The 113,687-nt window shown below is 62.3% G+C and carries 111 protein-coding genes and 2 pseudogenes (2 of these 113 cut by a window edge); 66 read left to right on the top strand and 47 right to left on the bottom strand.

The window, feature by feature from the left end; genetic code table 11:
- The 3 genes from soxR to DSD28_RS22120 all read right to left on the bottom strand — a co-directional run.
- A protein-coding gene (soxR, locus tag DSD28_RS22130) for a redox-sensitive transcriptional activator SoxR (protein WP_119258593.1) crosses the window boundary here: on the bottom strand, nt 1-309 show its 5' portion. It extends 207 nt beyond the left edge of the window; 309 of the gene's 516 nt are visible here — the first part of the coding sequence; its start codon is at nt 307-309; its stop codon lies beyond the left edge, outside the window.
- A gap of 79 nt (nt 310-388) precedes the next feature.
- On the bottom strand, nt 389-1,810 hold the full coding sequence (locus tag DSD28_RS22125; protein WP_119258592.1) for an MFS transporter: 1,422 nt from the start codon (nt 1,808-1,810) through the stop codon (nt 389-391).
- A 27-nt stretch (nt 1,811-1,837) separates the two neighbouring features.
- Complete coding sequence (locus DSD28_RS22120) at nt 1,838-2,185, bottom strand: DoxX family protein (protein ID WP_245424906.1); 348 nt, start codon at nt 2,183-2,185, stop codon at nt 1,838-1,840.
- Nucleotides 2,186-2,337: 152 nt separating this feature from the next.
- Between DSD28_RS22120 and DSD28_RS22115 the strand changes: the two genes are divergently transcribed.
- Nucleotides 2,338-2,937 (top strand): TetR/AcrR family transcriptional regulator, encoded by a 600-nt coding sequence (locus DSD28_RS22115; RefSeq protein WP_119258590.1) that lies wholly within the window; start codon nt 2,338-2,340, stop codon nt 2,935-2,937.
- Nucleotides 2,938-3,141: 204 nt separating this feature from the next.
- Here DSD28_RS22115 and DSD28_RS22110 read toward each other — a convergent pair whose 3' ends face one another.
- The 5 genes from DSD28_RS22110 to DSD28_RS22090 are packed head-to-tail and all read right to left on the bottom strand — an operon-like array spanning nt 3,142 to nt 8,511.
- A complete protein-coding gene (locus tag DSD28_RS22110) occupies nt 3,142-4,173 on the bottom strand; it encodes an ABC transporter permease subunit (RefSeq protein WP_119258589.1) in 1,032 nt (343 codons plus the stop codon).
- A complete protein-coding gene (locus DSD28_RS22105) occupies nt 4,170-5,216 on the bottom strand; it encodes an ABC transporter permease subunit (protein WP_119258588.1) in 1,047 nt (348 codons plus the stop codon). The genes DSD28_RS22110 and DSD28_RS22105 overlap by 4 nt, the downstream gene beginning before the upstream one ends.
- Complete coding sequence (locus DSD28_RS22100) at nt 5,213-6,001, bottom strand: amino acid ABC transporter ATP-binding protein (protein WP_119258587.1); 789 nt, start codon at nt 5,999-6,001, stop codon at nt 5,213-5,215. The genes DSD28_RS22105 and DSD28_RS22100 overlap by 4 nt, the downstream gene beginning before the upstream one ends.
- Nucleotides 6,002-6,021: 20 nt before the next feature.
- Nucleotides 6,022-7,041, bottom strand: a complete 1,020-nt coding sequence (locus DSD28_RS22095) for a transporter substrate-binding domain-containing protein (RefSeq protein WP_119258586.1) — start codon at nt 7,039-7,041, stop codon at nt 6,022-6,024.
- Between the two features lie 36 nt (nt 7,042-7,077).
- The gene (locus DSD28_RS22090; RefSeq protein WP_119258585.1) at nt 7,078-8,511 is read right to left on the bottom strand and encodes an NAD-dependent succinate-semialdehyde dehydrogenase; all 1,434 of its coding nucleotides are present in this window, start codon (nt 8,509-8,511) and stop codon (nt 7,078-7,080) included.
- Between the two features lie 176 nt (nt 8,512-8,687).
- Between DSD28_RS22090 and DSD28_RS22085 the strand changes: the two genes are divergently transcribed.
- The 5 genes from DSD28_RS22085 (at nt 8,688) to DSD28_RS22065 (ending at nt 12,869) form a co-directional block, all read left to right on the top strand.
- Nucleotides 8,688-9,620 (top strand): LysR family transcriptional regulator, encoded by a 933-nt coding sequence (locus DSD28_RS22085; RefSeq protein ID WP_119258584.1) that lies wholly within the window; start codon nt 8,688-8,690, stop codon nt 9,618-9,620.
- A gap of 97 nt (nt 9,621-9,717) precedes the next feature.
- A complete protein-coding gene (locus DSD28_RS22080) occupies nt 9,718-10,674 on the top strand; it encodes a dihydrodipicolinate synthase family protein (RefSeq protein ID WP_119258583.1) in 957 nt (318 codons plus the stop codon).
- 38 nt (nt 10,675-10,712) lie between these two features.
- On the top strand, nt 10,713-11,261 hold the full coding sequence (locus tag DSD28_RS22075; RefSeq protein ID WP_119258582.1) for a 3-hydroxyanthranilate 3,4-dioxygenase: 549 nt from the start codon (nt 10,713-10,715) through the stop codon (nt 11,259-11,261).
- Complete coding sequence (locus tag DSD28_RS22070; protein ID WP_119258581.1) at nt 11,258-12,082, top strand: aspartate dehydrogenase; 825 nt, start codon at nt 11,258-11,260, stop codon at nt 12,080-12,082. The genes DSD28_RS22075 and DSD28_RS22070 overlap by 4 nt, the downstream gene beginning before the upstream one ends.
- A gap of 22 nt (nt 12,083-12,104) precedes the next feature.
- On the top strand, nt 12,105-12,869 hold the full coding sequence (locus DSD28_RS22065) for an SDR family NAD(P)-dependent oxidoreductase (RefSeq protein ID WP_119258580.1): 765 nt from the start codon (nt 12,105-12,107) through the stop codon (nt 12,867-12,869).
- A 215-nt stretch (nt 12,870-13,084) separates the two neighbouring features.
- Here the strand turns inward: DSD28_RS22065 and DSD28_RS22060 are convergent, their stop codons facing one another.
- Nucleotides 13,085-15,982: a Tn3 family transposase gene (locus tag DSD28_RS22060; RefSeq protein WP_119258628.1), complete on the bottom strand. Its 2,898-nt coding sequence runs from the start codon at nt 15,980-15,982 to the stop codon at nt 13,085-13,087.
- Nucleotides 15,983-16,077: 95 nt separating this feature from the next.
- Here DSD28_RS22060 and DSD28_RS22055 point away from each other — a divergent pair, with 95 nt between their 5' ends.
- Entirely contained in the window at nt 16,078-16,683 is a 606-nt protein-coding gene (locus DSD28_RS22055) for a recombinase family protein (RefSeq protein WP_100651913.1), read from the top strand.
- Nucleotides 16,684-16,687: 4 nt separating this feature from the next.
- Here the strand turns inward: DSD28_RS22055 and DSD28_RS22050 are convergent, their stop codons facing one another.
- Complete coding sequence (locus DSD28_RS22050; protein WP_119258579.1) at nt 16,688-17,203, bottom strand: hypothetical protein; 516 nt, start codon at nt 17,201-17,203, stop codon at nt 16,688-16,690.
- A 170-nt stretch (nt 17,204-17,373) separates the two neighbouring features.
- On the opposite strand from DSD28_RS22050, the gene DSD28_RS22045 reads away from it, so the two are divergent.
- The 3 genes from DSD28_RS22045 to DSD28_RS22035 are packed head-to-tail and all read left to right on the top strand — an operon-like array spanning nt 17,374 to nt 19,440.
- On the top strand, nt 17,374-18,354 hold the full coding sequence (locus DSD28_RS22045; protein ID WP_119258578.1) for a 3'-5' exonuclease: 981 nt from the start codon (nt 17,374-17,376) through the stop codon (nt 18,352-18,354).
- Between the two features lie 16 nt (nt 18,355-18,370).
- Nucleotides 18,371-19,192: a DUF429 domain-containing protein gene (locus DSD28_RS22040; RefSeq protein WP_119258577.1), complete on the top strand. Its 822-nt coding sequence runs from the start codon at nt 18,371-18,373 to the stop codon at nt 19,190-19,192.
- Nucleotides 19,189-19,440, top strand: coding sequence for a hypothetical protein (locus DSD28_RS22035; RefSeq protein WP_119258576.1), 252 nt, complete (start codon nt 19,189-19,191; stop codon nt 19,438-19,440). The genes DSD28_RS22040 and DSD28_RS22035 overlap by 4 nt, the downstream gene beginning before the upstream one ends.
- A gap of 315 nt (nt 19,441-19,755) precedes the next feature.
- On the opposite strand, the gene catE is transcribed toward DSD28_RS22035, so the two are convergent.
- The 4 genes from catE to DSD28_RS22015 form a co-directional block, all read right to left on the bottom strand.
- Nucleotides 19,756-21,903: a catalase C gene (catE, locus tag DSD28_RS22030; RefSeq protein ID WP_119258575.1), complete on the bottom strand. Its 2,148-nt coding sequence runs from the start codon at nt 21,901-21,903 to the stop codon at nt 19,756-19,758.
- A 94-nt stretch (nt 21,904-21,997) separates the two neighbouring features.
- Nucleotides 21,998-22,504: a ferritin-like domain-containing protein gene (locus DSD28_RS22025; protein ID WP_119258574.1), complete on the bottom strand. Its 507-nt coding sequence runs from the start codon at nt 22,502-22,504 to the stop codon at nt 21,998-22,000.
- A gap of 105 nt (nt 22,505-22,609) precedes the next feature.
- Nucleotides 22,610-23,695, bottom strand: a complete 1,086-nt coding sequence (locus DSD28_RS22020) for an extracellular catalytic domain type 1 short-chain-length polyhydroxyalkanoate depolymerase (protein WP_119258627.1) — start codon at nt 23,693-23,695, stop codon at nt 22,610-22,612.
- Between the two features lie 138 nt (nt 23,696-23,833).
- Complete coding sequence (locus DSD28_RS22015; RefSeq protein WP_119258573.1) at nt 23,834-24,736, bottom strand: hypothetical protein; 903 nt, start codon at nt 24,734-24,736, stop codon at nt 23,834-23,836.
- A 263-nt stretch (nt 24,737-24,999) separates the two neighbouring features.
- On the opposite strand from DSD28_RS22015, the gene DSD28_RS22005 reads away from it, so the two are divergent.
- Together DSD28_RS22005 and DSD28_RS22000 are read left to right on the top strand one after the other, a co-directional pair.
- A complete protein-coding gene (locus tag DSD28_RS22005; RefSeq protein ID WP_119258571.1) occupies nt 25,000-25,317 on the top strand; it encodes a PepSY domain-containing protein in 318 nt (105 codons plus the stop codon).
- 22 nt (nt 25,318-25,339) lie between these two features.
- On the top strand, nt 25,340-25,933 hold the full coding sequence (locus DSD28_RS22000) for a general stress protein (protein ID WP_119258570.1): 594 nt from the start codon (nt 25,340-25,342) through the stop codon (nt 25,931-25,933).
- 113 nt (nt 25,934-26,046) lie between these two features.
- Here DSD28_RS22000 and DSD28_RS21995 read toward each other — a convergent pair whose 3' ends face one another.
- The 3 genes from DSD28_RS21995 to DSD28_RS21985 form a co-directional block, all read right to left on the bottom strand.
- On the bottom strand, nt 26,047-26,334 hold the full coding sequence (locus tag DSD28_RS21995) for a hypothetical protein (RefSeq protein ID WP_119258626.1): 288 nt from the start codon (nt 26,332-26,334) through the stop codon (nt 26,047-26,049).
- 605 nt (nt 26,335-26,939) lie between these two features.
- Complete coding sequence (locus DSD28_RS21990) at nt 26,940-27,983, bottom strand: sensor histidine kinase (RefSeq protein ID WP_119258569.1); 1,044 nt, start codon at nt 27,981-27,983, stop codon at nt 26,940-26,942.
- An 89-nt stretch (nt 27,984-28,072) separates the two neighbouring features.
- Nucleotides 28,073-28,426: a response regulator gene (locus tag DSD28_RS21985; protein WP_245424905.1), complete on the bottom strand. Its 354-nt coding sequence runs from the start codon at nt 28,424-28,426 to the stop codon at nt 28,073-28,075.
- 287 nt (nt 28,427-28,713) lie between these two features.
- Here DSD28_RS21985 and DSD28_RS26415 point away from each other — a divergent pair, with 287 nt between their 5' ends.
- From DSD28_RS26415 to DSD28_RS21970, 4 genes are all read left to right on the top strand, one after another.
- Nucleotides 28,714-28,836 carry a hypothetical protein gene (locus tag DSD28_RS26415; RefSeq protein WP_281048113.1) on the top strand — a complete coding sequence of 41 codons (123 nt, stop codon included), beginning with the start codon at nt 28,714-28,716 and terminating at the stop codon, nt 28,834-28,836.
- On the top strand, nt 28,830-29,120 hold the full coding sequence (locus DSD28_RS21980) for a hypothetical protein (protein ID WP_119258567.1): 291 nt from the start codon (nt 28,830-28,832) through the stop codon (nt 29,118-29,120). Before DSD28_RS26415 ends, DSD28_RS21980 begins: the two co-directional genes overlap by 7 nt.
- Nucleotides 29,121-29,262: 142 nt before the next feature.
- Nucleotides 29,263-29,511: an acyl carrier protein gene (gene acpP, locus DSD28_RS21975; RefSeq protein WP_119258566.1), complete on the top strand. Its 249-nt coding sequence runs from the start codon at nt 29,263-29,265 to the stop codon at nt 29,509-29,511.
- A 56-nt stretch (nt 29,512-29,567) separates the two neighbouring features.
- Nucleotides 29,568-29,768, top strand: a complete 201-nt coding sequence (locus DSD28_RS21970) for a hypothetical protein (protein ID WP_119258565.1) — start codon at nt 29,568-29,570, stop codon at nt 29,766-29,768.
- A gap of 129 nt (nt 29,769-29,897) precedes the next feature.
- On the opposite strand, the gene DSD28_RS21965 is transcribed toward DSD28_RS21970, so the two are convergent.
- Nucleotides 29,898-30,239: a hypothetical protein gene (locus DSD28_RS21965; protein ID WP_119258564.1), complete on the bottom strand. Its 342-nt coding sequence runs from the start codon at nt 30,237-30,239 to the stop codon at nt 29,898-29,900.
- A gap of 410 nt (nt 30,240-30,649) precedes the next feature.
- Between DSD28_RS21965 and DSD28_RS21960 the strand changes: the two genes are divergently transcribed.
- Both DSD28_RS21960 and DSD28_RS21955 read left to right on the top strand, forming a co-directional pair.
- The gene (locus DSD28_RS21960; RefSeq protein WP_119258563.1) at nt 30,650-30,901 is read left to right on the top strand and encodes a DUF1488 family protein; all 252 of its coding nucleotides are present in this window, start codon (nt 30,650-30,652) and stop codon (nt 30,899-30,901) included.
- A gap of 107 nt (nt 30,902-31,008) precedes the next feature.
- Complete coding sequence (locus tag DSD28_RS21955) at nt 31,009-39,633, top strand: GH36-type glycosyl hydrolase domain-containing protein (RefSeq protein ID WP_245424904.1); 8,625 nt, start codon at nt 31,009-31,011, stop codon at nt 39,631-39,633.
- A gap of 220 nt (nt 39,634-39,853) precedes the next feature.
- Here the strand turns inward: DSD28_RS21955 and DSD28_RS26280 are convergent.
- The 6 genes and pseudogenes from DSD28_RS26280 to DSD28_RS21920 all read right to left on the bottom strand — a co-directional run.
- Nucleotides 39,854-40,000 (bottom strand): annotated as a pseudogene (locus DSD28_RS26280) (L-2-hydroxyglutarate oxidase); the annotation flags it as partial.
- Nucleotides 40,001-40,236: 236 nt separating this feature from the next.
- Nucleotides 40,237-41,334 carry a catalase family protein gene (locus DSD28_RS21940; RefSeq protein WP_119258561.1) on the bottom strand — a complete coding sequence of 366 codons (1,098 nt, stop codon included), beginning with the start codon at nt 41,332-41,334 and terminating at the stop codon, nt 40,237-40,239.
- Nucleotides 41,331-43,583, bottom strand: coding sequence for a xanthine dehydrogenase family protein molybdopterin-binding subunit (locus DSD28_RS21935; RefSeq protein WP_119258560.1), 2,253 nt, complete (start codon nt 43,581-43,583; stop codon nt 41,331-41,333). The genes DSD28_RS21940 and DSD28_RS21935 overlap by 4 nt, the downstream gene beginning before the upstream one ends.
- 9 nt (nt 43,584-43,592) lie before the next feature.
- Nucleotides 43,593-44,609, bottom strand: coding sequence for an FAD binding domain-containing protein (locus tag DSD28_RS21930; RefSeq protein ID WP_119258559.1), 1,017 nt, complete (start codon nt 44,607-44,609; stop codon nt 43,593-43,595).
- On the bottom strand, nt 44,606-45,121 hold the full coding sequence (locus DSD28_RS21925; protein WP_117372073.1) for a (2Fe-2S)-binding protein: 516 nt from the start codon (nt 45,119-45,121) through the stop codon (nt 44,606-44,608). The genes DSD28_RS21930 and DSD28_RS21925 overlap by 4 nt, the downstream gene beginning before the upstream one ends.
- Nucleotides 45,122-45,280: 159 nt before the next feature.
- Nucleotides 45,281-45,889 (bottom strand): flavodoxin family protein, encoded by a 609-nt coding sequence (locus DSD28_RS21920; protein ID WP_432430874.1) that lies wholly within the window; start codon nt 45,887-45,889, stop codon nt 45,281-45,283.
- A 208-nt stretch (nt 45,890-46,097) separates the two neighbouring features.
- On the opposite strand from DSD28_RS21920, the gene DSD28_RS21915 reads away from it, so the two are divergent.
- From DSD28_RS21915 to DSD28_RS21900, 5 genes are all read left to right on the top strand, one after another.
- Entirely contained in the window at nt 46,098-47,501 is a 1,404-nt protein-coding gene (locus DSD28_RS21915; RefSeq protein WP_119258624.1) for a PAS domain S-box protein, read from the top strand.
- 169 nt (nt 47,502-47,670) lie between these two features.
- The gene (locus tag DSD28_RS26055; RefSeq protein WP_162911510.1) at nt 47,671-47,886 is read left to right on the top strand and encodes a hypothetical protein; all 216 of its coding nucleotides are present in this window, start codon (nt 47,671-47,673) and stop codon (nt 47,884-47,886) included.
- Between the two features lie 171 nt (nt 47,887-48,057).
- Entirely contained in the window at nt 48,058-48,294 is a 237-nt protein-coding gene (locus DSD28_RS21910; RefSeq protein WP_119258623.1) for a hypothetical protein, read from the top strand.
- A gap of 224 nt (nt 48,295-48,518) precedes the next feature.
- Complete coding sequence (locus tag DSD28_RS21905; RefSeq protein ID WP_162911508.1) at nt 48,519-49,001, top strand: hypothetical protein; 483 nt, start codon at nt 48,519-48,521, stop codon at nt 48,999-49,001.
- 289 nt (nt 49,002-49,290) lie between these two features.
- Nucleotides 49,291-49,524, top strand: a complete 234-nt coding sequence (locus DSD28_RS21900; protein ID WP_119258556.1) for a hypothetical protein — start codon at nt 49,291-49,293, stop codon at nt 49,522-49,524.
- A gap of 170 nt (nt 49,525-49,694) precedes the next feature.
- Here the strand turns inward: DSD28_RS21900 and DSD28_RS21895 are convergent, their stop codons facing one another.
- From DSD28_RS21895 to DSD28_RS21890, 3 genes are all read right to left on the bottom strand, one after another.
- A complete protein-coding gene (locus tag DSD28_RS21895; RefSeq protein ID WP_162911507.1) occupies nt 49,695-49,910 on the bottom strand; it encodes a hypothetical protein in 216 nt (71 codons plus the stop codon).
- A 68-nt stretch (nt 49,911-49,978) separates the two neighbouring features.
- On the bottom strand, nt 49,979-50,107 hold the full coding sequence (locus tag DSD28_RS26410; RefSeq protein WP_281048112.1) for a hypothetical protein: 129 nt from the start codon (nt 50,105-50,107) through the stop codon (nt 49,979-49,981).
- A gap of 32 nt (nt 50,108-50,139) precedes the next feature.
- Entirely contained in the window at nt 50,140-50,613 is a 474-nt protein-coding gene (locus DSD28_RS21890; protein ID WP_119258554.1) for a hypothetical protein, read from the bottom strand.
- A gap of 127 nt (nt 50,614-50,740) precedes the next feature.
- Here DSD28_RS21890 and DSD28_RS21885 point away from each other — a divergent pair, with 127 nt between their 5' ends.
- From DSD28_RS21885 to DSD28_RS21875, 3 genes and pseudogenes are all read left to right on the top strand, one after another.
- On the top strand, nt 50,741-51,109 hold the full coding sequence (locus DSD28_RS21885) for a hypothetical protein (protein WP_162911506.1): 369 nt from the start codon (nt 50,741-50,743) through the stop codon (nt 51,107-51,109).
- A gap of 8 nt (nt 51,110-51,117) precedes the next feature.
- Nucleotides 51,118-53,757 (top strand): DNA ligase D, encoded by a 2,640-nt coding sequence (gene ligD, locus DSD28_RS21880; protein ID WP_119258552.1) that lies wholly within the window; start codon nt 51,118-51,120, stop codon nt 53,755-53,757.
- A gap of 37 nt (nt 53,758-53,794) precedes the next feature.
- A pseudogene (locus DSD28_RS21875) lies at nt 53,795-54,179 on the top strand (DUF4112 domain-containing protein).
- On the opposite strand, the gene ligD (DSD28_RS21870) reads toward DSD28_RS21875, so the two are convergent.
- Genes ligD (DSD28_RS21870) through DSD28_RS21860 form a run of 3 tightly spaced genes read right to left on the bottom strand, consistent with a single transcriptional unit; the run spans nt 54,180 to nt 57,020 of the window.
- Nucleotides 54,180-55,238 carry a non-homologous end-joining DNA ligase gene (gene ligD / locus DSD28_RS21870; protein WP_119258551.1) on the bottom strand — a complete coding sequence of 353 codons (1,059 nt, stop codon included), beginning with the start codon at nt 55,236-55,238 and terminating at the stop codon, nt 54,180-54,182.
- A gap of 55 nt (nt 55,239-55,293) precedes the next feature.
- The gene (locus DSD28_RS21865) at nt 55,294-56,103 is read right to left on the bottom strand and encodes a Ku protein (RefSeq protein WP_119258550.1); all 810 of its coding nucleotides are present in this window, start codon (nt 56,101-56,103) and stop codon (nt 55,294-55,296) included.
- A gap of 11 nt (nt 56,104-56,114) precedes the next feature.
- Complete coding sequence (locus DSD28_RS21860) at nt 56,115-57,020, bottom strand: Ku protein (RefSeq protein WP_119258549.1); 906 nt, start codon at nt 57,018-57,020, stop codon at nt 56,115-56,117.
- Nucleotides 57,021-57,219: 199 nt separating this feature from the next.
- On the opposite strand from DSD28_RS21860, the gene DSD28_RS21855 reads away from it, so the two are divergent.
- On the top strand, nt 57,220-58,101 hold the full coding sequence (locus DSD28_RS21855; protein WP_119258548.1) for a hypothetical protein: 882 nt from the start codon (nt 57,220-57,222) through the stop codon (nt 58,099-58,101).
- Nucleotides 58,102-58,103: 2 nt separating this feature from the next.
- Here DSD28_RS21855 and xth read toward each other — a convergent pair whose 3' ends face one another.
- Complete coding sequence (gene xth / locus DSD28_RS21850; protein ID WP_119258622.1) at nt 58,104-58,886, bottom strand: exodeoxyribonuclease III; 783 nt, start codon at nt 58,884-58,886, stop codon at nt 58,104-58,106.
- 181 nt (nt 58,887-59,067) lie between these two features.
- Between xth and DSD28_RS26050 the strand changes: the two genes are divergently transcribed.
- A complete protein-coding gene (locus DSD28_RS26050) occupies nt 59,068-59,319 on the top strand; it encodes a hypothetical protein (RefSeq protein WP_162911505.1) in 252 nt (83 codons plus the stop codon).
- A gap of 116 nt (nt 59,320-59,435) precedes the next feature.
- Here the strand turns inward: DSD28_RS26050 and DSD28_RS21845 are convergent, their stop codons facing one another.
- The 4 genes from DSD28_RS21845 to DSD28_RS21830 form a co-directional block, all read right to left on the bottom strand.
- Nucleotides 59,436-59,693: a hypothetical protein gene (locus DSD28_RS21845; RefSeq protein ID WP_119258547.1), complete on the bottom strand. Its 258-nt coding sequence runs from the start codon at nt 59,691-59,693 to the stop codon at nt 59,436-59,438.
- Nucleotides 59,693-60,283, bottom strand: a complete 591-nt coding sequence (locus tag DSD28_RS21840; protein ID WP_119258546.1) for an SOS response-associated peptidase — start codon at nt 60,281-60,283, stop codon at nt 59,693-59,695. The genes DSD28_RS21845 and DSD28_RS21840 overlap by 1 nt, the downstream gene beginning before the upstream one ends.
- A gap of 95 nt (nt 60,284-60,378) precedes the next feature.
- On the bottom strand, nt 60,379-61,503 hold the full coding sequence (dinB, locus tag DSD28_RS21835) for a DNA polymerase IV (RefSeq protein WP_119258545.1): 1,125 nt from the start codon (nt 61,501-61,503) through the stop codon (nt 60,379-60,381).
- Nucleotides 61,504-61,506: 3 nt separating this feature from the next.
- Nucleotides 61,507-63,576 (bottom strand): ATP-dependent helicase, encoded by a 2,070-nt coding sequence (locus DSD28_RS21830; RefSeq protein ID WP_119258544.1) that lies wholly within the window; start codon nt 63,574-63,576, stop codon nt 61,507-61,509.
- Nucleotides 63,577-63,782: 206 nt separating this feature from the next.
- Between DSD28_RS21830 and DSD28_RS21825 the strand changes: the two genes are divergently transcribed.
- From DSD28_RS21825 to DSD28_RS21800, 6 genes are all read left to right on the top strand, one after another.
- Nucleotides 63,783-64,541, top strand: coding sequence for an ImuA family protein (locus DSD28_RS21825; RefSeq protein WP_119258543.1), 759 nt, complete (start codon nt 63,783-63,785; stop codon nt 64,539-64,541).
- The gene (locus tag DSD28_RS21820; protein WP_205536228.1) at nt 64,459-65,973 is read left to right on the top strand and encodes a Y-family DNA polymerase; all 1,515 of its coding nucleotides are present in this window, start codon (nt 64,459-64,461) and stop codon (nt 65,971-65,973) included. The genes DSD28_RS21825 and DSD28_RS21820 overlap by 83 nt, the downstream gene beginning before the upstream one ends.
- The gene (locus tag DSD28_RS21815; RefSeq protein WP_119258541.1) at nt 65,970-69,233 is read left to right on the top strand and encodes an error-prone DNA polymerase; all 3,264 of its coding nucleotides are present in this window, start codon (nt 65,970-65,972) and stop codon (nt 69,231-69,233) included. Before DSD28_RS21820 ends, DSD28_RS21815 begins: the two co-directional genes overlap by 4 nt.
- Nucleotides 69,234-69,376: 143 nt before the next feature.
- On the top strand, nt 69,377-70,588 hold the full coding sequence (locus DSD28_RS21810; protein ID WP_205536227.1) for an AAA family ATPase: 1,212 nt from the start codon (nt 69,377-69,379) through the stop codon (nt 70,586-70,588).
- On the top strand, nt 70,585-71,151 hold the full coding sequence (locus DSD28_RS21805; RefSeq protein ID WP_119258539.1) for an RloB domain-containing protein: 567 nt from the start codon (nt 70,585-70,587) through the stop codon (nt 71,149-71,151). Before DSD28_RS21810 ends, DSD28_RS21805 begins: the two co-directional genes overlap by 4 nt.
- A gap of 334 nt (nt 71,152-71,485) precedes the next feature.
- Nucleotides 71,486-71,764, top strand: a complete 279-nt coding sequence (locus tag DSD28_RS21800) for a hypothetical protein (protein ID WP_119258538.1) — start codon at nt 71,486-71,488, stop codon at nt 71,762-71,764.
- Between the two features lie 57 nt (nt 71,765-71,821).
- Here DSD28_RS21800 and DSD28_RS21795 read toward each other — a convergent pair whose 3' ends face one another.
- Nucleotides 71,822-72,133, bottom strand: coding sequence for a hypothetical protein (locus tag DSD28_RS21795; protein ID WP_119258537.1), 312 nt, complete (start codon nt 72,131-72,133; stop codon nt 71,822-71,824).
- A gap of 437 nt (nt 72,134-72,570) precedes the next feature.
- On the opposite strand from DSD28_RS21795, the gene DSD28_RS21790 reads away from it, so the two are divergent.
- The 10 genes from DSD28_RS21790 (at nt 72,571) to DSD28_RS21745 (ending at nt 82,401) form a co-directional block, all read left to right on the top strand.
- A complete protein-coding gene (locus DSD28_RS21790) occupies nt 72,571-73,722 on the top strand; it encodes a phosphoadenosine phosphosulfate reductase family protein (RefSeq protein ID WP_119258536.1) in 1,152 nt (383 codons plus the stop codon).
- Nucleotides 73,719-74,297, top strand: coding sequence for a hypothetical protein (locus DSD28_RS21785; protein WP_119258535.1), 579 nt, complete (start codon nt 73,719-73,721; stop codon nt 74,295-74,297). Before DSD28_RS21790 ends, DSD28_RS21785 begins: the two co-directional genes overlap by 4 nt.
- A 100-nt stretch (nt 74,298-74,397) precedes the next feature.
- Nucleotides 74,398-76,542, top strand: coding sequence for a ParB/RepB/Spo0J family partition protein (locus DSD28_RS21780; RefSeq protein ID WP_119258534.1), 2,145 nt, complete (start codon nt 74,398-74,400; stop codon nt 76,540-76,542).
- A 79-nt stretch (nt 76,543-76,621) separates the two neighbouring features.
- Nucleotides 76,622-77,095, top strand: coding sequence for a hypothetical protein (locus DSD28_RS21775; protein ID WP_119258533.1), 474 nt, complete (start codon nt 76,622-76,624; stop codon nt 77,093-77,095).
- Nucleotides 77,095-77,508: an antirestriction protein gene (locus DSD28_RS21770; RefSeq protein WP_119258532.1), complete on the top strand. Its 414-nt coding sequence runs from the start codon at nt 77,095-77,097 to the stop codon at nt 77,506-77,508. Before DSD28_RS21775 ends, DSD28_RS21770 begins: the two co-directional genes overlap by 1 nt.
- Before the next feature lie 127 nt (nt 77,509-77,635).
- The gene (locus DSD28_RS21765) at nt 77,636-78,058 is read left to right on the top strand and encodes a hypothetical protein (protein WP_119258531.1); all 423 of its coding nucleotides are present in this window, start codon (nt 77,636-77,638) and stop codon (nt 78,056-78,058) included.
- Nucleotides 78,055-78,327 (top strand): hypothetical protein, encoded by a 273-nt coding sequence (locus DSD28_RS21760; protein ID WP_119258530.1) that lies wholly within the window; start codon nt 78,055-78,057, stop codon nt 78,325-78,327. Before DSD28_RS21765 ends, DSD28_RS21760 begins: the two co-directional genes overlap by 4 nt.
- Before the next feature lie 67 nt (nt 78,328-78,394).
- Nucleotides 78,395-79,585, top strand: coding sequence for a DUF932 domain-containing protein (locus tag DSD28_RS21755; RefSeq protein WP_119258529.1), 1,191 nt, complete (start codon nt 78,395-78,397; stop codon nt 79,583-79,585).
- 88 nt (nt 79,586-79,673) lie between these two features.
- Nucleotides 79,674-81,341, top strand: a complete 1,668-nt coding sequence (locus DSD28_RS21750) for a hypothetical protein (RefSeq protein WP_119258528.1) — start codon at nt 79,674-79,676, stop codon at nt 81,339-81,341.
- Nucleotides 81,342-81,423: 82 nt separating this feature from the next.
- The gene (locus tag DSD28_RS21745) at nt 81,424-82,401 is read left to right on the top strand and encodes a hypothetical protein (RefSeq protein ID WP_119258527.1); all 978 of its coding nucleotides are present in this window, start codon (nt 81,424-81,426) and stop codon (nt 82,399-82,401) included.
- Between the two features lie 30 nt (nt 82,402-82,431).
- Here DSD28_RS21745 and DSD28_RS21740 read toward each other — a convergent pair whose 3' ends face one another.
- Nucleotides 82,432-82,641: a hypothetical protein gene (locus tag DSD28_RS21740; RefSeq protein ID WP_119258526.1), complete on the bottom strand. Its 210-nt coding sequence runs from the start codon at nt 82,639-82,641 to the stop codon at nt 82,432-82,434.
- 92 nt (nt 82,642-82,733) lie between these two features.
- A complete protein-coding gene (locus DSD28_RS21735; protein WP_119258525.1) occupies nt 82,734-83,924 on the bottom strand; it encodes a DUF1173 domain-containing protein in 1,191 nt (396 codons plus the stop codon).
- A gap of 311 nt (nt 83,925-84,235) precedes the next feature.
- Between DSD28_RS21735 and DSD28_RS21730 the strand changes: the two genes are divergently transcribed.
- The 12 genes from DSD28_RS21730 (at nt 84,236) to DSD28_RS21670 (ending at nt 96,414) form a co-directional block, all read left to right on the top strand.
- Entirely contained in the window at nt 84,236-84,880 is a 645-nt protein-coding gene (locus DSD28_RS21730) for an antitoxin of toxin-antitoxin stability system (RefSeq protein ID WP_119258524.1), read from the top strand.
- Between the two features lie 166 nt (nt 84,881-85,046).
- Nucleotides 85,047-85,247 carry a hypothetical protein gene (locus DSD28_RS21725; RefSeq protein WP_119258523.1) on the top strand — a complete coding sequence of 67 codons (201 nt, stop codon included), beginning with the start codon at nt 85,047-85,049 and terminating at the stop codon, nt 85,245-85,247.
- A 124-nt stretch (nt 85,248-85,371) separates the two neighbouring features.
- Nucleotides 85,372-86,157 (top strand): methyltransferase, encoded by a 786-nt coding sequence (locus DSD28_RS21720; RefSeq protein WP_119258522.1) that lies wholly within the window; start codon nt 85,372-85,374, stop codon nt 86,155-86,157.
- Nucleotides 86,150-86,350, top strand: a complete 201-nt coding sequence (locus DSD28_RS21715; protein ID WP_119258521.1) for a hypothetical protein — start codon at nt 86,150-86,152, stop codon at nt 86,348-86,350. The genes DSD28_RS21720 and DSD28_RS21715 overlap by 8 nt, the downstream gene beginning before the upstream one ends.
- Complete coding sequence (locus DSD28_RS21710) at nt 86,334-86,741, top strand: hypothetical protein (RefSeq protein ID WP_119258520.1); 408 nt, start codon at nt 86,334-86,336, stop codon at nt 86,739-86,741. Before DSD28_RS21715 ends, DSD28_RS21710 begins: the two co-directional genes overlap by 17 nt.
- A 258-nt stretch (nt 86,742-86,999) precedes the next feature.
- Nucleotides 87,000-88,166 carry a DUF7352 domain-containing protein gene (locus DSD28_RS21705; protein WP_119258519.1) on the top strand — a complete coding sequence of 389 codons (1,167 nt, stop codon included), beginning with the start codon at nt 87,000-87,002 and terminating at the stop codon, nt 88,164-88,166.
- Between the two features lie 10 nt (nt 88,167-88,176).
- Nucleotides 88,177-88,398, top strand: coding sequence for a hypothetical protein (locus DSD28_RS21700; RefSeq protein ID WP_119258518.1), 222 nt, complete (start codon nt 88,177-88,179; stop codon nt 88,396-88,398).
- A gap of 58 nt (nt 88,399-88,456) precedes the next feature.
- The gene (locus DSD28_RS21695; RefSeq protein ID WP_119258517.1) at nt 88,457-88,642 is read left to right on the top strand and encodes a hypothetical protein; all 186 of its coding nucleotides are present in this window, start codon (nt 88,457-88,459) and stop codon (nt 88,640-88,642) included.
- Nucleotides 88,643-89,200: 558 nt separating this feature from the next.
- Nucleotides 89,201-89,512, top strand: coding sequence for a hypothetical protein (locus DSD28_RS21685; RefSeq protein ID WP_119258515.1), 312 nt, complete (start codon nt 89,201-89,203; stop codon nt 89,510-89,512).
- Between the two features lie 117 nt (nt 89,513-89,629).
- The gene (locus DSD28_RS21680; protein WP_119258514.1) at nt 89,630-94,102 is read left to right on the top strand and encodes a bifunctional class I SAM-dependent methyltransferase/DEAD/DEAH box helicase; all 4,473 of its coding nucleotides are present in this window, start codon (nt 89,630-89,632) and stop codon (nt 94,100-94,102) included.
- Nucleotides 94,103-94,114: 12 nt separating this feature from the next.
- Entirely contained in the window at nt 94,115-95,149 is a 1,035-nt protein-coding gene (locus DSD28_RS21675; RefSeq protein ID WP_119258513.1) for a DUF7146 domain-containing protein, read from the top strand.
- 323 nt (nt 95,150-95,472) lie between these two features.
- Nucleotides 95,473-96,414, top strand: coding sequence for a DUF2493 domain-containing protein (locus tag DSD28_RS21670; protein ID WP_119258512.1), 942 nt, complete (start codon nt 95,473-95,475; stop codon nt 96,412-96,414).
- 71 nt (nt 96,415-96,485) lie between these two features.
- Here the strand turns inward: DSD28_RS21670 and DSD28_RS21665 are convergent, their stop codons facing one another.
- Nucleotides 96,486-96,857, bottom strand: a complete 372-nt coding sequence (locus DSD28_RS21665; RefSeq protein ID WP_119258511.1) for a type II toxin-antitoxin system RelE/ParE family toxin — start codon at nt 96,855-96,857, stop codon at nt 96,486-96,488.
- The gene (locus tag DSD28_RS21660) at nt 96,857-97,114 is read right to left on the bottom strand and encodes a ribbon-helix-helix domain-containing protein (RefSeq protein WP_119258510.1); all 258 of its coding nucleotides are present in this window, start codon (nt 97,112-97,114) and stop codon (nt 96,857-96,859) included. Before DSD28_RS21660 ends, DSD28_RS21665 begins: the two co-directional genes overlap by 1 nt.
- A gap of 307 nt (nt 97,115-97,421) precedes the next feature.
- Between DSD28_RS21660 and DSD28_RS21655 the strand changes: the two genes are divergently transcribed.
- The 4 genes from DSD28_RS21655 (at nt 97,422) to DSD28_RS21640 (ending at nt 99,805) form a co-directional block, all read left to right on the top strand.
- Nucleotides 97,422-97,958 carry a hypothetical protein gene (locus tag DSD28_RS21655; RefSeq protein ID WP_119258509.1) on the top strand — a complete coding sequence of 179 codons (537 nt, stop codon included), beginning with the start codon at nt 97,422-97,424 and terminating at the stop codon, nt 97,956-97,958.
- A gap of 711 nt (nt 97,959-98,669) precedes the next feature.
- Nucleotides 98,670-98,993, top strand: coding sequence for a DUF736 domain-containing protein (locus tag DSD28_RS21650; protein ID WP_119258508.1), 324 nt, complete (start codon nt 98,670-98,672; stop codon nt 98,991-98,993).
- A 62-nt stretch (nt 98,994-99,055) separates the two neighbouring features.
- The gene (locus tag DSD28_RS21645) at nt 99,056-99,382 is read left to right on the top strand and encodes a DUF736 family protein (protein ID WP_119258507.1); all 327 of its coding nucleotides are present in this window, start codon (nt 99,056-99,058) and stop codon (nt 99,380-99,382) included.
- Nucleotides 99,383-99,604: 222 nt separating this feature from the next.
- Nucleotides 99,605-99,805 carry a hypothetical protein gene (locus tag DSD28_RS21640; protein WP_119258506.1) on the top strand — a complete coding sequence of 67 codons (201 nt, stop codon included), beginning with the start codon at nt 99,605-99,607 and terminating at the stop codon, nt 99,803-99,805.
- Between the two features lie 96 nt (nt 99,806-99,901).
- On the opposite strand, the gene DSD28_RS21635 is transcribed toward DSD28_RS21640, so the two are convergent.
- Nucleotides 99,902-100,171 carry a WGR domain-containing protein gene (locus DSD28_RS21635; RefSeq protein WP_119258621.1) on the bottom strand — a complete coding sequence of 90 codons (270 nt, stop codon included), beginning with the start codon at nt 100,169-100,171 and terminating at the stop codon, nt 99,902-99,904.
- Between the two features lie 523 nt (nt 100,172-100,694).
- On the opposite strand from DSD28_RS21635, the gene DSD28_RS21630 reads away from it, so the two are divergent.
- The 3 genes from DSD28_RS21630 (at nt 100,695) to DSD28_RS21620 (ending at nt 102,235) form a co-directional block, all read left to right on the top strand.
- Nucleotides 100,695-100,883: a hypothetical protein gene (locus tag DSD28_RS21630; protein WP_119258505.1), complete on the top strand. Its 189-nt coding sequence runs from the start codon at nt 100,695-100,697 to the stop codon at nt 100,881-100,883.
- A 376-nt stretch (nt 100,884-101,259) separates the two neighbouring features.
- Nucleotides 101,260-101,700: a hypothetical protein gene (locus tag DSD28_RS21625; protein ID WP_119258504.1), complete on the top strand. Its 441-nt coding sequence runs from the start codon at nt 101,260-101,262 to the stop codon at nt 101,698-101,700.
- 145 nt (nt 101,701-101,845) lie between these two features.
- Nucleotides 101,846-102,235: a hypothetical protein gene (locus DSD28_RS21620; RefSeq protein ID WP_119258503.1), complete on the top strand. Its 390-nt coding sequence runs from the start codon at nt 101,846-101,848 to the stop codon at nt 102,233-102,235.
- A 36-nt stretch (nt 102,236-102,271) separates the two neighbouring features.
- On the opposite strand, the gene traG is transcribed toward DSD28_RS21620, so the two are convergent.
- Genes traG through DSD28_RS21605 form a run of 3 tightly spaced genes read right to left on the bottom strand, consistent with a single transcriptional unit; the run spans nt 102,272 to nt 104,698 of the window.
- Entirely contained in the window at nt 102,272-104,191 is a 1,920-nt protein-coding gene (traG, locus tag DSD28_RS21615; RefSeq protein ID WP_119258502.1) for a Ti-type conjugative transfer system protein TraG, read from the bottom strand.
- Nucleotides 104,188-104,421, bottom strand: coding sequence for a conjugal transfer protein TraD (locus tag DSD28_RS21610; RefSeq protein WP_119258501.1), 234 nt, complete (start codon nt 104,419-104,421; stop codon nt 104,188-104,190). Before DSD28_RS21610 ends, traG begins: the two co-directional genes overlap by 4 nt.
- Nucleotides 104,411-104,698, bottom strand: coding sequence for a TraC family protein (locus DSD28_RS21605; RefSeq protein ID WP_119258500.1), 288 nt, complete (start codon nt 104,696-104,698; stop codon nt 104,411-104,413). The genes DSD28_RS21610 and DSD28_RS21605 overlap by 11 nt, the downstream gene beginning before the upstream one ends.
- Nucleotides 104,699-104,918: 220 nt before the next feature.
- On the opposite strand from DSD28_RS21605, the gene traA reads away from it, so the two are divergent.
- Genes traA through DSD28_RS21590 form a run of 3 tightly spaced genes read left to right on the top strand, consistent with a single transcriptional unit; the run spans nt 104,919 to nt 112,297 of the window.
- A complete protein-coding gene (gene traA / locus DSD28_RS21600; RefSeq protein ID WP_119258499.1) occupies nt 104,919-109,532 on the top strand; it encodes a Ti-type conjugative transfer relaxase TraA in 4,614 nt (1,537 codons plus the stop codon).
- A 30-nt stretch (nt 109,533-109,562) separates the two neighbouring features.
- Entirely contained in the window at nt 109,563-109,832 is a 270-nt protein-coding gene (locus tag DSD28_RS21595; RefSeq protein ID WP_119258498.1) for a hypothetical protein, read from the top strand.
- Between the two features lie 2 nt (nt 109,833-109,834).
- On the top strand, nt 109,835-112,297 hold the full coding sequence (locus tag DSD28_RS21590; RefSeq protein ID WP_119258497.1) for a zeta toxin family protein: 2,463 nt from the start codon (nt 109,835-109,837) through the stop codon (nt 112,295-112,297).
- 45 nt (nt 112,298-112,342) lie between these two features.
- Here DSD28_RS21590 and rctB read toward each other — a convergent pair whose 3' ends face one another.
- The 3 genes from rctB to DSD28_RS21575 all read right to left on the bottom strand — a co-directional run.
- On the bottom strand, nt 112,343-112,687 hold the full coding sequence (gene rctB, locus DSD28_RS21585; protein ID WP_245424901.1) for an SMa0974 family conjugal transfer regulator: 345 nt from the start codon (nt 112,685-112,687) through the stop codon (nt 112,343-112,345).
- A 68-nt stretch (nt 112,688-112,755) separates the two neighbouring features.
- Nucleotides 112,756-113,412, bottom strand: a complete 657-nt coding sequence (locus DSD28_RS21580; RefSeq protein WP_119258496.1) for an acyl-homoserine-lactone synthase — start codon at nt 113,410-113,412, stop codon at nt 112,756-112,758.
- Nucleotides 113,413-113,486: 74 nt separating this feature from the next.
- Nucleotides 113,487-113,687, bottom strand: the final stretch of a protein-coding gene (locus DSD28_RS21575) for a LuxR family transcriptional regulator (RefSeq protein WP_119258495.1). It continues 537 nt past the right edge of the window; the window shows 201 of its 738 coding nt (coding positions 538-738); its start codon lies beyond the right edge, outside the window; it ends in the stop codon at nt 113,487-113,489.

Raw genomic sequence — 113,687 nt, 5'->3', positions numbered from 1 at the left:
GCGGTCCTCGATCATCTGCCGCCAGTTTTCGGAAAGCCGCCGCCAATCCGCCTTGTCGGGAACGCGATCCTGCGGAAGGCCCCCAAGCCCATCGCGGATCGCACCGAGCTGTAGGCCCGCGCGCTGCGCAATACGAATGATAGCGATGCGCCGGAGAACGGCGCGGTGGTAGCGCCTCTGATTTCCAATTGTTCTCCAGCCTGCGATCAAGCCCTTTGCCTCGTAGAAATGTACCGTCGAGATGGCGATGCCGCTTCGGCGCGCGACGTCGCCGACCGTCAGGCTGGTCTTGGGGCAGGTTCTTTCCATCCGTGGCATCCTTCGACGAATAGACATTCGCCGCAGCTTTGCGAAATGCGCGGCTGCGGCGGTGTGTGGCGGGCTCCGATTATCGTCTCGTCGCGATGCCAGCGGTGAGAATGCCGGCGAGGGTGAGGAGGGCGATGCCCAGTGTCACGTAGCGCGCGGCCTCCAGCACCGAGTCGCCGCCCGCAGCCATCAGTGTTCCGGCGAAGGCGGAGGTGACGGAGAAGGCGATGAGCTGAGTCGTCGTGATCGCCGCTGCTGCCTTGCCGGCTTCCGCTGGGTCGCTGGTCGCGCTCATGGCAGCGACGCCGAGCAGCGGCCAGGCAAGCCCTATGCCCGCGCCGGCGACCGCCAGCACGGCGGCCCAGAGGGTGATTATCGCCAGGTCGGTTCCTTCCGCCTGCAGCAGGCCGTAGGCGATGAGGCCGGCGGTCAGCAGCAGCGGGCCGAGGCGTATGGCGCGCCGTCGTCCTGCGTCTGACGATACCGATACGACGAAGAGCTGTGCGATGACCCAGGCCAGGGAAAGCACCGCGCCAAGAAGACCCGCGGCAAGGGGGGCGAGGCCTGCGAGTTTCTGCGCAAAGAGCGGAATGAAGGTCTCGACCATGACGCCGGCGCTAAGCGCGGCGACGGTGAGGTAGACCCATTTCAGCGAATTGCCGCGCCGATAGGTTATGCGCGGCAGGATGGTATCGTGCGCGCGCCGCTCGACGGTGACAAAAAGGACCAGAAGCACCAAGCCTGCACCCACCATCGCCAGAGTTGGCCAACCAATCGGGACGACGGCGCTGAGGCTGATCGCGACGATGGCGAGCACTAGCGGAACGAGCGAGGCGACTGGCACGGGCGCACGGTGGCGGGCCCCGGCGACCCCGCCAAAGCACCGTTGTGCAAGGATGGTGAAAACGAGCGCCGCAAAGGCCAGGGCGCCATAGGCCCAGCGCCAGAGGCCGAGTTCGGCAAAGATACCGCCGAGCGCGGGGCCAAAGAGCGTGCCGAGACCCCACATGGCCGATACGGCGCCCGTCGCGCGGGCCCAGTGCTGCTCGGGCAGGGCGGAGCGGATAACCGCATAGCCAAGGCCGGCAAGGAGGCCGCCGCCGAGTCCCTGGACGACACGGCCGGCGATTAGCAGCTCCATAGTCGGGCTCAAGGCATTGCCAGCGGCCCCAAACGCAAAGGTGAGGAAGCCCAGTACATAGGCCGCCCTTGGCCCCTTCCAATCGAGAATGCGGCTAACGAACAGCGAGGCGACAATGGCAGCGACGACGAAGGATGTCGTCACCCAAGCATAGTAGTGCTGGCCGCCGATATCGGCGACGATGGAGGGCATCAGCGCGGCCGTGAAATAGAGGTTCATGGCGTAGATCAGCACGCCGCTCGCCAGAACCGTCACGATGGCAAGATGTCGCCCGGTGAGGAGGTCCGACCATGTATCGGCCTGTGATAGGGACGCGTTCGTTCCTTCGGCCGGACCGGCCGATTGCACTGGTTCATTCATATGTCTGCTCCGAAATGAGGGGAGTGATCAAGTGGTCCTGCGCCGCGCCGCGAGGCTGAGCGCGAGGACTGTGAGGGAGACGAGGAGCACGATGGCAGGCGCCGTCGTGTGGGAGTAGTCCCCATGGGCGAGCGTGGTCAGTGTCGCCGCCGCCATCACCACGGCACCGAGCCCGGCGCCGTAGATGCGCGTACCGCTGCCGATCAGCAGAAGTGCGGCGGCAAGTTCGAGCGCCGCGGTGAGATAGTGGAACCAGTTCGGGTAGCCCCAACGCGCATAGGCGGCCGCATAGTCGACGGTGATGAAGGCATTTCCATAAAACCCGAACAGGAAGAAGGCCGCCAGCAGCCAAGCGAGGATAGAGGAAAATGACAAGGTCGATTTGGCCATGATACCCCGCGCCTTGAAGACGGCCGCACTGGACCTGCGGCGCGTTCCATAATAGATTGAATGTTCATTCTAATATTCCGGTCTTGCTCTATCGTCAATATAGATAGAGCGATCATTCTATTTTTGTTGGAGGCAACATGGCACGCAAACTCGTCCCTGAGCAGCACGAGGGAAAACGGCAGCAGATTCTCGAGGCTGCGCATCGCTGCTTCCTGCGGCATGGTCTGCAGGGAGCTTCGATCTCAATGATCTGCAAGGAGGCGGAGATGAGCCCGGGCCATCTCTACCACTACTTCCCCGGCAAGGAGGCGATTGTCGAGCAGATGGCCGATGATTACCTCTCCACGCTGCATAACCACTTCGAGCGGCAGCGGGAGGCGGGAGACGTAGCGACGGTGCTCCTTTCCGAAATCTGGAGCATGAAGAGCTGGGACGACGCCGCGCACTGTCGCATCCTCTTCGAGCTCCTGGCCGAGGCGGGGCGTAACGAGCGGATCCGCAACATCCTCGCTCGCAATTCGGACGGAGTGCGTCGGCTTTTATCGGATACGCTGAAAGCCGGTCAGGCGCGCGGCGAGGTCGATGCGAGTCTCGACTCCGAACATACCGCCGCCATGCTGATCGCCATCGTCGACGCCACACCCATGCTGCCCCTGATGGTTCCCGGTATCGACTTCGACGAAAGCCGCAAGCTCATCACCACCATGGTCCGGCGCTTTCTCGAGCCGAGGCAGTAGCCTATTGCCTCTACCCTCACGTCGTCCGCATACAGGATCGACGCGCTGCTGCCTGCCTTGCGGACGATCGGGGCCAATAATGGCACTGTGCCATTGGTAAGCTGTGAAATCCCGGCACGTCCGGGCGCATGCGCCAGGATAGGTGCCGGTGACGTCGCATCGGATCGGACTTGCCGGAATTGGGACCGGCCAGCCCATCGGGGTTCAGACCCGTCGCAGGCTTTCTTCGATCCGCCGCCCGACGGTCGAGATCAGCATGCCCGAACCCAAGAACACCAGATAGACGACAAGGAACATCTCCATGGCGAAGCTGCTCCATTCCTGGGTGTTGACTGAGGCGTTGGCCGCACCCAGAAGTTCGTAGTAGCCGTAAGTCAGGATCAACACGGTGTCCTTGAAGACCATCAGATTGATGTTCATCAGGGCCGGGAAGGACAGGATCACCACCTGCGGCAGGATGATCCGGCAGTGGATGCTGAGTCGTTTCAGGCCGAGCGACTGGGCGGCCTCGATCTGGCCGTTGTCGAAGGTCAGGAACGCGCCGCGCAGGGCCTCGGCATAGAAGGCCGACATCGCCAGCACGAAGCCGAGGAGGATGCGCAGGAAGACATTCTCGCCGATCGCGGCTGGAAGCAGGTAGGGTGCAATGACCAGGATCGCGAACATCGTCACCACCGAAGGCAGCGCCCGCATCACCTCGATATAGCAGCCGCAGATAGCAGCGACGTAGTCATTGCCGAAGCGGCGCCCGAAGGCGAGCAGAACACCGAGGGGGAACGCCAGAACAAAGCCGCCGAAGGCGAGCAGGACGGTTAGCGAAAAGCCGGTCCAGAGCCGGGAGGGCACATTGATCAAGAGCATGCCGTCGCCGGCCAGCACCCAGAACGAGAGCACGAAGGCCACCAGCACCGCCAGATAGCTGCGCGACAGGCTTTTGCAAATGCTAGGTACGCCCCAGATCGATACCAGCGCGATCCCCTGAATGATCAACCCGGTGAAAGGGCGCCAACGCAGGTCGGTCGGATAGAAACCATAAATCAAAAACTCCAGCCGCAGCCGGATGGAGGCCCAGCATGCACCGGCACCGGCCCGGCAGGTCTCGGCATCGCCGCTCCAGCTCGCATTTAGAAAGGCCCAGCGGAAAAAAGGCTGCAGCAGAACCGCTAGCAGGCCGAGAAAGAGGAGGAAACCGATCCGGTGGACCCGGTTGTGCGAAGGGGCTGAAAGGCTAGTCATTGTCTTTCCTGTGTTCTCAGCCTGGTGTTGACATAGTTCACGACCAGCGAAAGCGTTCCGCAGATCAGCAAGAAATAGAGTCCCATCAGGCTGAGGCACTCGATGATGCGTCCCGAGGCCGACATCGACAGCCGCGCCACCGAAAACAGCTCGGTGTAGCCGATCGCAACGCCCAGCGAGGTGGCCTTCATCACCACCAGATAGCTGTTGAGCGCTGCTGGTAAGCCAAAACGCAGGGCGAGCGGTGCGGTGATCTTCCGGAAGCGGTCGAAGCTGTGCAGCCCGAGCGCGCGGGCGGCTTCGATTATTCCCTTGTCGACCGCACCGATCGCGCCGCGGGTGATCTCTGCTATCTCGGCGGCATAGTAGAAAGACAAGGCTGCGGTCAGGGCGAGAAACTCGAGCGGAATCTCAAATCCGCTGCGGAAGCCGAACTTGCCCTGTTCGGGAGCTTCGGCATCGAAGCACAGCCAGCAGATCACGAGTGCGGCAAGCACGCTGCCGCACAGCCGGGTCAGTGCGGGAACCGGCAACCGCCATAGCACCAGCCCCGCTGCAAGTGCCAGTCCGGCCAGCGCCAGGTCGGTCGTTCCGGCCAGATGGAATTCGGGAAGAACGAAACCGCGGTTCGACAGGAACACCAGCTCCAGCAGGCCAGATGCCTTGGCGGGCGAGGGCAAAAGGATGCCGACGAAATAGAACAGAAGGATCACAAACAGCACCGGCACGTTGCGAAAGGCGCCGACATACAGCTGGCAGATCAGCCTGGCGGTCGGGTTGGGAAGCGTGCCCAGCATGCCGATTCCCACCCCAATCAAGGTCGAGAACAGGATCGCGATAAGGCCGGCCGCCAGCGAATTGACCGCCGCCACAGCAAACGCTGCCAGATAAGACCAGGACGGGTCCCAGGGCAGGACGAACGAAGAAATCGTCAGTCCCGATGCCGACAGGTAAAACCCGTACTCTACGGAAAGCACCAGGCCGAGACCCAGCGCCAGAACGAGGAGAGCGCAGACCAGACCCCGTCTCTGAAATGAGGTCATGCTATGGTCCTTACCTGTTCGACGAACTGGCGCACGCTCTTATGCTTCGGCGCTGTAAAGAAACTGTGCGGATCGGTAGCCTCGATGATCTGTCCCTGCTCCATGAAAACGATCCGGTCGGCCACGCTGCGCGCAAAGCCCATTTCATGCGTCACGCAAAGCATGGTCATGCCCTCGTCGGTCACCGCAATGATCGTATCAAGCACTTCTTTGATCATCTCGGGATCGAGCGCGGAAGTCGGCTCGTCGAACAGCATGATCTTGGGCTTCATGCAAAGCGCGCGGGCGATGGCGGCACGCTGTTGCTGGCCGCCCGAAAGCTGCACCGGAAATTTTCCGGACTGATCGGGGATCTTCACCTTTTCCAGGAAGTGCAGCGCGAGCCTTTCGGCCTCCGGGCGCTTCATCCCCCTCACCAGCATCGGCGCGAGACAGCAGTTCTCGAGGATGGTCATGTGTGGAAAGAGATTGAAGCTCTGAAACACCATGCCGACATCGCGGCGCACCTCGTCAATGCGCCGCAGGTCGTCGTTGAGCGTAATGCCGTCAACGACAATACGGCCCGCCTGGTAACGCTCGAGACGGTTGATGCAACGGATCAGGGTCGATTTGCCAGAGCCGGACCGGCCGCAAATCACGATCCTCTCAGCGCGCCTGACCGTAAGCGAGACGCCGTCCAGCACCTGATAATCGCCGTACCATTTGCACAGTCCGGAGATGTCCACCGCAATGTCCGTGCCGCAGGCGACGCCGGGATCATCCTTGCAGGCTGTATTGGTTTTCATCTGAGGTTTGCTCCTGGCACTCAGAAGCTGGGTGACCAGAACAGGCCGCCATCGCGCACGAGCCGGTTGAAGCCCGGTTCGATCTTGCTGGCGCTGCCCTTGCCCAGATTGCGGTCATAGATTGCAGAATAGGCCCCGACCTGCGTGATGACCTGCAGGCCCCAATCGGCGGAAAGGCCCATGAATTTGCCCAGTTCACCCTCGGTACCAAGCAGGCGGCGCACAGACGCATTGTCCGAGTTCTGCGCGACTTCGGCGGCATTTGCCTCGGTCAACCCATATTGATCTGCCGCAACGGTGGCAAAGATCACCGAGCGGGTGATGTTGTTCCATTGCTCGTCGCCCTCGACCACCATCGGACCGAGCGCATCGATCGAAAAGAGATCGTTCAGGATTTCATGCTCCTCCGGGTCGGCATAGCCGATGCGAAAGCCCGCGAGCAGGGCCGGCTCGGTCGCAAATGCATCGCAACGCCCCTTGGAATATGCCTCGGAAACCGCAGTCATCGTATCGAAGGGCAGGCTTTTGAACTTCAGACCGCGCGCGCGGTACCATTCCGCAATCGTCGCTTCGTCGGAGCTGCCCGAAATGTGACAGATGGTGGCCCCTTCAAGATCCTCGAAGGAGCGGATCTCGTGCTCCTTGCGGGTCATCACCGTAATACCTGTAAAAAAATATGCGGACGGAAAGTTAACCTGCAGACCCGTGTCGCGCTCGATCCGGTAGGTATGGGAGGTGGTGGCGATATCAACTTCGCCCGAGCGCAGCGCCTCGTAGGATTGCGCCCAGCCGATCGGCATGACCGCAACCTTCTCCGCATCGCCCAGCACTGCCGCCGCAACGGCGCGGCAGTAGTCGACGCCGAAGCCGACCCAGCGGTTGTCGTTGTTCAGGCTGTGCCAGCCCGGAGTCGGGTCTCCGACGCCGCAGCGCAGTTCGCCACGCGCCTTCACCCGGTCCAAGACGCCCTCAGCCTGGGCCACCGTTCCGGCAGCCAGAAGAGACGCAAGGCCGATAAGTCCGGTTTTCAGATGCTTCATGTCAAATACCCCCCTTTGCTACAGTTGCTTCTGCCATCACAGCACCATTCGGTGCGAGATGTTTTTGACGGTCATATAGTGGTGCAAGCCTTCGGCGCCGCCCTCACGGCCATAGCCGCTTTCCTTCACCCCCCCGAAGGGGGTTTCCGCTACCGAGGCCTCGAGCGTGTTGATCGAGACATTGCCTGCTTCGATTCGCTCGGCTAGCAGATGAGCGTTGCGGGCGGAATGGGTGAAGCCATAAGCCGCCAGCCCGAACGGCAGAGCATTGGCCCGTTCGATGGCCTCTTCGATGGAATCGACAGGATTGATCAGTGCCAGCGGGCCGAAGGGCTCGACCTCCAGCGCCCGAGAACCCTCGGGCAGTTCCGCCGCAACCGTGAGCGGATAGAAATAGCCCTTGCCGCCCGGCCTTTCGCCGCCGGCGAGTATGCGCGCGCCGCGGTTACGGGCATCCTCGACCAAGGTCTGGATGGCTTCGACGCGCCTGTGGTTGGCGACCGGACCCATCTCCGTGCTGCTATCAAATCCATCGCCGATCCGGACCACCTTTGCGCGCTCGACGAAGGCGTCGAGGAACGCGCGATAGATGTTCTTGTGGACGAAGAACCGCGTCGGCGAGGTGCAGACCTGGCCCGCATTGCGCGCCTTGCGGGAGACGGAAAGTGCCGCCGCTGCCGCCGGATCGACATCATCGCAGACGATGACCGGCGCATGGCCGCCTAGTTCCATAAGCACGGGCGTCACGCTGTGCGAGGCGATCTGTGTCAGGTGTTTTCCCACCGCGGTCGAGCCGGTGAAAGCCACCAGCCGCACCTGCTCCTTGGGAATCAGGTAGGATGAAATATCGGCCGGCACCCCGAAGACTAGGTTCAGCACCCCGGCAGGCAAGCCGGCGTCATGGAAGGCACGTGCAATATGCAGCGCCCCGGCGGGCGTTTCCTCGGCGGCCTTGAGGATAATGGAGCAGCCTGAGGCGAGCGCCCCGGCGATCTTGCGCGCCGGCTGGCTCATCGGGAAGTTCCATGGCGAAAATGCAGCGACCGTGCCGACCGGCTGATGGATGACGATATAGCGGATCTCGGGGGCGCTGGGGATAACCCGGCCGTATGCGCGTATCGCCTCACCGGCGTCCCATTCGAAGAATTCGCAGCCGCGCTGCACCTCCAGCCGGGCTTGGGCAATGGGCTTGCCGTGCTCCAGCGTGATCGACCTGGCGATTTCTTCGGTGCGCTCCTTCATCAGCGCCACGGCGCGCAGTATCACCTCGGCTCGCCTCGCCGGTGCGGTCCGCGACCAGATCCGGAAGCCACGGTCCGCCGCCTCGAGCGCATCATCCAGATCAGCGCGCATCGCCACCGGCAATTCGCCGATGACCGATTCATCGGCCGGGTTGAGGACCGGGATCGACTCACCGCCAGAGCGCCATGTGCCCGCAATATAGAGCTGTAATTTTGGGTAACTCGTCATTCTCATACCTTGTTAGTCTGGCTTCGCCAGGATGCGAGGCGCGCCATCTCGCATCACCAGTCTTGCTGGTTTTCGCGGAACAGCTTGATCCTCGAAACCATCGCATTGACATTTTCATTCATCCAGAATGAATTATCGTATTAATTCATCTCCTGTGGCTATAAATGGAAATTCCCATGCGCATTGCGATCAAGCAGATCGAGGCCTTCCTGGCTGTCGCGGAACACAAGAGCTTTTCTGCCGCAGCCCGGCATATGGGCGTGGCCCAGCCAGCGCTTTCGACGACTATCCGCGACCTCGAGACCGAGCTGGGGATCCGCATGTTCGACCGGACCACGCGGCGGGTCGAGCTGACCCAGGCGGGTGAAGAATTCCGCGCCTCGTCCTCCAAGGTTCTGGAGGATCTCGGCCATGCCATCCAGAACGCCAGGGATCTCGCAGCCCGACGCCGCGGGCGAATACGCATCGCCGCGCCGCCATTGTTGTCGTCCGCAATCGTCCCATGGGCAATCGCTGCCTTTCATCGCGAATACCCCGGCATCACTGTCGAGTTGCTCGATGCGCCGGCGCTGGACATCCGGGAAGAAGTGACCTCGAATAACGCCGATTGCGGCCTGGGCACCTTTTCCGCGCATGAGGAAGGTATCGAGCGAACCGTTCTGATGCGCGACAATCTTGCTTTGTTCATGCCGGTCGGCCATCCGTTGGCCGCGGGCGCCTATGTACGCTGGGACGATTTGCCGGCACTGCCACTGATTGCGATGTCGCGCAGCAGCGGCATCCGGCGCCTGATGGAGATTGGAGCGGAGTCGGCTTCACAAGTCCTGCGCCCGAAATTCGAGGCCTCGCTGGTCACCACGGCGCTTGCATTCGTCGGCGCCGGGCTGGGGGTATCGGTCCTGCCGACCTATGCACTTTCAAGGGCTGATCAGTTCGATCTGGTGGCGCGGCCACTGGTGGACCCGACGGTGTCGCGCGACCTCTGCCTGATCCGCGCCAGCGGCAAATCGCTTTCGCCCGCCGTCAGCAGCTTCATCGCCGTGCTGCGAAACCATGTGCAGGGCCGGATCCCAGCCGGGCGCGACTCTATGACATGGCCCGATCTATAACTTTTTCTTATTAATTGATAGAAATTTTCATTCTTGAAATATAACTGCTCCCCGGATGAAATCGCGGCGAATTGATCGTTTTGATGGAGCGCCGTAGATGAAATACAGCAGGTTGGACGCCAAGAACCATTCCAGAGCCACGATGCGTGGCGTCTGGGCTGCTGCCAATGTACCGTTTCGCGAGGACGGCGCGATCGACGAGGGCGGTTACCGCCGCAACATGGAGCATTGGATCACAGAACTCGGCATCGAAGGCCTCTTCGTCGCCGGTAAACAGGGCGAGTTCTTCTCCATGTCGGTCGACGAGCGCAAGCGCATGTTCGACATTTCGGTGAAGGCCGCCGATGGCCGTGCCCAGACAATCATGTCCTGCTCCGACCAGAACATGGACGTCGTGATCGATCTTGCCCGCCACGCCCAGGCTTGCGGGGCGGACTATATCGTCGTCCACGCGCCAGTTCTGCATTTCCTCAAGGCCCAGGACGAAACGCTGGTGCGCTACTACGAATCTATCGCCTCCAAGGTGGATATTGGTATGGCGTTGTGGTCGCATCCCGATAGCGGCTATCTGATGAGTCCCGAACTGTGCAATCGCCTTGCCGACATCGAGACGGTGGTGGCGATAAAGTATTCGGTGCCTCGCGAGATGTACAAGCGTCTGACCGAACTGGCCGGCGATCGCATTCTCGTGTCCACCGCCTCGGAAGAGGAATGGCTCGAGAACATCGTCGAACTGGGCTGGCAGCTTTATCTCTGCTCCTCGCCGCCCTACACGTTGCAGACTAAGGCCGACCGACGCATGCGCGATTACACTGAGCTAGCCTTTGCCGGGAGGTTCGAAGAGGCGCGCGCCATCAGCGCTAGCCTCGAACCGGTGCGCGACGCCTTCCGCCGCACGAAACCCACCGAAAAGCCGCACGCGCACCAAAAGTACTGGCAGGAGCTGCTGGGGCAGGTGGGTGGCCGCGTGCGCACGCCTCTGCTGGAACTGACCGAGGCCGAAAAGCGGGCCACGCGCGAGGCATTTGAAAGCTGCGGCCTGACGCTGACTTGAAACCAGGCGCGGCAGCGCCGAAACTAAGGGAGTGAACAATGGGGAAGTTGAGTGCCTTCAACCTCCAGAAATGGATCGAGGAGCACAAGCACCTGCTTCAGCCGCCGGTCGGCAATCAGCAGGTCTGGAAGGATGCCGACCTAATGGTCACGATCGTCGGTGGTCCGAACCGCCGCACCGATTATCATGACGATCCGGTGGAGGAGTTCTTCTACCAGCTCAAGGGTGACATGCTGCTGAAGCTGCATGACACGACGACCGGCGAGTTCTACGACGTGCCGATTCGCGAAGGCGACATCTTCCTGCTTCCGCCGCATATGCGTCATTCGCCGCAGCGTCCCCAGGAAGGTTCGATCGGGCTGGTCATCGAACCGGCGCGCCCCGAAGGCGAACTGGACGCGGTTGAATGGTATTGCTTCGAATGCTCGACCCGGGTGCACCGCGCCGAGGTCGACCTTGAATCCATCGTCGATGACCTGCCGCCGATCTACGCCAAGTTCTATGCCGACGAGAAACTGCGTACCTGCCCGGAATGCGGCACGGTCCACCCCGGCAAGACGCCGCCTGACGGCTGGGTGCAGCTGTGAGCGCAGTCCCCGCAGCATCCGCGCTGCGGCTGTGCCTGATCGGATCAGGGGCAATCGGCGAGCGAGTAGCGACACTGCTTGCCGCCCGTCCTAAAACCGGGATCGAGCTGGTGGGTATTGTCACGCGCCCCGGTGCCTCCCGCTGTGATTGGTGGCCAGTTGGGTGCCGGCAGATCACGGATCCGGTGGGCCTTGCCGCGCTCGCCCCCGATCTGGTGGTCGAGGCCGCCAGCCGTCAGGCCGTTCAGGACTGGGGAGATGCGGCCCTGCACGCGTCGCGAGAACTCATCCTGTGCTCGGCCAGCGCGCTGACGGATGACGATTTGCGCGACAGGCTGACCGCCACTGCCGTCGCTACCGGATCGCAACTTTTGATTGCAAATGGGGCGCTCGGCGGTATCCAGGCGATTTCCGCCGCTTCCCTGCGTCCGCTGAGCAAGGTGACACATGTCATCCGCAAACCGCCTATGGCTTGGCGCGGAACCGCAGCCGAGCGGATTTTCGACTCCCACGCCTTGGACAAGGTGCTGGTTTTCTTTCGCGGCTCCGCCCGCGAAGCCGCCTCGACCTTTCCGGCCAACGCCAATGCGGTGGTCACCACCGCCCTTGCCAGCATGGGCCTGGACCAGACCAGGGTTGAACTGGTCGCGGACCCGGAAATAGACAAGAATATTCATCAGCTCCACGCGACCGGAGATTTCGGCAGCCTGAGCTTGACGATCGCGAACGAACCCATGCCCTCGAACCCAAAAACCTCGGATATGACCGCCCTCAGCATCGCCCAGATGCTGCTTGCCAGGACGGCGCCGCTGGTGGTTTAGAGGCGAAAAGGAGAGACCAGACATGATCGAAACGCAAGTTTCGCTTCCCCAGGCCTACCGGTTGGACGGCCGCCGCATCCTCATCACCGGCGCGGCGGGCGGCATCGGCTGGGCGACGGCCCGGACCTGCTGTCAACTGGGCGCGGAAGTGCTGCTCACCGATCGCAGCAGCTGCGAGCCGAAAGTGCAGGTGCTCCGCGCCCAAGGATATCGGGCAAGCGCAATGGAAATCGATATCGCGTGCGCCGATGCTGCAGACAAGCTGGCCGCATGGGCCGGCGAGATCGACGGCTTAGTCGTCGCCAGTGGGCTGTATCGCGTACTGGATTGGGATGCGCCCGACTGGGATGCCCAGGCTGACCTATCGTTCGATGTCAACCTGAAGGCGCCGATGCATCTCGCGCGGGTCTTCGCCCCCGCCATGGCGGCGCGCGGGCGTGGCCGCATCGTGCTGATCGGCTCTGTCGCCGGCCATACCGGTGGGACCTTTCCCGGCGTTGCCCCGCATTACGGCGTGACCAAGGGCGCAATCCATACGCTAACCCGCTATTTGGCGGCGCGGTTCACCTCGCAGGGCGTGCTGGTCAACGGAGTCGCTCCCGGCACGATAGACACCGCCATGCTCAGCGAGATCGACGTGCCGGCTGCGGTCGCCCGGCAGCCTCTGGGTCGGGCAGCGCGGCCCGAGGAGGTGGCGCTTCCTATCGCGTTTCTCTGTTCCGATGCCGCAAGCTTCATTTCGGGCGCGGTCCTCGACATCAACGGTGGAAACTACCTGCGTACCTAAGTCGTTTGGACCGTACAATGGCTGCATCTCACGTTCCCGCCGAGCGCCTGCAGCCTTGGGGGACCAACGGCCTTGGTGAATTCGACTGCTGGATCGTCCTGTGTCGATTTTAACGTCACGTTCTTTTTCCATAAGCGGGTTCCATACCTCGTCCGTGTTCCCTACGACGACCCTTCGTAAATGGGGTCGGTTCAGGTAGGGGGCGAAATGACACCCTAAGGGGTTGCCTCCTTGGGCCAGAGATATTCGCCGGTCAGAAGGATGTGCGCCCAACCTAACGGAGAGATGTGGGCCAGAAGCTCGGGCGGGACATCAAGACCTTCATTCCGCCGTTCGGCAACAGCATGGCCGAGATGGACGGTGTTCCAGTATATGATGATCGCCGTGAGCAGGTTCAGTCCGGCGATCCGGTAATGCTGCCCCTCGGTGGTTCGATCCCGGATTTCACCCTGCCTGCCAATGCGCAACGCATTCTTGAGCGCATGATGAGCCTCGCCTTTATTAAGGCCGATCTGGGCGCGGCGCTGCATATCGGTGTCGAGAATCCACTCTATAATAAAGAGAGTGCGTTCAACGCGGCCAACTTCCCGAAGCGCGGCCGCCAAATCGTTCTGCCGAGGATAGGAGGCAAGTTTTCGGAGCAACTGGCTCGGCCGGATCTTGCCGGCGACCATGGTGGCGGCGCACCGGAACAGATCAGGCCAGTTTGCCACAATCAGTTCTTCGCGGATTTTGCCACCGACCAGACCGCGTAAGTCCTTGGGCGTTGCTGCGGGGTTGAACACGTAGAGCCGTTTCGACGGCAGGTCGCGGATGCGCAGGATGAGCCGGTAGCCGAGCATTCCACTGGTCCCGAACAAGTGGTCGGTGAAGCCGGCCGTATCGGCATATTGCTCTCCGACCTGACGACCGGCCTCATTCATCAGCAGGCCGTCAAGGATGTACGGGGCCTCGCTGACTGTCGCGGGAATAGTCTGCGACGCGAACGGTGCGAACTGGTCGTTGACGTGAGTGTATGCCTTGAGGCCGGGTTCGTTTCCGTACTTGGCGTTGACCATGTTCATCGCCTCACCCTGCCGGGCCGAAGGGAAGAACTGGCCATCGCTCGATGCGGTGATCCCCATGCCCCAGAACCGGGACATCGGTAGCTTCCCCTGCGCGGCCACAACCATCGCCAGCGCCTGGTCCATGGCCTCGCTCTCGACATGCCACCGTGCAAGACGCGACAACTGCCAGTAATCATGGGTGTTCGAGGCTTCTGCCATTTTCCGGAGGCCGAGATTCAGTCCTTCCGCAAGCAGGACGTTCAGCAAGCCGACCCGGTCGGTGCACGGGGCTCCGGTTCTCAGATGGGAGAAGGTGTCGGAGAAGCCGACCGCTTCATCGACCTCCAGCAAGATGTCTGTAATCCGGACGGACGGCATCCGGCGATAGAGATCGAGAACCAGCTCCTCTGCGTTTTCGGGAACGTCCGCGGTGAGCCGGTCGATCCGCAGCGTTCCATCCTGGATGCTGCCATGGGGAATGGTCCCGTCGCGCGCGGCACGCGCCAGCCGCTTAAAACCGTCCGCAAGACGGGCTTTGCGATCTACCAGCCAGGCTTGAGGATCGAGAGGAACTGCCAAGCTGGCGTTTGCCTGCGCCGAGGTCAACGGCACAAGAACCTGCTTGAGATCACCGTATCGGCGGGAATGATCAAGCCATATGTCTCCCGATCGGAAAGCATCGCGAAGATGAAAGAGGACCGCAACCTCCCATAAACGAATGTCGCCCCCATCTCGCGCGCGGAGATGACGATGCCATTTCGAATTCGGTCGCAGAAAGGATACACCGGTTGATGTAGGCGCACGCGTTTCACCGATGGCTTTTGCCGCTGCAATCAACGGCTCGGCCACTGGCGCGGCCTTCAGCTTTAAGCATCGTAACATCCTTGGCGCGTATCGACGGAAGCGATGATATCCTTGTCCAACATGAGCCAGCGGCTCGTCTGCCAACGTGTTGGTAAGCTGCGTCCCTGCTGCGACCAATTGTTCAAGCCGAAGCCAGTCGGATGTTCGCGCTATTGCATTTTCCAGCGGAATGCCGTCATCGCGGGCTTCAAGCAACGAAGCTCCCAATGCCGTGAAGGCGCGAAGCGTATCGGTGACTGCCGTTTTGGAACTAGCGATCCGCTCGTCATGCAACCGTTTCGCTTCTCGCCAGGTTTTGCCGACGTTGCGGTCATGGGTTTCGATGATGGCGTCGGCAATTGCGGCTTCCCATTCAACGGCGCAAACGGCGAGGATCGCCCACCTTCGATCCGAGCTGATGTCGCGCAGGCCGTCAGTGAAATAGCGCTCTCCCTGCCGACGCAGTCGCGCGATGCGGTGTGGCGGAGTGCCGAAGAGGATTTGGGGATCGACTTCCAGACCGCGCAGGAATTCCAAGCGGTCAAGCAAACGGTTCGCTGACGCCGAATTGCTACCAACCTCGAACTGACGCAACCAAATGAAACGGCTAATGTTTCCGTCAACCATTTCGGTCAAAAGCCCGTCCAGTCGCTCACGCGCCTCAAGGTCAAGCCGGTCGGCAATTCGTGTCTCGATGCGTCGTTCGGCGACAACGAGAGCGTCCGCACACAGGCGCTCGATGGTCGACACCGCCGGCAGGATCGTCATCATTTTCCTACACTGTGCAACGAAACGCTGTGCCAGATCTTCATTGGACCTGGCATCTTCAGCCTGATCGACAAGCCAGTCTCGCAGATCACGGACGCCACGACCCGCGAAAGCCTTGTAACCGTAGATATTGCGCAAGGCTTCCATATGTTGTTGGCGAGTCTGGCGCCGTGCGGCGTAAGTGAGAAGCGCATCGGCCGGGATGCCGAGCTGAGCGCCGATAAAGGAAAGGATTTCTTGTGGGATCAGTTCGCCGGCTGTCAGCGCCCGACCTGGATAGCGAAGCGCGCAGAGCTGTAGGGCAAACCCGAGCCGATTTTCCGGTCTACGCCGTTCACGGATATGTTCAAGATCGTCGTCGGCCAGTGTGTAATGCGTGAGCAGCGACAATTCGTCGGTAGGCAAATCGAACAGTGCCGAGCGCTGACGCTCGGTGAGAATGTGTCGCCTTGGCATGATGCGATTGTCCCTATTGAAGTATAGTCTGTTTTGGACAACAATCAGCCCATACAAATCAAGGCCTTCCTGCATCAAGATCCACGAGGGTTCAATTGGGACAGCGCGCCGCAATTTATTGTCGTGTTTCAACCGCTGATCAGTCGTGCGAAAGGCAGGAGCGTGACCTGACGGCATTCGCCAGTCGTGCCGGGTACGACGTGGTAGCAACTTTTAAGGAGACGGGCTCCGGCGCGAAACTCGATCGGGCCGAACGCAAAAAAGTCCTGGCGCTTGCTCAGGCTAGACAGGTTGATGCGATCCTGGTCGCGGAATTGTCCAGATGGGGACGCTCAACAATCGACCTGCTCAACACATTGCGCGAGCTGGAAAGCTGGAAGGTTTCTGTCATCGCCATGAACGGCATGACTTTCGACCTGTCGTCGCCGCATGGTCGGATGCTGGCGACATTCCTTTCCGGCATTGCGGAGTTCGAACGTGACCTGATCAGCGAACGGGTGAAATCCGGCCTCGCCGCAGCAAAAGCGCGCGGCAAAAAGCTCGGCCGCCAGACCGGAGAGCGTCCCAAATCAGATCGTCTTGCGCCGAAGGTCATTACGTTGAGCGCAGAAGGGCGAAGTTACCGCTGGATTGCTCGTGATCTCGGAATCAGCAAGAACACCGTCGCTGACATCGTGCAACGACACAGGTCGAACGCTTAGGGTGTCATTTCGCCCTCAGCCGGAACCGACCCCTCGATGCTCCTCCGAAGGGGAGCGACGAAGCATCGCGAGCCGAGCGCAATGATGCCGGAGCCGCTTTGTCCTTGGGGTCGGCGACCTCAAGCCGGATGCCGATCCTGGCAATATCAACCGCCAATGATGGGTCGGCCTGTTCCACGTAGCGGTTCACCCGCAAAACATCTGGCAGGCCGCGTAAACCCTCGGCGCTTCCCCATGCAGTCAGCAGCACTTCGCGGAACGATTTGCGGTTCTCCATCGTGGAGAACGTCAACCAGCGGATTGGCAGGCCGGCGACGGTGAGCCCATAAAGTACGATGGGGGCCAGTCCATGCCGTTTGGCGTCCGTCAGTCGTATCGGGTCGCGGACAGCCACAATGCCGTGTCGTGGGTGGTGGAACAGGAATTTCGCGGTTGAGACATAAAAATGATGTTCTCGGATCGGCTGTTGCGCCTGATTGTTCATGGCTGTGCTCAAAATCGTCAAATCGTTGCTCGGCATCCTACGATTTCGACGTCAGTACCCAAAGTCGTTCTTTGCTATGAATAGTGCGTGTCCGCAGTTCCTCCATCGCAGGCCTCGTGGGACGTGCACCCGATCGGGGGCGTCGTTGATTGCGGATATGCCGATGCGTATTGTGGCCAGCCATGCCGCAATCGGATCAGAATACTATGACGTCGCAACTCGACTTCTTTGCAGCTGCTGTTTTGCCGGCCAGCACGAAGGTGGCCAAGCCGCAGGCTGTTGGTGGAAGGGGGCAGGGCGGCTTCGGTTCTGATGACGAGGCTATGGCTTGCCATCTGGAAGCGACCGGCAACTATCGCATCCTGCGAAGGCTCCCGCCCCGATCAGCAGTCGAGAATGCTCGGCCCGAATTTCCACGTCGAGGCGTGATCCTCGACACCGAAACCACCGGCCTTAATCACCGCTCCAACGAAATTATCGAAATCGGCGTTATCGCCTTCAACTTCAATGACGCGGGCGAGATTGGCGATGTCACCGGCGTCTATGGCGGACTCCAGCAGCCGACCGTTCCCATCCCAGCCGAAATCACACGGCTGACCGGCATCACCGACAACATGGTCGCCGGCCAGGTGATCGACGTTACCCGCCTCAAATCCCTCATCGAACCGGCGGACCTGATCATTGCCCACAACGCCGGTTTCGACCGGCCCTTTTGCGAAGCCTTCTCGCCGATCTTTGCCCATAAGGCGTGGGCCTGCTCGGTCTCCGAAATCGACTGGTCGGCGCGCGGCTTCGAGGGAAGCAAGCTCGGTTACCTGATCGGCCAGTCGGGATATTTTCACGATGGGCACCGCGCTGTCGACGATTGTTTCGCGCTGTTGGAAGTGCTCGGGCGGACACGGTCCGCTTCGGTCGCAACGCCATTCGCGGAACTTTATCGGGCGAGCCAGCAGTCGCGGGTTCGCATCTACGCCGAAAACAGCCCATTCGACATGAAAGATCATCTCAAGGCGCGTGGCTATCGCTGGTCCGACGGCTCCGACGGCCGCCCGAAATCCTGGTGGGTGGAATTGCCAGAGGCAGCGCTCGACGAGGAACTGCATTTCCTGCGGGCGGAGATCTATCGCTGGGATGCCGATCCACCGGTCAAGTATCTGACGGCGTTCGATCGCTTCCGGGCTGTTTGAATGGTCGGGAAGGCGGATGACAACCATTCTGGGAATTGATTCAGCCTGGACCGCAACACAGCCGAGCGGTGTCGCGTTGGTTTCCTCCGCGGCCGGCAATTGGTGCCTGATCTTTGCGGGATCGTCCTATCGTCACCTTCTGGACCACGCCGAGGAGGGTCCGATCTCCACCTCCCGACCGTCCGGTTCCGTCGTAGAGGCCGCGGCTCTCCTTGCCGCAGCCGGGAAAATCGCTAGAGCTCCTATCGACCTCGTTGCGGTGGATATGCCCCTTTCTCTTGAGCCGATCACCGCGCGGCGAGTTTCGGACAATCTGGTTTCGGCTGCCTATGGCGCCCGGCATTGCAGCACGCACACGCCGAGTGCGATCAGGCCCGGCAAGATCAGCGACGATCTGAGGAGCGGTTTCGGGAACTGCGGATACGGACTGTTGACGAAAGAGGTTGGTGTGCCGGGCCTGTTGGAAGTCTATCCGCATCCGGCCCTGGTCGAACTGATGCGCGCTGAAAGGCGGTTGCCCTACAAGCACGGGAAGATCCGCAATTACTGGCCAACGGAAAGCCCCGCCGGCCGGCGCACCAAACTTTTCGAAACCTGGCGGACGATCGTCGCCTGCCTCGACGAGGACATACCGGGCGCCACTGACGTTTTGCAGCTTCCTCCGTTCGAGGCACCATCATGGCAATTGAAGGCGTTCGAGGACAAGCTCGACGCGGTCATCTGCGCATGGGTCGGGATATGCGCCTTCGAGGGAACTGCCATGCCGTTCGGCGACGAGACCTCGGCGATCTGGATCCCCCAATCAGAACTTCTGGCGTCGCAGCGGGGCCGGCCATGATCGAACTCCTGTGGCAATGGATCGAACACCGTCGGGAGATCCGCCGCCGTTGGCAGGAAGATGCCAGGCAGCTTGCTGCAGTTGACCCGGTCAACGCCTATTACGAGGCTCAGCGAAGGGCCGCGCGCAGCCGAACACGAGGGAATGCCGGTGACTACTGGCATTGGACCAAGGTCGCCAGCGAAGTCGCGCGCATCGAACCGCGTGCCGACATGGACTTCGCGGTCGTAAAGGCGATTGCCGATTAGGAAATCGCCGGTCGCCGCTGAACCCGTGCGCGGTGCTTCGCGGGCAGTAAATCATCCAGTGTTTTCAAGCGCGTGGTGAATGTAGCAGATGGGGCGTTGGTTCGATTCCGTTCAAGAGCAGAAGCCGACCGGAATACACGGACGACTTTTCGTTTCGATGACACGAGGCGTCGATAGCCATATTCCGAGCGATGGAGAAGAATAGGACCCAACGGCGACGGCGCCTCCGTCCTTGAGCATGTTGCGGACGACGCCAGTGCGACTCGGCAAAGGGGCGCGCCTTCCTAATAGGACGGCGCGCCCCTTTGCCGAGCTCTATTTGGCAGGCTGCGATGCCTTGCCGAGCTTTACGGACGGCTCTCGGCCCCATACGCGCAACTTGCCCAGTTCCGACACGAAACCGGAAAGCCCATCCTCACCGGGAAGGGCAAGTACCCCCTCATCAAGGGCATCGGTGATCCCGGCCTTGTCCAGCAACGGCATGGCCGACTGGTCGTAACCGATAAACTTGCAGTGCTGGAAGGCGTCCGCCACGAAGTCGCGCGCGGCCGCCTCCGTCACCAGGTCGTTGATCGCCTCGGCAGAGGTCAGCAATGCGACAGCGTCGAAAAGGACCGACGGCCCGCCATCGATCATGTGGTGGGCTTTGACCAACGATCCGTCCGACGCCGTGACGCCTCCGACCTTCGGGGCGATCAGTTCGCACATGCCCTTTTCCTTGTTGACCGCCGTGATCAGCCCGTTCAGCAGCTTGGCATCGACGCCGTCGGTAACGAGGATGCCGAGCTTACGACCCTCGAAGCGCTTCGGCCCGTTCTCGACGATGCTGAGCGCGGGCGAGACTTCGAGATCCTGGCGGGTCGGAATAGCCGCATCGGCCGACTTCGGCATGGACTGGAGGCCTAGCTTCTGGGCAACGGTCGTCGCGAGCGTTTCATCGATGTTCAAGAGATGGGACACCATGCGTTCGCGGATGGCCGGCGTTTCGACCTTGCTAAGTTCGAAGGTAAGGGCGGCTGCGATATGACGCTGCTCCGGCGGCGTCTGGCTGATGAAGAACTGCCGGGCCTGACTGTAGTGGTCGGCGAAGCTTTCCGGGCGCAGCCGGGCCTTGATGCCCTGTTCTTCAGCAGCGAAGGGGCGATGGCCACGCATCGGCGATTCACGCGGACCCTCGTTAAACGAGTTTGGCTGGTAGTTCACCCGGCCAGACGGATTGCGCATCGCCATGTGCCCATCCTGCTGGAAGTGCGCGAAAGGACACTTCGGCGCATTGATCGGCAGATGCGTGAAATTCGGGCCACCGAGGCGTTTAAGCTGTGTATCGAGATAGGAGAAGTTGCGACCCTGCAACAAAGGGTCGTTGCTGAAGTCGATGCCGGGCGGCACGTTCTGCGTCATGAAGGCGACCTGTTCGGTCTCGGCGAAGAAATTGTCCGGCATGCGGTCGAGAACGAGGCGGCCAATGGGTTTCGGCGGAAGGATTTCTTCCGGAATAAGCTTGGTCGGATCGAGCACGTCGAAATCGAAGCTGTCGGCGAAATCCTGATCGAAGAGCTGGACCTGCAATTCCCATTCCGGGAAATTGCCGGACTGGATGGCCTGCCAGAGGTCACGGCGGTGGAAGTCAGGGTCGGCGCCGTTGATCTTCACGGCCTCGTTCCAGGCGACGGACTGGAGGCCGAGCTTCGGCTTCCAGTGGAACTTGACGAAGGTCGACTCGTCCTTGGCGTTGACGAAGCGGAACGTATGCACGCCGAACCCTTCCATGAAGCGGAAAGAGCGTGGGATGGCGCGATCGGACATGACCCACATGATCATGTGCATGCTCTCGGGCGTCAGGCTGATGAAATCCCAGAAAGTGTCATGGGCTGACTGCGCCTGCGGAAAGCCTCGATCGGGTTCGGGTTTTACCGCATGGATGATGTCGGGGAATTTGATGGCATCCTGGATGAAAAAGACCGGAATGTTGTTGCCGACCAGATCCCAATTGCCTTCGTTCGTGTAGATCTTCACGGCAAAACCGCGCACGTCGCGCGCTAGGTCGACTGACCCCTTGCTGCCCGCGACCGTCGAGAAACGGACGAAGGCGGGCGTGCGTTCGCGAGGGCGCTGAAAGAGGTCGGCCTTGGTATAGGCGGCAAGCGACTCATAGGTTTCGAAGAAGCCGTGCGCGCCATAACCTCGGGCATGTACCACCCGTTCGGGAATGCGCTCGTGGTCGAAATGGAAGATCTTTTCGCGAAAATGGAAGTCGTCGACGACGAGCGGCCCGCGCGGGCCGACGCGCAACGAGTTCTGATCGTCGGCAACTGGCCCGCCCTGGGCTGTCGTCAATACGGGCGTGTCGTCTTCGGCTGTCTGGTGCAGTTCGCCGCCAACCCCACGCTTTAGCTTCACATCGTGGATCGTGGCGGTGTTGGTTGCGGGATGCGGCGATGCAGCGGTTGTCTTCCTGGCCATGGTGGGCTCCTGATGAACTGGTTTCAACGGGCGCCGATGACCCGAAAGCAGAAGGGCCGCCCTTCAAGGGCGGCCTGATCGTGTGGTCGGCAGTCTAGCTGGCTTTCTTCAACGAGCCCTTGGCGTTCGCGGAGGCTTCGCCAAGCGCAGTCAGCTTCTGGTCGGTGGCGATCTCCTCCTGGAGATTGGCATCGAGAAGGGGGATCGCGTCCTTCAGCCCGAGCTGTTTCGCCCAGGCCTTCAGCGTACCGTACCTGGCGATCTCATAGTGCTCGACCGCCTGGGCCGAGGAAATGAGGCCGGCATCGAGGGCGGCGGTGCCCTTGTAATCCTCGATGATCTCCTCGCCTTCGGCGATGATGCCCTGGATGGCTTCGCAGGTCTTGCCGCGGGCCGGCTTGCCGAGGAGCTCGAACACCTGTTCGAGGCGCTCGATCTGCCCCTGGGTTTCGTCGCGGTGCTGCAGGAAGCCGGCTTTGCCTTCTTCCGACTGGGCCGCACGCGCCATCTTCGGCAGGGCCTTCAGGATCTGTTTTTCGGCGAAGTAAATATCCTTGAGCGTATCAAGGAAGAGGTCGTTCAAAGTCTTTTCCGTAGCCATTGGAGAATCCGATCAAATTTTCGAGATGAATGGACTCAAACAACCGTGGAACCGAGACGACGTTCCGCTGCTCGGAAAATAAATCGGTACGAACCGAACCCACCCTCACTTCATCAAGCCCGCGGAACGCAGCGCTTTCTCGATGATGGACTGAATACTGTTGTCAGCACCGGCAGGTGAGGGCGGCTGCTTGACCGTTTCGTCTGGGAAGGAGGACGCATGCGGCTGACCGCGGCGCTCGAAGGAGGCGGCAAGGCCCCAGCCTCTCGCTATCTGCACAGTCGAGGAAACACCGACGTCGAGCATGAACGGCGCTGCCCTACCATATCCGCTGGACGCTTCGATCGGCGTGCCATGACCCATACCTGAAATGATGTAGAGTTCTATTGCCTCCAGGCCGCGATCGTCGTGCCATACAGATCGCAAATTTCTACCCATCGTCTCGATTTGGGTGGGCTGTACCGGAACCGCATGTACGCCCCGCCATTGCGCGACGAGCGCGGCTGCGTTGTCAGGGACCACAGTGTTGTCGCTCGTACCCTGCCAGACGGAAATCGTCGGCCAAGCGCCATCATGGCGTGAGGCGGTGCGCAGGCTTTCCTGCAGGCTATTGGTGCCGGGAAGACCCTGCCCGCGCATTCGGTCGAACGCCTCGGGAACAGTCAAGGCGGCGGCGTAGGGCAACCCGGCGATGATAGCGCCACCGGCAAAGACTTCTGGATAGCAGGCCAACATGGCATTCGCCATGGCGCCGCCGGCCGATAGACCGGTGATATAGATTCGGCGCTCATCGACGCCATGTTCGGCGACCACGCTGGCGATCATCTGTCGGATCGACATCACTTCGCCCCGATCCCGCTGGGTGTCCGCGGCATTGAACCAGTTGAAGCACAGGTTCGCGTTGTTCTGCCTGTTCTGTTGGGGGAAAAGGACAATAAAGCCGTAGTCCTCGGCGAGCGCGGACCAGCCTGAACCGACATCGTAGCTGGCGGCGGTTTGCGTGCAGCCGTGCAGCACGACCACCAGCGCCGGCCCCGCCGGCAATTGCTTCGGCACATGCTGCCACGCCGCCAAGGCGCCCGGGTTTGCGCCGAAATGATCGAGCTTCTTGAGAATGGAGCCGGGCGATGTCGCAGGCTTGACTGAGCGCAGTCGCGCGAGCCGTTCGAGTGTATCAGATAGCGATCTCATGAGGAGCTCCAGGTAGCGCGACGGATTGGCCGCATACACTGTAACCCCTCCGCAGCATTAAAGTTGCTGCGCTGCACAATAATTCTTCTGGCGAATGAACGGAAAGAAGCCGCCCCGAGAGGGCGGCTTCCAGATTGCTTATCGTGTAACAATCAAGGCTGCTTCTTCATCGTCACGCTGGCGTCCGCCGAGAGCTGCTGCAGCCGATGCGATGAAGGCGCCGACGAGAAAGGACAGGGCGCCAAGCATCGCCGCCGTCGCGGCGGATTTTCGGGCCTCGTCGGCGGCTTTGAGGGCGGCATTCTTCGCATCCTCGATCTGAGTCAGTACCTGATCGACCCGGGCGCGCGCCTCTTCGGGTGGGATACCGGCGCGTGACGCAACGATTGATGAGATATAAGCCCGGTCGGCCTCCGGCACGCCGTCATTTACCGCACCTTGCATCAGGATGCGGGAAATTTCGGCCGTGGCCGATGCATTGTCCGCTTGAGCGCGGCTCGCGAGATCCTGCGGGCGCAACAGCATATCCGTGAAGTAGCCGGTCGCAGCATCGGGTGCGGCCGCATCGCTGTTTGCCGCGGCCGCGGTGCCCGCAACCGTGGCGGTGGCTGTCGCCGTCGATACGGCCTGGGCGCCGGCGCCGGCGAGCGAGGTGAATGCAGAGCCCGCCATGCCAACGACAACCACCGTTGCCAGTGCCCAGCTTAGAAAGCCATGCGCGGTGTCGCGAAAGAACACCTCATCCGTATGGACGTTGGCCCACTTGGTGCGCAGGCGGCCGGTCAGATAGCCGCCGAGCGCGGAGGCCAACCACTGGACGACCACGAACCAGATCGCTGCCGTGACGCCGACAGTGGTGAAGGAAGCACTGTCGCCCGACCACGGCGAGACCATCGTCAGGCCGACGCCGGAGCCAAGCAGGAGTAGAATGATCGTGGCGGCCGCCGCGGCCACCGCGCCGCCGATGACCGGCCCCCATGCGAGGGCCGGTGTGCTGGATTCCACACCGACGTCGGAAACACCCGACCTGTAAAGGGACATGTCCGCCTCCTATCGCAGGAAAAGGACGAGCAGGATAACGATCGGCAGGGGAATACCCAGAAGCCAGAGAAGAATGCCGCGACCCATTTTGAAGACCTCCAGTAGTGCGCGAGCGAGTACCCGCACCTGGCGCCCCAACTCTTTGAATCCCCTGAGGTTCCATGAAACGGCGCGGTAATTTCTATTTTTTGACTTGCGGAACCATGCGACAGACAGGGTGTTCCAATAGGGCCTGATCTCAGGCTCCAACGAGGAACAAGATCATGAAAAAACTTCTCCTAGCCGCCGCCTTGGTGGGCGCATCGACCTTTGGCGCCTTCGCTCAGACGTCAACCACCCCGACAACCGATGGCGACACGCCGGCTGTTGCGACGCCCGACACCAAGAATGCGACTGCTCCGGTCGAAGGCGCGAACAGCTTCACGGAGGACCAGGCGCGGGAACGCATTACCGCAGCCGGCTATGCCGATGTCACCGGCCTCATGCTGGATGACAAGGGTGTCTGGCAGGCCAAGGCGACGAAGGACGGCAAGGCCATGAGCGTCGCGCTCGACTATCAGGGCAACATCGTCGCCAACTAAACTCAGCTTTCAGGAGATTCCTATGAAAACCGTTACAGGACTTTTCGACGATTATTCCGATGCAAGCGCTGCCGTCAGCGCCCTGGAGGCACGCGGCGTGCCGTCCAGCGATATCAGCATCGTTTCCAACAATGCGGACGAACGTCATAACAAGGAAACCAATGCCGCCGAAGGCGCGGGGACAGGTGCAGGCATCGGTGCCGCCGTCGGCGGCGTCGGCGGCCTTCTCACGGGGCTCGGCATCATGGCCATTCCCGGCGTCGGGCCCGTGGTTGCTGCCGGTTGGCTTGCCGCTACCGCGGCGGGCGCAGTAGCAGGCGCCGTAGCCGGTGGCGCCGCGGGTGGGCTGATCGGCGCGCTGACCGAATCCGGCGTCTCCGAAGACGATGCGCACGTCTATGCGGAGGGGGTTCGCCGCGGCGGGACGCTCGTGACGGCGAAGGTTGACGAAAGCCTCCAGGCGGAGGCCGAAGCCATCCTTCGCAAGTCGAACTGGGTTGATCCCGGCCAGCGGCGCGCGGTCTATGCCAACGAGGGCTGGACCCGGTTCGATGACACCCTCGACCCCTACGGGCCGGCGGAAGTCGAACAGGAGCGCCTGCGCTATAGGCGTTGAACCATCTCGGAAAAGGCCGGCAATCGCCGGCTTTTTTACGTCGGGTGGATGATTGATACTCGAAGGACGTAGCGCCCGCTTCGAGCATTGGCGATTGGCAATCAATCTTGCGATCAGGAAATGTTAGGTCGACCCACGTCCATGCCAGCTCCATCGCGTGCCAATGCCTTCTCGATCTCGCCCGGCGACACCTGAAGGAATTGGCGCCTGGCCATAGCGACCGAGATCGCGGGAATTTCAAGATGGGTCGCCACCCTCCGATACGCCGTGAAGCTCAGGCCTTCTATCAACTCCTCGTCAACGACAAGGCGATACGTGCCCGCTTCCAGAGGCTCCGAAAGGGACTCCAGATGAAATGGATGCGTGAATGTGATTTCGGTTTCTGTGGTTCTTTCGGTCATCTTGAGCACCACCTTTCCGCCGTCATTGCGCTGAAAACCATCAAAGCCATCCCTCGATCAGGATGTAGACGATTAATGCAAAGCTAGCCGCGGGTAAGGCGTAACCGGCTAACGTCGCGAAATCGTGTTTCTTCGGTAGATGAAATAGGGAAGACATGATGTCCTCCTCGCTTAGGGCCAGGGTAACAAACCCTCAAACAGCAGCGCCCGTAAAATGGCTGCTGGAATAATTACAGTGAACCCGTTTCCCTTCTTTAGCAACGAATGGTTTTTGTATTTTAGAGATTCAGCTCATTTTCCTTTTGTAATATTAATAAGATATGCCGATTGCACTTGTTTTCGACATAATTAGTATCTATATATTGATTGTCAGAATTGCTTATGAGCGCTGGAGAATCTCTGTTGCTCGCAATTTCTGTCATCGCTTCATGCTTTTGACCACGGATGTACTGGCACTGGTAGACAAGCGATGATGAGGAAGGTCGGTGCGGTTTCGCCCCGGCCTTTTTTGTTGGTTGCTTCTGCAAGTGCCAGGAGGATGGGAGATTCAAATCGTTCCTGAGGGCCAACAGGTTCTGAATATTTAGAAGAGCGACGTGATCGTCTCAGTACGGCGCATTTTCAATTGCCGACAAGTCGTTTTGGAGCTGAAGTTTCGCGAGCGGTAACACGGCAAGGAGGACGAACCCTTCTTGCCGGTAGGAAACGGATGCCTCCCCAAAGGCTTGCAGGCTAGAAACGATGAGGCGCGAACCAAAACCCTTGCGGTCCGGTTCGAAATTGACAATGCGCGGGCCATTTAACTCCCGCCAGCACACGATGAGTGTCTCCATTCCATCGCGGTGCTCTAGGTCCCAAGAGATCTCGACATGCCCCTCTTCGTTTGACAGGGCTCCGTATTTCGAAGCGTTGGTGAGAAGTTCGTGGAAAACCATTGCGAACGATAGGGCCGCTTGGGGTCCTAGCCGGATATCAGGTCCATCTGCCCTGATACGGGAGCTCCCGTCCAACCCGATATTCATCTGGGCGGCGGCCATGACATCCGCGAGCGTCGCACTTACCCAATCTTTCTGCAGCAGGATTTCATGGGCCTTGGCATAGGCCGCAATACGCAGCTGAAGCTTGTCGCTCGCATCGTCCAGTGAAACCGCATTCCTCAAGGATTGCGTCACGATCGCCTGAACGACAGACAGCGTATTCTTCATGCGGTGGGCGAGCTCGTGCATGAGGAGGCGCTCACGTTCCTCCCGTTCGCGTTCCCCAGTCCTGTCGCGAAGGATCTTGATGAAGCCGATGATCTTGTCGTCGGGCGCGCGCAACGCCATCATCTCGCCCGAGGCCCAGAACATCGTGCCATCGGCGCGCAGATGCCATCGCTCGTCATTGCCCCGGCCCCGGTTGAGGGCAGCGGTCATCTCCTTCTGCGGAACGCCATTTTCCCTGTCTTCCTGCGTGAAGAAGACCGTGCCCGGTTTTCCGATCATGTCCTCGGCTTTCCAGCCAAGTATCTTTACCGCGCCTTCGTTCCAGCTTGTCACGAGGCCGTCGAGATCCATGGATATGATGGCGTAGTCGATCGCACTCTGCACGATCGCTTCAAGGAAGCGCTCCCGGGAGGAAATCGTTCCGGTATCGACTGCGATCTTCATGAAGATATCTCGAACTCCGCCCAGCACGTTATGCCACGGATCATATCGCTTGCGCAGTCATATATGTGCATTTGGAATGCGGCCGAAATCTAGGGACGGTTCATTGCTTTGAAGCACGCGATGATCTCGTCGAAGCCGAATGGTTTTGAAAAGAACTTTGCCGCAGGCGGTAAATCCGTGCTCATCGGGTGTATCCGGCCCGACGCCACGATAATCCCGGCATCGGGAAAACGCTCGAAAACTCTATGGGCGAGATCAAGGCCCGTTAGCTTGCCTGGCAACTGGATGTCTGTGAAAAGCAGATGGATCGTCTGCTCGTTTATGATCTCGATAGCATGCTCTGCCGAGCCGGTATCTAGAACATCGAAGCCCGCCTCATGCAGTGCGTCAACCAATGTCAAGCGGATCAGCACTTCGTCTTCGACAACCAGAACTTTGCGCACGATATTCTCCTGCCAATGCTCACCAACCCCTGGAACCGCGCAACGTTCCGTCTTTGACCAAGGTCACCGTGATTGGCGCCCTTGCCGAAAGTCATCGATGGTGAACAGTACTTCGCCTTCTCATCCGTAGACCGCCTACCTTGGCGCGCTGCCGGCACGAAACGACCGCAATTGAGGACTTGCCAATGCGAGGTATCGGGCGCAAGGTTTGTATTCCAGCAGCCATTGACAAGGGCGCTGCTGTTTGAGGGGTGGTTACCCTGGCCCTGAAAATGAAGGAGGACTCGATGTCTTCCGCTTTCTTCCGCAAACAGCAGCAATACGTATCGGACGCCGCGAGCGGCTATGTGTTTTTTGCAGCCAGCCTGACGATGAGCCTCATCCTCCTCATGGAGGGTTGGCTATGGTAATCCTCATCTTCAAGGGCCCCGATATTCCAGGAACGCACCGCCGAACCGTCCTCCGGCAGATTCTCAAGAACGCCGACTATGAGACCCACAGCCTTGTGCCCGGGCAGGAAACCATGAATGAGGATGCGGCAAATCTTATCCGATTGATCAAGTCGGCGACGATTGATGTCGGAAACTATCCTCTATCCCGAAAAGCGCGCGCACAAGAACAGCGCGCCAGCGTCGAGATTTGGGAAAACGAAGGCGGTTCCACCGCTGGGTGGCCACGATGCCCGGTCGCATGATAGCGATGCTCGTCGTCTTGGTTTTGGCGATCGGTTTTGTTTGGGGCTACCGCCCGGACCAAAGCCGATATGATCGGCTTCACCCCTCTCAATCGCGTCAACCGGCATCGGTGCAATAATATCCTTCATCAGGACAGACGCCATGGAAGACGCAAGAGCTGATATAGCCGAGCGCGTAAGGAACATTATCACCGGACAGTTGGCCGTCGAGATAACGAGGGTTGTCGATGATGCTTCGATTATCGATGACTTGGGGGCAGATTCCCTGGAAATGGTCCAGATTGTGATGCTCATCGAGGACGAGTTTGGAATCGCCATTCCCGACCAGCCAGCCGAAGAATTCCTGACGGTTAAGGACGCCATCGACTTCGTCGTTGCAGCACAGTCGTGACAGATAAGCGGACGCCTGGATGACGATCAGTCGTTACGGGATGAAGGAGTTGACGGATGACAGCGAACAGCGAGCGGTTTTTCAAGCCGACAAAGACTACTGCAGATAAAAAGGCGTCGGAGACCAACTCGGTCGCCTGGAGGATCATCGACCAGGAGGCAGCAACGCGGGAAAAGAAGACCGAGAAATTGCGCGCGCTCCGCCTGGCGAAAGAGGTGATCAATCCTGCGCCCTTGCCGAAGTTGAAGCGAAAGTAGCAACGGAGGCAGGTCTGGTTGGAAGATTCATGACAGGAACGGCTGCCTGCTTGAAATTCACAAATTACTCCAACCGAAAGCCGAAGGCGAAAACGCCTTCGGCTTCGCATCTTGTGAATTCAGTGCTCGTCAGGACAATGTGCGCCCGCAATCGAAGGTGACCTTGCTGAGAAGATCTGCCGGCACCTGGATATCGGCCATTGCGGCGGCGACGAGTTCGTCCCGCTTTGCACGGTTTTCGTATCCCTTGACGGTTGCCAGATCGGTGCTCGCGGCCGTGGCTATGCGGCCGGCCGTCGCGGAGCATATGCCCGCAAGGGTCTCTACCCGCGCGGTTCTCACCGCCTCGGCGCGTGCGCTGGTGGTCGAAACCCATCCCGCATTGAAGGCGATGAGCGGCGCAGCCACGAGGCCGAGAACGAAACCCACCATGTAGGGTTTTGCTTTTTCCATGTTCAGACTGAATGACATGACTTTACTCCCTAGAATCGATGATTATCGAGATCGATAAGGGCCCGCGCTCGGACCTGGAGCCAATGGCAATCCGGACAGTTTCAGTGTGCGCCTCAACGCGCAGAAAGCAAATGAATTTAAAGTTTTTTCTTTGAAGTCACTCATTGTTTTCCCGCCGCAAAATAAAAACTCAGGATTTTGATTTTTATGATATGATGAATTCAATCGAAAAACAAATGAACTCATGGGTTGTCGATGAGAATTTACAGTCATGAGTTACATCTTTTATTTGAGTTTTTGGAATTTTGTGCAGCCTGCATCAGGTTTTTGGATGAAATTCTTTATTAAACAGCGCCGGCGGGACTATTCCGGTGCTCATGGCGGCTTTTCGTATCGAAGAGGCAGCCGTTCACTGCGAGGAACGTTCCATGAGTCTCAGTTTTCCAAACCAAAGCCGAAGCTATGAAGAGGCTGGCAAGCGTATCCGTTTCATTGGTCATGACGGCATGTTCGAGATTCCGTTCTTCGCGGGGGCTGACCTATTCCCGGGAGTGCTATCCGAAGCCGGTTATCTCAGGGCTTTCGACGATGCCCGCGTCTCTGTCTACAAGGCGGCGCGGCGCGCCTATTCCGCTGGCCGAAAGCCGGTTTACGTCCTGACACGTGCCGATTTCGGCTGAGAGCGCCTAACACTGGAGCGGAGCTTCGGCGACCCTTCACATCCCCAGAACGATTGCCGGGTTTCGCCCGGCCGGCTGCCTGGCCGCATCCGGGCAAAGGAATGATTATGGCCAGAGGCCAAGAGCGTGGCGTGGAAGACATTGGCAACTCGGAGACCGCTGTTGTCGAAAGAACCGGGGCCGAACAGATCCTCCACACCGAGGAGGGTTCCAAACCGCCGCCGGAGCCGCCAGCGGCTGCGGACGGGAAAGGCGACGGCGACCGTCCGTCGTCCGGCTTCGGTTTCCGCCGCACGCCGGACGGGCCGTGGAACGATCCCATGCCGGTACGGGAGGAACTGTTCGGCATTGAAAGGCTCGAGCAGCACGCAGCGACCCTAGCGCTGGCCCAGCCGGTAACGAAGCGGCCGCCGTCCGTCCAGTCGCTGCACAAGCGCCTGAAGACCAACGCAGCGGTCCTGCTTGCCGCCTATCGTGCCAGCGCCCTGGAGGTGGAGAACGAACGCGGCGTTGTGCCGGCGGCCGAATGGCTGCTGGACAACTACCATCTGGTCGAGGAGCAGATACGCGAGATTCATGACGACCTGCCGCCCAACTATTACAGGCAACTGCCAAAACTCGCCGAGGGGCCGTTCGCCGGATATCCACGCGTCTTCGGCATTGCCTGGGCCTTCGTCGCGCACACCGACAGCCATTTCGATCCAGAGACGCTCGTCCGCTTCATAGCCGCCTATCAAAAGGTCCAACCCCTGACGATCGGCGAATTGTGGGCTGTGGCGATCACCCTGCGCATCGTGCTCGTCGAGAACCTGCGCAGGCTTGCCGACCAGATTACCGCCGGGCGCCGCATGCGTGCCGAGGCGGATGCGCTGGCCGACAGGCTCTTGGCGAACGAGGGTCGCGGCAGCGCGCTTGAAAGGGTCTCCGCCGACCCCCTGCCCGAACTCTTCGCGGCCCAGCTTGCCAAACGGCTGCGCGACCAGGACCCCAGCACGACGCCGGCGCATGGCTGGCTGGAGGCGCGGCTGGCAAGGCAGGATAGCTCGGTGGATGCCGTGGTGCGGCATGCCCAGCAGCGCCAGGGCGCGTCGAATGTCACGATCAGGAACATCATCACCAGCATGCGGCTGATCAGCGATGTTGACTGGGCCGATCTTTTTGAAAAGGTCAGCCTCGTCGATGCGTGCCTTTCGGCCGACGGCAGCTTCGCCCGCATGGATTTCGCCACGCGCAACCTCTATCGCAGCGCCCTCGAAGACCTCGCCCGCGGCTCGGACCTGTCGGAACTCGACATTGCCGGGCAGGCGGTGAAAGCGGCGCAGGCCGCACCGTTCGCGGGGGACACCGCCTCGCAGGCCGAACGTGTCGGCGATCCGGGCTACCACCTGATCGCGGAAGGCCGGCCGGCTCTAGAGCGCGCGGTCGGGTTCCGCCCGCCCCGGCATCTGATCGCTGGGCGGCTGGCGGCGCGCACGGGCATTACCGGTTATGTCGGGGCGATCGGGCTCGTGACGGCGATGCTTCTGGCGCTTGCGCTATGGCTGCTGTCCATCGCCGGTCTCTCGGCGCCCGGCTTGATCGTCTTCGCGGTGCTGGCGCTGTTGCCGGCAAGCGATATCGCGACGGCGCTCGTCAACCGCTTCGTGAGCTGGAGCCACAGCGCGACCGGTCTGCCGGGACTGGAACTCGCGCAGGGCGTCCCATCGTCGTCACGCACGCTGGTCGTCGTGCCGACGCTCCTGAGCAATCGTGCCGACCTGCTGGAGCAGATCGAGCGGCTGGAGGTCCATCATCTCTCGGGCGCGGGCGGCGACCTGAGCTTCGCTTTGCTGACCGACGGAAAGGACGCCTCGCAGGAGACCGTCGAGGGCGATGGCGCGCTTCTCGCGCTCGCTGTTGAGACCATGGCCGACCTCAACCGCCGGCACGGGCCGGGTCCGGCCGGCGACCGCTTCCTGCTGCTGCATCGAAAGCGCCGGTTCAATGCCAGCGAGAATGTTTGGATGGGCTGGGAGCGAAAGCGCGGCAAGCTGCACGAGCTCAACCGCCTGCTGCGCGGCGCCACCGACACCAGCTTCATGGCGCTTGGCGGAAAGTCGCCATCCGTCCCGCCGGACGTGCGCTATGTCATCACCCTCGATGCGGATACGAAATTGCCGCGCGACACGGTCCTGCGGCTGATCGGCAAGATGGCGCATCCCCTCAACCGGCCGCGCTTCGATACCGTGCAGCAGCGGGTCGTCGACGGCTATGCGATCATACAGCCGCGCGTCACCCCGTCGCTTCCCATCGGCCGCGAAGGCTCGCTCTACCAGCGGGTCTTTTCCGCGCCCGGTGGCATGGATCCCTATGCGGCGGCCGTTTCCGACGTCTATCAGGACCTGTTCGGCGAGGGTTCCTATACCGGCAAGGGCATCTATGATGTCGATGCCTTCGAGGCGGCGCTGGCCGGCCGCATTCCGGAGAATACCCTTCTCAGCCACGATCTCTTCGAGGGCACGTTCGCGCGGGCGGGGCTCGCCTCCGATGTCGAGGTGGTCGACGATTTTCCGTCGCGCTACGACGTTGCCGCCCGGCGCCAGCACCGCTGGACACGCGGTGACTGGCAGCTGCTACCGTGGATATTCGGGCGGCGGGCACTTCCCGCACTCGGCCGCTGGAAGATGCTGGACAATCTGCGCCGCACCCTCATCGCGCCGTCGACATTCGCAGCGCTCGTGGCTTGTTGCGCGATGCCGTTGCAGGCGGGCGTGACCGCGGCGCTGCTGGTCGCTTCATGCATCGTCTTTCCCGCCTTCCTGCCGGTGGCCTTCGCCATCCTGCCGCGCCGCAGCGGCCTGCAACTGAGCAGCCATGCCGTCAGGCTTGCCGGCGATATCAAGCTCGCCGCGATGCAGGCGGCGCTCGGCCTGTCCTTCCTGCCCGATCAGGCTTGGCGCAATTGCGATGCCGTGCTCAGAACCGCCGGTCGGCTGCTGGTGACGCGCAGGAAACTCTTGGAGTGGACGACCGCCGCGACAGCTGGAAACCGGATGCGGCTGACGCTCGCCGGCTTCTACCGTGACATGGCGGGCGGCACCGTCGTCGGGCTGGTCCTCCTGGCCGCTGCTGTCGCGTTTTCGCCGGTCGCCTGGCCTCTGGCGCTGTTGCTGGCACTCCTCTGGTCGGCCGCGCCCGCCCTCGCGCTCTGGGTCAGCCGATCGCCGACGGCACGGCCGGGCAGGGCGCTTTCGAATGCCGATGCGGCGGAACTCCGGCTCGTCGCGCGGCGCACATGGCGGTTCTTCGAAACCTTCGTCACGCCGCTGGAAAACATGCTGCCGCCGGACAATTTCCAGGAAACCCCGCTGCCCGCCATCGCCCATCGGACTTCGCCGACCAATATCGGTCTCTATCTTCTCTCGACGGTCGCTGCGCGCGACTTTGGCTGGGTGGGAACGCTTGAAGCGCTTGAACGGCTGGAAGCGACCTTTTCGACGCTCAAGCGGCTCGACCGGTTCAACGGCCATTTCTTCAACTGGTACGATACACGCGATCTCAGAACCCTCGCTCCCGCCTATGTCTCCTCCGTCGATAGCGGCAATCTCGCCGGCCACCTGATCGCATTGGCGAATGCCTGCGAGGAGTGGGCCGGGACGCCGCCGGCGGAAGACGGGGAGGGTTTCGGTGATACGCTGGCGCTCGCCCGCATGGCTCTCGGCGAGACGGCCGGCAATCCCGGTGCCAGCCTGACGGACATTATTGACGAAGCTGAAACCCTCGTGCGTGGCCCGCAATCCATCGAGGCCGCAACACCCGCATTGACGCGGCTTCTGGACAAGGCCCTGAAACTGGCCGAGCAGGCAACACCTGCCGATGACGGCACGGCCGCCGATCTTACGTTCTGGATCGGCGCGCTCGCCCGATCCGTCACACAGGCCGCGCGCGACCGACAGGTCTTCCGCGATGATGCCGCCTCCGTGAAAGCCCGGCTTCAGGCGCTTGCGGACACAGCCCGCACCATGGCGCTCGACATGGATTTCGCCTTTCTGTTCGATCCCGACAGGAAGCTCCTGTCCATCGGCTATTCGCTCGCCGACAACGGGCTCGACCCGAACTGCTACGACCTTCTTGCTTCGGAAGCCCGGCTTGCGAGCTTCTTCGCCATCGCAAAGGGCGATATCAGCACGCGCCATTGGTTCCGCCTCGGCCGGGCGGCGACGCCGCTCGGCAGCGGCTCGGCGCTGATCTCCTGGTCGGGCTCGATGTTCGAATATCTCATGCCGTCGCTCGTGATGCGCGCACCGGCGGGAAGCCTGCTCGACGACACGAACAGGCTGATCGTCGCACGGCAGGAGGCCTATGGGCGGTCGCGGCACGTGCCTTGGGGCATATCGGAATCCGCCTTCAATGCGCGTGACATCGAGTTCACCTATCAATATTCCAACTTCGGCGTGCCGGGGCTCGGCCTCAAGCGCGGGCTGTCAGGCAACATTGTCATCGCCCCCTATGCCACCGGCCTTGCCGCCATGGTCGATCCCCATGCTGCGCTCGAAAACTACCGGCATCTCGAATCCCTTGGCGCGCGCGGCTTGCACGGCTTCTACGAGGCGCTGGACTTCACCCGCGCCCGCCTGCCCGAAGACGCCCGCGTCGAGATCATCCGCAGCTACATGGCTCACCACCAAGGCATGACCATCGTCGCCATCGCCGTCCTCCTGCAGGACGGGCGTATGCGGGCGCGGTTCCACCGGGAGCCGATGATCATGGCCAGCGAACTCCTGCTGTCGGAGCGCATGCCGCGCGATGTGGCGATCGCCCGGCCGCGCGCCGAGGAGGTCAAGGCCTCCGCAGGAATTTCGCTGAACCCGGCGCCGTCGGTACGCCGGCTCTCGCTGCCCGTTGCCGGCGCGCCGGTCACGCATCTCTTGTCCAACGGGCGTTATGCGGTGATGCTGACGGCCACGGGCGGCGGCTACAGCCGCTGGCGCGACATCGCCGTCACGCGCTGGCGCGAGGATGCGACCCGCGACGATTGTGGCGCTTTCATCTTTCTCAGGGACATGCAGACCGGCACGATCTTCTCCCCCACGCTGCCGGTAGTCGGCGACAGGGCCGAGGCCTCGGTGGTCTTCGGCGAGGACCACGCACAATATATCCGCCATGACGAGACGCTGACGACGGAGATGGATGTCATCGTCTCCGGCGAGGACGACGGCGAGGTGCGCCGCATCTGCCTCACCAACAGCGGGCGGCGGGCACGCGAGATCGAACTGACCTCCTATGCCGAACTGGTGCTCGCCACCCCGGCCACCGACAACGCGCATCCCGCCTTCGCCAAGATGTTCGTCGAGACCGAGCATTTGGCCGAATACGGCGCGCTCATCGCCACGCGCCGCCGCCGCACGCCCTCGGAGGCGGAGATCTGGGCGGCCAACTTCACCGTGGTCGAGGGCGATACGATTGCCGATCCGCAATACGAATCCGATCGCGCCCGTTTCCTTGGGCGCGGCCGCACCATCGCCACGGCCGCCGCCATTCATGACGGGCAGGCGCTGTCCAACACCGCGGGAACCGTGCTCGATCCGATCTTCGCGCTGCGCCGCAGCGTGCGGGTGCTTCCCGGCAAAGTGGCGCGCATTGCCTTCTGGACGGTTGTCGCACGGTCGCGGGAAGAGCTTCTTGAACGCATCGACAAGCACCACGACAGAAGCGCCTTCGAGCGGGCGAAGACGCTCGCCTGGACCCAGGCGCAGGTGCAGCTTCACCATCTCGATATGGATCTGGAGGAGGCGTCGGACTTCCAGCGTCTTGCCGCGCCCATCCTCTATGCCGACGCGCGCTTCCGTCCCGCCTCGGATGCCATCCTCGCCGGTGCCGGGCCGCAGTCGGGCCTGTGGCCCTACGGCATTTCCGGCGACCTGCCGATCGTGCTGCTGCGCATCGAGGATACCGAAGACCTTCCCCAGCTGCGCCAGATGCTGCGCGCACACGAATACTGGCGCATCAAGCGGCTCGCCGTCGATCTGGTGATCGTCAACGAACGTGCCGCCTCCTATGTGCAGGACTTGCAGAACGCCGTTGAAGCCGCCGTGCGCTCCAGCCAGTCCCGCCCGCGTTTCGGCGACATGCCGGCGCAGGGCGCGGTGCATGTGCTGCGCACCGATTTCCTGAACCAGGAGACGAAGAATCTCCTGAACGCCACCGCGCGCGTCGTGCTGTCCGCCCATCATGGCCTCATCGCCGATCAGCTCGCACGCCTTTCTGCTGGCGTCGAGCGCTCGGCTCCTCTGCCGCCATCCTTTCCCTCGAAATCCTCGGCCGAGATGGTCGCGCCACCGGTGGATCTGGAATTCTTCAATGGATTTGGAGGCTTCGACAGGGACGGCACGGAATATGTCACCGTGCTGGAAGACGGCGCGACGACCCCGATGCCCTGGATCAACGTCATCGCCAATCCCGCCTTCGGCTTCCAAGTGTCGAGCGACGGCAGCGCCTATAGCTGGGCGGAAAACAGCCGCGAGAACCAGATCACCCAATGGTCCAACGATCCGGTCTACGACCCCTCCGGCGAGGCGCTTTACATCCGCGACGAGGAGACGCTGGATCTTTGGAGCCCGACGGCCCAGCCGATCCGGGATAACGGGCGGTATGTTGCACGCCATGGCTTCGGCTACAGCCGTTTCGCGCATCGGGCGCACGGGATCGAAAGCGAGCTGCTGTCCTATGTGCCGCTCGCCGATCCGATCCGCATTTCGCGGCTGACGCTGACCAACCATTCGTCGCGGCCGCGCCGCCTGTCGGTCACGAGCTATGCCGAATGGGTGCTCGGCACCCTGCGGGGTGCCGGCGCACCTTTCATCGCCACATCCCTTGACGCCGAGACGAGGGCGGTTTTCGCCCGCAATCGATCGGCCATGAGTTTCCCCGGCCGCGTCGCCTTTGCCGATCTCGGCGGCCGGCAGACCGCATGGACCGCCGACCGCACGGAATTCCTCGGACGCAACGGCAGTTCCGCACGACCGGCGGCGCTCGCAAGGAGAATGCCGCTCGGCGCCAAGGTCGGTGCCGGTCTTGATCCCTGCGCGGCGCTGCAATGCACGGTCGAGCTCGACCCGGGCGAAAGCATCGAACTCGTCTCCTTCCTCGGCGAGGCTGCTTCGGCCGAGGCGGCGGGCGCGCTGATCACCCGCTACCGCGCCGCCGATCTCGATGCGGCTCTTGCCGACGTGACGACGTATTGGCAGACGCTTTTGCAGACCGTGCAGGTCAGGACGCCGGACCGGGCGATGGATATCATGCTGAACGGCTGGCTTCTCTACCAGACGCTTGCCTGCCGCATCTGGGCGCGCTCGGCCTTCTACCAGGCCAGCGGCGCCTATGGCTTCCGCGATCAGTTGCAGGACGGTATGGCGCTCGCTTTCGCCCGGCCGGAGGAGACGCGGGCGCATATCCTGCGCGCCGCCGGGCGGCAGTTTGCCGAAGGCGACATGCAGCATTGGTGGTTACCCCATTCCGGCGCAGGTGTTCGCACGCGGATTTCCGACGACCGCGTGTGGCTCGCCTTCGCCACCGCGACCTATATCGGAACGGCCGGCGACGCGCCGATCCTTGATGAAGCCATCCCGTTCCTGGATGGGCCGGTCCTCGCCGAGGGAGAACACGATGCCTTCTTCCAGCCGACGCCCTCCGGCCAGTTCGCATCGCTCTTCGAGCATTGCGCCCGCGGCCTTGACCAGGCTGTCGCGCTCACCGGCCGGCATGGCCTGCCCCTGATGGGCACCGGCGACTGGAACGACGGTATGAACCGGGTGGGCGAGGGGGGCGGGGGCGAAAGCGTCTGGCTTGGTTGGCTCCTGATCCGCGCGATCGACCTGTTTGCACCGCTTGCGGAGAGCCGCGACCCCGAGCGCGCTGCGCGCTGGAAGGCGCATGCGCAGACGCTCAAGGCTTCCATTGAACAGGAAACCTGGGACGGGGCCTGGTACCGGCGCGCCACTTTCGATGACGGCTCATGGCTGGGATCGAAGGACAATGACGAATGCCGGATCGATAGCATCGCCCAGTCCTGGGCGGTCCTGTCCGGCGCTGCCGATCCCGCCCGCGCCGCCGCCGCCATGGCGTCGCTGGAAACTCACCTGATCCGCAAGGAGGACGGCCTCGCGCTCCTCTTCACGCCGCCGTTCGATGCGACCCCGCGTGATCCGGGCTACATCAAGGGCTATCCGCCGGGTCTGCGCGAAAACGGCGGCCAGTACAGCCACGCTGCCATGTGGGCGATCCTCGCTTTCGCCCGGCTGGGGGAGGGCGACAAGGCACACGATCTCTTCGCGCTCCTCAACCCGATCAACCATGCAGGCACGTCGGAGGCAGCATTGCGCTACAAGGTCGAGCCCTATGTGGTGGCCGCCGACGTCTATTCGGTCGCGCCGCATATCGGGCGCGGCGGCTGGACATGGTACACCGGCTCCGCCGCCTGGATGTATCGTGCCGGCATCGAGGGCATCCTCGGCCTGCGCCGGGAAGGTGGAGTGCTCGTGATGGAACCCTGCCTGCCGGCATCATGGCCGCAGGTCGAGGTGATAATCACAATGAGTGATACTCGCTACGAAATCCAAATCGGAAGGGTTTCGGATCGGCCAGACAGCACGCCCTCCGCGACGTTGGACAGCGCGCCGTTGCCCTACGCCGGCGGCCCGATACGCTTGCCGCTGGATGGGGACAGCCATGTTCTCGTGGTTATAGGTGAATGACCGAGCTTTGAAGTCGCGTCAGATTGGAATTTATCGGGTCACAAACGGGAGTGTGGTCTTTTCTGGCTGGCAATGCATGCCAGCCCTCTCGAGGTCATGCGCCACATGCATTGCGATGTCGTTGAAGGCCGGCTTGCCGCGGTGGATGTCCGCACCGAATATCTCGCGTCTGATAAAAGCCGTGTGACCTAGCAGGTGGATTGTGTCGTTTACGCCAATGTCACCTCGTGGCACTAGGGCTGACACCGGTCAGCCGAGTCACGATCATTTCCGCAATCGGGATCGCCGAGGTCGCTGCAGGTGACGGCGCATTGCAGACGTGTAGCATGCGGTCGGTTTGGGCGAAGAGGAAATCGTGGATGAGGCTGACGTGGCTGCAGTCGAACGAGCAGCGAGCGCCGCCTTCGCCCACGATTTCATCACGCCTTTCCGAATGGCTATAAGACCGTGGTCGGGGATGGCGGTCTCAAGTGACAGGACCGATACGCTGCCCGCCAAATTATAAGAAGGTGCGGGTCATCGATTCAGATCCATTCAAGAGCAAAGCGATCTGGCTCTGCGCAAGTCGTGAGGTAATCCATGATGCGGCCGGACGGTAGCCGTCTACGCAAACGGACAATGCGCCGGTTCAGTCACGGCTGTCGCGTTCCGCTGTGACCTGAAGGCGGCTGACTTCTCGTAGGCCAGTTTGCGTAAGCGCATGATCGACCCGAGTGGCCGGTGCGCTACAACGCCGTTCCATGGACTGAACTTCATGCCGTCATCAACCGTTTGCACGCGGTCCTCATTCCAGGCCGGTTGCGGTTCGGCGACAATGTGGGCGATGGTGATGAAAGGGCTCTTGTCTTCGTCCCAAGCGTCGACGCCTTCGACTGGCATGTCGTTAAGATCGGTGCACAGCTGCACCTGCAGATGCCAGACAGCCGTTTCCGCGGCAAAAAAGCGCTGTACCTCGTGGCGGATAATGTCGGGATCGGCGCCGGTATCGAGCCTCGTTCCGCTGAGCGCCCGAAGATTTTCCGAAGCCGGAACGATGGCCAGCTTCGCGATATAATCGCCATGACGCAGCGGCAGCTGGGTGAAAAAACTGTCGCCGAGGATGTGGGTTTGCGGATTGCCGCCGAGCGATTTGAGCATCACGCTTTCGCCACCGACCGCTTCGATGACGGCTTCCACGCCCTTAAACACTTTGGAAATCAGCTCCTTGCTCCGCTCCAGGTGGTCGGTTGTCAGAGCCAGCATCTTCAGGCTTCGCAAGAAGGCCTTTCCACTCGCCGAGTTAAAGGTCTTTCCATTGACCATCACGAAGTCCTGGCTAATCGATCCTTCCGCACAGGGCAGCCGCGCGCCTTGGACGTCCAGCACCTTCAAAGCCATACCGCGCGGCGTGGAGATGCTGTCGTGTAGCAGGTCGCCCGGTGTTGTCGAGAGCCGAACTACGGCTTCATATGTCTGCGGATTGGCAAAAATTCCTTGTGCCAGTTCCGGCGAAAGGTCGGGGAGCACTTCGAGGCGCGCGGCAAGCAGGCCATGGCTCTTGGCATGCACGCAGCGGGTCGCATGGCCGCTGTCGGCATAGGTCTTTTCGGCGATGGAGAGCATCGTCTCGGCGATGTCGCGTGCGGTTTGGGGCTCGTCCGGTTCGATTTTCTCGACTTCGGGGTAGTAGCGAAGTCGTGTGATGGCGAGGCGATCGCTCATTGTACGACCTCGCTTTCGAGGATCTTGTCGATCGTAATCGGCAGATCGCGGATGCGTTTGCCGGTCGCATGGAAGATCGCGTTCGACACAGCGGCGGCAACGCCGACGATGCCGATCTCGCCGAGCCCCTTAACGCCGATCGGGCTTGCCTTGTCGTCATCCTCCTCGACGAAGATCACATCGATGTCATGAATGTCGGCATGGGCCGGCACATGATATTCGGCAAGATTGTGATTCATGATGCGGCCGGTGCGATGATCGATCATGCCCTCCTCGTGCAGAGCCATGCCGATGCCCATCACGACGCCGCCGAGAATCTGGCTTCGCGCGGTCTTGGAGTTGAGGATCCGGCCCGCGGCGATGGCGCTCACCACGCGCGTGACCCGCACAACACCCAGCTCTTCATCGACCTTCACCTCGACGAAGACCGCTGAATGGCTATAGGCGGCATAACGCATCATCGACAGCATATCGGGGCCGACCTTGGCGTGCTCCTCGACCGCGTCGAGGCCGGCCATCGCCATGATGTCGGCAAGAGCGATGCCGACCTGGTGATTGGTCTCAAGAACGAGGCGGCCTTCGGCGATTTCGACCTGCTCTTCGCTCGCCTTGGCGAGCGGCGAATTCTCCATCGACTTGGCATGATCCAGAAGCGTCTTCACGACGGCTTTCGCCGCCGCCTGAACGGCCGAGCCGGTGGTCGCGGCCGTCCAGGAGCCGCCTTCGACGCCGGTCTTTGGAAGGTCGGACCTGCCGATGTCCACCGTGACGGCGTCGATCGGACAGTCGAAGACCTCCGCCGCGAGCTGGCCGAGGATCGTATATGTTCCGGTTCCGATGTCGGAGGCCGCCGCGCTGACCATGACATTCCCATCGGCCGACAAGCGGACCGCTGCTTCGCCTTTCGACATCATGGCTTCCCAGATGCCGCCTGCCATGCCCCAACCGACGAGGTCGTTGCCGTCGCGCACGGAGCGCGGCTTGGGCGAGCGCTGCGACCAGCCGAAGCGCTTAGCGCCTTCACGGTAGCAGGCATGCAGTGCCTTGGAGGTGATGGCCTTGTCCTGGTTCTGGTCGCGGTGGACAAAGTTGCGCACCCTCAGTTCCAGCGGATCGATGCCGACGTCGTAGGCGAGTTCATCCATCGCCATTTCGAGTGCTGCAACGCCGCTCGCCGCGCCCGGCGCGCGCATGTCACCAGGTGTTGCGAGGTCGAGCTTTACGAGTTCGTAGGAGATTTTCACATTATCGCATTTGTAGGCGAGGCCGGACCAGTTTGCGACATTCTCCTGGTAATCCTCGTGGCGGGAGGTGGTGTGCACCGCGTGGTGCAGGACGGCCTGAAGGTGGCCTTCGTCATCCGCCGCCAGCGAGACGGTCTGCACGCAGGATGGGCGCCATGAGAGGTAGAACATTTCCCGCCGCGTCATCTCCACCTTCACCGACCGGCTGAGATCGAGGCTTGCCATGACGGCGAAGAAGAGGTGGTGTTTCGGCCGCAGTGCCTGGCCAAAGGCGCCGCCGACAAAGTCGTTTTTCACGATCACCTTGTCGGGGTCGAGGCCAAACACGCCGCAGACGTAATCGCGGCTGTTCTGCGAGCCCTGCGTCTTGTCGTGAATGGTGAGCCTGCCTTCATCTTCAAAGCGCACGGTGGCTGCGAACAGCTCCATCGGATTGTGATGTTCGCCCGCCAGCACATAATCGGCAGAAATCTTGTGCGGTGCCGCGGCGAAAGCGGCCTCGGCGTCGCCGCGCGGCGGCGGGGGCAGAAACTGCTTCATGCGCGCGACCGGCGGCTCGTAGCTGTTGTGCTGTTCCGCCACGATGTCGGTATGCGGGGTTTCGGCGGCATAATGCACATGGATCAAGCCGGCGGCGTCGCGTGCGGCCTCCGGCGTTTCTGCGACCACGAAAGCGACCGGCTGGCCATCGAACAGCACGCGGTCATTCTCCAAGGGACGGAACGGGTGCCCGGGCAGCGCCACGGCATCCTTCCACTTGCTATCGCGATAGGCCGCTTTCGGCCGGTTCTCATGGGTGTAGATCTTGACCACGCCCCGCACGCGTTCCGCCGCGCGCGTATCGATTGCCAGGATGCGGCCAGCTGCGATGGTGGCGAGCGCCACATGGCCGAACAGCATTCCGGGCTCGAAATGTTCTGCTGCATATTTGGCCTGCCCGGTCACTTTCAGAGGCCCGTCGATGCGCGATATCGGCAAGCCGACGATTTTGGAACGGTCGAGCATGCTTGCCTCCTACTGGATTGCCTTGATCGTTTGGCTTTGGGGCGTGCCGCCAGCCGCCTGGCGCAATGCGCGCACGATCGCTTTTCGGGCGAGGGGAATCTTGAAGTCGTTTCCGCCAAGCCCTTTGGCCTCATGGAGCAGGCGGTCGGCCACGTGCTGGAATGTTACATCCTGCGCCGGCGCACCGGCATACTCCCCTTCGACGAGGGGATCGCGCCAAGGCTTGTGCGCCACGCCGCCAAGCGCGACACGAAGGTCGACGATGCGACCGTCGGAGATTTCCATCGCGGCGGCCACGGACACCAGAGCAAAGGCATAGGACAGACGATCTCGCAGCTTCAGATAGGTGTAGTGGCCGGCGAAACGATTGGCTTCCAAACGGATGCCGGTGACGATCTCGCCACGCGCAAGGGTATTGTCCCGGTGCGGCATGTCCCCCGGCAATCGATGGAAATCCCCAAAGGCAATGTCCCTTGCGCTGTCAGGCCCCACCACCTCCACGGTCGCGTCCAGGGCCGCGAGCGCCACACACATGTCCGAGGGATGAACGGCGATGCATTTGTCGCTGGCGCCAAGGATGGCGTGCATGCGGGTGAGGCCGCCAATGGCCGCGCAGCCGCTGCCCGGTTCGCGCTTATTGCAGGGGGTGGAGGGGTCGTAGAAATAGGAACAGCGGGTCCGCTGCAGAAGGTTGCCGCCCGTCGTCGCGGCATTGCGCAATTGCGGCGAGGCACCGGCGAGGATGGCGCTTGCAAGCAGGGGGAACCGTGCCTGAATCCGGGCATCGTAGGCAACGGCGGAATTGCTCGCCAGCGCGCCGATGCGAAAGCCGCCATCAGGCAGCTCCTCGATTTCCTTCAAGGGAAGAGAATTGATGTCGATGATCGCGTCCGGGCGCGCCACGTCGTACTTCATGAGATCGACGAGATTGGTGCCGCCAGCCAGAAACTGGGCTTGCGGGCGGGCGGCAAGGGCTGCAACGGCATCTGCAACGGTTTCGGCGCGTGTGTAAGTAAAGCGCTTCATTCCGCAGCCTCCCGATAGGAGGCTCTATCTGCGAGCACCTCCTCGATGGCGTCGGCTATGTTGGTATAGGCGCCACAACGACAGAGATTGCCGCTCATCAATTCGCGAATGTCTTCACGCGTGGAAGCATGCCCTTCGTTCAGCAGCCCGATGGTGGAACAGATCTGCCCCGGAGTGCAGTAGCCACACTGAAAGGCATCATGCTCGACGAACGCCTTCTGCACGGGATGCATTTCCTCAGGCGTGCCAAGACCTTCCACGGTGGTGATCGCAGCTCCCTCCAACGTGACGGCGAGCTTGAGGCAGGCGTTCATCCGCTGCCCCTCGATGAGGACCGTGCATGCGCCGCACTGGCCATGGTCGCATCCCTTCTTGGTGCCTGTCAGCTCAAGATCGCTGCGCAGAAGGTCGAGCAGCGTCGTCCAGGGATGGACGTCGAGCGTGTAGGGCTTGCCATTGATCGTGAGGGAGAGGGGACAGGTCGGAAAACGGTCTTCAAGCGCGGTGTCCATGGTGCTGCCTTTCATCACGAGGATGGGTCGCTAACGGGGGGCGATAGGCTTTGTTCCGCTGAACGATTGGTGAGGTGGACTTGCCGAAGCAGTCGGTAGTCGAGGATGAAGCTGTTCTTTTCTTCCTTGCGTCGTTCGTCTTTGGCTTTTTCGCTGTGGTCAGTCTTCTTCACCAGAATAAGGCTGCGCCTTGAAGAGGCGGGCAGCATGCGCCGTGTTGCGGGCGACGAGATCGAGCGTGGACCGCACGACCTCGGGGATTTCCGTCAGATCGACGAAATTGACCGAACCCATCGCTTCCCCGACCCAATAGGTCACGGCGTTGGCGGGAATGGTGAAGCCGACATCGTTCAGAGCCTGAAAGAGTTCCGCCGAGACGTGATGTGCACCGTCCTCGTTGCCGACGACGGCAACGGCGGCGACCCGGCCGTACGAAACCATCCGGCCTTCATCGTCCTTTTCCTCCAGAAAGGCGTCCATGCGTTCCAGCGCCCGCTTGCAGACGCTGGAGGACTGGCCCATCCAGATCGGCGTGCCCATGATGAGGATATCGGCATTCAGAATCCTGCGGCGGATGTCGGGCCACGTGTCGCCATTGCCTTCATCCGAGGTAACGCCGGGCTTGATGTCGTAATCGGCAAGCTGCAGGAACTCCGTTGCCACACCCAGCGGTTCCATCGCGGCGGCGGGGACGCCTTCACGCGCACCGGCTTCAGCATGATGGGCGAATGCCGCGGCATCGCGCCGGCCGACTGGATCACTCTCTATCGCAGCGCCGTCAAGTAAGGCGGCCGACCACGGAGAGCTTATGGCGCCGCCATTCTCGCTGATCACCGCGTGGTCGTTGACCTGTTGACGAATTTTCCAGCGATGCCATCTTTATAATGCTTCAGCGGTTGTCCAATCGTGGGGCATGATCCACCTGAGCGCGGGGGATTTTGTGTCGGGTCCGTGGGTTCCTCGCCATAAGGGCGAGATGGCACGATTGATCGGTTCGTTCGACTGGAGTCGAACAAATGTCGGCTCTCTTTGCGAGTGGCCGCCGTATCTCCGTTCCGCTGTCGATGTCATGCTCGGAGCAAACGTCCAGACCGTCCTCTTCTGGGGACCGCAATTCCTGGCCCTCTACAACGATGCCTATGCACCGACCATCGGCGACAAACATCCGCATGCGTTGGGCAAACCCGCATGTGAATATTGGGCCGAGTTGTGGACAGACCTTGAACCGCTTTTGAGGCGTGTTCTGGAGACCGGCGAGACCGTTTCGGCCAAGGACCGGCCGTTCTACATCGAGCGCGGGCGCGGGCCGGAGACGGTCTATTTCGACATCTCCTATTCTCCTGTCCACGGTGACGATGGTGCGGTCGCCGGAGTGTTCTGCATTGTCAACGAGACGACCGAGCTGAAACGTGCGCAGGACATTGAGCGCCAATTGGCTGCAATTATCGCCTCCACGGATGACGCGATTTTGAGTTCTGACCTCGACATGACGATCACCAGCTGGAATCGCGGTGCTGAACGGCTGTATGGCTATGGGGCCGATGAGATGATCGGCCGCTCGGTATTGTTGTTGATACCGGAGGATCGCAGCGACGAGGAGCACGAACTCTTCCGCAAAATTGGTCGCGGCGAACACGTCCCGCCTTATGAAACGAAGCGCCGGCGGCGTGACGGCACGTTTGTCGATGTGTCCCTTACCGTTTCTCCCATCTATGGCGGAGCGGGCGAGATTGTCGGAGCATCCAAGATCGCACGGGACATCACCGGGAAGAAGCAATTCGAGCGGTTTCAGGCGATGGCCATGGGCGAGCTCAAGCACCGGATCAAGAATATCCTGTCGACGGTGACGGCGATTGCTCGGCAGACATTTGTCAACGGTGAGGAGGAGCGGGCAGCTGCTAGGACCTTCGACGAGCGCCTGGCATCCCTGGCGCGCGCTCACGACGTTCTGACGAGCGGTAACTGGGAAGAGGCGGATTTGCGTGCCGTTATCGATACCGCTCTCCAACCCTATTCCCCCGATCGCTTCCAGATAAACGGGCCTGCGATCAGCGTGGGAGCCCATACGGTCACGGCGTTGACGCTTGCGTTCCATGAGTTGGCGACGAACGCCGCAAAATACGGTGCGCTTTCCCAAGATGGGGGACGGGTTTCGATAAACTGGCAGGAGGACCAAGACGCTTCTCGCTTCGTACTTTCCTGGAAGGAAGAGGGAGGGCCGAATGTTATCGCCCCAACTCATCGCGGCTTTGGCTCGAAGCTTATCGAGCGTCTCCTGGCATCCGAGCTTCGCGGTGAAGTGCGGTTGGAGTTTGCCCCTTCAGGCTTGATCTGCGAAGTGGACGCCGCCCGCCACGCCGAGGGAGCCGAAGCCTCGTAGTCTGCATGGCAAGCGTTCGCCGGAAGCGATAGTTCCCACCTTCGGTGGATATTCAACCGCTCATCTCCGTACAGGACCGTCCTGCCGATCAGGCAGCTTTGCAGATCGCCGGAACATTCCGCAACGCTCGCCGGTTCCCGCATACCGCACACGCCCTACGGAGACAGCGTTGCAACAGTCTAAACATCACAAGGGGAAAGCCCGATCCGACTACAATGCACGCTTCGCAAATCCAGACATGCGCAGGCGTCTGCAGTCGATGTATCGCATCGATCAGCCGAACACGGCATTTGAGGATTTGCTCAAGCGGCTCGACGAGGCGGGCGCCCGCGCGGAAGAAGAAGCGGAAGCATCACAAGGGGTTCGTGGCGCAAGGCTTCCATAATCCGATATAGTGATCCACTTGGCAAACGGTCCAACACGGACGAGATCCAACGGTGTGTTCGCTCGGGAACGCTCCGACCGAGATTTTCGGCAACCATGCAGGCTGTGTAAACTAAGTCGTATTCAGGCGACAAATCGTGGTAAGCGCTGGTCGAACAAGAACAGGAGTTTCATCGTGAGCGAACCGACCGTGGCGGAAGCAACAGCCCGTGTTTATCAATCGCTTGAGGCTGATAATGCGGACATCGACCTGCACATCGCGGCTCTCAAGGCGGCGTTGACGCGGGAGGGTTTGAAGGAGGCTGTATTCGAACCGGCTAGGCTGCCGCATGGCAATCGTTCCGGCAGAAAGCTGATGCAGGCCTACTTCCGCCAGCGCGGCGTGACGGTAAAGTTCTCGGCCTCGTGAAGCTCAATATGGCGTCGCGCGAGAAGGAACAAACCGCCGTACGTGTAACGAGGCCCCGCGCGAGAGCATGGGCCGCGTCAGCACTTCTGTGTCATTCGATAGGGTTCGGCGTTGCCCATGCCGAAGACCTGTCGGCCGGGCAGGACACGTTCGAGCTAACGCCACGGTTCCTGGAACAGCTTGTGGAGTGCCGTGCGCCCCGCGAGGTCCTTGGCGAGGTTGGAATGGCACTTTTCATGGGAGGAGCGGTGCCGGCGTGGCTCACACCTGTCGATGATGACAGCCACGATCGAATGATGGGGCTGGAAACCTTCGATCTCAAGGAGCCGATCACGGTGTTTGGCGCGCCGACAACCCGAATCTCGTTCCTCCAGGAATGGGTCGTGACGGAGCGGGATTACGGCGCCGCCCTCGCCACCATCCAGAAGGAGGGCATGAAGCGCGCGCCGATCAAGTTGACCGAGCAATATTATCGCTTCGTCGATCCCGAGGCCGGCCCGATGATCGGCGCCTTCGCTCCTACCGACGATGCGCTGGCCATGCTGCTGGGCATGCCGGTCGAGACCGCCAAGCCCAGGACGATGTTCGTCGGTTGCAACTACACAGTCGCTTCGCAAGATGAGTTCCTCGATGCGGCCAGCAAAGCCGACGCCATTGCCGGTGCCGCGGTACAAGACATTGAGGGCGCGCTGGAAGGCGAGCAGTAAGCCGCTGTCATGCGTTCAGGCTGGTGCCTTCCCTCAGAGAAAGCGCTGGTCATATCCCGTCGAGGACCAGAACGTCTCTTCTATCGGCTTAATTTTGGGATAGCTCTCTGTCGGCCTAAGGCGTTGACGGCCGTGGCGATGTTAATGCTCGTCCTGGTGGCCCGCTGGATAAGTTGATAGCCGGTCCCGAGTGGCCGGTTCGACTCCCATCAAGAACCCCGATGTGGGCAAACCCACCTTGAAACGGCTAGGGAATTGCTTACCTGTGATGCGATTGTGGGAGGCACCAATGGATCACTTGTTCGTCAAAACGGCATTCCAGCCCGAGGAGCTGAGCGATCTCAAGTTGCTGTTCGATGACATCACATCGCAGCCCTGGTTCGATCCGTCCGACGGCGCAAAGGAGGCTTTCGCCAGGTATCTCATCGAAACGTTCCCGTCTGGCGCCTTTGATGCCCGGAAACATCGCTCGGTCGTCGAAGCGTCGGCGCGAATGTTCTACAGCAGCGACACGGCCGCATAAGGCAAAGCCCGATAGAGACCGAGACAGAATCGAGGAAATCGGCCCGGGAGCCACCTCGTATAGCTCGACCGGGCCTTGGCGCTCGATGGTTCAAGCACTTTGGTACTCTGCCAGAGGTGCGTGCCGATGTGAATCCAGATTCGTCCGCTCATATGAGCCGGTCTGTTGGCTCACCATTGATGGTCGGGATCGACCATGAAAGTCGGGACTTCAAAGTCCCTGCCGATGGCCGACCGCAGCAAATCGATGCAGCGTTTGCGCTCCTCCTCGATGCCGTCGACAATCATCATCACGGGATCTTTCTGGCCGCGCGCCAGATGGCGGGCCGCGATGTTCCATGCTGCACGCTCGGTGGTCGATGTAAAGACGCCCGACATATCGTCCAATCTGCTTCTCCTGCGGATCACTTGGCGGCGGAGAATGCTTCGACGTCCTTGCGCGAGCGTTGCCGTGGTCAGAGGGGTGACGCGGCAAGAAGTACGGCGACGGGCACACTGATGGCCGATAGCGTCAACGCCATGGCGGTCGCAAGTTTCACCAACTGCGCGCGCCGGGCGCGCCGCTCATCCCACTCATAGGCCATCCGTGTCCTCCTCGGCACCCGACCACACCATGTCAGGACCTCAGAGTCGAGTCTTGGCCGCTGCCCTGCAGGTTTCCGTCCTCGCCAATCGGGTTGGTCGACCGCAGGTCGTCCAAGCTGATTTGAAACGGTCCTGGCGCGATGCCGCCCTCGCGATCGAATTTTGCACTCGCGATCTCCTCGAGCAACTGCCGGTGTCGTTTCAGGAGGCCGACCGGGCCAACCGCGCTGCTGTCGAACGCCTGCAGCGTGCCTGCGAAGACGAAGACGTCGATCGTCTCTCCCTCGGATGTCAGCATTTGCCAGAACAATCCGAGTTCCTTTGGCGCGGGTGCGCCGGTCTTTCTGATCAGGGGCATGTAAAGTCCTGCGTGCATTTCGACGATGGGGAGATCCTCGACAGCGGGGGCTGCCGCGAAATCTCCCCGGCTCATCTGCTTGAGTCGGATGAGCGCAGGTGATGTGGAGCGCCTATGACGAAAGTCAAATCTTTTGCCGGCGATCATGCGCCCACCCGCCTTACCTCGACACTTGGTCACGGGTCGCCCTCTTCATAGCGTCACGCTGCGCACACGACGGAACAAGCTTGCCGCGCCTGTGTTCTCCATTGCGGCTCAAACAAAGGGATTTCAGATGACCAATTTCCGCGCGAAGGGATTCGACAGTCCGTCACAGTTACGCGAGCATCTCATCGAGCTCGAGGAAGAGAGTCCAGCCGAGGATCCGAGCACGGCGAGGGCCGACCGCTCCGCCGAGCGAGAGATCGCGGCCTTGCGGAAGGAGGTCGAGAATCTACGAGCGCGATTGTCGGCGATCCGGAAAGAGGCTGAAGGTATCGATGCGCCATCGTCGCGGGGTGAACGTCACCCATGGATGCGGATAGCCACGACTGTCGCGATGACCTACCTCCTTGGGCGGCTGGTGCAGCGCCTTCGGCTCGGCGCGTCGGGCGCGGCGGCTGTGCCGATTATTGCGGCGCAGGTCGACCGCAGGATCTGGTGAGGACGGTCATGGCGGCTGACAAGCTTTCGACCTACAGGAAGAAGCGGGACTTCAATCAGACGCAGGAGCCGAGTGGCTCGGCGGCCGTTAAATCCTCGAACCGGCTGCGGTTTATCATCCAGAAGCATGATGCCACGCGCTTGCACTACGATCTCCGCCTCGAACTCGACGGCGTCTTCAAATCCTGGGCCGTGACCAGGGGGCCGTCGCTCGATCCGCATGACAAGCGGCTGGCTGTCGAGGTCGAGGATCATCCGCTAGACTACGGCGACTTCGAGGGGACCATTCCAAAAGGCCAATACGGCGGCGGCACGGTCATGCTGTGGGATCGCGGCTACTGGGAGCCTGAAGGCAACAAGTCTCCGGAAGAGGCTCTGAAGAAGGGGGATTTCAAATTCGTGCTCCATGGCAAGCGCTTGCATGGCAGCTTCGTTCTGGTGCGCATGCGCAATGATCGCGACGGCGGCAAACGGACCAACTGGCTGCTGATCAAGCACCACGACGAGCATTCCGTCGACGAGAACGGCGCGGCCATCCTGGAGGAGAACCTGACCTCGGTCGCATCCGGCCGGAAGATGGAAGAGATCGCCGCCGGCAAGGGGCGGAAGCCGGTAGCGTTCATGACGGCAGGGGGCGACGTCGAGGCCGACGCGGTCTGGGACAGCAAGCACGGCCTTGCGGCTGACGAGCGCAAGAAGAAGACGCGCAAGAACCAGGCGACAACGACGGAAGCCGATCTGCCGGACTTCATTCCTCCGCAGCTCTGTGAAACGCTCGAACGCCCGCCGGCCGGCGACAAGTGGCTGCATGAGATCAAGTTCGACGGCTATCGAATTCAGATGCGTGTCGTCGGCGGCGATGTGACGCTCAAAACCCGCAAGGGCCTGGACTGGACGGCGAAATATCCGGAGATTGCGAAGGCCGCTGCATCGCTGCCGGATTGTATCGTCGACGGTGAGATCTGCGCGCTCGATGACAATGGCGCCCCGGATTTCGCGGCCTTGCAGGCGGCGCTGTCGGAGCGCAACACCGGCAACCTGGTCTATTTCGCATTCGACCTCCTGTTCGATGGAGGGGAGGACCTGCGCGACAAGCCTCTGGTCGACCGGAAAGCCCGGCTGCAGGAAATGCTCGCGAACGCGACCGAAGATCCGCATCTGCGCTTTGTCGAGCATTTTGAGACCGGCGGCGACGCCGTGCTTCGCTCCGCTTGCAAGCTCTCGCTCGAAGGCATCGTTTCGAAACAGGCGGATGCGCGTTATCAATCCGGCCGGACCGACACCTGGGCGAAATCGAAATGCCGCGCGGGGCACGAAGTCGTCATCGGCGGCTATGCCAAGACGAACGGCAAATTTCGCTCCCTGCTGGTCGGCGTTAACAGGGGTGAGCATTTCGTCTATGTCGGCCGCGTCGGCACGGGCTATGGCGCCAAGAAGGTCGAGACGCTGCTGCCCAAGCTCAAAGCCGCCGAGGCGGAGAAATCCCCCTTCACGGGGATAGGCGCGCCGAAGAAGGAGAAGGAAGTCGTCTGGCTGAAACCCGAGCTTGTCGCCGAGATCGAATTCGCCGGCTGGACCGCGGACGGTCTGGTTCGCCAAGCCGCGTTCAAGGGCCTGCGGGAAGACAAACCGGCGGGGGAAGTCGAGGCCGAAAAGCCGGCCTCGCCGGCAAGGACCGAAACGCCGGAGCCGGCCGTGGCCGTGCAGGCGAAGCCCGCGCGCCGTAAAGGGGCGAAGGCCGAAGTCATGGGCGTGCTCATCTCCAATCCGGACAAGCCTTTGTGGCCGGACGCCGGCGACGGCAAGCCTGTGACCAAGGAAGACCTGGCCCGCTATCACGAAGCTATGGGCTCGTGGCTCATCGAGCATGTGAAGGGCCGGCCGTGCTCGGTCATCCGCGCACCGGATGGCATCGGCGGCGAACAGTTCTTCCAGCGCCACGCTATGCCCGGCACCTCGAACCTGCTGGAACTGGTCAAGGTCTTCGGTGACAAGAAGCCCTATCTGCAGGTCGACCGTGTCGAAGGCCTCGTCGCCATCGCGCAGATCGGCGGCATCGAACTTCACCCGTGGAACTGCGAACCAGGGAAACCCGAAGTGCCGGGCCGACTCGTATTCGACCTCGACCCCGGCCCGGACGTGCCGTTCTCGGTCGTGGTTGCTGCCGCCCGCGAGATGCGCGACCGTCTGGACGATCTCGGACTCATCAGTTTTTGCAAGACGACCGGCGGCAAGGGGCTGCATGTCGTGACGCCGCTCGCGGTCAACGCACGCAAGCCGCTCTCATGGGCCGACGCCAAGGGCTTTGCCCACGACGTCTGCCAGGGGATGGCGCGCGACAATCCCGACCTCTATCTCATCAAGATGACCAAGAGCCTGCGGGAAGGGCGCATCTTCCTCGACTATCTGCGCAACGACCGCATGGCGACGGCGGTGGCGCCGCTGTCACCCCGGGCGCGGCCCGGCGCCACGGTATCGATGCCGCTCAACTGGACGCAGGTCAAATCCGACCTCGATCCGAAGCGGTTCACGGTTCGGACCGTGCCGGCGCTGCTGGCGAAGACGAGTGCCTGGGAGGATTATCGCGAAGGCCAGCGCCCTCTGGAACAGGCGATCAAGCGGCTCGGCAAGCACAAGGCGGCCGCATGACCTTTGAACGGACGAGCGTCGGGGCCACATAGGAAGAATGAGGAAGCACGATCTCCACATCGAGAAGCTGGCGCGCCTCCGGCGAATCCGCGGGTTGGCGCGGCTAATGGACACCGCGCTTCGCGTTCCCGGCACGCGGATTTCGCTCGGGGCGGACTCTGTTCTCGGCCTGATCCCGGGCATCGGCGATTTCGCTGCGGCGGCTGTCAGCCTCGTCATCGTCAATGAGGCGCGCCGTCTCGGTGTGCCGAACGACAAGCATCGTCAAGATGCTGGTCAATGTCGGCTTCGATACGGTCGCGGGCAGCGTGCCAGTGCTTGGCGACGTCTTCGACGTCTATTTCAAGTCAAACCGCCGGAATTTGCAGCTGGTGCTGGATCACTTCGGTCTCGACCATGCCGACCTTGACCGGCGACGATAGTCACTTGCCGACGGCGGAGGCTTCCATCTCGAATACCGCGGCATTATCCTGGACTTCGCGCAGGCCCTTGTAGGAGGCGTGGCGCAGATTGCCGTCGTCGGTCCAGCCGCGGAATTCGATCTCTGCGATGAGCGTCGGTAGCGCGAACACGTAGTTCTTGCCCTTCAGCGGCACAGCCGGTTTCTTCGTCTTCAGCTTGTCCAGCGTCTTGCGCAGATATTCGGCGTCCTTCGTCTTGAAGCCCGTTCCGACCGAGCCGACCGACACCCAGGTGTCGCCGCGCCGAGCCGCGAGCAGCAAGCTGCCGATCCCGCTCCGCGCCGCGGCAGATTGTTCGTAGCCGACGATCATGAAGCTCTCGCTCTGAACGCACTTGATCTTGATCCAGTCACCCGTGCGGCCGGAGCGATAAGGTCGGTCGCGATGCTTGGCGATGATGCCTTCAAGGCCGAGCGAGCAGGCCTTCGCCAACAGCTCGGCGCCATCATCGTGGGCCTCTTCTGACAACTGCACCGCGCCGGTGGCGCCGTCGAGGAAATCCGAGAGCAGATGCCGCCGGACGTCGAGTTCCGTCTTGGTAAGGTCATGACCATCGAAATAGAGCAGGTCGAACGCGAAAAAGATGGCCTCGGTGGAAGCGCGCTTCCCGCCGCGGCCGCCGAGCGAACGCTGCAGCGCCCCGAAATCAGCGTGCCCTTGCTTGGTGAGGACCACGGCTTCGCCGTCGAGAATGGCGGTTCCGACGCCGAGCTTCTTCGCGGCTTCGGCGATAGTCGGAAAGCGGTGAGTCCAGTCATGACCGCCGCGCGTTATGATGCGCACCCCTTTCGGCTCGATGTGGATGGCGAGGCGATAGCCGTCCCATTTGTTTTCGAACAGCCAGTCCGGTCCTTCGGGCGGCCCCGGCCGGAGAAGGGCGAGGCATGGCTCGACGCGGTCGGGCATCGGATCGAACGGGAGGCTCGGCTGCGCGGGATTGCGTTTGCGCACCGGGCGCGACTGCAGCGCCGTGCCGGAGTCGTCGAGCAGGGGGATGGCAGATCGGCGCTTCACTTTCATGGAGATCCATCACGCGTGCGAGAGGAAACAGACATAGGCGACCCATGCGACGATTTCAGGAGGCGCGCTTACCTTTTTCGCCGGCGAGGCTCTTGCGCAGCGCATCCATGATATCGATGACGTTGCCGCCTGACGGCCGCTCTTCACCTTTGGCCTTGCCTTTCCTCGATGGCTTTAGCGCCTTCTTCTTTTTGGCGATGATGTCGAGCAGCGCGTCCTGAACGGGATCAGAGACCATGTCCGGCGACCACGTCTTCGTGTGCTGCTGGATGAACTTCTGAACCATGGGCACGAGGTCGGGATCGGACCTCGCGTCGATATCCTCGAAATAGGATTCCTCCGGCCGCACCTCGTCGCCGAAGCGCAATGACCAAAGCACGATGCCTTCGCCGCGCGGCTCCAGCACGACGGCCCGCTCGCGCCGGCCGATCACCAGACGTGACACGCCAAAGACCTTGTCCGACGCCATGGCGTCGCGGATGACGGCGAAGGCTTCGTGGCCAACCGGATCGTCGGGCACGAGATAATGCGGCTTTTCCAGATAAATCCATTCGATGCTGTCGCGCGGCACGAACTTGTCGATGTCGATCGTCTTCACCGTGTCGAGCGCCACCGCATCCAGCTCGTCGTCGGTGAGCAGGACATAGTCGTTCTCACCACGGGCATAGCCCTTCACCTCATCGTCGTCCTTCACCGGCTTGCGCGTGACGGCATCGACATATTGCGAGACGACGCGATTGCCGGTCTCCCTGTTCAAGGTGTGAAACCGGACCTTGTCGCTCTCCGACGTTGCCGGCGACATCGAGACGGGGCAGGTGACGAGCGAGAGCTTCAGATAGCCCTTCCAGTAGGGGCGGGGTGCCATGATCTATCTCCTCAACCGGCTTTGCGCTGTGCGGCCGCTGGGCTCCGCGCCTTCGACGCGGTGGCGCGGGCCGCCGGCTTGCGGCCGGTGCCCTTGTTGGCATTTGCGGCGGAGCGTTTCGGCGTGTCGTCATCGGCCTTCAGCATTTTGGCGCTTTCGCGCAAGGCGGCCAGAAGATCTTCGGGCTTGGACACCTTGACTTCCTTGCGCTTCGGGAGAGCCTTGCCCTCGATCTTGGCCTTCACCAGTTCAGCGACGGCAGTCTCGTATCGATCGTCGAACGCCGCCGGATCGAAGGTGCCCTTCTTGGTGGCGATGATGTGCTTGGCGAGATCCAGCATTTCGCCCTTGATGCGCAGCTTCGGTATCTCCTCGAATGCCTTTTCCGAGGAGCGAACCTCATAGTCGTATTGCATGGTCGTGGCGATCAGGCCTTTGCCATGCGTGCGGATCAGGACGGTGCGCATGCGCCGGAACAAGACCGTGCGGGCGACCGCGGCGACCTTCGACTTCTCCATGGCGTCCCTGAGCGCGGTGAAGGCGTCCGACGAAACACGGTCAGTCGGCACGAGATAGTAGGGCTTGTCGAAATAGACGTCATCGACATCGGAGCAGGGGATGAAGGCCTCGATCGTCAGCGTCTTGTTGCTCTCCGGGATGGTTGCGGCGACCTCTTCGGGATCGATCATGATGTACTGGCCGTTCTCGATCTCGAAACCCTTTGTCTGGTCCTCGCGCTCGACCTCCTTGCCGGTATCGCTGTCGATGAAAACGCGGTTGACGCGATTGCCGGTCTTTTTGTTGATCGTGTGGAACGAGATGCGCTCGGACGTGCTGGCCGCCGTGTAGAGGCCGACACCGCAACTCACCTCGCCGAACTTGATGAAACCCTTCCACTGGGCACGATGACCGGCCATCTCGAAACTCCCGACTCGACGCAACCAAAGCGAGTCAAGCGAATCACATGCGAATTTGTTCCGAGTCGAAAAGAATCGGAAATCAATAACTTAGGCCTCTTCATCCTCACTTTTGACGAGTCTCGATCATGCCTTTGATTCGCTGCATCTTTTCGAGTTGGCGTGCGTTTCTTGGGCATCGCAACTGGAAGGCAATGGGATGGTCGACGGTGACGACATTGGCCAGGACGCCACGGAGGACGACGAGCGCGCCGCCGTCTCGTTTCCGTTCGACCAGATGACGGTACAGCGGTTTCGCGAAGCCTTTCCGCGCGCCCGCTGGAGCGACCGGCGGAAGGCGTGGCTCGTCCCTGGAACGACCGCGCGGCGGCGCATCGATCGCTGGATGGCAAGGGAAGAGTCGCGTGTCGATCCCTATGCCGATGCGAAGGGCAGGGATGCGTTCGAGTTCGAGCCGATCCTCAGCCCCTATCTTGGCGTTGACAGAGAAGGGTTTCGCATCAAGACGCCCTATTCGCGCAAGCTGGTCGAGGAAATCCGCCAAGTGCCCTTCGCCCGTTGGGATGGCGGCAACAAGGTCTGGCGGGTGCCTTTCGCCTCCTATGAGGATCTCGTTGATCGCTGGCAGGTCATCGAGACGGAAGCACAGCGATGCGAGCCTGAAGAAAGGCGCAAGCGCGCCGGGGCGCGTAGAGGGACGGACGAGGAGAGGACCTCTCGCCTGCGGGCGGCCGAACGCAAGCGCCGGCGCATCCCGCTTCCCGCTGATGATCTGCCCCCGCTGGATCGGCCGATTGCGACGACGGCCTACGGGATTGTCGTCGTGAGCGACAGCAACGGCGAACTGGTCGAGCGCGAAGAGATCGCCGAACTCTATCCGGGTCTTCTCGGGGACCAAGTTTGGGCCACATGGCGAACTCCTTCGCTGGACGAATTTGTCCACACCTGGCCGTCGAAGGTCGAGCCGGGACAACAAGAACGCCGGCGTGGCTGGTGGCTACCGACCCTTGAGGAGTTGCGCGAGGCGCGTCGAACGGCGAGGGCGCGCGAGCGTCGGGCGACCCGACGCACTTCCGCCTGACCTCAATCCGATGGTGGCTCTATCTCGATGATGACGGGTGCATGGTCGCTGGTGTGCTCCCAGCCTCGTGGACCACGCCGGACGCTTGCCTTCCGAAGCCAGGGCGCCAGCGTCGGGCTAAGGAGAAGATGGTCGATGCGCAGGCCCGCGTCGCGTTCGAAGGAATTCCGCCAGTATTTCCAGAAGGTATAGATCCGTTCCTTCGGATGCAGCTGACGGATGGCGTCGGTCCAGCCCTGGGCGACGAGATCGGCATAGGCCTTCCTGACCTCCGGTCGGAATAGCGCGTCGTCGCGCCAGCGCTCCGGTGCATAGACGTCGAGATCCGTCGGCATGACGTTGAAATCCCCGATCAGCGCCACCGGAAGGTCGAGCGACAGCAGGTCGGCCGCGTAGGTCTGCAGCCGCTCGAACCAGCGCAGCTTGTAGTCGAATTTGGGACCGGGCGCCGGATTGCCGTTCGGCAGGTAGATGCAGCCGACCAGGATGCCGTCGACTGCAGCCTCGATATAACGGCTGTGGGTGTCGTCGGGATCGCCGGGCAGGCCGCGGCGCGTCAGGATCGGGGTTGCGTCCCTGGCGAGGATCGCGACGCCGTTCCAGCTTTTCTGCCCATGCCACACGGCCTCGTATCCCATTCGCTGGAGGTCACGCCGGGGAAAGCGCTCGTCCGGCGACTTGAGCTCCTGCAAGCAGACAATGTCGGGCGCGTCTTCTTCCAGCCATCGTAGAAGGACGGGAAGCCGGCCGTTGATGCCGTTGACGTTGTAGGTGGCGATTTTCACGAAGCTGCTCCGGGCGCGGCGATGGTCCGAGGGAAAACCATCCCGGAATTTCAAAGGTTCCCTGCGCCGTCGAAGCTCCACGGACGTTTGCAGCAACTTGATCGCTCTGGGCGTCTTTCCCTGCCATTGCAAAGATTTTGAGCGCTCCTATCTGTGCTCAAGATCGTTGGAGACGGCCGCGATGAAGACAATTCCCATCGATACCCTTTTTGACGCCGCCGCCGAAATCATGCTGCCGCGCCGGTGCGACCACGCTGCCCGATCTACAGCTGCGTGCATCTGTTGCGGGCAGGCGGATCGGGCGATGGACGATGACGGCTGCGGTATCTGCGATGCCTGCCTCGATGCGCCGCTGCAGGCGACCGGCAATCCCGACGGTCTTGATTTCCCAGATGGCTTTCCCCATCTATCGCTCACTGCCCGTCATCGATGAACTGCCTGCAGCGACGATACCAGTCGCGCGTTCGCAGTCGTCCGGGTCAGAAGGGCGCTCCCCGAAAGGGTCGAGCGCCCTTCGTCATTTCGGGAAGGGGTCGCCGCAGGGTACGGTTACACGGATCGCCGCGAACGCCAAGTTCCAGCCTTGTCCATGACCAGCCGCCAGCGGCGCGCATCGACATCAGTACCGCGAGCCGTGCGATAGGACGGGACAGAAAGCTGAATGTCGTCGCCGTCCGGATGCCATTCTCCAATCATGGCGATCCCGTCTCCGAACTCCACAACACACATCCCTTCCGCAGCCTCCGCATCTTCGACGCGGACCTCGCCGCCGGGAAAGGCGTGACTATGCGGGAAGGAGAAGCGCATCAGCCGACTTGCTCCACGGAAAGGGAGCCGGCAGGCAGCGGCTTGATCAGCGATTTTGCCGAAACGGTCGAATCGAGCCAGTCCATCCACGCATCACGCTCGAGTATGACGATCTGGCGGTCGTGGTAAGGTGCGATATCGGGACCCGGCGCCATCGTGAGCATGGTAAAGGCCTCGCCGACCTCTTCGGTGGCGCGCCAGATGCCGGCGATGGCAAAGATCGGTTCCCCGACCTTCTGAAACAGCCACTTGTCCTTGCGTTTCTTGTCTTTCTCGATCGGATTCGTGAATTCGAAGAATCCGTCGCACAAAATCAAAGCCCTGTGCGAGCTGAAATCGCGGCCTTCCGACCGGAAATGGTAGACCGGATTCTTGCTCGGTCCCGGCCAGCTCCATCGCCGCTGGACAAGCTCGCCAACCCCGCGGTCGCCTTCGACCGAGCGAACGATGGGCGCCGTGTCGGTGATCCTGATATCCTCGCGCGCCTCGATGTTCGGCCTTCCCTCGGGAAAGCGGATATTGATCTTGAGATGCTCGAATTCCTCGATGACCGAGGCGAGTTCGACCATCAGCCTGTAATCGTTGCACATGGTACCTCCACGGTTCGGCCATATCGCGGCTTGGCAGTAACCTAGCGCAGGTGAGGCGGATTTCGATGAGGCCGGCCGCGCCAATCAATGACCACCTAGATCTCCAGCTGGAGCTGATCGTCCGGGCGGCGCTCGACATCATCGGCGAAGGATGACAGGGTCACGCCGAGGAGGCGGATCCCTTTCGCCGTCGGAAACAAGGGAGCAAGGACGGAGTGGACGGTCGCCACGATCTCGGCGACCGATCCGAACGGCGCGGCTTCGGTCTTGCTTCGCGTGATGATCTGGAAATCGGCATACTTCACCTTCAGGGTCACGGAGCGGCCGTGCAGATTCTTGGCCTCGCAGTGCCGCCAGACCTTATCGACGAGCGGAGTAATCTCGGCGCGGGCTGCATTCAGATCGAAGATATCCGTCATGAAGGTATCTTCAGCGCCGACGGACTTGCGCTCCCGATCCGGCCGGACCGGCCGATCGTCGATGCCGCGGGAGATGTCGTAGTACCAAGCACCCGACTTTCCGAAATGCTCTTGCAGGAAGGCAAGCGACTTTTCCCTGAGATCGGCGCCGGTCAGAATGCCGAGCCGTTCCATCTTCGCGGCGGTCGCAGGTCCCACACCATGGAATTTCTTGACGGCCAGTCCCTCAACAAAGGCAGGTCCATTGCGCGGCGTGATGACCGCCTGACCGTTGGGCTTGTTGAGGTCGGAGGCCATTTTTGCGAGGAACTTGCAATACGAAATACCGGCCGAGGCGTTGAGCCCGGTGACCTCCTTGATGCGAGCGCGGATCCTGGTGGCGATCTCCGTCGCGATCGGAATGCCCTGCTTGTTGGCCGTGACATCGAGATAGGCCTCGTCGAGCGACAAAGGCTCGATCAGGTCGGTATATTCTGCAAAAATCGCATGAATCTGCGCTGATACCGCACGATAGACGTCAAAGCGTGGAGTGACGAAGATCAGATCCGGGCAGCGACGCTTGGCGGTGATCGACGGGAGGGCGGAACGCACACCGAAAGCACGCGCCTCGTAGCTTGCCGCCGCCACAACGCCGCGGGCGGCCGAGCCGCCGACAGCAACCGGCTTGCCGCGCAATTCCGGATTGTCGCGCTGCTCGACCGAGGCGTAATAGGCATCCATGTCGATATGGATGATGCGCCGGACCTGGTCTTCGCGGTCCGGTTTCTGCACCTCTATCTCGGCCGACGTGACGGGCTGCATGGCTCATTTCCACATAGATCGCATCCGCGCACCGATATCGACGCGGACCTGGCGCGTGCTCTGCTCGCTGGCGGAAGCACCCACCTTCGGCCAGCCGGCCACCTCGAAGAACTGGAGGAGGGTGGCCGTGATGAAGCGTGTTCGCGCAGCGGTGACGTGTCGGTCGCCCCTTGCGTTCTGCCCGCTCGTAAAAAACCGCTGCGGCGTGATCAGCGTGAGGTTGTCGCGCGCCCGCGTCATGCCGACATAAAGCAGGCGCCGTTCCTCCTCGAGTTCAGGGGTAGAGCCGGTGCCAAGATCGGACGGGATGCAGCCGTCGACGACATTGAGCATGAATACAGCCCGCCATTCCTGCCCCTTGGCCGAATGGATCGTGCTCAAGATCAGATAGTCCTCATCGAGTAGCGGTACGCCGGCCTGGTCGCTGGTGGCGTCCGGCGGGTCCAAGGTCAACTCCGTCAGAAAGCGTTCCCGGCTCGCATAGCCGCCCGCGATCTGTTCGAGCTGCAGCAGGTCGTCCTTGCGGGCGTCCGCGTCCTCATGGATGCGTTCGAGATGCGGCTCGTACCACATCCGCACCGTGCCGATTTCACTAGGCCAGCCCGCTTCGGCCTTGCGCAGCGCCGTGACCAGCGTGACGAAGGCGGGCCAGTCGTCGCCGGTCTTTGCCGGCGGCGGGACTTCGGCGAGCGACTGCAACGGCTCCGGATCGGCGGCAATCGTGTCGAGGATACTCCCGGCTGTCCGCGGCCCGATACCGGGCAAAAGCTTCAGCACCCGGAAGCCGGCAACCCGGTCGCGCGGGTTCTGCGCGAACCGCATGACCGCCAGCATGTCCTTCACATGGGCCGCGTCCAAAAATTTGAGGCCGCCGAATTTCACAAAGGGAATGTTTCTGCGGGTGAGTTCTATCTCCAGCGCGTTGCTGTGACTTGAGGTTCGGAACAGCACGGCCTGCTGCTTCAGCGTCATGCCGATCTCGCGGTTGGCCAGCACCTGCTCGACGATATAGGCGGCCTGGTCGACCTCGTCCTTGACGGTGACCAGCATCGGCCGTTGCTCGGAGGCGCGGTCCGTCCAGAGGTTTTTCGTATAGCGTTCCCGTGCCAGTTCGATGACGCCGTTGGCGGCCGCCAGGATCGGCTGGGTCGAACGATAGTTGCGGTCGAGCGTGATGACGTCCGCCGGCTTCGGCGAAAATTCCTTCGGGAAATCCAGGATGTTGCGGATGGTCGCGGCGCGGAAGGAATAGATCGACTGTGCGTCGTCGCCGACGACAGTCAGGCCGCGGCCGCCGGGCGCGAGAGACATCAGGATCGACGCCTGCAGGCGATTGGTGTCCTGATATTCGTCGACGAGGATATGGTCGAAGCGGTTGCCGACGTCCTCGGCCAGCTCCGGTTCGGAAACCATCTGCGCCCAGTAGAGCAACAGATCATCGTAATCCATCACGTTCTGAGCCTGCTTGGCTTCAACGTAGGCCGCAAAAAGCTGCTTCAGTTCGTCCTCCCATTCCAGCACCCACGGATAGGACGATTTCAGGATCTCCTTGATCGAGGCCTCGGAATTGACGACGCGGGAATAGATGGCGATGCAGGTGCTCTTCGTGGGGAACCGGCTCTGCTTGGCGGAAAAGCCAAGGTCATGCCGGACGAGATTCATCAGGTCCGCGCTGTCCTCGCGATCGTGGATCGTAAAATCGACGCTGAGACCGATCTGCTCGGCATACATCCGCAACAGCCGCGCGCCGATGCCATGGAAAGTGCCGGCCCAGGCGAGTGCGTCGGTCATGATGGCGGCGTTGTCGCCGAGCACCTGCCGGCAGATGCGCTGCACCCGGCGTGCCATTTCTGAAGCCGCTCGCCGGGAAAAGGTCATCAGCAGGATACGGCGCGGATCGGCGCCGTTGACGATTAGATGCGCGACGCGGTGCGCCAGCGTGTTGGTCTTGCCGCTGCCCGCGCCGGCAATAATCAGCAGCGGGCCACCGATCTTTCCGTCCGGCAGGCCGATACCGTGCTCGACGGCTTCGCGTTGCCGATCGTTGAGTTTTTCGAGATGCGCCGCCGCCATTTGTCCCCAGACACCATAAGAAAATTTTCCTGCCCCTCCGATCACTGGATATCCCGTTGAAGCGACTAAGGGATTCGTTTCAACACTTAGCCGAGAGATGATTTCCGGGGCGGAGGCCCGATTGACTCAGTTGGGCAATTGGAACAAATAATGAACATATCAGCTTAAAGAACCGCTGAAAACCCTGATGGAGCAACAATTCTGCCGTGGCCAACCATACCCTCAACCCCGTGCTGGCCGAGCTTCGCGAGCGTATCGAGCAGCTGGAAAGCGGCTCGCAGCGCGCAAGGCAGGTCCTGCCTTTCGGCGTTGACGAGGTTGATCGGGCGCTGCCGGGAGGAGGGCTCGCCTTCGGCGCGCTCCATGAGGTCGCCGGCGGCGGGGGAGGGACCGTCGATGGGGCCGCGGCGGCGTTGTTCGTTGCCGGCATCGCTGCCCGGTCACGAGGCAGGGTTCTGTGGTGCATGACGCGCCCCGACCTGTTTTTCCCTGCGGTTGCTCAGGCCGGGCTCCATCCGGATCGTGTCGTCTTCTGCGAAAGCGATCGGGAAGAGGAGGCGCTGTCGGCGATGGAGGAGGGGCTGTCCTTCGGCGGGCTTGCTTCCGTGGTCGGCGAGCTTGTTCGTCTCCCGATGACCGCATCGCGTCGCCTGCAACTCGCCGCCGAGAAGACGGGGGCCATGGGCATCGTGCTCCGGCGATGGCGACGACAGAATGAGGCATCGGACTATGGGCAGCCGACCGCCTCGACGACGCGATGGCGCATCAGCACCCTGCCGTCGGAAAGACTACCTGTTGCCGGCGTCGGGAGGGCGCGCTGGCTGGCGGAACTGATGCGCGTAAAGGCGGGCGAAAGCGCCGAATTCGAAATTGGAGCCCCCGATGACAAGGGTCGTATCTGTCTTCTTCCCACTGCTCGCGACCGAGCGGATCAGACGGCGCGCTGGCGAAGCCTTGCCGGTTGACAAGCCGCTGGTCGTGATCGCCCGCCGCGGAACGAAGCGATGGATCTCTGCCGCCGATCCGATAGCCATGAAGCTTGGCCTGCGCATCGGCATGGCCGCCAGCAAGGCGCAGGCCATGGTCGCCGATCTTCTCATGGTCGACGCAGCTCCGGCCGAGGATGTAGCAGCACTTGAACGGCTGGCGCTCTGGGCGCTCCGGCAATATAGCCCCGTTGTCGCTGTCGATGGCGCCGACGGCCTTGTCATCGATACCGAAGGCGCGGATCACCTGCGCGGTGGCGAAGCGCTTCTCGTCTCCGGCCTCGTCAACATGCTGCGCGGCCGCGGGCTGACGGCGCGCGCCGCCGTCGCCGATACATGGGGCGCCGCGCATGCGCTCGCGCGGCTGCTGGCGACGGAAACGACGGTGGTGCCGGCGGGCGAAGTGACGAAAGCGGTCATCGACCTGCCGATCGTCGCGCTGCGGCTACCGGCGGAGATCGTCCAGGGCCTGCGTGTTCTCGGCATCGACACGGTCGGCCAGCTCTCGGCCATGCCGCGTGCGCCGCTGACGTTGCGGTTCGGGCCGGAACCTGGACGCAGACTGGATCAGATGTTCGGCCGGATCGCCGAACCGATCGAACCGATCCGCACGCCGGAGCTTGTCGAAGTCGGCAAGAATTTTGCCGAGCCGATCGGTGCACCGGAGACCATCGCCAAATATGTCCGCCGGCTGGTTGGCCAGCTCTCGGCTCGCCTTGCCGAAGACGGTCTCGGCGCGCGGCGCTGCGACCTCTTCATTCACCGGGTCGACAACACCCGGCAGCATCTTCGCGCTGGTCTCGCCAAACCGGTCCGCGATCCGGCGCGCCTGTCGAAGCTGCTCTGCGACCGCATCGAGACGATCGATCCCGGTTTCGGCATCGAGAAGTTGGTGCTGGTCGCCGTTTTTGCCGAGCCGCTGGAGGAGCGGCAGATCGCTTCTTCGCTGATAGAGGAGGAGGTCGCCGACATTACCCCGCTGGTCGACATTCTGGGCAATCGTGGCCACCGGCTCTTTCGCGTCGCGCCAGTTGCCTCCGATGTGCCGGAGCGCTCGGTCCGGCGGATTGCCGCGACCGCGCCTGACATCGGCGAGGCCTGGGCGGTGAAATGGCCGCGGCCGACGCGGCTGTTCGCCAATCCGGAACGCATTGAGGTTATCGCGCTCCTGCCGGACCAGCCGCCAGCGATATTCACCTGGCGCAGCAAGCGCCGGAAGGTCGTGCGCGCCGATGGCCCGGAACGGATTTTTGGCGAATGGTGGCGTCGCCCGCGCGAGTTCCAGGCGGTCAGGGATTATTTCGTGGTCGAGGACGAGCTTGGCGAGCGTTACTGGGTCTATCGCGCCGGCGACGGCATCGATCCGGAAACCGGCTCGCATCTTTGGTTTGTGCATGGGGTGTTCGGATGACGCGCTATGCCGAACTTCAGGTCACGACACACTTTTCGTTCCTGCGCGGGGCATCCAGCGCCGACGAACTGTTCGCCACGGCGGCCGCGCTCGGCATCGACGCGATCGGCGTCGTCGACCGCAACAGTCTCGCCGGGATCGTGCGCGCCTGGGAGGCAGCCAAGGCCACCGGCATTCGGCTTGTGATCGGTTGTCGGCTCGATCTCACCGACGGCATGTCGATCCTCGTCTATCCGATGGACCGGCCGGCCTATTCGCGCCTGACGCGGCTGCTGTCGCTCGGCAAAAGTCGCGGCGGCAAGGGAAACTGCCTGATCGATTTTGCGGATGTTGCCGAACACGCCGCCGGCATGATCGGCGTGCTAGTCCCGGATGAAGCCGACGACGCCTGCGCCGTGCAGCTTCGCAAGATGGCCGAACTGTTCGGTGATCGGGCCTATGTCAGCCTTTACCTGCGCCGCCGGCCGAATGATCGACTGCGCTTGCACGGCATCGCCACCATGGCCGCCCGCGCCAAGGTGAGGACCGTCGTCACCAACGACGTGCTGTTTCATGAGCCGAGCCGCCGACAGTTGCAGGATGTCGTGACCTGCATCCGCACCCGCACGACCATCGACGATGTCGGATTCGACCGGGAGCGCCATGCCGATCGCTTTCTCAAGGCGCCGGAGGAGATGCACCGGCTGTTTGCCGAGTACCCAGAAGCTCTGGCGCGCAGCCGCGAGATTGTCGAGCGTTGCAGGTTCGATCTCAAGGAGCTGCAATACCAGTATCCGGAAGAGGCTATCGTTCCCGGCCTCGATCCGCAGCAATCGCTGGTCAAGTTCGTCTGGGAAGGTGCCGCGGCTCGTTATCCGGAGGGCGTTCCCGACAAGGTCCGGACATCCCTGCGCGACGAGCTCGAACTGATCCGGACGATGAACTATGCGCCCTATTTCCTGACGGTTTTTTCGATTGTCCGCTTCGCGCGGTCAAAGGGCATTCTCTGCCAGGGCAGGGGCTCGGCGGCCAACTCCGCCGTCTGCTATTGCCTCGGCGTCACCTCCATCGACCCTGATACCAACGACCTGCTGTTCGAACGCTTCATCAGCCAGGAGCGGGACGAGCCGCCAGACATCGACGTCGATTTTGAACACGAGAGGAGGGAGGAGGTCATCCAGTGGATCTACAACACCTATGGCCGCACCAAGGCGGCGCTCTGTTCCACGGTGACGCGGTATAGGGCCAAGGGCGCATTGCGGGACGTCGGTAGGGCCCTCGGCCTGCCCGAGGACATGATCGGGCAACTGTCGTCCGGCGTCTGGGGTTGGTCGGAAGGGGTATCCGAACGCCAGATCCGCGAGAACAATCTCAACGCAGCCGATTATAGGCTGACGCTGACGCTGGAACTGGCGCAGCAGCTGATGGGCGCGCCGCGCCATCTCGGCCAGCATCCAGGCGGCTTCGTTCTGACCCATGACCGGCTCGACGATCTCGTGCCGATCGAGCCTGCCCGCATGGACGATCGCCAGGTCATCGAATGGGACAAGGACGATATCGAGGCGCTGAAATTCATGAAAGTCGACATCCTCGCACTGGGGATGCTGACCTGCATGGCCAAGGCTTTTGACCTGATGGCCAAGTACAAGGGTGAGGTGTGGAACCTCGCTTCGATCCCATCGGAAGACTCACCCACCTACGCAATGATCCGCAAGGCAGATACTCTTGGCACGTTCCAGATCGAAAGCCGGGCGCAGATGTCGATGCTGCCGCGCCTGAAACCCCGCACATTTTACGACCTGGTCGTGCAGGTGGCGATTGTCAGACCCGGGCCTATCCAGGGCGACATGGTGCATCCCTATCTCCGCCGGCGCGAAGGCAAGGAGCCGGTTGTCTATCCGACACCCGAACTGGAGGCGGTGCTCTCGAAAACCCTCGGTGTCCCGTTGTTTCAAGAGTCGGCCATGAAAGTCGCCATGGTCTGCGCCGGGTTTACCGGCGGCGAGGCGGACCAGCTGCGGAAATCCATGGCGACCTTCAAGTTCTCCGGCGGGGTCAGCAAGTTCAAGGACAAGCTGATCGCCGGCATGGTCAAGAACGGATATTCGGCCGAGTTCGCCGAGAACACATTTTCGCAGCTGGAAGGGTTCGGCAGCTATGGCTTTCCGGAAAGCCATGCCGCCAGCTTTGCCCTCATTGCCTATGCATCCAGCTGGGTCAAATGCCATCACCCGGATGCCTTTTGCGCTGCGCTGTTGAACTCGCAGCCTATGGGATTTTATGCGCCGGCCCAGATCGTGAGGGATGCCGCCCAGCATGGTGTCGAGATCCGGCCGGTCTGCGTTACCGCCTCGCGCTGGGACTGCACGCTCGAGGAGCTCGAAGGAAGCCGTCTTTGCGCCGTTCGTCTCGGCCTGCGGATGGTGAAGGGCCTCTCGACGGCGGATGCCGCCCGCATCGTGGCGGCGCGTGCCGATGAACCCTTCGCCTCCGCAGACGATCTGTGGCGGCGGTCCGGCGTGCCGACGGCCGCGCTGGTGAAACTGGCCGAGGCCGATGCGTTTCTTCCATCGCTCCAGCTCCAGCGCCGCGACGCGCTATGGGCGATCAAGGGTCTGCGTGACGAGCCGCTTGAGCTTTGGGCCGCGGCCGCCGAGCGCGAAGCGCGCCAGGTCGCGGAATTGCAGGAGCCCGAGGTCGCCTTACCCTCTATGAGGGCAGGGCACGAGGTCGTCGAAGACTACGCGCACACCGGCCTCACCCTCCGCCAGCACCCGATCGCCTTCCTCCGCAAAGACCTTCGCCAGAAGGGCATGGTCACATGCGCCGAGGCGATGGCCGAGCGCGACGGCCGCTGGCTGATGACCGGCGGCCTGGTGCTCGTTCGCCAGCGGCCGGGTTCGGCCAAGGGCGTCATGTTTCTCACCCTGGAAGACGAGACCGGAATCGTCAATGCGGTGGTCTGGCCGACGCTGTTCGAGCGCCAGCGCCGCGTTCTTCTCTCCGCTTCGATGATGGCAATTAACGGCAAGATCCAGCGGGAAGGGGACGTCGTCCATCTTGTCGCGCAGCGGCTATTCGACCTCTCGGATGACCTCGGCCGGCTGGGAGAACAGGACGAGCAGTTTCCCTTGCCGCATGGCCGGGGCGACGAGTTCGCGCGCGGCAATGGCGCGCCGGATCCGCGCGAGCGGCCAAAGGCGGCGGCGCCAGCCAGGGACATATTCGTCCCCGATCTTCTGATCGATCGGCTGAAGGTCAAGAGCCGGAATTTTCACTAGCCGGTGGCTTGAATGGCATGAAGGTCCACAACGGTCATCATCATCAGCGTGGCGGGTAGAAGATTTGATTTGAAATCCCAAATTTGACAAATTCTTGTTGAAATTGGCATAACAGAACATATATTCCCGGTATGATATACCGATTGGAAATTGAGAACTTCTACTCGTTCCGCGATCCGCAGGCTCTCGACTTGCGGATTCCCCGTAACGTACCCGATTACCCGGAGCGGTTCTCCGCGGTGTTCCCCGGCGCGGAGGAACGCGCACCCAAAGTGGTGTCGCTGTTCGGCGCAAACGGCTCGGGAAAGTCCTCGGTCCTCAAAGCTCTGACGTTTCTCTCCTGGTTTCTCAAGGACAGCTTCCAGCATCAGGGCACATTGCCCTGCGAACGGTTCAATGACGAGGAGTCGATGAACCGACCAATCCGATTGGCCATTGAGATGGGCGCGCTTACGGAACTGTCATTCGCTGCCGTCAACGCGCCTACGCATCGCAAGGAGGACTTCGGTCTTTATCGATACGAACTGGAACTGCTCCCGAAAGACGGCGAGATCCGAACGGTCGGTCGAGAAGCGCTCCGTCACAAGCCAGAAGGGCAGGGCAAATGGCAGCGCGTGTTCGAACGGGGAACAGGCAAGGATGTGCGCGGTTCACGCACGTTTTCCCTGACCGGATATAGCCAGGTCATTGATAAGATTCGGGACGATGCCAGCGTTGTCTCAACCCTCGCTCTTTTCGAGCACGAGCCTTCGAAAGTGCTCGCGGAAGCGGCGAGCGCTGTCTTCCGCAACATACTGATGGAACGCTTGGAATTTACCGACAGGGACGTCTTTTCGTTCCTGGCTCAAAATCCAGCGGCGGTCCAGAGCCTCAATCGGGAACTCCAGCGCATCGACGTGGGTGTCGAGCAAATGGAGATTGTCCAGACAGCATCGGGTCCGACCGCGCTGTTCAAGCATGAGGGGTTGCATGTCCCCATGCCATGGATATTAGAAAGTCAGGGAACCCGATCCTTTATCCGGATATTTCCGCTCTTGTTGCTGGCCCTCCAAAAAGGCGGTGTTGCGGTAATTGACGAACTCGATCTGTCGATCCATCCCTTGATCCTTCCGGAAATCGTCCGGTGGTTCTACGATCCAGACCGCAACCCGGGCGGAGCCCAGCTGTGGATGTCTTGCCATTCGGCTTCGTTGCTTGATGACCTCAGCAAGGAAGAGGTCGTTTTTACCGAAAAGGATCAGACCGGACGCTCGAGCGTATATAGCCTGATGGACGTCCAGTCTGTTCGGCGAAGTGACAACCTCTACAAGAAGTACCTTGGAGGGGCATTCGGCGCGGTGCCACAAATCGGATGAGACGGCGCAACGCACATATTCCCGTCCGCAAACCCGTCTTTCTCGGATGCGAGGGCGAATCCGAACAGGCTTACGGACAGTTTTTGAACGATATCGTCCGGCAAAAAGAGCTGCCGTTTCACATAGAGGTAGTGAACCTCAACCCTGGCGCGGGAGATCCGCTCGCCCGCGTCAAAAAGGCAGTGCAGGAAATTGCACGCCGAAACCAGCGGCGTGCCGAGTTTCAATATCGTGCGCTCCTTATGGATGACGATCAGATCGCAGGCGACCACCAGCGTCGCCAGCAAGTCCACGCGCTGGCGGCCCAGAACAAAATTTCAATCATTTGGCAGACCCCATGCCACGAGGCATTCCTTCTCAGGCATTTTGAGGGTCGGCTAACCGCAAATCCGCCAGACAGCGCTACCTCGCAGGCCAACCTTCTCCAAGTTTGGCCCGGCTATGCAAAACCAATGAGCCGCCTGGAGGTGTCTCGAAGGATCGATCTCGAAGGCGTAGAAAGGGTCTCCGGAAATCATCAGGAATTCGCTGCGCTCCTTCGGTTCCTGCGACTAATCCCGTAAATAGATCGTTCGGCTTTCTAGTGCCCGAAGACTTGCTCAAGGTGCAAATCGTGCGACCTGACGTCAGGGAGCAAACCTCAATCTGCCAAGCGTCCATAAGTTGGCGGTTGCCTGCGCGGCTTGCTCTAACGGAGAGAAGCCAAGCAAAAGTTTCGGTTTTAGCGAAGATAACGCGGTCAAAGATAAATCCGCTGCGAATAAACGAAAAGCGCATTCGTCCAGGCATTTTCATCGGAAACAATCCGGACAGCATAGAGTGTCAGGGTTGGATTTTTTTAAGGGTCTTTGGTAGTTTTTCGAAGTACCCTTGCGGCGCTCTGGAGGAGCGAACCTGATGCCAACGTGGCCGAAAGAGAAGTTATTGAAGCACGGTCCGGACCTTCCGATGGAAGAACGAATCCGCCGCTACCAACACAATATCCGCACCATCCGGGACTCTGGTTGTGCGGTTCCGACGACCGCGATGGTCGATACACTCGATCCGGCCGAGATCGAGATATGGTTTGCGGATAATGCGTTCAATATCGACCGCCTCAAGGAGGTGATAAAGCGCGTGTCGGATTTGCCAGACGACACGTTACTGCCGTCCCCGTTCATCAAACCGGATAGGTAGCTCGTACTGGAAGACGGCAACCATGCATGAAGATCGGAGCTGCCACGCGGGCGAAAATCAGATTTCGTGCTTTCGCCCGATCGTCTCCACAACCTCGTAACGGTCGACAAACGCACCGGGTCCATCGTTGAGCAACGCCAAGATGCTGGACTGAGAAATCGGGACCGTCTCAACCTTCTCGATATTCGTCGTTTCCCACTCCATGTCGGGATCGGCGGCGATGTCGTCGCGCATCGCAAGAACGGTGCGCCTCACTTCATCGTAGTTGTCGAAGAAAATATCGCGCAGCCCTGTCGGTTTCCAGCGCTCCTCGCGCGGAATACGGGCATCGGCGTAGGTATAGAAAGTGAAGACGAGACCTTCAGCCAACGGTTTCTCCTGAAGCAACTTCGGCGGTACGTCCCCGCCGTTCAATGCTCAATGACCCCATGATCGGGGGGTTGGAAACCGTGTGAAACGGCCCTGAGCTTTTAGTTCGGAGAACCTGGACATAGCGTCAGGCCCCCCGACCCAAAGGTCAAGGAGGTGATGCTGTATCGGCCAGCACCAACCGTTCACAGGGGTTTCCACGCCCCAAAGCGGCACGTACCGCTTCGGGGCGGAAGATAAGACATCCCGTTGAATTTGTCCTGAAATTTCTTCGCGCACTCCCGCGTGACACACCACCTTCCGAACCGGGCCGGGGACGCGGGCGGCCGGGAATGGGTAGAGGGGGTCGGGGGTGGAGGAGGGAGAGGGGGGCGGAGCGGCAGCGGCGGGTTGAGAGGCTGGAGAGAGGCTCCGGCTGCTCGCCATGGAGCCGCACCATGCGTCACAATACGAATGAGGATCCCGAGCACCAGCGATTTGCCACCCATAGGACGCGGCCGGCGATTTCGATTTCCCGCGCTTTTCCGTCGATTTCCATTCTTCCGCCGATCGTGGATCTTCTTCAGCAAGGCGCGGCCGTCGCCATCGGTGTTTCGGGCGGCAAGGACAGCCAGGCCGCAGCCATGACGACCTTCGAGTATCTTGATCGGATCGGACATTCCGGCCCGCGTCTGCTGATCCATGCCGACCTCGGCTCGGTCGAATGGGCGGATTCGCTCCCGACCTGCGAGCAATTGTCCGATCGCCTTGCCACCGATCTCATTGTCGTCCGCCGCAAGCAAGGTGGGCTGATGGACCGGTGGGAAAGCCGCTGGCGATCCAACGTCGCGCGCTACGAAAACCTCAGCACCGTGACGCTCGTCCCATGCTGGAGCACGCCGGCTATGAGGTACTGCACGTCCGAGATGAAGACCTCAAAAATCCATGCGGAACTCAAACGCCGGTTCTCCAAACTGCCGATCATCAGCGTGACCGGCGTCCGGCGCGAGGAAAGCCGGCAGCGCGCCCGCGCCGAAATCTTCGATCACAAGCCGGGCGAGCGAATATGGACTTGGCGGCCGATACTCGACTGGTCCGAGCCGGAGGTCTTTTCGTCGCTCGATTTCTGGGGAATCGAACCCCATCCCGCCTATCGCCGGTTTGGCCTCACGCGTGTTTCGTGCCGCTTCTGCATCATGTCGAGCCTTCCCGATCTGGTAGCCGCGGCGGCGCAGCCGGAAGCACACGATCTCTATCGACAGATGGTTGGCCTGGAATGCCGCAGCACGTTTGCGTTTCAGAGCAGCCGGTGGCTAGGCGATATCGCCCCCCATCTCCTTCAGCCGAGGATCCGCGATCTTCTCAACATGGCCAAGGAAAAGGCGGACCGCCGTCGTGAGGCGGAACGCCGGCTGACGAAGCCGATGCTCTTTGTGAAAGGCTGGCCGACCCGGACGCTATCCGACGGCGAGGCCGATCTCCTCGCGGAAGTGCGCTCGGAGGTTAGCGAGATGCTGGGATTTCGCGCGCGACATGTCGACCGCGTCTCTATCCATGCTCGTTATGCTGAGCTGCTCGACCTTCAGGCCAGCCGGGGGAGGGCCGCATGACCGACACGTCGCCTTCCCAACGCTTGCTGATCCTTTCGTGCTCGATGACCAAGCGCGACGGCCCGCAATATATGCCGGCGCGTGACCGATATGACGGACCGCTCTGGCGCACACTGCGTCATGTCGATCCCGACGAGCAGAAGGCACGGGTTGCCTTCGTGTCGCCCGAGTACGGTTTTCGTGAAGCCAGGACCACTATCGAAAACTACGATCGACGGATGACGCCGGAGATTGCGACCGCCATGAAGGCCGGCGGCCTCGGCACGCGATGGCCGCTGTCGAAAACCCAGCGGCGCGTGATGCCATCGGGCGAGCATCCGGGCATGCACATCGCCTCGATGACGGAGCATGGCCGGAAACCGTTCGTCGATGTCTGCCTGGTTGGTGGCGCCCTCTATCTCGACGTCATGCAGCACCTCATCGACCTGTTTCAGGAGGATGGTTTTGTCGCGGGGAGCGCGGCGATCACGGAAATCTGCGCGCCGATCGGCATCATGCGGCAGCAGATGGCGATCTGGCTGAACAGTTGCCCGCGCGACGCCGGCGGCGACGCGGGCGCTGGCGGCAGGCGGTGAGGGCGGCGGCCGGCAAAAGAGGGAGAGGGGGGACGGGGCGTTCGTGGCGGATTGAGGTGGCTGGAGAGAGGCTCCGGCCGGTCCGCCGCGGAGAATTGACATGGCACAGGCCATTCAGAAAATCGCGCTCAATGTCGGGCGCGATATCCCCTTCAACAAGCTCGTCCTCAGCCAGCAGAACGTGCGCAAGACCAAGGCCGGCGTCTCTATCGAGGAACTTGCCGACGACATCGCTCGCCGCGGGCTGCTCACCAGCATCAACGTGCGCGCGGAACTCGACGCCGAGGGCAAGGAGACCGGCATCTACCGCATCCCTGCCGGCGGCCGCCGCTACCGCGCACTGAAGCTGCTGGTCGACCGGAAGCAGTTGACCAAGACGACTGGCGTCCCCTGCATCGTCAGCGAAGGCGATACGCTCGAAGCGGAGGACTCGCTTGCCGAAAACGTCAAGCGCGCCGATCTGCATCCGCTGGACGAATTTCGGGCGATGATGGTCCTGCGGGACCAGGGGCTCGATGAGGAAGAAATCGCCGCCCGCTTCCACATCTCGGTTGCGACGGTGAAGCAGCGCCTCCGCCTGGCCTCGGTGTCGCCCCGCCTGCTCGAACTCTATGGCGATGACCAGATGAAGCTCGGCCAGGTCATGGCGTTCTCGATCACCAAGGATCACGCCCGGCAGGAGCAGGTCTGGGAGACGATTTCGCGCACGCAAAGCACCGACCCCTACTACATCCGCCGGCTGCTCACCGAAACGGCGATCCGGGCGAGCGATCGCCGTGCGGTCTATGTCGGCATCGAAGTCTATGAGGCCGCCGGCGGCATTGTCATGCGTGATCTCTTCGAGCAGGACAACGGCGGATGGCTCCAGGATCCGGCGCTGCTCGAACAGCTCGTGTTGGAGAAGCTGACGGCTGATGCCGAGGCGCTGAAGGCCGACGAGGGCTGGAAGTGGGTCGATTCCGCCATCGACTTCCACTTCGGCCATGCTGCCGGCCTTCGTCGCTTTTACGGAAAGCAGCCGGAGCTCACCGAGGAGGAACTCGCGCGTCATGATGCCCTGACGGCCGAGTTCGAAAAGCTCAACGCGGAATACGAAGCTGCCGACGACTATTCCGAGGAGACGGAGGCGCACCTTGACGATCTCGACGCCCAGCTGACGGCGCTGAATGAGCGACCCTTTATCCTCGATCCCGAGGATGTCGCTCGCGGCGGCGCCTTCATCTCGCTGGCCGGCAACGGTGAACTCAGGATCGAGCGCGGCTTCGTCCGGCCGGAAGACGAGCCTGTCGTCGAGGCGCAGGATGGCGATGGCGCCGAGCAGGATGGTGACGATGGCGACAACACCGCCGCTGCGGCAGGGGGTGGTGTGACGATCAACGGCAAGCCCGTTGGTATCGAGGAGCCTGACGAGGACGACGGCAAGATCCGGCCGCTGTCGGAACGGCTTATCGAGGACCTGACCGCCGCCCGCACGCTTGCGCTCAGGAATGCGCTCGCCAACGAGCCGATGGTAGCCTTCATCGCTGTGCTGCACCTGCTCGTGCTGAACACCTTCTATCACTTCCGCACGACGTCGTGCCTGGAAATCTCGGTGCAGCATACGGTCTCGACCAAGACGCAGAGCCTTTCCGATACGGTCTGGGCGAAGGAGATCGAACAGCGCCAGGAGGCCTGGGGGCACGATCTTCCCGGTGACGCCGATGCGGTCTGGGCCTATCTGATCGCGCTCGATCACGACAGCCGGATGGCGCTGTTTGCGCATTGCGCGTCGATGTCGCTGAACGCCACGATCCAGCAATGGAACCGCCGGACCAGGGAAAACCAGCATGCCGTGCAGCTGGCCCAGACGATCGGGTTCGGCATGGTGGGTGCGGGCTGGACGCCGACGGTCGACAACTATCTGGGCCGCGTGACCAAGGCGCATATCCTGCAGGCCGTTCGAGAAGCAAAGGGCGATCAGTCGGCCCAGCTTATCGATCACCTGAAGAAGCCGGACATGGCGCGCGAGGCGGCCCGGCTGCTCGACGGTAGCGGATGGCTCCCCGAAGTGCTGCGCTATCCCGCCGACGAAGTCGCCGAGGAAGTCGGGACTGCGGAGACGAACGATGCGGTGACGGTCGACGACGAGGACGTCGAAGCTGGCGACGTCGTGCTGCCGGCCTTCCTGACCGAGGAGCTGGATGGCGAGCAGACTGCCGCCGACGCTGATGAAGACAACGGCGGGCATCTCGAAGCCGCGGAGTAAATCCTCGGACCAACAACGATCGATCCGGGGCCCGGCCGTCGCGCCGGGCCTTTCTGTTTCTCGAAATTCGGAGACGAACATGTCCGTCATGACCATCTATGAACGCGCGCCGATCGGCGCGATGATCTCCTTTCGCAATTCCGTTCCCCGGCCATCCGACGAGGACGCCGATGCCCTCGCCGCCTGGAAGAAATGCAATGGTGCCGGTTGGCTCGTGCGATGCACGCCGCCTCGTTCCAGCATCATCTGGTCGACGGCAGGCGCGATTACGCTCCTACCGGGCGAGTTTCAAATGGACCTCGATGCTGCGATCGCCGCCCGCGAAGCCTTTCCACTCGATAGCGATCTCTCGTTCGAGGTTGTCCGTCGCCCCCTCGCCGGCGAAGTTCGTGTCCTTCAGGAATACGGCGCCCACAGCATCCTGCTCTACCTTGCGGCAAACATGGCCGACGCCCGTCGTTGGGTCGAAGAGAGCGGTCACATCAATATCCGCCTCGAGGAGGTTTGCGTCGAGGAAATCTGCGCGGATGCTGTCGAAGGGAGGGTGGCGTGATGTTGAACGATACCCCGCGCGCGGTGATCGTCCCCGACGAAGCCCGTCAGGATTTCCTGCCGACCCTCTTCGGCCGTTCGCACCTGCTCGTCGCCGAGAATGCCGTCTATGCCTGGATGGAAAGGCTGAGCCCTCTCGACTATCGTGGCGGTTCTTGGGACTTCTTCGAGCACGAGAGCAAGCCGCTTTTCCTCGCACCCAGATCCAGGACACGTTTCCGGATTACCGGTGACGTCACATGCTTCCAGGGCGAGGTCTCCGCCGAGGCCGCCGGAATCATCGCCACGATGTTCGCCTTCTCGCACCTGTCATTCCAGTTTCAGTCCGATCGACTCGTCGAAGGATATGAGCGCCTCCACGCCTACTCGGCGGATCATCCCGAGGCCTCGGAGATCTTCCAGGCAATCGACTGAAGCCCACTCGCAGGACTGCGGGTCGCGAGCGTTTCGCGGTGAGCTACGCCCCACCGATCCAATCCCACTTCACCAGACCGGTTGGCGCGATAGCGGCGACCGGGCTCTTTCGTTTCAGGAGCTTGAGATGCCCGACTACACCATTGAGACAAGCTACCGGTTGCCAGCCTACCGTCATCGTACCTACCAGGCCGACACCGTTGCGCTCGCATGCCGGCAAGCCATCGAGGACGATGACTGGTCCGGCGAAAAGCTGAGCTACGAAGACGCCGGCGAGAACTACATTTCCGGCATATGGAACGGGGTCGATGCTGCCTATTCCGGCCAGGCGATCCCTGTTCCCTCGCACTTTGCGGAAGCGAGCGAGCGGAAGGTACGGCACTTCGAGATCCTGCTTGGCTTGCTGAAGTTGCTTCTCGCGGACGTTCAGGCCGGCCGGGCGGCGTCGGATGACTGGATCGAGCGTGCCGTCTCCGCCGTCGCCCGTGGCGAGGCGATCCTCGCAGGCGCTCGCGATCCCGACAATCTCGCCGAGGGAGAGCGTCTATGACGCAATACAAAGTCAAAATCGGATTCTGGCTGAGTGCCTATGACGGATTCGCCCTCGAGGCCGACAGCGATGCTGAGGCGATCGAGAAAGCCAAGACGAGCGCTACGGTGGCCATGGAGGCATCCGATCAGCCGGAACACATCGAGATCGATCAACGGCGTGAAGGCACCATCATCTACATCGATCGCGTCACAGCGGACGGGACGGAGCCCGTCATCGAAAATGTCGAGTTTGACGACGACCGCATCCACCCCGCGCCAGCGCGCTGAGCTTCATCCCTTTTCTTTCCACCAACCCGGCCCTCGCGCCGGGCTTTCACGTTTTAGGAGACGACTTATGAATTCCATGATTTCCAGCCCGCCCGCCGTATCCTCCGGCTTCAAGGTCGACATTTCGCGCGGCGAGCGCATCGGCCGCGTATCGTCCGAGTGGTTCTCTCGCCCGGACGACGAGCGTTACCTCTCGCTCTCTGACCTCCATCGCTCAGTCAGCGAGCGGACGGAACGCGCCCGTGTTCGCACGGTCGAGAGCGCGGACATCCGCGTCGAGGCGACGCGCGATAATGCCGAGCGCCTTTCTCTTGTGGTTCCCGGCAGCCGCGTGCCGCTGGCGCCGACCCATTGGAGCTACGGCCAATTGTGCAGCCTTGTCGGCGCGCCGGCGAGCTACATGCGCCAGCTTCCCGCGCCACTTGCCGCGATCAATCTCCAGCATGGGCTGCTCAACCACAGCGCCGAACTGGTCAAGACCCTGGAAATGGACGACGGGCGCGTCGAGTTGCGCGCGGTGACCGGCCCCGAGTATGGCCGCATCTGGGATAAGGAACTCGTTGCGGCGGTGATGAGCATCGCCGGGAACGGGACCGGCGACACGATCTGGAAGGTGCCTGGCGTTCTCGACTGGTCGACCATGACCCACAATCCTTTCGTCGACGTGACCAAGGATACGACGACGCTCTATGCCAGCGACCGGGACGTCTTCCTGTTCCTGGTGGACGATACGCACCCCATCGAGGCCGGCCGACTCCCGAATGGCGATCCAGATCTCTATTTCCGCGGCTTCTATGCCTGGAATTCGGAGGTTGGGTCGAAAACGCTTGGTATCGCAAGCTTCTATCTCCGAGCGGTGTGCATGAATCGGAACCTCTGGGGCTGCGAAAATTTCGAGGAAATCACCATTCGGCACTCGAAATTCGCGGCAAAACGTTTTGCGCACGAGGCCGCGCCGGCCCTGATGAATTTCGCGAACTCATCGCCCGCGCCGTTTATCAACGGCATCCGTGCTGCACGCGAGAAGATCGTCGCCCGCGACGAAGAGGACCGGTCCAGCTTCCTGCGCAAGCGTGGATTCTCCAAGGCGGAAACCGGCAAAATCATCGACACGGTCCTCTCGGAGGAGGGGCGACCGCCGGAGTCCATCTTCGATTTCGTTCAGGGCATCACGGCCCTCGCGCGTGGAAAAGCCCATCAGGACACCCGCCTGGAACTGGAGGGCAAAGCGCGCAAGCTGCTCGAAAGCGCGACCTGACCACGTTCCGCTCCCGCACACACTCCCCCCTCTATCCCATTAGCGCCCGGCCACCGTGCCGGGCGTTCGCCATTTTGGAGAACTTACAATGACCAGCTTTTCCTTTCACGCACAGGTCGCCGCGGAGGCCATCGAAAAGGTCGGCCGCCTTTTCAACGCCTCGATCGACGATATCCTCAACGAACTGCTCCAGAACGCACGGCGCGCCGGGGCCGCGAAGGTCTTGATCGACCAGATCGACGATCCACGTTTCGGACCGGCAATTCGCATTGCTGATGACGGCGCGGGCCTAGATGACCCCCGCTCGCTCTTTTCTCTCGGAAGGAGCGAATGGTCGAAGGCTCTGTCCTTGTCAGAAGACGCCGCCGGAATGGGCTTCTTTTCCCTCGCCAATCGCGGAGCGATGATCATCGCCGGCCAGAAGGGCACTGGCCAGACCTGGGCGATCGCGGCGACACCGGATGCCTTTCACGGCAAGGAACCGGTCACCGTCGACGCCGGTCCAGATGGCCATCAGGGCTTGACGGTGATCTTCCCGGAAAAGAAGGGGGAGCATTTTGCGAGTGCGGTTCGCCGCGCCGCTTGCTTTTTCCCTGTTCCCGTCGTCTTCAACGGCGAGGAAATGCCGTTCAATGACTTCCTCGAGAGCGCGGATCATATCGAGGAATGGCGAGGAATTCGGATCGGTGTCTTTGGCCGGGATGTTTCCCGCTACCACGATGACAACGCCAATTTCCATGGCGTGACGCTGAAGATTCCCTTGCCTGAGCTTCAGCAATCCTGGCATCGCAGCTATTTCGTGCGCATCGACGTGGTCGATTGTGCCCACCTTAAGCTCGTGCTTCCGGCCCGCAAGGATGTCGTGCGCGATGCGATGTATGTCGCGCTCCTCGAAGAGATCACGCGCCTGTTCTTTCGCATGATCGCGGCAAGCGGTGCGCACAGTTTGAGGTTCAAGGACTACCAGCTTGGCCGGACGCTTGGTATCGATCTGAAAGAGGCAGCGCCTCTATTGCGACCCTTTTCGCCTTCGTGCGCTGACACGGACCGGAGTGTTGTCCTCGCGCCTGCGTCCGTCGAGAAAGACGCGATTGTCTTCGAAGGAGAGGGGCCGCTCGAAGATCAGACGTTTGCCCGGGCAATCGCGCGGCTGGACAGTGCTCCGGCGCTCTTCGACCCGCACCGGGCTTTTGCCGGCTATGCCTGGTACGACGCGCTTCGGTGCATCCAGATCCGATCCTATAGAATGGAGATCGATGGCGCGACCGAAGAAAATCAGCCCTTCGATCTCTTCGGCGCAAACGCGCGGCCGGATCGCCTCGAGGTGGTTCTGGACGTTTCTCGCGCGGAAAAGACCGAGTGGGTGCTGGAGACCGACCTGATCGTCCAAGGGGTCGATCACGGTTCCTTGGACGAGGCGGAGATCCTCGTCACCAAGCAGTCGGCTATCACCCCGTCACACCTGACCACCTTCCTTGTCGATGCCCTCTATTCGCCCACGGACGATTCGGAAGCCGGCTCCTACGACGAGCAGGAGCAATGGTTTTCCGACGAGGCGGAGGATCTGAGCATCGCCTTGCTGGAAACGGCGCACGCTGCCGATCTCAATGCGATCGTGCGTGTCGTCGAACGCGAACTGGTTTGGCGCGTGCCGCGCGAAGACGCGATTCTGATCAGGATCGAGCATCGAAAGATCTCGGTCGAAGGTCTTTCTCCGTCCGTCGGTGCGTCGCCCGCGCCGCGCCCGGCGACATAGCCCTCATCAAAAATGCTCGACCATTCCTCCCATCAACCCGGCCATCGCGCCGGGTTTCTCGTCTCGACTGAAAGGCAGTCCCATGAACAATCTCGAAACCCGGATTTATACCTATCCGCCAATCCCGCTTGCCGATATCACGCCGCTCGAAAAGCTCATCCTGACCCACGTTCTCGAATGCAGCGAGACCGAAGCCGGGCTTGTCCTGTTCACTGACGTCGGCCCGGTCAATCCGATCACTGTGAAACGGCAGGCGCTGGTAGACGCCTTTGGCGCCTCGGCGGCGCAATCGGGGAGCGCACTCAATGCCTTCATCGGCAGCCGCATTCTCGCGCTGTTGCCGACATCTGCGGACGGTGACGACATCGCTGCCGATATCGGCCTGACCGAATTCCCCTGGCAATTCATCGTGCATGAAATTGTCGCGCGATCGCCGAGCCTGCAGGAGGTCACGGTGATCCAGTGGATGAATCACCCTTCGCAGCGGCTGGAGACCTATGGTGCCAGCGTGTCCCTCATCACCGGCAAGGGCATCCATCACGCGACCAGCGAGGATCTGCTGAAGCGGTTCCGTTTGCAAGATCGCGCGCTGATGCCCCCGGTCTCGCCGCCTTCGTTGCTAGACGGTGCTCCGGTTGTCACCCCTCGGTCTTTCACCGTCGGTGAGATGGAGACGGCTCTCTGCATCTGGGAGGCCATGCTCTATTTTCGCGGACTTCACGAGGATCGCCGTCCGGTTCCCGATGGCATTATCCGCATGTCCGAATTGTGGGATGCGACCGGCTGGCTGGCGATGCGGGGTCATGTCCTGGCGATCGTACCTCTTGCAGAGCAAGCGTACACCGATCTCTCGGATGCATTGGAGGAGGGCGGATTTACCTTCGATTTCGATTTCATTCCCGCTGTCGTCGGTGCGTTGGACTGGTGCGAATACGGGCCGTATCGGGAAGGCGAACCCGAGGAATTTCTCGAGATCGTCATGGCGTCGGTTGCCGGCCGCCGGCGGGACGTTGCGGCCGAAGCACTCTCCAGTGAGAACCTCGTCGCGCGAAAATCCTGATGCACGGTCTTCGCCAGTCTATGACGTTGATCAGGCGCTGATCCCGGCCGGGGTCGGCGTCGCCTCGGATTCCGGCGTCTGCCCGTGGATCATCGACGCAGCTTCGGTGCCCATCTCTTCGACCTCAACCACTTCGCTGGCGGCCTTCAGGTCGATACGCCCCCAGATCGACGTTTCTTTCCGGGAGAGGCGCCGCCGATTCTTGAACTCGACGACGAACGGCTTTTTCTCAGGCTTCATGATGCTCCGGCTGAATGTGGCAGATGACTGTCTCCCGGCAGCTGTTCTTATTCGCGCCAGCCTGTCAACGGCCTACGCCGGGAAGTCCACGATCAGGGAAGCCGGGGGATTTCGCCCTCGCCGACACGCCAGACCCAAGGTGTGATCTCGGGTCTCGTTTCGATCATGTCGGCAAGCGCGTGCTCGTAGTCGTCGCCGGCGCTTGCCGGCACGATGAACATGGCCACCGGCGCGGGCTTTTGTTCCGGCAACGTCACCGACACGATCGGCGCATCGCGCGGAAGGTTGAAGCGCAGGCCCTTCACGCTCTTCCTCTTCAGGTGGCTGAGCTTCTCCAGCAGTCGCAATTCGTTGATGTCCTCGAAGGGCAGCCAGTGCTCGTTCACCACCATCAACGCGACCTCCTCGACCGATGCGATGCCGGAGGTCGAGATGCCGAAGGTGGCGATGACGATCAGATGGAACGCCTCGCTGGAGCGCCATAGTTCGAGTTCCGTTTCGTAGCGGGCCGCCAGCCGCCGCCACGCGCCGTCCTCGATCATCAGGGGGAAAGGCATGTGCCGCACCACGATCCTCTGTCCCTCGCGGGCCGGAGAGAACTCCTTCACCTCGGCGACGATCATCATCAGCTTGCGCGGCCCCGAACCTGTGGCCTGTACGGGTTTCAGAGCGGTGGCGCGCCGGGCGGCGATGCCGTCCTTGTCCTCTGCCTGGTAGACCTCCGGCACATACAGCATGTCGCTGAGCGGTCCACCTCTCGCCGTCATCTGCGACGCCGCGTTGATCAGGCTGGTGCGCACACGGCCCCAGCCGCGCCGTCCGGCCCAGACGGAACGCCATTCGGTCAGTTCGCCGGCCTCCCAGAGATAATGAAGCATCGCCCTGAGCGACAGCTTGCGCGGCTCGCTGCGAATAGCTGGTTCCGACTGTTCCGCCGCCGTACCGGCCGCGGCGCGCGGTCCCCGTTTCGTCAGGGAAAAATCGAGCTTCAGATCGGCTTTGCCGCTGGCGTCGATCTGGATGGCGCTGCCGATGAGCGGCCCGAGGCCGGAAAGCTCATATGGCGGTTCATAGGAAGGGCAGGCCGGGTCGTGCTCGCGTCCGGATAGTGGCATGCGTTTCACAAGATACTGGTCGTCCATTCGGGCGATGTACATCGCAACAGCCGGCTGCCTGCACATGCACATCGGGCGGAGCCGCTCTTCATAGGCACGCGGAAGAAGCGCCCGGAATTCCGGGGAATTTTCCGAGAATACCGCATCGCCGATCGTGAATGTTCGCACTGTCGCTCTCCCTTTCCCAGGCCAAACCCTGCGCGGCGTGGTGGCGTTATACTATCAAAAATCCCTATAGTAAAACGTCCATCGTCTGCTTATCTGAACGGCCGAATGACGGACGCAGCGCGACCGTCTGCGAGCAGGAACGTGCCGCGGAAAAGAGATTGGCGATGCTGTGCGCTGCCGCACACCGCTGAGGGGAGTTTTCCGCTGCCCCTTTCGAGCCGCCATCCATTCCAGCCGCCGGCAATCGCCGGCATTGTCCATTCCCCTCGAGCCCGGCCCTGCGCCGGGCTTTTGCAATTCAGGAGGTTCGTATGCCCGAAGTCATTGAAACCACGGTCTACAAATTCGAGGAATTGTCGGAAAAAGCGAAGGAGGAAGCTCGCACCTGGTACCGCGAGGGCGGCTTCGACTACGAGTGGTACGAGTTTGTCTTCGAGGATTTCGGCCGAATATGTGAATGCCTTGGCGTTCGCCTTAAAACATCTCCGGTCCATCTTGTAGGCGGCGGCACACGGGATGAGCCAAGAATACACTTCACGGGCTTCTGGTCTCAAGGAGACGGTGCGTCTTTCCAGGCACTCTACTCCTATCGAAAGGGCTCGCCCCGCGCGATCCGGGACCATGCGCCGAAGGATACGATGCTGCACGGGATCGCCGACGGCCTGCAGGCGATCCAGCGCCGCAACTTCTACCAGCTTCGGGCCGATGTCAGCCATCGCGGGAACTACTATCACGAATATTGCATGGCGATCTCTGTCAGGAGGGAAAGTCTCAACTATCAGGACATGACCGCTGACGCTGAGGATACGGTCATCGAGGCTCTTCGCGATCTCGCCCGATGGCTCTACCGACAGCTCGAGAACGAATACAACGCGCTGACCTCCGACGAAATGGTCGACGAGACCATCGTGGCCAATGCCTACACCTTCAATGCGTCCGGTCGTCGGTTCGGCTAATCCGACGCCGGAGGGTCCGCATTCCGGATGACAGTCGCCGAGGCGGCAGGCGAAGCGGCAGGACGGCCGGGTGAGAGGGGGGCAGCGGGCCGGGCGGCCCGGCTGAAGGTTGGAGAGAGCGCACATCTGCCCGGGCTTAGCCCCTCGCGCTCCTGAGAACACCGCCATGAATGATCCCGTCTATTCACGCCTTCGCATCCGTGCGGATGCGAACTGGCGCGCCGTCGTGCGTGCCGCGGCCTGCCAATTCGATCACCGAATCCGGCACGATCCTGCCTTCCGCTTCGCGCGCAAGCGCTTCTACCGCTCGATGCTCGCAGAGCATCGGATCGACCGGCGCGAGCTCGCCAATGCCTTCCGACTTTGACGCCTCATAACCCGCGACACGCTGCGCATCGCCGGTCCCGCCGTCTCACCTGTCCGGCCGCCGGAGTCTGCACCGATGCACTGCGGGTCTTCTCGCTTTTCCCCTCGAAAAAAAGAATTCAACAATGCCGCAGATCGCGACAAACATACTCAGGATTCTCGGCGCTGCCGTCGTCGAAGGATCGAAGGTCTCCCTTGTCAGCCAGCTCGATTACAAGCTCTATCTCGAAATCGACAAGGTCCTTCAGGCCGCCGGCGGAAAGTGGAACCGCTCGGCAAAAGCCCATGTGTTCGAAGGGGATGCCGCGGAGGCGCTGGAACCGATCCTGCTTACCGGCGAATATTCCCGCATCAAACAGGACTTCGGCCAGTTCGATACGCCTCAACCCCTTGCCGGCGATGTGGCCGACCGCGCCGACATCAGGCCGCAGATGCGGGTCCTCGAACCGAGCGCCGGGCTCGGGAACATCGCCGTGGAGGCGGTTGCCGCCGGCGGATATGTCCATACGATCGAGATCGACGCGGCGCGATGCGCTCGCCTGGCGCTCAGGATCGCCCGTCTCGAGAGCATGCCTGCCGCCTCATTCTGCACCGGGCAACAGGCCGACTTCCTCGATATCCAGCCCGATGCATCCTACGATCGCATCGTGATGAACCCGCCCTTCGCCGGGCAGGATGACATCCGTCACGTCATCCATGCGTTCGGCTTTCTCAGGCGCAACGGCCGGCTGGTCGCGATCATGTCCGCGGGCATTCTGTTCAGGACCAACAAGCTCACGACGACGTTTCGCGACTTCGTTGCAGACCACGGCGGTGCCATCGAACCGCTTCCTGAAGGGTCTTTCCGGTCGTCGGGGACTGCGGTCAACACCTGCGTCGTTACGATCGTTGCAGGAGGTCGCCATGCCTAAGAAGCCGTGGATCATCAACTGGCGTATCGAGGGCACCCAGCAAGTTCTCGCCGACGATGCTGACGAAGCGCAGCAGCTTTTCGACAAGGGCTTCGGATCTCCGAATTTCCTCGATCCTCTGCGTGATGGCGAGGTTTCGAATGACCCGCCCTACCACAACGGAAAGGGAGGCGACGATGCAGATTCGGCGTAAACCCCGTCCCGGCGAGCCGGGCTCGCATCTTGCCCATTCGCTCTACTCGGCCGAACTCGGCGCACATGACCCCGGGCGATATCGCTTGACGCCGCCCTGCGCGCCCGATGTGCCGGCTCTGGTGCAACCGGGCATGACTGTTCGCACATCGTATGGGACGGGCGGCATCGTCGTCGCGGTCGAGGGCCCTACCATCCATCGCGGACAAGATGGTCGTGATTATCCGCATTTCACGATCATCTATGTTCCGGCGAAGCGGTTCGGCCGGCATTCCGCCGCTGACCATTGCTGGATCAATGAATGCGTCGCGGTCGGCGGCCGAATCCTGATGCTGCTCGAAGCCAATAGCGACGAGGTCTTCATCGACACAGGTCCGTCTGCGAAAGCCTGACAGCAGCGGGCCGCCGCCCGCACCTCATCTTCATTTTCCCTGTCAGGCCCGGTCCTCCGAAAGGAGCGCCGGGCCTCTCCACATTTCGGGAGAGCACGAGAACCCTGTCCTTCCTGAAACAATCCGTCGATATGGCCCGGCGTCGCCTGATCCCACGTAGCCGACCCCTCGCTTTCATCACCGTCAACACCGACCTGCTCTGACCGCCGGGCACATAGCTCCCGTCGGCGCGGACGCCTGCAGTAATGGAGGAGCATGATGCAAAACGAAACCAATTCCGCCCGTCTCGAAAACGTCGTCGGCGCGCCTGTCTACGGTGCGAGGGCGGCCCCTCGCTTCACCATCGCGGAGCATGTGCACACGTCGAGGGGCATCCCGATCTTCATTTGCGTTGTTGACGAACGATTCGACTGCACCGAATTCAGCGCACTCCGAAATCAGGCGCGCAAGCAGGGTGGATGGTACTTCCGTCCCTGGGAAAGCGCGCCGGGCGGTTTCGCATTCATGGATCGTGCCGCGGCCGAACGCTTTGCCGAGCCCGCAGGTCTGGACGACGCGGAGGAAGCCGATTCTGCCCCCGAGCCGGTTCCCCCCATTGCCGCAAAACTACGCGCCCTGGCGGAGGATATGCGGTTCGAGATTGACGCCAACCTGGCGGAACGCGCAACCAATACACCGAGACGGCGATTCTTTGCAGCCCTCGCCTGGGTCGATGGCCACCGCCTCTTGCGCACCCAGGCTGCATTGTTTGCGCTCGCCGACGCTCACATCGCGAAGACGGTTCCAACCGAGCTCTCCGATATCGAAAGGAAATCGCAGGTCTATGATCGCTTGGGCACTCTGTTTGATCGATCCTCGGCCGAATATTATGACATCGGAATCGATACTGGCGAGCCGCAGTGCGACACCGCCGCGGCGCGCGCTCTTTGGCGTCTGATCGGGATCGAAGATCCCGTCGATCCCTCGACCGAGCTCCTCAAGCAGGATGGCATATCGACATCCGCAGACCGCGCCTCAGACGATGCAGAACGGCTTGCGAGGATGCAGCGCCTCGTAATTCACAAGCAGCGGCTGCCGATCTTCGCGGCACGCACGGATGAGATCTCGATCCAGGCTCCTCGCGGCACCCGTATCCTGAAACTCTCACGCCAGTATCCCGACGAACCGTCGCCATTCGTTTGGTATGCATGCGATCCGACCGCTCCTGTTGAAGCGCTCACGATCCGCATCGTGGGAACCGGCGACGTGGTGCCGGACGCCCTGCTCGACGACTATCTGGGAACCGAGATTTTCCTCGATGGTCGACTGGTGCTCCATTTCTTTCGAGATGTCGCCTCGGCTCTGAACGAGAGCACCATCAAACGTGAGGACGGACGTTCGTCTAGCTCCCCTCAGTTCACGCAAGCTGACCAGCAGATCCGATAAGGAGGGCGCGATGCCAGAATATGAAGTCCAGGTCACGGCCCAGTTGACCGTCACCCGCCGCGTCATAGTGGAAGCGGCAGACGTCGAGGAGGCCAAGCGTCTTGCGATCGAAGACGCCAGTTATCTTCCCGATGATTGGGAGGTGCCGGGATCCGAGGAGTATACAACCGCACTCCTCGACCCGGAGGAACTCCAAGGCTTCGACACTGATGAAATCGAACTCGTCGAATGACTGTGCTCAGTTTGAACATCATGGGCGCCGATGCGCCCGCAACAGAGGAGGACATCGCGTGTTTCCCATCACGAAGGAGCAACGCCGCGCCATTCATCTGAAATGGCAACAGGCCGATCAGGGCCTTTCCTATCGCGCTTTCAGGAAGCTTGCCATTCCTGTCGCCGCTGCCGACGGAGCCGTTGCACTGCCCTGGTGCGGAATGTGGTTGTGTATAGAGGCCGACGGCTACACGCATAGCTAGGCGGCCAATCCGCCAATGGACCGCGTTTCTCGCTTGCGCAGCTGAACCTCATTGATGCGCGGGGGTCCCGGTAGCGGTGATCCAGCCGCATTTCCAGAAGCTTTATCCGATCGATCAAACACGGCATCCGCCGCGGTATGCCGTGCGGACCCGCGCGTGACTTTATTGCCAGAAGGAGGAATCCGATGAAAAGGACCGTTAGAACGAGCAGGCTCAAGGAGGGATCGCTGGTGTCAAAGCTTCTCACGCTCCGACCCGGCGAAACATTCTATCTCGACGACACTCGCGACGCGCCTGGAGCTCGACAGCTTTCCGGCGCCGTTCAAGCGGCGATGATCAAATCGCGAACGCTGACGGACCGTAGGTTCATCACATCCCGGTGGACCGCGGTGCAACCGTCGCCAGCCTGTGCCAAGCCCATTCTGGCCATCACCCGCGTCGACTCTGTCGCATTCTGGCAGCCGTAGGCGACTGCCCGCAATTCACCTTCCTTCCTCCCAACCAGGCCCGGTGCTCCGCAAGGAGCGCCGGGCCTTTCTGCATTTTCAGGAGAGCAACATGAGCCTTTCAGCCATCGCCCGCCCTTACCTCGCACCGCCGGTGTTCCTGAACTTCCGTTCGGAAGTCGTCGAGCCGACGCGCTTCGCCATCGTCTTCTGGGATGGTCCTGGGGATACGCTCTACGCCTTTGAAGATTGTGACGCTTTCGAGCGCCAGCGCGCCGCCGCGGAGCGAAACCTCGTCCCTGTACATGAGCTATCGGCCGGGGAAGCGGCTGCATGGATTGCCGCCGGCGGCAAGGCTGTCCTGCACGAAGTCTCGGTCGCCGGCGTTGCTGCATTCGGAAACCTCAAGCTCGCGCCCGGCTGAAGGCCGGGCGCCGCCGCCCGTGCCGCCGAGAGGGAGAGAGGGGCCGGGAAGGGGTGGCCTGGCGGGCTTGGAGAGCGCCCGGCGGCCGGCTCTTTCCCGCTCTCGATGAGGTTTCCCATGAACGCTCGGTCCTCCTTTGCCGCGAACCCGTTTGCCAGCAAGCCCCGCTTGCCCGAACAACGCAGCCGCGCCAGCAACATCTTTGCAGCCGGGGGCGCGCTCCTGCCGCTTCTTGAAGCAGGCCAGTCCATCACATCGGCCCACCTGCGCACCGTCCTCACCACTGAATCCGGCGGTTCGGACGCCGAGGGATTCTGGTCGTGGAAGGACGCCTACGAGGCGACGGAAGTCGCCCAGGTACTGTTCCTTCGCAAATTCGGCTCGGCCATTTCCGCCCGGACGAATATGCCCGAGGCGGCTCTTTCCATTCTGACCAGGCTTGCGGCGCTCAACCCGACGCATACGCGTCGATCCGAGGAAACCCAGAGGCTCCAGCAGTTTTCCACGCCCGTCGAACTCGCCTATGTCGCAGCAAGGGCCGCCTCCATCATGGCGGACGACGTCCTGCTTGAGCCGTCCGCCGGGACCGGCCTCATGGCGATCTTCGGCGAACTCGCCCATGCGCGCCTCGTTCTCAACGAATATGCGCCGGTCCGTCACTACCTCCTCGAGCAACTGTTTCCAGGAACATCGGTCACGCACCACGATGCGGCCCATCTCGACGACTATCTCGATCGCGTCGCCCGTCCCACCGTCGTGCTGATGAATCCGCCGTTTTCGGCCGGTGTGCATGTCGAGGGTCGCATGGCCGATGCAGCGTGGCGGCATCTCACTTCGGCTTTCGCCCGTCTTGTGCCTGGCGGCCGCCTCGTTGCCATCACCGGCTCCAGCCTTTCTCCCGACAATCCGAAATGGCGTGACGCCTTCGTTCGCTTGCAGGAGCGCGGTACGGTCGCGTTCAGCGCCGCGATCGCAGGCAGCGTCTTTGCCCGTCATGGCACGACGATGGAAACGCGGCTGACGGTCATCGACAAGATTGTGGCGGCCGACCCGACGAAGCTGGCCGAAAGTCGCGGTGTCGCACCCGATCTCGCAACATTGCTATCCTGGATCTCGGGCCTGCCGCCGCGCTCTCCGTCGACCGCATCGAACTCCATAGGCGCGCTGTCCAACGGCATTCTCCGGGCCTGCGCCGCGAAAATGGCAGCGCGCAAGGCCGCCGACACACTGCGCCCCGCCGCGGTTGCGGGATTGCAGTCGGGCCCCGCGCTCTCTCCCCGCGCACCGAACCGGGCGTCATTGGCCCCCGCGCCTGCCCATGAGGAGATCGTCGAACTCGGCTACGAGCTGCGCGATGCGCCGCCATCCGCGCGGCTGGATGTCGCCGATGGCATCTACGAGCCCTACGAGCTGCGGGCAATCCGCATTCCGGACGCCAAGCCGCATCCTGACAAGCTGGTCGAGTCCGTCGCCATGGCGTCGGTTGCCCCGCCCAAGCCCAGCTATCGGCCCCACCTCCCCAGGAACGTGATCACCGCCGGCGATCTTTCGGACGCCCAGCTCGAAAGCGTGATCTATGCCGGCGAAGCCCATTCCGGCCATCTCGCCGGCTTTTGGAAAGTCGATGCCTCGTTCGACAATCTCACAGCTGTCAGCCCGGAAACCGAGGGCGCGGTGCGATACCGTCGCGGATGGTTTCTCGGCGATGGCACGGGAGCCGGGAAGGGCCGGCAGGCCGCCGGCATCATTCTCGACAATTGGCTGAAGGGCCGCCGGCGGCACGTCTGGATCTCGAAATCCGAGACCTTGATCGAGGACGCCCAACGTGACTGGTCGGCACTCGGTCAGGAGAAGCTGCTGGTCACGCCTCTGTCGCGCTTCCGGCAGGGCAAGCCGATCAAGCTGGACGAGGGAATCCTGTTCGTGACCTTCGCGACGCTCCGCACGGACGAACGCGAGGGCAAGTCCTCCCGTGTCCAGCAGATCGTCGACTGGCTCTGCGAGGGCGAGGATCATGATGGCGTGGTCGATGAAGCAAAGATATTCGATGGCGTCGTCATCTTCGATGAAGGCCATGCCATGGCCAACGCTGCCGGCGGCAAGTCCGACCGTGGCGACAAGGCTGCCTCGCAGCAGGGTCGCGCCGGTCTTCGCCTTCAGCGCGCGCTGCCCGACGCGCGCGTCGTTTATGTCTCGGCAACCGGAGCATCCGAAGTCGAGTCGCTCGCCTATGCGGAGCGGCTCGGTCTTTGGGGCAGCGCCGACTTCCCCTTCGCCACCCGCAGCGAATTCATCGCCGCCGTCGAGGACGGCGGCGTTGCGACCATGGAGGTGCTCGCCCGCGATCTCAAGGCGATGGGGCTTTATGGCTCCCGCTCGCTGTCGTTCGAGGGTGTCGAATATGAGATCCTCGAACACGCGCTGACCGAGGAGCAGGTCCGCATCTACGATTCCTATGCCGAGGCTTATCAGGTGATCCACAATCGCCTCGATCAGGCGCTGGAAGCCTGCAGCATCACCTCGGCGGCTGGAACGCTCAACAAAAATGCCAAAGCCGCGGCGCGTTCCGCCTTCGAGAGCACGAAGCAGCGCTTCTTCAATCATCTTTTGACGAGCATGAAGACGCCCACGCTGATCGGCACGATCAACCAGGACGTGGCGGACGGCCATGCCGCGATTGTCCAGCTCATCTCGACGGGACAATCTATAACCGAGCGGCGGCTCGCCGAAATCCCGACAGAGGAATGGAACGACATCCAGGTCGACGTGACCCCGCGCGAGATCGTCGCGGAGTACCTGATGAACTCGTTCCCGACCCAGCTCTTTGAGGAATATTCGGACAACGAGGGCAATCTGCTTTCCCGACCTGCCTATGACGCCGACGGTAATCCGGTCCTGTGCCGTGAGGCCGCTGCCCGTCGTGACGAATTGCTGGAAAAACTCGGCAGCCTGCCGGCGATCCCGACCGCGCTCGACCAGATCGTCCAGCATTTCGGATCGGACAAGGTCGCCGAAATCACCGGACGCTCCCGTCGTATCGTGCGCCGGGATGGGGACGGCGCTTTTGCCCGCTTCGCCGTCGAGAGCCGGCCGGGCAGCGCCAATCTCGACGAGACGCGCGCCTTCATGGATGACCGGAAGCCGATCCTCGTCTTCTCGGAAGCCGGTGGAACCGGGCGCTCCTACCATGCCGATCTTGGCGCGAAGAACCAGCGCCAGCGCCTGCACAACCTGCTCGAAGCCGGCTGGCGCGCCGATGTCGCGATCCAGGGCCTCGGGCGCAGCCATCGCACCAACCAGGCCCAGCCGCCGCGCTTCCGGATGGTCGCGACCGATGTGAAGGCCGAGCGGCGGTTTCTCTCGACGATCGCCCGGCGGCTCGACACGCTCGGCGCGATCACCCGTGGCCAGCGCCAGACCGGCGGGCAGGGCATGTTCCGCAGCGAGGACAATCTCGAATCCCAATACGCCCGCGATGCGCTCAGGCAATTCTACAAGCGCGTCCATAGCGGTGCGGTCACCGGCTGCTCGCTGGAAGCCTTCGAGACGATCACGGGCCTCTCACTCTGCGACGAGGATGGTGGGTTGACGGATGAATTGCCGCCGATCCACACCTTCCTCAATCGCATGCTGGCGCTGACCATTGCCATGCAAAACGTCCTCTTCGAGTCCTTCGAGGAACTGCTGGCGGCCCGCATCGAGGGTGCCATCGCCGCCGGCGTCTACGACAAGGGCCTGGAGACGCTGACGGCCGATCGCATGACGCTGAAGGATCGCAAGCTGGTCTACACGCATCCGGTCACCGGCGCGCAGTCGCACCTTCTGACCATCGAGCGCCTGGACCGCAACCGGCCGATGCTCCTTGAGGATGCCCTTCGTCTGGTGGCGCGGGATCCGCGCGCGAAGTTGATGATCAACGCAAAGTCCGAGCGCGCCGCCGTCATGGCCCCGACACGCTCCATCATGCTCGACGACGGCTCGCTCCAGCCGCGCGTCGCGCTGATCCGGCCGATGGACGAACTGCGCTTCGAGATCCGTCATCTCGAAGAGACGAACTGGGAGGAGGCGGACGAACAGGTGTTCGCCGCCGCCTGGAATGCCGAGGTCGCCAAGGTGCCGGAATTCTCGACCTCGACCTTGCATGTCGTCTCGGGCCTGCTACTGCCGATCTGGAAACTGCTGCCGCAGGATTATTGCCGGGTCTACCGCCTGCAGACCGACGATGGCGAGCGCATCGTCGGCCGCGTGATCGCCCCGGCCGGCCTCTCCCGGCTGTGCAACAATTTCGGGATCGACCGGAGCGAGGTGCTCGATCCGGAGCAGGCTTGGCGGTCGGTGGTCGATGGCTCCTCAATCATCAGCCTTGCCGGTGAGATGACGGTGCGCCGCGTCCGGGTCATGAACGACAACCGCGTCGAATTGACCGGCTTCACGGACGGGATGCGCGACTGGCTGCGCGCGATCGGCCTGTTTTCGGAGATGATCGCATGGAAGCTGCGCTTCTTCATTCCGGTCACCGAGGAAGGCGCTGCAATCCTTTCGCGCCTGATGCAGCGTCATCGGTTGCTCGATGTCGTCAGCCGGAATTGAAGGAGGATCGCCATGCTCACGGCCTCCGAACTGGCGAACCGTCTTGCGCGCGATGCCGAGGCGGTTTGCCGGCACTATCTTTCCGCCGGCCGCAGGGCCGGCAATTACTGGATCGTCGGCGACACCGTCAACAGCAAGGGCAAGTCGCTCTATGTCCACCTCACCGGCCCGCGCGCCGGCCGGTGGGCTGACGGAGCCACGGCTGAATATGGTGACCTGCTCGATCTCGTGCGGGAGACCTGCGGGCTTGTCGATTTCCGCGACGTCGCTGACGAGGCGAGGCGGTTCCTCAGTCTTCCGCAACCCTATCCGGCGGCGTCCCGCAGGGGCGACGCCCGAACCGATCCGCCGGTCGTAAGACCGGCTGACGAGCGTGCGCAACGCCTGTTCCGCATGTCGCAGCCGCTGGCGGGGACCCTCGCGGACAGCTATCTGCGCCAGCGCGGCATCCTGCGCGCATCCCTGCACCCCGCGCTTCGCTATCATCCGTCCTGCTACTATCGCGATCTCGCAACGGGCCGGACGTGCAGCTTCCCCGCGCTGATCGCGGCCGTGACCGACCCCGGTGGCACGATCACCGGCGTGCATCGCACCTGGCTCGACCCCGATGGTTGCGGCAAGGCGCTGGTCGACGATCCCCGCCGGGCGCTCGGCGGCCTGCTCGGCAATGCGGTTCGCTTCGCCTTTCCTGTCCACCGCCCCGTATCGGTCATGGCCGCCGGCGAAGGCCTCGAAAGCATCCTGTCCCTGTCGCACGTCATGCCCGGCATGCCGATGGTCTCGGCGCTGACGGCCAATCACCTCGCCGCCTTCGAGCTGCCGCCCGATTGCATGCGCCTCTACATCGCCGCCGACGCCGACGCTGCTGGCCGGAGCGGCATCGAGCGACTGAGCCGCCGGGCGCAGGCCCGCGGGATCCTGCCGCTGGTGCTCGCCCCGGAACTCGGCGACTTCAACGACGATCTGCGGCAGGACCCGAGCCGCCTGATCGGCAGTCTCAGGGCGCAGCTCGCCCCGGAAGACGCAAGCGTCTTTCTGCCGTCGTGATGAGGCCGTGATGGGGAGATGGGCGGGGCGGGAGCGGCAGAGGGGAGGGCGGCCATGCTGGTCGCCGCACGGATGAGCGCGCACCTGCGGGCCTGCCGAGAGGCGACCCTTACCATCAGGCGTTCGGGCCTCCAACCGCCGGGGACAGGTTTTTTCCCCGCGCCGGCGAAGCCGGCGCTCCTCGCGGAGCAAAAAACCTGTCCCCGGCGGCCCGGCGCTGCGCTGGGCCGCGGCGCGAGCGCCGCGGTTCCGGCCCGCCCGCCGGATGGAAAGGGATCGCCGTCAGGCCGCGAGAGGCGCGGCCGCAACCGACGGAGATCACCATGAACGTCCAACTTCCCATCGATGCCGCTACCGAGCTCCACACATCGTCCCCGACCGACCGGGTCATCTACGAGATGCAGGTCTACGGTTATCGTCCGTTCGAGGACGAGCCGGACCCGCGCCCGCTGCCGGAGGAGCCAGTCGTCCAGTCCGCGCTGACCGCGATGTTCGACGCGATGTTCGAAATGCTCGGCGACACGCGGCTGGAGCCCGACCTCGAAGACATGCTCTGGTCGACGGTCAACCTCTTCCACCGCGCCGGCGAACGCATCCAGCGCGAGCTTCAGCGCAACGAGGACGCCCAGCGAAACGGGCAGCGCGAGCAGGACGGCTCGGAAGTCAAGAGCGTCGAGCTCGAACGCCATATCATGGAGGGCATCTCGCTCCTCGAGCGCCGCAACGCCTTCGAGTTCATGCGCGACTATGCAGCCGAGTTGTTCGCGGCACAGACTGGCTCGGCCTGGCGGCCGCGCACCGGATCGAAGGTGAGCCACGCCAACATGACCGCCGCGATGATCGACTCCAGAGACTTCCTCTCAGCTCGCCGGCGCGCCGAGACCGAGGTTCTGATCCCGGCCGGCACCAAGATCGCCTTCTCCGGGGGAACCGACTACAACGAGCATCAGGTGATCTGGGACGCTCTGGACCGCGCCCGCGCAAAATTCCCCGATATGGTCCTCCTGCACGGCGGCAGCAAGACCGGCGCTGAACGCATCGCCGCACGCTGGGCCGGTACGCGCGGCGTCACGGAGATCCCCTTCCCGCCAAACTTCAAAAAGTATTCGCGCACGGTAGCGCCGTTCAAGCGCAACGACCAGCTGATCGAAACGATGCCGACTGGACTGATCCTGTTTCCCGGCGGCGGCATCCAGGGCAATATGGCCGACAAGGCCCGCAAGCTCGGCATCCCGGTCTGGCGCTTTGGAGGCAACGGCGCGTGAGCGCCGTTTTCCTTTCCAGCCGCGAAACGCGGCTCGTCTCCGCCGGGCGATCAGCCCGGCGAAGAGCGCGTTCAGCGCTTCGGGCGAGGGTGCCCCATGAGGGCTTCGTACTCCCGGTCCGTCAATCGTTCGACGGTGCGCAGCTGCGCGGGAATGTCCATCCGTTCGTGCAGAACAGCGGCGACGACAAAAGTCGCGTCGTCCACCACGATATAGGCAGCATAGTGATGCTCGATCTTGTGGAGGCGGAACAGGGAATTGCCCACCCGCTCGTCCTTCTTCGTGCGCACGCGGGCATAGGCTTCGGGGATCTCCTCGAAGCCCTTCCGAAGCAGGCGTCCATAGGCTTTCGCCTGTTGCGGCGACCAGATTCGCGCCGTCTCGCGGATCGCCAGACGGTAGTTTTCCAGCGCCGTCGGCAGGATAAGGATGCGGGGAGCCACTAACGCAGCTCTTCGTCCAATTCCGCGTCGACGGCATCCAGCGCGGACAGCGGCATCATTTCCCCGCGCCGGAATTCTTCCTCCGCCTTCAACAGGGAGCGGACCGCATAACGGCGGTCTTCCTCGCGCGCCATATCTTCGCGGATCAGCGCGCGCACATATTCGCTCGGCGTCGTGTACTGGTTCTTGCCGTTTGCGCGCATATCGACGAAGGCGCGCATTTCGTCGGGCAAACTCACATGCAGGCTGCTGGTCATGGCCGCGCCCTCCCGGTTGGATTTGTCGACGCGGATTTTCCCGTACCGGGACTTTAATGTCAATATTTGACATCGGCATGGCATCCCCGGCTTTGGCCGTGATGGGCATCGTCGCAGGTCCCGAGCGGAGGTCTGGCACGGCTGGGTCCCGCTTTCTTCCCGCGAAGCAAAAGCCGGCCGAAGGCCGGCCCGGGCCGTCTGCTGGTCCGCGGAACGGCTTCGCCGTTCCGCTCCTTCGATGCGGTCGCCTAGAGGGAGAGGTGGGCAGGGAGGGGGTAGGCCTGTTGGTGGAAAAAGGAGAGCGACCATGGCGATGATATTCGTAGGCGGATCACGCGACATATTCGAGCTGCCGGAACCGGTGATAGCGCGCATCGGCGCGATGATCGCCGCCGAGCATGGCGTGTTGGTCGGCGATGCGCCCGGAGCTGATGCGGAGGCGCAGAGCCTGCTCGCCGGCTATGGCTATGAGCATGTCGGCGTCTTCCATGCCGGCAGCGAGCCGCGCAACAATCTGGGCGACTGGGCGGCATATCACCGGCCTGCGCCGGGAGGCGCGCACGGCTACGCCTTTCATGCCGAAAAGGATCGCGAGATGGCGCGGCGGGCCGATTACGGGCTGATGGTCTGGGATGGCGCTTCGCCGGGAACCTGCCTCAACATGCTGCGCCTTGCCGCAGCCGGTTCCCCCTGCGTCGTCTACGACACGATGCGCAGAGCGACATTCACGCTCCGAAGCCTTCCCGATTGGCATGAGATGCTGCGCAATGCCGGCCGGGATCTGGTGGGGCGGATCGAGGCACGCATGACCGACGGGGAGCGCCATCTCGCCAACGGGCGATGAAACGCCTGTTCGGCGGGCGTCTTGCCCGGCCGCGGCCGGCCGACAGCACGCCGGCGTCTCGCTGCGATGATCTCCGTGGCTTCCTGCCGCCCTTCAGGAAGCCGGCCCCTTGCGGGACCGGTCCGCTCGGCCCCTCCGATGTCGTGCAGAGAGAGATCGTCTCCTTGCCGTCCTCGCCGCCGGGCGCGGCGGCCAGGACCGATGCGGAAGATAATGCCTGCCTCGAAGACCTCAATCCGGGTCGAGACGCGGCATATCGGACCCGCTGCACGTCTCACCCCGGTCCCAACCCACGCCGTCGAACGCCGGGCGCTTGCGATGACGTCGGCACCCCGGAGCGCCCTCGCGGGGTAGTCGTGCGGGAAGGGCGGCAAAGGCAATGGCGCGCAAACCGATAGGCAAAGTCACCTCCATCGAGCGGTCGCAGCGCTGGCGGAGAGGCTGCAAGTCGGGACGCCACGGCACGCATCACCTCCGGTTCCACACGGCCCGTTCCCATTGATGCCGACTTTGTAGAGGACTGCCTGCTTTTGCGGCCAACCCCTGAAGGGGTAAGACTCGACAGAAATTTTTGCAAAATTCGATTTCGGTTTGTCCGCTTTGGCGGCAAATCGAATTTTCCAAAATTTTCCGCCGAGCTGACCGCAGCAGGTCAGCCCTCTCCTTTGCCGACATCGGGAACGGTCCCGATGGAACCGAAGGAGAACTACCATGGCATCCACGATCGCAAACCTCACCACCAAGGCCGACGGCTCGATGGAAGGCGTCTTCGCAACGCTCCGCGTCAATGCCCCGATCGCCGTCCTCCCCAACGCCCACAAGTCCCGCGAGGACGCCCCGGACTACCGCGTCATCAACAAGCGCACCGGGTTCGAGATCGGCGCGGGCTGGAACAAGATCTCGCCGCGCAGCGGGGCAGAATACGTCTCGATCCGGATGGAGGCCCCCGAGATCGGCGTCATCTTCGGGAACCTGGCCCCCGCGCCGGGCGGCGAGGACAACAAGAAGGTGATCCTCTGGAACAACCCGGAGTGAGCCGAACCGAACCGGCCCCGCAAGGGGCCGGCTTCCTTTTGCCCCTCGTGAAGGAGACTACGATGAACACGCACCTGATCGCAATGCTTCTGCCGGGACCGCTCGGAATCGACGTCGACCTGTCGTTCCTCCTCGACCTGCCGATCGCCCTGCACCCTATCGAACGGACGAACCATTACGCGCCCGACTACCGGCTCGACACCAGCGACGTCGAACTCGGCCATGGCTGGAGCAACACGAGCCCGGTCAACGGCATCCCCTATATCGCCGTTGTCGTCAGGTGCCCGTCGGGAAAGCGGATTTCCGGTGTTGCATGGCAGTCGCCCGAACAGGCAGGACTGTGGGCTATCCAACTTCAGGAAAGCTGCACGGTCGATTTCCACGCCTGATCCCATAGGATCCGGCCGCCCGGCGCGGCCGGATTTTAGCGGTGCCCCACGAGAGGAAGGTCTGTCTGCTCAGATCGCCAAGTCTGCCATGACGGAGCGGCGCGCGTCAAAACCGCGTGGTACCCCCAATTTTTCCGCCGAACCGCTAAAGCGGCTCGACAAAAAAATCGGCTCCCCCACGCGCGAGCCGCTAAAGCGGGTTTTGACCCGCACCGCTCCGTCATGGCCGACAACGTCATCTTTCACATCATCAAGGAGATGACGACGATGACGAACACCCTCGAAAACCACATCGAAGAGCTGCGCCGCGAAGCGAACCACTGCGACCCGGCCGAGCGCGCCCAGATCGAGGCCGAGCTGGAACAGGCCCGCGCCGAACTGGCCGCACGCATCGCCGCCGAGGACGCCGAGCCTCCCCACTGAGGGAGGCTTTTGCCTTGCACGATTGGGCCGACGCGCCGGATCGACCGGCGCCCCGGCCCGAAGCTCCGCTTCCCATCCCATCCTTCCGATCGTCGTTTAGCGCCGCCCATGCATCGAGCCCGTGGCTTTCGTGGCGTATCCGCGAGACCGTCTCACCCGAAGCAGCGCCAGGAACATCGCGACCGCGTCCTCTTCCCGCTCGAAATGATGCACCTTCGCCTGACCGCCAGTCCCGATCCGTCCCCATCGCCGGACCAGGCAGGGTGTCCCGAACAGCGTCTGCTCGATCGCAAGGGCATAGAAGCGCGCCATATTCCGGCCAGCATCCAGGCGTTCCGTATAGAGATGATAGGGTTGCATCAGCATGGCGAGAAGATCGCCCGTTCGCCGATCGACGTCCAACGACACTTTTGAATCGGAGGGCCGGGTTCGATTCAATTTCCTGATAGGTGGACGGTTCAGAGGAAAGGTGATCTGGGCGAGCCGGCCCTTGGCCGACCGCTCCCTACTCGCGCCGTGCCGTCGCTCCCCGAGCCGGCGAAGCCGTCTCGGCCTGCGGTCACGCTCACTCTCGCTGGGCAAAGCAGCCGGATCGACCGGCCACTTTGCCGCAATGGGATACCCCTCGCACACCCCGCCGGCTGGTCGCCGGAGATGGACACGGCCCTTGGGGGCCGTGGCTATCTCTCTCTCAATGACGACCTAGCCTATCGCTTCCCGACAAGCGCCTCAAGGATGAGCGGTGCCCCCAATTTTGTCGTCGGTCGCCGTAGCGCCCGCCAACAAAATCGGCTCCCCCACTCCCCGCCCCGGCGGCCGCTTCGCGGTCCCTGACCCGCTCGTCGAGAAGCGATAGGCCCGCTTCGTCATTGAAGCGAAGGAGACGAAGATGCGTACCAAGAACCACCTGGATATCGACCAGATGATCGCAGAGGTAGAGGACAACCTCTACAGCTGCGACGCACCCGAAATCGAGCGGTACTGGAGCAAGGTCGTGCTCGACAAGCTGATTGGCGAGCGTGCCGAGGCAATCGCCGAACTGCGGGCGAGCCCCGACTGGGACGAGCTTCCCTTCTAGGGAAGCAGTCCCATCCTTCGCGTGCGGGAGCGGATCGGCGGTCCCGCACGTTTCGGCCCTTGATGATGCTCACGCGTGCCGGACGAGACAGCCGGATCGACCGGCCGTCTCATCGCAAGGGGATGCCCCTCGCGCACCCCGCCGGCTGATCGCCGGAGACGGCGCGGCCCTTCGGGCCGCGGGCTCTTCTTCTGACTTCCCATTCTACGCCAGCCCACCGGGCCTCAAGGACGGCGCGGCAACGCTGATTTTCCGCCACCGCCTGTTGGGCGACGCCGGAAAATCAGCGTTGCCGCTTGCATGCCGCGTTCCGCGGTCCTTGACCCCCGCCGGGCAACAACGTCGACACCTTTCGTCAATCGAAAGGAGACATATCATGATGACGTTCAACGCACTCACACTCGTTCCGACCATCGCCGCCTTTCGCACCGAAGTCGTCGCGAACCGAGCGGCATGCAAGAGCGCGTTCGCGCGCGACCTGCATGACACGCTGGTCACGAAGCTCGACGAGGTTGCTGCGGCGCTTCTTGAGGAAATGGAGACGGAGAAGCAGTTTGCCGCTGACAAGGGCACCTGGGCGGGAGATTTCCTTTACGAGATCTACCATGTCTGCACACACTTCGAACGCCGATGGATCAAGTCGGGCTCGATCTCCATCCTCGACGAAATCAGCGAGAAGGTCGTCATCGAGGACGACGTTTGCGAGGTGGATCTCGACTACACCATCGTTCCGGCGGCTGACCAGGAGGGCCTCTTCGATATTCTCGACCGCATCCGCCAGCAAACCGGCATCCGGTTCGTCGCGGCTCGCGTCTGAACAAGAAGAAGGGAGGCGTTCACGCCTCCCTTCAACTCTCACTGCGCGCGACACGCTACGGACCGGTCGCGCCGTTGTTGTCTGGATCCTTTTGCGGGACTAGACTCTCTCGTAAGCAAGAGTTCGCCCGTCCAAGGAGCCAGCCATGTCCATGGAGCCTAAAGCCACCGAGACCGGCGCGACGAAGCGCAGCGCCGCTTCGCGCGCGCTGCGCTTCGTCGTTCGGCTCCCGTTCGTGATTGTCGTCGCCATGGTGGCGGCAACGCTCCATGCCGCGTGGTACATTGCCTTCGCCGTCCTTTCCGCGCTGCGCCCGGTCGTCAACGTGATGATCCTCGGCGGCATGGTGATGCTGTTGCTTGCCTTCGCAGCCTTCGTCAAACCGGAGGCTTCGCCCGGAATGCCCCCTTGGGCCATCCTTCTGATGGCCATCGGCTCGATCGCCTTCGCCATGGGCTATTCCAGGTTCGTCGACTGGATCACGCCGCCGGGCGAGACCGACCCGGCCGAACGCTATCGCCGTACCGATCCATAACGCGCCGCGCGCGTCCGCATCGGTCCCTTGCTGCAATCAGCGATGACGCTTGGCGAACCGGTTGGGCTTTGCTGCCTTGTTCATATCCTTCCGCCGGAAGTACATCGCCCGCCCGCAGCGGATCGGGCTATGGCCTTGCACGATGATGATCTGCTCATCCTTTCGCATGGTCTGGGTCACTTCATGAGGCAGGAGCAACGGTCGCGCTTGATAGGTGATGTTCTCCGATTTTCGCGGTGAGCCGTTCTTCGTGGCGAAGCTGACGTCGCGCGAATCTCCCTTGACCTCTACCGTCATCACACCGCACAGCGCCGAGACGTTCTTGGCCGTCTCCATCGACTTGATCGCCGAGTAGCTTGCAAAGGCGCATCCGTCGATCCACGACGTCGCGCCGTCTCTGCCGAAATGCCGCTCCAGCTGCCCGACCGACTGGTAGAGCAGCATCATGGTGATGCCGTGCTTGCGACCGCGGTCGCGCGCCTCTTCGAGCGCGCGCATGTAGCCGAGCAGATCCACCTCATCCAGCATGAACAGCGCCCGCCGCCTGAAGCCGCCATCGGCTTGCACCATCGCCTTGATCAGCGCGCCGATGATCACCCGGCCGATACCCGGATAGGATTGCAGAATGTCGCCGGGCAAGTTCAGGAAAATGTCCTTCTCTCCGCTGACGAGATCGCTCGACTTGAACGCATTGCCGCAGACGAGCGCGGCGTAGCCTTCGAGCGACAGCCATTGCGTATCCTTCGACGCGGTCGAATAGACGCCGCTGAACGTCTGTTCGGTCATGTTGGTGAAGACGCCCAGCGTTTCACGGATGAAGGCGGATGCGGAATGTTCCTGAATATCGCGCAGCATGGCGAGCACGGACGGCTCCGGTTCGGAAACGATCTGCCGAAGGCTGCGCAGGTTTCGCCGTCCCTCGTATTCCGGCGAAAGCATCACATGGGCGAGGAGGCCCGTCAGGAGATTGTGCGCCTGGTTCTGGAAATAGGAGCCGGTCGATGTATCGATGCGCACGCTTTCCGACAGCAGCATGTGCGCGATGCCGACTATGTCCTCTTCCTTCTTCAGCGAGGTCTCGATGACGTCGAGGACGTTGAAGCCCATGACGGGGTTCATCGGGTCGAGCACCATCACCTCGCGCCCGAGCGCGCGGGTGCGGTGCTCGACGACCATCGGCGCGATCTCCGTGGAGGGATCGAGGCAGATCAAGGGACCGCTGTAGAGCAACGTCGTCGGTATGACGTTGCTCGTGGTCTTGAATCCCCCCGAGCCCGAAAAGAACAGCATATGGGTGGAGTCGAAGTTCAGCTTGTAGGTGAGGAGCGGCGCGGTTCCGCCTTTTCCCCATGTCGAGCGATCATAGGGATCGAAGGGTACGTCCCGGACGATATCCTTGTCGACCCGGTAGCGCTCACCGACGACGATCTCGCCGTCAGGCGGAAAGAGCTTTCCTGCCGCCGCCATCGGAAGCCAGTTTGCGTCCCCGAAGATTCCGCGCTTGGCGCGCTTCACCGGTTCGGGCACGACCGTCGAGATGCGCGCGGCGACCGCGACGGCGATAAAGCCGGCGACGGCCGCTCCGATGGCTATCCTGTCGAGAAACGAAAGCGCTCCGTCCCATGACACCGCTCCGTTCTCCACGAACGGAGAAAGCCGCGCGAATTCCCGCAGCCCGTAGAACCCGGCGACGAGCAGAAAGCTGAGAAGGCTCGCCACGGCGATCGGTCTCCGCAGATGCAGCGGCAGCGCCCAGACGGTGAGAAGCCCGGCAAGCGGCCCGAGCAGAAGCGCCGGCAATGGCGCGGCCCGCAGGAACCAGTACGCCGTTTTGCCCGACATGCCGACTGCAAGCGCCGGCCAGCGCCAGCCGGCAACATAGAAGGCGAATGCCGTGACGGCGATCGGCACCAGAACCAGCAGCAGGCTCGGATGCGGTTTGGTCAGCGTCGTCATTCAGCCGCCTCCACCATGCCGCCACCCATGCCGTCGAGCGCCGGTGCCCTGAATGCCTCTTCGCCGATATCGCGCAGCCGCCGGTGCTCCGATGTTCCTGGCCTGATCGTCGCGAGTTCGAGCAATCCGCCGAGGAGGAAGGCCCGGTCGATCTTCGACAGACCTGCCCGCACGACGATGCCGCCGAGCATGAATTTTTCGCGGGCTTCCTTCTTCCGCTCAGCCGTCATGAGAAACCTCCGTCGCCGCTCCAGTGCCGCCATCTGCCGATCCACGCGACGCAGCAGATGCGCCAGCAGGCCTTTTCTTTTTCCCTTCCCGAAATCGCGCGGCGATCTCCTCGAAGATGCGATCGACCTCCTCGTCGGCGATCTCCATCTCAGCCAGGCCCGACTTCGTCGCCGCACGGGCGAACCGATCCGCCGATTTAACTATCAAAAGTTTTCTACGTTCGCGAAGTCTCTCGATCTGCGTATCAATATCAACAATCGAGGATTTTCCGGCCATATCGCTATCCTTTCCGCGTGAACAATCATCATTTGGATGATTATACTGACTAGAAAACGATAGTAAAATAAGCTACCGTGTGCAAGTCCCCAAAACGTCGATGCCGGAATTCCGGCTTGGGCCGTTTTCCGGAAAAGCGGCATCGGACCTGCGGTCCGATCGATTTGAGGGCGCAATATACGTCGCTGGCGCGACGTGCTTGGAAGGTTAGGAGACGGCAGTGGCGATCATGTTCGTCAGGGCGCAGGTGATAGGACGGGGGGCAGGGCGAAGCATCGTCTCCGCAGCCGCCTATCGTCACCGCGCCCGGATGATGGACGACCAGGCCGGAACGTCCTTCAGCTACCGTGGCGGCGCTCGCGAACTGGTGCATGAGGAGCTGGCGCTGCCGGACCAGATCCCTGGGTGGCTGAAGACCGCTGTCGAGGGGAAGACGGTGGCGGCGGCGAGCGAGGCGCTCTGGAACGCCGTCGACGTCTTCGAGACGCGGGCCGACGCACAGCTTGCCCGGGAGTTGATCATTGCGCTGCCGGAGGAATTGACGCGGGCGGAGAACATCGCCCTGGTCCGCGAGTTCGTGGGGGACAATTTTACCTCGAAAGGCATGATTGCCGACTGGGTCTATCACGACAAGGATGGCAATCCGCATATCCATCTGATGACGGCGCTCCGGCCGCTGACGGAAGAGGGATTCGGGCCGAAGAAGGTGGCGGTGCTCGGCGACGACGGCGAGCCGCTGCGCGTCGTCACGCCCGACCGGCCGAACGGCAAGATCGTCTACAAGATCTGGGCCGGCGACAAGGAGACGATGAAGGCATGGAAGATCGGCTGGGCGGAAACGGCCAATCGGCATCTTGCACTTGCCGGCCATGACATCCGCCTCGACGGCCGCTCCTATGCCGAGCAGGGGCTCGATGGCATTGCCCAGAAGCACCTTGGCCCGGAGAAAGCGGCGCTCGCCCGCAAGGGCGCCGAGATGTATTTCGCGCCGGCCGATCTGGCGCGGCGGCAGGACATGGCCGACCGGCTGCTTGCGGAACCGGAGCTTCTGCTGAAGCAGCTCGCCAACGAACGCTCCACCTTCGACGAGAAGGACATCGCCAAGGCGCTGCATCGCTATGTCGACGATCCCGCCGACTTTGCCAATATCCGGGCGCGGCTGATGGCCTCGGACGATCTCATCACATTGAAGCCGCAGCGGATCGATGCGCAGACCGGAAAGGCGTCGGAGCCTGCGGTCTTCACCACGCGCGAGATCCTGCGCATCGAATATGACATGGCGCAGTCGGCCGAGGTTCTGTCGAAGCGTACCGGCTTTGGCGTCGCCGCTGAAAAGGTTTCCGCCACGGTACGACAGGTCGAAACGGCCGATCCGGAAAAGGCGTTCAAGCTGGACATGGAACAGGTTGCCGCCGTCCGTCATGTCACCGGCGACAATGCGATCGCGGCCGTCGTCGGTCTTGCCGGCGCCGGGAAGTCGACCCTGCTTGCCTCCGCCCGGGTAGCCTGGGAAGGGGAGGAACGGCAGGTCTTTGGCGCGGCATTGTCCGGCAAGGCGGCCGAAGGGCTGGAAGACAGTTCCGGCATCAAGTCGCGTACCCTCGCGTCGTGGGAGCTTGCGTGGCAAGGCGGGCGCGATCTTCTGGAGCGTGGCAACGTCTTCGTCATCGATGAGGCCGGCATGGTCTCCTCACAGCAGATGGCACGGGTCCTCAAGGCGGTCGAGGACGCCGGCGCGAAAGCCGTTCTGGTCGGTGACGCCATGCAGCTCCAGCCGATCCAGGCGGGCGCGGCGTTTCGCGCGATCAGCGACCGGATCGGCTTTGCGGAACTTGCCGGTGTGCGCCGCCAGCGTCAGGATTGGGCGCGCGAGGCGTCGTATCTGTTCGCCCGTGGCGAGGTGGAAAAAGGTCTCGACGTCTATGCCGCGCACGATCAGATTGTCGAGGCCGAGACGCGCGACGAGATCATCGGCCGCATGGTTGCTGATTGGACGGACGCGCGCCGTGCGCTTGTCGAACAATTCGCCGTGACAGGATATGCGCCTCACCTTCGCGGCGACGAGATGCTTGTGCTTGCCCATACCAACGACGACGTCCGCGCCTTGAACGAGTCCCTGCGCAAGGTCATGATCGACGACGGCGCGCTCACCGGCGCGCGTGACTTCCGCACCGCGCGCGGGGTCCGCGAGTTTGCCGCCGGCGACCGTATCATCTTCCTCGAAAATGCCCGGTTCCTTGAGCCTCGCGCGCCCGGCCTTGGCCCGCAGTATGTGAAGAACGGCATGCTCGGCACGGTCGTTGCCACCGGCGATGAACGCGGCGGGCCGCTGCTTTCGGTGCGTCTCGACAATGGCCGCGACGTCGTGATCAGCGAGGCTAGCTATAACAATGTCGATCACGGCTATGCCGCGACGATTCACAAGTCCCAGGGTGCGACGGTCGACCGGACCTTCGTGCTCGCCACCGGCATGATGGACCAGCATCTGACCTATGTCGCGATGACCCGCCATCGCGACAATGCCGTCCTTTACGCGGCCCGGGAGGATTTCGAGGCGAAGCCGGAATGGGGCTGGGCGCGCGCCGATCATGCCGCCGGTGTCACCGGCGAGCTTGTGGAGACTGGGGAAACGAAATTTCGCCCCGAGGACAAGGACGCCAAGGATAGTCCCTATGCCGACGTGAAGACCGATGACGGAACCGTGCATCGGCTCTGGGGCGTCAGTCTGCCTAAGGCCTTGGAGGCGGGAGGCGTTTCCAGGGGCGATACCGTATTGCTCCGCAAGGATGATGTAGAAACCGTCAAGGTGAAGGTGTCCGTCGTCGACGAGGAGACCGGCGAGGAGCGAACCGAGGAACGTGAAGTCGAACGCAATGTCTGGTCGGCGAAGCAGGTGGAAGCCGCCGATGTGCGTCAGGAGCGGATCGAGCGCGAAAGCCATCGGCCGGAATTGTTCAAGCAGATGGTCGAGCGTCTCGGCCGTTCGGGCGCGAAGACCACGACGCTCGATTTCGAGAGCGAGGAAGGCTACCAGGCGCATGCCAGCGATTTCGCCCGGCGGCGTGGTATCGACTTGGCTGCCGAGGTCGCGGCCGGGATGGAGGAGGGGGCTTCCCGGCGGCTGGCGTGGATCGCGGAAAGGCGAGGGCAGGTGGCGCGGCTCTGGGAGCGGGCGAGCATCGCGCTTGGCTTTGCGATCGAGCGCGAACGCAGCATCGCCTATAATGAGGAGCGGGCGGAAACGATTGCGGCCGACATCCCTGTCGGATATCACCTAATCCCGCCGACGACCGCATTTGCTCGCAGCATTGAGGAGGATGCGCGCCGTGCGCAGCTTTCCTCCGACCGTTGGAAGGAGCGGGAGGCGATCCTGCAGCCGGTGCTTGAGAAGGTCTATCGCGATCCGGACATGGCGCTGGCCCGGCTGAACGCGCTCGCTTCGGATTCTTCGACCGAGCCGCGCAGGCTTGCCGACGATCTCGCCTCGGCGCCGAACCGGCTCGGCCGACTGCACGGATCCGATCTCATGGTCGACGGCCGGGCGGCACGCGATGAGCGCGCCTCGGCGATGGCGGCCCTTGATGACCTCCTGCCTCTGGCGCGCGCGCATGCGACGGAATTCCGCAGAAATGAAGATCGCTTCCAGGATCGCGAGAAGAAGCGCCGGGCCTATATGTCCCTGTCGATCCCGGCGGTCTCGAAACGCACGATGACCCGTCTTGTCGAAATCGAGGCGGTGCGCAAGAACGGCGGAGACGACGCCTACAAGACCGCGTTCTCCTTTGCCGTCGAGGATCGGGAGGTCGTGCAGGAGGTGAAGGCGGTGAGCGACGCAGTGAGCGCGCGCTTCGGCTGGAGCGCCTTCACCGCGGAGGCCGATGCGATTGCCGAGCGCAATATCGCCGAGCGCATGCCGGGCGACCTTCCCGATGAGCGCCGCGAAAAGCTGGTGCGCCTGTTCGAGGTGGTGAGGCGCTTCACCGACGAGCAGCATCTTGCAGAAAAACAGGACAGGTCGAAGATCGTCGCCGGTGCGAGCGTGGAACCCGGCAAGGAAACAATCCCGCGGTTGCCGATGCTCGCTGCCGTGACGGAGTTCAAGACGCCGGTGGATGACGAGGCTCGCGCACGGGCGCTCGGTGTTCCACATTATAGCCATCACCGCGCAGCGCTCGCCGAAACGGCCGGGCGCATCTGGCGCGATCCCGCCGGCTCCGTCGCCAAGATCGAAGAACTGATCGGCAAGGACTTTTCCGGTGAACGGATCGCCGCTGCCGTCAGCAACGATCCGGCGGCCTATGGCGCGCTCCGCGGCTCCGATCGTCTCATGGACAAGCTGCTCGCGGTCGGCCGCGAACGCAAGGAAGCGCTTCAGGCCGTGCCGGACGCGGCGGCGAAGATCCGCTCTCTGGCTACATCCTGGTCAACAGCCCTCGACGCCGAGCGCAAGGCAGTCACCGAAGAGCGCGGCCGCATGGCGGTGTCGATCCCGGCGCTCTCGGAGAAGGCGGAGGAGGTGCTGAAGCGTTTGACCGCCGAGGCGAAGAAGAAGGACCGCAAGCGCGAGAAGGCCGCCGTCCCGGTCCCGGCGGAGATCTGGCAGGAGTTCGCATATGTCAGCAGGGCGCTCGACCAGCGGTTCGGCCGCGACGCGATCCTGCGCGGCGAGAAGGACGTCGTCAATCGCGTCCCGCCGGCGCAGCGCCGCGCCTTCGCCGCAATGCGCGAACGGCTGAAGGTGCTGCAGCAGACTGTCCGCACGGGCGCCAGTCAGGAGATCATGTCCGAACGCCGCCGGCGCACTATCAATCGCGGCCGCGGCGTCAGCTGGTGAGAGTTTTGAAGGAAGCAAAAGGAGCAAGTCATGACCGAGCAGGAAATCCAGTACGACGCGATCGTCCGAACCGAGGTCGCCATCGAGATCCTCAACCAGGCCCGGGCTATCGTCACGGCCCGCATCTACGATCTCGAGGACCGGGAGCCGGTCGCGGCCGAAGATCTGCGCACTCGCCGCCGGGCGCTTCTCGATCTTCAGCACAGCCTTTCCCCCAAAAACCTGCCGGCCGTTGAGGACGCCATCGCGGTCTGGGGACCACGCGTGAAGGACGAAGTCCGGTTCTGGGCGGAGTTCTGATCATGGCGGAGGAGGCGACCGGCCTGCTCTCGCCGGAACGGAACGAGAGCATTTTTCGAAACGACATCGTGCGCGACTATCTGCCTGACGGATTGCGCAGGGCGGACCGGCCGCGGCTGATCCTGCTCGGCGGACAGCCGGGCGCCGGAAAGACCGCGGGGCTGACGGCGAGCGAGACCGAGCTCGCCGCGTCGGGGCCGACGATCCGCATTGTCGGCGACGATCTCCGATCCTATCATCCGCGCTTTCTCGCCTACCAGCAGCAGGATCCGGAGACGGCTTCGCAGTTCACGCAGCTCGACGCCGGGCGCTGGACGGAGAAGCTGCTGTCCGAGGCGACGGGGCGCAAGGTCAATGTCGTCTTCGAGACGACCATGCGTACGCCGGAGAATGCCGCGCGCGTGATCCGGATGTCGCGGGATGCCGGCTACGAAGTCGAGGTGCGCGCCGTCGCCGTCAACCCGCGCCTCAGCTGGCAGGGCACGCACCACCGGTTCGAGGAAATGCTGCATGCCGGTGAGGCGGCGCGCATCCCGCCGCAGCACGTCCACGACGCCGCGGTGGACGGGCTTCGCGTCAGCCTGGAGAAGCTCGAAAGCGAGCGTCTGGTCGATCGGGTGCAGGTCCGTACACGAGGCGGCATGATCCTCTACGACAACGAGTTCCGCGACGGTCAGTGGGCGCACGCTCCGGGTGGCCGGGTTGCCCTCGAACGCGAGCAGTCGCGACCAATGTCGCGAGGCGAGCTTCAAAGGTTCACCGACGACTGGAATCATGTCCTGGCGCGCATGGATGAGCGCCGGGCTCCGGAGGAGCGGGTCACCGCTGTGGAAGTGCGTGCTGCCGACGATGTCGTGCAATTGCTGGCCCGGCGGCGTGAAGCCGATGGCGAACAGGGGCAGCGGCGCGGCCGTACGATCCTCCAGGATTCCGCCGACGGCTATCGCCTGTTCGTCGAGCTTTACGACAATGCGGTGCGCGATGCGGAGCGCCGGCCGATCGGAAACGTCGAGAAGCATGCTGTCGGGCGGCTGGCGCAGAGCTATTTGGCGCTGCGCCTGGTCGAGGCGGCGAGCAACATCGACCTGCTTCCTGACGACGGGAGACTGGTCGCGGCGCGGGCGTCCGTGCAGGACAAGCAGGCATCGCGGGAGTTTCCGGCAGCCCACCCCTTGCCGGCTGATCTCGTTGTCGAAAGGGCGGACGGCTCACGCCGTCGCTTGACGGAGCATTTCGGAGTCGAGCTCAATCGGATCGCGATCGACCGCGAGGTCTTCGGCCCGACGGACCGAATGTCGCGTCTGGCCAACGTCGCGGATTCCTGGATTGAAGCCGCCGGCATGCGCAGAACCCTTGCGCGCGCCGCGGAAGCTATCGCTGAGGGCCTGGTCACACCCAATGAAGCAATGACCCATATCGTCGAACCCGGATATGCGGCGGCAATCGCCGAGGCGCGGCGAAAACTGGATCGGAACATGACGATCGTCGAGCGTGCCGCGATCGCGACCGCTGTGGTTGATGGGGCCGGAGAACCTTTCCGGCCGAAACGGGATGATCTCAGGCTCGGCACGAAAGATATCGCCAATCGCTCACGGGCGTTGGCGATGATGGAGGCGGTCCTGGCTGAGACGGCGCGGCATGATCGCCTCGATGACGACCGGCGAAAAACATTGACCGCCTTCGTGGCGGGAATTGCCGAGAATGAGCGGAGGCTGGGCCTCGGTCGGGATGTCGCGCCGGTTCGACGCGGAGCGCTCATCCCGCCTCGCCAATTGCCGGACCTGACGGAAGGCGAAATCGATGGGCGCTTGCAAAATTCCAGCCGGCTGGCGGGAAAGCGCGCCGAGATCGAGAACCTGTCGCGGATCGTCTTCGGCAACAGTCAGGCGGTGTCGTCATCAGTGCTGAGCATCAGCGATGCCCGGAGCGGCGCGGCCGCCGGCAACGATGTCCGCGAGGGCCGTCTCGGAGAAATGGCCGGGGAGGGGAAAGCGTGGTTGCGCGGCCAAAGTCCCGCGCGACAGGCTGCCGAAGCCCACGCGCCGCAGCTCGCGGCCGCGCTGGCCGATTACGGGCATGCGGTGGATTTCGAGCGGCACCAGATCGTGACCCAGCATCGCGAAACTCAGGCGCGGCAACGGGTGGAAATCCCGGCGCCGTCGGCGAAGCTGACGGAAGTGTTGAGGAGTGAAGGTCACGATCAGATCCGCCGACTGAACAGCGAACCCACCCTTCGTCGCGAGTTCGAGACCATCGCGCTCGCTGTCAACAGGCGGCTTTCGCCGTCTGACAAGGTCGATCTGAAGGCGGGCGACATCGCTCGACTCGCATCGTCGCTCGGAGTAACCCGTGACCAGGCTGCTTCGCTACGGCAGGTCCATGAGCAGTCGCGCGCCCTGCAGGAAAGGAACCTCCGGCAGAACCGCGAGCTTGCGCGCGGAAATCAGCTTGGAGTCCGTCGGTGAGCGCAGGTGATCCGGGTAAGCCGAGGATCCTTCGCCCACTCCGCACTATTGCCCGAGATCTCTGGCGGACGTTCCGAACACTCGGAACGGTACGTGTCCCGCGGGCTGCCATTCGACTTCTTTGGCCTGGACAGTGGCAACGGCCGCGAGCTGGCCCTGCAAGAGCATTCGCACGCCGCAGAACATGACCAGGTCTTGTCCTTCGACGCGCATCTGAAGACCTGTATCCGCCGGTCGAAGGATCGCGCGGGCGTCCTCGAAGGTGAGGAGTTTGTCGGAGCCGGCGACGTCGATCGACAGGCAATGGCCGCAGCATTTCGTGCAGAGCTTTTCGGCAACGCATCGGGCATGCGCAACCGGCACGAAGGCTTCGGCGACATGTTTGTACATGGCAGCGACTCCAGGGGTTCGAGACGTTCCGGCCGAGCGGTGCTTGGCCTCGGCCGGACGAGGGCAGTTCATGCCGATATCCGCGCCGGCTCCGGGATGGCTCGGGCTGGAAACGCCGGCCGACGGTAAAGCCGGTCGCTGACCTTGAGTTTCTCCCGCATGGCGACGAGCACGCGGTTTGAAACCTCAAACGCGCCGCAGCAGACTGGGAAGCGGCCGTATCCATCGGATCGGCCGAGTTCGTCGAGTTCCGCCCCGGCCTTCTGATACACCCGCTTCATATGCGGCTCATAATTGGAGACCATCGTGTGGATGCCGCTGTCCAGCGCGACCTCGCAGAGCGCCAGAAGCAGAAGGCAAAACGCGCGATCCGGACGTATGTCGGGTGCGATCGCCTCCTCGTCGATGCACATCCTGGTGCCTTCCCAGATGCCTGGCGCCATGAGATCGCAGGCATCGGGGAATGTGCCCCTGAACACGTCATAGAGCAGGGTCGGACCCGTGGTCGGCATCAGGCGAACCGAACCGAAGAGCCGTTTCTTCTCCTCGTCGCACCACAACAGATAGGCCGGTTGCAGATCGTCGTAGCGGTCTCGCTCGCGCAGGCCGGATACGGAGACGTCCCAGCCCAGCTGATCCGCGAAGACCTTTTTTCTCAGCCTGAACGACTGGTCGAGCAGATCGCGGTGCTTGTGGTACTCGTGAGCCTGAACAAGAACATACATCGGTGCCTCCATAGGTTGATGGAGGTCATCATGCGGATCAAATCACGTGCGATAAATTCCCCAGATGGATACCCTCAGCTGGGGGTATTGCCAAAGGGATAAATCAGCCGAAGCTGGATCGCTCGGGCGACCGCGTAGGTGATCGAGCCGCCACCGAGCTTGTTGCGAGCGGACTTAAGGTAGGCTCGCGTGGTATGCTCCGACAGCTTCAGCAGGACGGCGATGTCGCCGCTGTCCTTGCCGAGAGCCCTCCAATGCAGGCACTCGAGTTCGCG

Source organism: Shinella zoogloeoides (assembly GCF_003574625.1).
GTDB classification, from domain to species: Bacteria; Pseudomonadota; Alphaproteobacteria; order Rhizobiales; family Rhizobiaceae; genus Shinella; species Shinella zoogloeoides_A.
The sequence above is the reverse complement of the archived record's forward strand: the minus strand, read 5'-3'. Positions and strand labels throughout refer to the sequence as shown.

Coding starts and splice junctions, on each gene's coding strand:
- DSD28_RS21630 (WP_119258505.1), top strand. CDS start 100,695: ATGCGTACCAAGAACCACCTGGATATCGACCAGATGATCGCAGAGGTA.
- DSD28_RS21660 (WP_119258510.1), bottom strand. CDS start 97,114: ATGACCAGCAGCCTGCATGTGAGTTTGCCCGACGAAATGCGCGCCTTC.
- DSD28_RS21790 (WP_119258536.1), top strand. CDS start 72,571: ATGCGTCACAATACGAATGAGGATCCCGAGCACCAGCGATTTGCCACC.
- DSD28_RS21775 (WP_119258533.1), top strand. CDS start 76,622: ATGTCCGTCATGACCATCTATGAACGCGCGCCGATCGGCGCGATGATC.
- DSD28_RS21905 (WP_162911508.1), top strand. CDS start 48,519: ATGGCACTTTTCATGGGAGGAGCGGTGCCGGCGTGGCTCACACCTGTC.
- DSD28_RS26410 (WP_281048112.1), bottom strand. CDS start 50,107: ATGGCCTATGAGTGGGATGAGCGGCGCGCCCGGCGCGCGCAGTTGGTG.
- DSD28_RS22015 (WP_119258573.1), bottom strand. CDS start 24,736: ATGTCCCTTTACAGGTCGGGTGTTTCCGACGTCGGTGTGGAATCCAGC.
- DSD28_RS21685 (WP_119258515.1), top strand. CDS start 89,201: ATGAGCCTTTCAGCCATCGCCCGCCCTTACCTCGCACCGCCGGTGTTC.
- DSD28_RS21750 (WP_119258528.1), top strand. CDS start 79,674: ATGACCAGCTTTTCCTTTCACGCACAGGTCGCCGCGGAGGCCATCGAA.
- DSD28_RS21845 (WP_119258547.1), bottom strand. CDS start 59,693: ATGCGCTTCTCCTTCCCGCATAGTCACGCCTTTCCCGGCGGCGAGGTC.
- DSD28_RS21940 (WP_119258561.1), bottom strand. CDS start 41,334: ATGAGCGATCGCCTCGCCATCACACGACTTCGCTACTACCCCGAAGTC.
- DSD28_RS22025 (WP_119258574.1), bottom strand. CDS start 22,504: ATGGCTACGGAAAAGACTTTGAACGACCTCTTCCTTGATACGCTCAAG.
- DSD28_RS21900 (WP_119258556.1), top strand. CDS start 49,291: ATGGATCACTTGTTCGTCAAAACGGCATTCCAGCCCGAGGAGCTGAGC.
- DSD28_RS22105 (WP_119258588.1), bottom strand. CDS start 5,216: ATGACCTCATTTCAGAGACGGGGTCTGGTCTGCGCTCTCCTCGTTCTG.
- DSD28_RS22085 (WP_119258584.1), top strand. CDS start 8,688: ATGCGCATTGCGATCAAGCAGATCGAGGCCTTCCTGGCTGTCGCGGAA.
- DSD28_RS21935 (WP_119258560.1), bottom strand. CDS start 43,583: ATGCTCGACCGTTCCAAAATCGTCGGCTTGCCGATATCGCGCATCGAC.
- DSD28_RS21925 (WP_117372073.1), bottom strand. CDS start 45,121: ATGGACACCGCGCTTGAAGACCGTTTTCCGACCTGTCCCCTCTCCCTC.
- DSD28_RS21955 (WP_245424904.1), top strand. CDS start 31,009: ATGGCCAGAGGCCAAGAGCGTGGCGTGGAAGACATTGGCAACTCGGAG.
- DSD28_RS21645 (WP_119258507.1), top strand. CDS start 99,056: ATGAACACGCACCTGATCGCAATGCTTCTGCCGGGACCGCTCGGAATC.
- catE (WP_119258575.1), bottom strand. CDS start 21,903: ATGGCCAGGAAGACAACCGCTGCATCGCCGCATCCCGCAACCAACACC.
- DSD28_RS22050 (WP_119258579.1), bottom strand. CDS start 17,203: ATGCCGAGCAACGATTTGACGATTTTGAGCACAGCCATGAACAATCAG.
- DSD28_RS26050 (WP_162911505.1), top strand. CDS start 59,068: ATGAAGACAATTCCCATCGATACCCTTTTTGACGCCGCCGCCGAAATC.
- DSD28_RS21595 (WP_119258498.1), top strand. CDS start 109,563: ATGACCGAGCAGGAAATCCAGTACGACGCGATCGTCCGAACCGAGGTC.
- DSD28_RS21720 (WP_119258522.1), top strand. CDS start 85,372: ATGCCGCAGATCGCGACAAACATACTCAGGATTCTCGGCGCTGCCGTC.
- DSD28_RS21715 (WP_119258521.1), top strand. CDS start 86,150: ATGCCTAAGAAGCCGTGGATCATCAACTGGCGTATCGAGGGCACCCAG.
- DSD28_RS21840 (WP_119258546.1), bottom strand. CDS start 60,283: ATGTGCAACGATTACAGGCTGATGGTCGAACTCGCCTCGGTCATCGAG.
- DSD28_RS21970 (WP_119258565.1), top strand. CDS start 29,568: ATGACAGCGAACAGCGAGCGGTTTTTCAAGCCGACAAAGACTACTGCA.
- DSD28_RS21740 (WP_119258526.1), bottom strand. CDS start 82,641: ATGAAGCCTGAGAAAAAGCCGTTCGTCGTCGAGTTCAAGAATCGGCGG.
- DSD28_RS21770 (WP_119258532.1), top strand. CDS start 77,095: ATGTTGAACGATACCCCGCGCGCGGTGATCGTCCCCGACGAAGCCCGT.
- DSD28_RS21620 (WP_119258503.1), top strand. CDS start 101,846: ATGTCCATGGAGCCTAAAGCCACCGAGACCGGCGCGACGAAGCGCAGC.
- DSD28_RS21930 (WP_119258559.1), bottom strand. CDS start 44,609: ATGAAGCGCTTTACTTACACACGCGCCGAAACCGTTGCAGATGCCGTT.
- DSD28_RS21625 (WP_119258504.1), top strand. CDS start 101,260: ATGATGACGTTCAACGCACTCACACTCGTTCCGACCATCGCCGCCTTT.
- DSD28_RS21670 (WP_119258512.1), top strand. CDS start 95,473: ATGAACGTCCAACTTCCCATCGATGCCGCTACCGAGCTCCACACATCG.
- DSD28_RS21865 (WP_119258550.1), bottom strand. CDS start 56,103: ATGGCACCCCGCCCCTACTGGAAGGGCTATCTGAAGCTCTCGCTCGTC.
- DSD28_RS21650 (WP_119258508.1), top strand. CDS start 98,670: ATGGCATCCACGATCGCAAACCTCACCACCAAGGCCGACGGCTCGATG.
- DSD28_RS21915 (WP_119258624.1), top strand. CDS start 46,098: ATGGCACGATTGATCGGTTCGTTCGACTGGAGTCGAACAAATGTCGGC.
- ligD (WP_119258551.1), bottom strand. CDS start 55,238: ATGAAAGTGAAGCGCCGATCTGCCATCCCCCTGCTCGACGACTCCGGC.
- DSD28_RS22065 (WP_119258580.1), top strand. CDS start 12,105: ATGATCGAAACGCAAGTTTCGCTTCCCCAGGCCTACCGGTTGGACGGC.
- DSD28_RS21805 (WP_119258539.1), top strand. CDS start 70,585: ATGAGACGGCGCAACGCACATATTCCCGTCCGCAAACCCGTCTTTCTC.
- DSD28_RS21830 (WP_119258544.1), bottom strand. CDS start 63,576: ATGGCGGCGGCGCATCTCGAAAAACTCAACGATCGGCAACGCGAAGCC.
- DSD28_RS21590 (WP_119258497.1), top strand. CDS start 109,835: ATGGCGGAGGAGGCGACCGGCCTGCTCTCGCCGGAACGGAACGAGAGC.
- DSD28_RS21730 (WP_119258524.1), top strand. CDS start 84,236: ATGCCCGAAGTCATTGAAACCACGGTCTACAAATTCGAGGAATTGTCG.
- traG (WP_119258502.1), bottom strand. CDS start 104,191: ATGACGACGCTGACCAAACCGCATCCGAGCCTGCTGCTGGTTCTGGTG.
- DSD28_RS21785 (WP_119258535.1), top strand. CDS start 73,719: ATGACCGACACGTCGCCTTCCCAACGCTTGCTGATCCTTTCGTGCTCG.
- DSD28_RS21965 (WP_119258564.1), bottom strand. CDS start 30,239: ATGTCATTCAGTCTGAACATGGAAAAAGCAAAACCCTACATGGTGGGT.
- DSD28_RS21635 (WP_119258621.1), bottom strand. CDS start 100,171: ATGCTGATGCAACCCTATCATCTCTATACGGAACGCCTGGATGCTGGC.
- DSD28_RS21640 (WP_119258506.1), top strand. CDS start 99,605: ATGGCCGACAACGTCATCTTTCACATCATCAAGGAGATGACGACGATG.
- DSD28_RS22100 (WP_119258587.1), bottom strand. CDS start 6,001: ATGAAAACCAATACAGCCTGCAAGGATGATCCCGGCGTCGCCTGCGGC.
- DSD28_RS21765 (WP_119258531.1), top strand. CDS start 77,636: ATGCCCGACTACACCATTGAGACAAGCTACCGGTTGCCAGCCTACCGT.
- DSD28_RS21820 (WP_205536228.1), top strand. CDS start 64,459: ATGACAAGGGTCGTATCTGTCTTCTTCCCACTGCTCGCGACCGAGCGG.
- DSD28_RS22020 (WP_119258627.1), bottom strand. CDS start 23,695: ATGAGATCGCTATCTGATACACTCGAACGGCTCGCGCGACTGCGCTCA.
- DSD28_RS21700 (WP_119258518.1), top strand. CDS start 88,177: ATGCCAGAATATGAAGTCCAGGTCACGGCCCAGTTGACCGTCACCCGC.
- DSD28_RS21675 (WP_119258513.1), top strand. CDS start 94,115: ATGCTCACGGCCTCCGAACTGGCGAACCGTCTTGCGCGCGATGCCGAG.
- DSD28_RS22005 (WP_119258571.1), top strand. CDS start 25,000: ATGAAAAAACTTCTCCTAGCCGCCGCCTTGGTGGGCGCATCGACCTTT.
- DSD28_RS22075 (WP_119258582.1), top strand. CDS start 10,713: ATGGGGAAGTTGAGTGCCTTCAACCTCCAGAAATGGATCGAGGAGCAC.
- DSD28_RS21990 (WP_119258569.1), bottom strand. CDS start 27,983: ATGAAGATCGCAGTCGATACCGGAACGATTTCCTCCCGGGAGCGCTTC.
- rctB (WP_245424901.1), bottom strand. CDS start 112,687: ATGTACAAACATGTCGCCGAAGCCTTCGTGCCGGTTGCGCATGCCCGA.
- DSD28_RS21680 (WP_119258514.1), top strand. CDS start 89,630: ATGAACGCTCGGTCCTCCTTTGCCGCGAACCCGTTTGCCAGCAAGCCC.
- acpP (WP_119258566.1), top strand. CDS start 29,263: ATGGAAGACGCAAGAGCTGATATAGCCGAGCGCGTAAGGAACATTATC.
- DSD28_RS22000 (WP_119258570.1), top strand. CDS start 25,340: ATGAAAACCGTTACAGGACTTTTCGACGATTATTCCGATGCAAGCGCT.
- DSD28_RS22045 (WP_119258578.1), top strand. CDS start 17,374: ATGACGTCGCAACTCGACTTCTTTGCAGCTGCTGTTTTGCCGGCCAGC.
- ligD (WP_119258552.1), top strand. CDS start 51,118: ATGGCGGCTGACAAGCTTTCGACCTACAGGAAGAAGCGGGACTTCAAT.
- DSD28_RS26415 (WP_281048113.1), top strand. CDS start 28,714: ATGTCTTCCGCTTTCTTCCGCAAACAGCAGCAATACGTATCGGACGCC.
- DSD28_RS22080 (WP_119258583.1), top strand. CDS start 9,718: ATGAAATACAGCAGGTTGGACGCCAAGAACCATTCCAGAGCCACGATG.
- DSD28_RS22090 (WP_119258585.1), bottom strand. CDS start 8,511: ATGACGAGTTACCCAAAATTACAGCTCTATATTGCGGGCACATGGCGC.
- DSD28_RS22115 (WP_119258590.1), top strand. CDS start 2,338: ATGGCACGCAAACTCGTCCCTGAGCAGCACGAGGGAAAACGGCAGCAG.
- DSD28_RS21995 (WP_119258626.1), bottom strand. CDS start 26,334: ATGACCGAAAGAACCACAGAAACCGAAATCACATTCACGCATCCATTT.
- DSD28_RS22060 (WP_119258628.1), bottom strand. CDS start 15,982: ATGCCAAGGCGACACATTCTCACCGAGCGTCAGCGCTCGGCACTGTTC.
- DSD28_RS22095 (WP_119258586.1), bottom strand. CDS start 7,041: ATGAAGCATCTGAAAACCGGACTTATCGGCCTTGCGTCTCTTCTGGCT.
- DSD28_RS22040 (WP_119258577.1), top strand. CDS start 18,371: ATGACAACCATTCTGGGAATTGATTCAGCCTGGACCGCAACACAGCCG.
- DSD28_RS21800 (WP_119258538.1), top strand. CDS start 71,486: ATGCCAACGTGGCCGAAAGAGAAGTTATTGAAGCACGGTCCGGACCTT.
- DSD28_RS21860 (WP_119258549.1), bottom strand. CDS start 57,020: ATGGCCGGTCATCGTGCCCAGTGGAAGGGTTTCATCAAGTTCGGCGAG.
- DSD28_RS21580 (WP_119258496.1), bottom strand. CDS start 113,412: ATGTATGTTCTTGTTCAGGCTCACGAGTACCACAAGCACCGCGATCTG.
- dinB (WP_119258545.1), bottom strand. CDS start 61,503: ATGCAGCCCGTCACGTCGGCCGAGATAGAGGTGCAGAAACCGGACCGC.
- DSD28_RS21885 (WP_162911506.1), top strand. CDS start 50,741: ATGACCAATTTCCGCGCGAAGGGATTCGACAGTCCGTCACAGTTACGC.
- DSD28_RS21705 (WP_119258519.1), top strand. CDS start 87,000: ATGCAAAACGAAACCAATTCCGCCCGTCTCGAAAACGTCGTCGGCGCG.
- DSD28_RS21815 (WP_119258541.1), top strand. CDS start 65,970: ATGACGCGCTATGCCGAACTTCAGGTCACGACACACTTTTCGTTCCTG.
- DSD28_RS21725 (WP_119258523.1), top strand. CDS start 85,047: ATGAATGATCCCGTCTATTCACGCCTTCGCATCCGTGCGGATGCGAAC.
- DSD28_RS22125 (WP_119258592.1), bottom strand. CDS start 1,810: ATGAATGAACCAGTGCAATCGGCCGGTCCGGCCGAAGGAACGAACGCG.
- DSD28_RS22035 (WP_119258576.1), top strand. CDS start 19,189: ATGATCGAACTCCTGTGGCAATGGATCGAACACCGTCGGGAGATCCGC.
- DSD28_RS21745 (WP_119258527.1), top strand. CDS start 81,424: ATGAACAATCTCGAAACCCGGATTTATACCTATCCGCCAATCCCGCTT.
- DSD28_RS21755 (WP_119258529.1), top strand. CDS start 78,395: ATGAATTCCATGATTTCCAGCCCGCCCGCCGTATCCTCCGGCTTCAAG.
- DSD28_RS21610 (WP_119258501.1), bottom strand. CDS start 104,421: ATGACGGCTGAGCGGAAGAAGGAAGCCCGCGAAAAATTCATGCTCGGC.
- DSD28_RS21890 (WP_119258554.1), bottom strand. CDS start 50,613: ATGATCGCCGGCAAAAGATTTGACTTTCGTCATAGGCGCTCCACATCA.
- DSD28_RS21655 (WP_119258509.1), top strand. CDS start 97,422: ATGGCGATGATATTCGTAGGCGGATCACGCGACATATTCGAGCTGCCG.
- DSD28_RS21605 (WP_119258500.1), bottom strand. CDS start 104,698: ATGGCCGGAAAATCCTCGATTGTTGATATTGATACGCAGATCGAGAGA.
- DSD28_RS21855 (WP_119258548.1), top strand. CDS start 57,220: ATGGTCGACGGTGACGACATTGGCCAGGACGCCACGGAGGACGACGAG.
- DSD28_RS21710 (WP_119258520.1), top strand. CDS start 86,334: ATGCAGATTCGGCGTAAACCCCGTCCCGGCGAGCCGGGCTCGCATCTT.
- DSD28_RS22110 (WP_119258589.1), bottom strand. CDS start 4,173: ATGACTAGCCTTTCAGCCCCTTCGCACAACCGGGTCCACCGGATCGGT.
- DSD28_RS21980 (WP_119258567.1), top strand. CDS start 28,830: ATGGTAATCCTCATCTTCAAGGGCCCCGATATTCCAGGAACGCACCGC.
- DSD28_RS21760 (WP_119258530.1), top strand. CDS start 78,055: ATGACGCAATACAAAGTCAAAATCGGATTCTGGCTGAGTGCCTATGAC.
- DSD28_RS21960 (WP_119258563.1), top strand. CDS start 30,650: ATGAGTCTCAGTTTTCCAAACCAAAGCCGAAGCTATGAAGAGGCTGGC.
- DSD28_RS21780 (WP_119258534.1), top strand. CDS start 74,398: ATGGCACAGGCCATTCAGAAAATCGCGCTCAATGTCGGGCGCGATATC.